The following is a 115343-nucleotide window of genomic DNA, read 5'->3' on the forward strand; positions in this document are numbered from 1 at the left end:
TGAGCGTAGTGCCAGATGTGAAAGAGAGCCAAGGAACGATTTGACTGAATCGCTCCAGCTCTCTTGAGATTTTTTCTTGATACGGACGCCAAGATTTTTTTAATGAACGGATGCCTTCAAAGAAATGAAGGTCACTGTTTTTCTTATCGCGTAAAAACAATTCGATTTTCCAATCATCTCCGTCGAAATCTGGCTCATTTAAGCGCAAGCCGACAGTGAAAGGTGTCTCATCATCAATCCAGCCAATCGTCTCCAAGAAATCTTGCTCATCTAAAAAATGCCCTTGGAAGGATGAAAGCGCAGGCGATTGTGCAGTCATGCGGTTCCATTTGTGCTGCAAGGCATCATCATATTGAATGTAATCCTGTACCGCAAAGGAGAACCAATCAGCCGTATAGCCATCTAATATGCCTTCTTTGTCTTTAAACCGAAGTACACCTTCTGTCCATGCCTTGTAATCGGGAATGAAATCTTCATCCTCGATGAATTCGTAAATGGTAGAGGCTGTTTTCATAAGCGGCTCGGTTTCATCCGTCAATGTCACGTGACTAAAGGTATTAAATGAATTTTTCCCTAGCAGTTCAACGGTCATCCAAGGGCTTAACAGGAAGGCAGGTGTGCCAATAAAGCTCACATCTTCTAAGAACGTTCCGTAAAAAGAAGATTCGTGCCATTGGAAAAGTTGTCTTTTCATTTCATTAAGCGGAACAGGGTGTCCGTCCTCTGCTTGCGCTGAAATGGTGAAAGAGAAATCTTCTGTTTGTTCTGCATGAATGACAATTTGTTTATGGCGTGTCATCAATTAATTTTCCTTTCTTCATTTCCTCTTGGAACGCACGCAGCCGTTTCGTTGAATCTTGCAGCTGCTTCACATATCTTTCCCAAATCGCGGTTTTTTTCGTTTTATGATAAAGCGTACGCAGTTTCTTGAGCATTTTCACAGACTCTCGATAGGCACTTCGATTCTTTTGATCGAGAAGCAGTGCGATTTCACGGTGGTACGATGGAATGAGTGCTTCAGGCTCCTCTTTTGCAATCTGTTTGATTAGTTCCTTTTCCAATTCACTGATGGAGAAACCAACAAGGCTGTGAATCTCAATCCATTCTGCATATCGCTGCTGTGCATATAAAAGCTGACTATATTCAGTAAAAGCATAGGGCATGCAGATTTGGCAATAACGTTCATATAAATGATGATCTTTCGTCTGCTTAAAGTACGCATCTAAATAAAAGAAGAAATCACTGACGGCTCCTCGCAGTTCTCTGTAGGAAAGATCCAGCTGGCAATATTCTTCTAATACATAGGAGATCTCGTTATACCAAAGCTTGAGTCGTTTCCAGTCCTTGCGGTTTGTGAGATCCTTCAGCCAATTGAGCACATTTGGCAGCATATCTGCATTGAGCAGCTGTAATTGCTGAAAGAGCCTTTCGTCTTCTTTGAGCAAATAATCCATGTGCATGAGCCCAATGGTGCGTTCAACCGTTTGTTCTTGCTGCTGAGCGTTCTTTAGTAAATCTGTTTCTTTTTTGACCCATTTCCCTCTATTTAATATGGTTCCCCAAATCTCCATAAAGACCGCTACTCGTTCATGCTGGAAAGGTCCGCTTATTTGAAGAAGTGTCCGAACGGCAGTTGGTGTGTTTTCAAGAAACGGATCGAGGGAAAAGGAAAGGGCGTATGTCTTCAAATGATCCACTGAATCAAAAATGGTGTTCATGAGCTGTTCTACATATGGATTCATGGAATAAAAATCCTTTTCGGCATCGAGTTGGCCGAGGTCAATCAGCTCATGGAGCCGTAACCACACATCGATGGATGTATGAATCGCATACAAACTCTTGAATTCAGGTGAAGTAGGTGCGTGTTTTTTCAGGATCGATAAATAACCGTAATACAAATGCTGTGGTGTTTGCTGATGCTTCGGTGTCCGTTTCAGCCAGAGGTTAAATTCCTCTTGGAAAAAAGACAGCCAGCTTTGGAGTGATTGTTCGTCTGGGCGCTTCACCTGGAAGTGCTGTCGAATCAATTCTTTGCTGCGCTGTAACTCATCCTTTTCTGACCAATTTTCTGTAAAGCTGGTCACACTCTCTACTTGAGCGTATAGCGAAAAGAAGACAGCGAGAATGTGTTTACAAAGTCCATCAGCTGGACAAGTGCATCTACTGATGATTGGTAACAATAGTTGCAGATTAACCTTTGCTGCCACGACATCATGTACATAAGCTGACCATTCGGTATCAGACTCTTGCTTGAGACGATATACGCTGTCCTGTCTATAAGTAATCAATGCTTTTTTGATGAGTTGTTTGTTTTCATCTGTCGCAGGAAGAAGTTCTTTGATCTGTTCGGCTGTTTGTTTGACTTCTTCTTCGTTGAAGTTGTGCTGAAGCATTTGATCCGCTCCTAACCAAGTAAAAGATTCCAATTCTTTTATTATAGCTCAATGGTGATTTATAAAAAAGTTTTTCATGAAAATGGTCATAAATTTCAAAAGCTGTCGAATGATGTATTAGAGTATTGCATAAACCAACCTTACAGCATATAATAATGAAATTAGTGGAATCGAAAGGATACAGACATGGATAATAAGGGTTTAAATCAAGAAGAGTTTTTAAAGATTTTGATGTACGCTCATGATATTGGTGAAAATTCAAAAGATGTCACAACTAAAGAAATGGTTGAAAATCTGATTGCTCATATTCGAAATGGTCTTGTTTCATAAAAATGACCCCCTGCTAGTTGCGGCAGGGGGTTTTTGTATGCTTTTATGAATGGAAAGAAAAACCCCGGCATACGATGACATTACAAGCATAAGGAGTATGGGGAGCTGATGGTGTCATGAATATTGCGATTGCAGGCTGTGGGTATGTGGGGCTTGTCACGGGAGTGTGTTTAGCAGAGGCAGGGCATGACGTGACATGTATTGATATTGACCGCCGAAAGGTCATGCAGCTGAAGCAGGGAAATCCTCCGATGTATGAACCCGGGTTAAAAGAGCTGCTGAAACGGAATCTTGAGCAAGGACGAATTCATTTCCACGTCAATGGAGTAGCAGCCTACCCGCGGGCTGATGTGTTAATGATTGCCGTCGGTACCCCGCAGCAGGCAGATGGTCAAGCCGATTTGCAGTATGTGTTTCAGGCTGCAAAAGAGATGGGCATAAAAGCAAAGTCAGGTGCGGTGCTTGTGGTGAAAAGTACAGTGCCTGTAGGAACAGGGGATCAACTCGATCGTTTGATTCATCAAGAATTAGGGCGGAATGAGCCGTTATTTATCGCATCTAATCCGGAATTTTTACGGGAGGGGTCCGCCATTTCAGATACATTGAGAGCGGATCGGCTTGTGATTGGAGCTGAAACAAAAGCCGTATTAGACCAGCTAGAGGACATGTATGCCGATTTTCACCTTCCAGTTGTGAAAACAGATCGTAAAAGTGCAGAAATGATCAAGTACGCATCAAATGCTTTTCTAGCGACAAAAATTAGCTTTATGAATGAAATTGCTTCGATTTGTGAAAAAACAGGTGCTGATGTTGAATGGGTGGCACAGGGAATGGGGCTTGATCAGCGGATCGGTTCTTCGTTTCTCAGGGCGGGTATTGGCTACGGAGGTTCTTGTTTTCCAAAGGATACAAATGCACTTGTCCAAATCGCAGGGCATGTGTCCCATGATTTTGAGCTGTTAAAGGCTGTGATCAAAGTAAACAATGAGCAGAAAGCCAGTTTTATCCGAAGTATTCAGGAGCGGCTGGGGGCAAATCTGGAAGGGAAGCGAATCGCACTTCTTGGTCTGTCCTTTAAGCCAAATACAGATGATATGAGGGAGGCGCCATCGATCCCGATTGCTCATGAGCTCCATCAATTAGGCGCGGAGCTGGTGGCCTATGATCCTGTTGCTGTACGCAAGGCAGCCCGTGAACTGCCTGATCAAGTCTTTTTTGCTCAAACCATTGAAGAAGCGATAAAGGATGCCTATGCGGTCTGTATATTAACTGAGTGGGCGGATATACAGGCTTTTCCTCTCTCAGGCTATAAGGAATGGATGAGACAGCCGCTCATTTTTGATGGTCGAAACTGCCATACGCTTGAAGCGGCAGAGCGAGCAGGGGTCGAATATCATTCTATTGGACGTAGGCCGGTCTCTCCTATTTATATGTAAAAGAAAACCGATAACAGATGATGTTATCGGTTTTTGAACGTTAATGCGGAAGAATGAATCCGCCATATAAAAATGCAGCCACAATGAGAAAGGCAGGGTGCATCTTGAATTTGGTCATAAAGAAAAATGAGATGGCAGCAATGGCGAGCGATTGAGTCCAGCCAATGGCTTTCACGGCATCTCCGCCGATTTCCCATGTTAATAAAAGCATCATTATGGCGATGACAGGCTGTACGGATAGAGTCATGCCTTTTACGACAGGAGATTGGCGAAAGCGGTCAATGAGCTTTAGTAATAAAATCAATCCGACAGCGGACGGCAGTACAGTTGCAAGCAGTGCTACGATAAAGCCTGGCCAGCCCATCACATCGTAGCCGACATATGCCGCAATTTTCGTAGCGATTGGCCCTGGAAGTGCATTGGCTAAAGCAAGCATATTGGAGAATCCTTCGTTCGTCATCCATTGAAAATGATGAACGATTTCTTCATAATTCAGCGGGATCGATGCAGGGCCTCCGCCATATCCTAACAGATTGGACAAGAAGAATGCCCAGAATAAAAAGAGAATCAGCATCATGAAGACACTCCTTTCTCTTTATTTGTTCGATTCCAGCGTTGATTCAGTTTGAAATGGAAGGCACCATAGCATAAAAAGAGAATCACAATAATTCCTGGATGAATGGATAGCACCTGAAGGCCGATAAATGCAAGAAGGAACAGAGTGACACCAAAGATCATTCCGAAGCCTTTCAGCGTTTTTTGTCCAAATTCATATGCCATGATGCCTAATAGAACGGCAATGACTGGTGTCACAGCGCCAATCATATTTTGAATGATTTGTGAGGAGCTTAAGACGCTGACAAGTGTGACAAGTGCAACCATGGCGAGACATGTCGGTAAAATATGAGCAGCTGTTGCGACAATGGCACCGCGTGTCCCTTTTAATCGATAACCGAGGTATGCTGACATTTTAGTGGCGATCGGACCGGGTAATGCATTGGCGATGGCGAGTGTTTCTCCAAATTCGTCATCATTGATCCATTGATATTTCACCACCGCTTCATGGCGAATGAGCGGTATCACGGAAGGACCTCCGCCAAAGCCGAGAATACCGGTTCGCACCATAGCGATGATGAGTTCGATATATGATTGCAAGTGGTTCAACTCCTGTCTACAATTTCATGCCCATTCGACTTTTGTATCGTTTAATGAGCATCTGGCAGTCGACACTGACGACGCCTTCAAGCGGATATAGCTTCTTTGTAAGGAATGTCTCCATTTCCTGTTCGTTTTGAAAGATGCCATGCATATGCAACTTGCTTGGTCCTGTCATATGGTAAAGGCTTGTGACTGCTGTTTCCTGCTCAAGCTGAAGGGCTACTGCTTCTAAAAATTTCGGCTCAACCTCTACATTGAAGAAGACAGAAACATGAATGCCGATCTTCGCGGGGTTAATCACAGCGGTGAATCGTTCAATGACACCTGCTTCAATGAGCTGCTGAATTCGGGCTTGCACGGCAACACGCGAAAGGCCAACTTGTTTCCCGAGATCTGTATAGGACATACGCCCGTCCTCGTGTAATATGGATAAAATTTGTTTATCTCTTTCATCTAATGTTAAGTTCGGAATGCTATAGTCGTTTGACACCGTATGACCACCTTTCTTCTGTTGATATTCTATCATATTTCATTACGAATAGAATGCATAATTCTTAATTTACTAACGAAATGAAACCATTATATGTGATAAAAAGTCGATTTGTATAAAAAGACACCCCGGCATCACAGGGGTGTCTTCATTTTATTGATCTGGGCTACTTTCCGCACTGGCTATTTGCTGTGCAAGGTCAGCTCGATCAAGGTCAGCTTGGAAGAAATCCTGCGTATTTGGCAGGTGTAAATTCATATGACGTTTTTGAGAGATTCGGATGGTGACTTGATCAACGGTGTAATCAAATACGTGCCCGCCGACACGCCGATCATCATCAATAAAGTGAAGGTGATATCCACTCACCGCAATGCCATGTGCGTACTGCGGTGTACGGAACCCTGCGATGGTTCCATGAATATCCTCAAAATCGAAAATAGGCTGTGACTTTACTGCTTCCACCATTGGAACGTAAGGTTTTTCCTGTCTTTCGACCGTTCGGGTTTGAACCTTTTTGAATGATCCATCAATTCGGATCGCATAAAAAACATTCTTACTTGGTAAAATGCGGTCGATTTCTTCTTCTAGCTCTTTAGAAGTCATTGGTGCATCAATTCGATGAACGATATCCGTTTCAAAGAATGCTAGAGAGCAGAATGGTGAATAATCTTGATCTGTTACCGGTGTCGCTGTTCCATCTGAGCGCAGTCGATAAAATGCGCCGTCAAAGCCGATCAGCTCTCCATCTAATTGATTGAATGTGCCAATGCCGAAATCACCATGTTCAGGAATTTGCGCGAGGGAGAAGTCTCCATCGTATACGGCTTCCAGCAGAGAGGTCATCGTTGATACTTGATAGACCTCTTGCTGTTTGTCATGCTGTCTTGTGTCGCTGTGTTGATTCATTGGGTGCATCATCCCCATATCCGTTCACTCCTTTGATGTAATGTATGGACAACTTATCTGACGTTCAATGTGTGTGTTTCGCGAAAGACTTCTGGCCATTTTTGACTGGCGAGGTCTGGGTTGTCTTGATAGTCAATCGGTATATCAATAATGACAGGTCCTTCTATGTTTATACCCTTTTGAAGGACGGTTGAAAGCTCTTCAGGTGAGTTTACACGTAACCCAGTTGCTCCAAAGCTTTCCGCATATTTCACTAAGTCGATCTGACCGAATTCAACGCAGGACGTGCGGTCATATTTCATTTCTTGCTGGAACGCCACCATATCATATGTGCTGTCATTCCAAACGAGATGAATGAGGTTTGTTTTCATGCGGACGGCTGTTTCTAACTCCATTGCAGAGAAGAGAAAACCACCATCACCTGAGACAGAAATAATTTTCTCATCTGGATTCAAAATAGAGGCAGCAATTGCCCATGGTAATGCCACGCCGAGTGTTTGCATTCCGTTACTTACTAGGAATGTGTTCGGTTCATAGACACGGAAGTGGCGGGACATCCAAATCGCGTGAGATCCGATATCACATGTGACCTTCGTGTCATCAGAAATCAGGCGTCTCAATGTATGAATGACATCGAGCGGGTGAGACAGATGACTTTCTCTTTCTGGTGCTTTTTCAATATCGTTTAATAGTTCCTGTAAATCAGTGACTAGCTCTACTTTCTCTTTGCATAGTGACAGTGGAACACTATCATGTGCTAGGTGTTGGACGGTTTCAGATATATTGCCAACAAGCTCAAGCGTTGGCTCATAAAAATGGTCAATATCCGCCTGCATGTCATCAACATGGATGATCTGGCGCTGCTGTGGCTTGATATTCCAATGCTTCGGATCATATTCGATCGGATCAAAGCCGATGGTCAAAATGACATCTGCTTGTTCAATGAGAAGATCTCCCGGCTGATTACGGAATAAGCCGATTCTGCCCACATATTGAGACTCCAGCTCTCTTGAGAGAACGCCGGCTCCCTGGTACGTTTCGACAAATGGGATACCAAGTGTTTTTAATAATTTTCTTGTGGCGTTTGCCGCAGCTGGACGGCTAGCTTTCATTCCCACAATAGCCACAGGTAAGTGTGCATTTTGAATTTTGGCGATGGCCGAACTGATGAGAGTATCCGGTGCAGGACCTAGTTCTGGAGAAGGGTGAGCAGACACTGGTGTTTGTGTGGTGTGTTCTGTCACGACATCTTGTGGAAAGCTGATAAATGCTGCTCCAGCTTGACCTCTTTGTGCCGCGCGAAAGGCATTTGTTAAAGCTTCTGGTATATTGTTTACGTCTTGTACTTCAACGCTATATTTTGTCACTGGTTTGAATAATGCCGCATTGTCGAGTGATTGATGTGTTCGTTTCAGCCGATCCGCACGAATGACGTTTCCAGCGATTGCAACAACAGGGTCACCTTCAGTATTGGCTGTTAATAGACCTGTCGCTAAATTAGATGCGCCAGGACCTGATGTGACGAGACAAACGCCTGGTTTGCCAGTTAAACGACCAACAGCAGCAGCCATAAATGCCGCATTTTGTTCGTGTCTGCATAGAACAAGCTCTGGACCTCTGTCTTTCAATACATCGAATACCGCGTCAATTTTTGCACCTGGAATCGCAAAAACATGGGTCACACCTTGAGCAATCAGCGTATCGACAACCAACTCTGCTCCTCGTCTTGTTAGGGGTTGTGCTTGAGAATTCATATACCCCGCACTCCTTTCGGCAAGTAAAATTTTTTATGAAAATATATTTTCGTGATATGATTTACTATACATTTCATAAAATAAAATTCCCAATATATGTTTAACGTGTTTTTGATATGTTTTACGAATAAGTGTGCGAGGAGTGAAAGGATGGAACTGAGACATTTGCAGTATTTTGTCACAGTAGCGGAGGAGCTGCATTTCGGCAGAGCGGCCGCACGGTTGAATATGACACAGCCTCCACTTAGTCAGCAAATTAAGCAGTTTGAGGAAGAATTGGGGTTTCCTTTGTTTCACCGGTCTAAACGAGTGGTGGAGTTAACAGCTGCTGGGAAGGTCTTTTTACATGAGGTTCGGGGAGTACTGCATCAGCTTGATAAAGCCGTTGATCATGCCCGTCATACAGCAAGAGGGGAGCTTGGAAAGATTATCATTGGTTTTGTTGGAACAGCGACGTATGATATTTTGCCACCAGTTGTACGTGAATTCAGAGAGCTGTATCCCTCAGTCAGTATTGAACTAAAGCAGCTTTCTGTCTCGCAGCAGCTGCGGGCGCTTTTGAATGGGGAGATTGATATTGGATTTTTACACCCTACATCGCCGCATGAAGAACTGGTCAGTCGTTTAATGAAACAAAGTGAATGTATTTTTGCGATTCCGAAAAATCATCCATTGGCGAAAAAAGAAGCTGTCACCATTGAAGATATTCGTCATGAACCCATTATTTCTTTATCGAAGGAATCGTGGCCGTCCCTTTATCAGCACTTTATCCTGTTATGTGAAAAGTACGGGTTTTCTCCGAATATCGTGCAGGAAGCGGCGGAATATCAAATGGTCATTGGACTTGTCACAGCAGGGATCGGCATTGCAGTTATTCCAACATCGGCCCGGCGTTTATTTAACCTAGATGTTGTGTATCGGTCGATTGAAGATGAACAGCTTTTGGCAGAATGGACCATTTCCTATAGAAGAGAAAATCATAATCCTGCTTTATTTCATCTTGTTCATCATATTCTCCATCGTGCTGAGCCGAGGTAAGGGCATAGAGAAGTGGATATGGTATGATGTCGTTACATAAAAGAGGAGGCGTGCCTGAAGTGATTACATTACAAATGGATCAGCTGTCACGAAAAGAAGCATATAAATTATTATCCGGCTCCATTGTTCCAAGACCGATTGCGTTTATTACAAGCCTGTCTAAAGAAAATGTCGTAAATGCCGCACCATTTAGTTTCTTTAATGTCATCAGTGGACACCCGCCGCTCATCGCTGTTTCCATCGGACGACGTCAAGGAGAGATGAAAGATACGGCGCAGCATATCATAGATAGGAAAGAGTTTGTTGTTCATGTCAGCGATGAAGACATGATACAGGATATTAATGAAACGGCTGCTACTTTGCCGCAGGAAGAGAGTGAGCTCGATCGAACCCGTCTTCATCAAGTAAAGAGCAGTGTTGTTTCAGTTCCAGGCATCAAGGAAGCGCGCATTCGCTTTGAATGTCAGTTAGAACAACATCTGACCTTTCAAAATGATGAAGGTGAAATCACGGTCGATCATATCATTGGCCGGGTTGTGTGTGCGCATTTAGATGAGGCTGTCTATGATGCGGAAAAAGGTTATATTTTGACTAATGAATTAAAGCCAGTCGCACGTTTAGCAGGAAATGATTACGCTCATTTAGGTACGTCATTTGTGCTGAAAAGACCAGAATAATAGGGAAAACCCCCGAGGCTGTCGGGGGTTTTATTTCTTTTGTTCCAGTTTTAACGGAGCTGCGATATTCTTTTGTACTTTCTTCCCTTTTAATACGTCGTTTGCAGCACCAACTGCCAGTTTACCGATGAGCTCTGGCTGCTGTGCGACCGTTGCTGAGAGCTTTCCTGCTTTGATTGAGTTTAGTGCATCTTCGTTTCCATCAAAGCCAACGACGAGAATGTCTTTCCCGGAGCTTTGGATGGCCTCTAGTGCGCCAAGAGCCATTTCATCATTGTGTGCAAAGACTGCTTGAATGTCAGGGTTTCCTTGAAGCAGGTTTTCCATGACGTTCAGTCCTTTTGTTCGGTCGAAGTCAGCGGCTTGTTTCGCTGTCACATCTAAATCTTTGTCTGCAATTTGATGGAACCCTTTTCCGCGCTCACGTGTGGCAGAAGCTCCTGGCACGCCTTCTAATTCAGCAACCTTCGCTCCTTTGCCAAGCTTGTCGATGATAAAGTCAGCGGCCATTTCGCCGCCTTTGACGTTATCTGAGGCAACAAGCGCTTCTACCTTGCCACTTTCTGCTGAGCGGTCTAACGTGATGACAGGTATATCTGAAGCATTCGCTGATTCGACAGCGGTTGATATAGCAGAAGAATCTGCTGGGTTGATAAGTAATGCGTCAACCCCTTGCTGGATTAAATCTTCGACATCACTCGTTTGTTTGGCTGAATCATTTTGTGCATCTGCAATCACAACTTCAATGCCAAGCTTTTTCGCTTCTTTTGTCACGCCGTTTTTCAGAGAAACGAAGAATGGATTGTTTAAGGTCGAGATTGATAGCCCGATTTTGATGTCTTTTTTCTTGCCATCCTTTGATGACTTGGCCCACTCTGGCGGTTCAAGCGAGCAGGCAGAGAGCATGAACAACGAGAGAGTCAGGATGAGAATGAGATATTTTTTCATAGCAGCTGCCTCCTTAAGCAGATTTCTTTCTGTCTAGTAGGACTGCAATCAGGATTACAATTCCTTTCACAACAGATTGATAGAATGATGATACACCAAGTAAGTTCATACCATTGTTCAAGACACCGATGATGAGCACCCCAATGAGTGTGCCGACAATTCGTCCTCTTCCGCCAGATAGGCTTGTCCCGCCAAGTACAACGGCAGCAATTGCATCAAGCTCATAGGACGTACCAGCTGTTGGCTGAGCAGAGTTTAGACGAGAGGTTAAAATCGCACCGGCTAAAGCAGACATGAAACCTGCTAATGAATAAATCATGATTTTGACACGCGGTACTTTTATTCCTGAGATGAGAGAGGCTTTTTCGTTCCCGCCGATGGCATACGTTCTTCTGCCGAAAGGCGTTTTATGAAGCAGCACCCAAAGTACGATAAAGGTGAGAAGCATTGTGATCGCTGGAACAGGAATGCCTAAGAAATATCCGCGGCCGAATAATTGAAAGGCATAGTTAGAGCCAAGCCCTGTAATCGGATTTCCGTCTGTATAAACAAGCGTCAATCCTCTGAAAATGGTCATCGTTGCAAGAGTGGCAATGAAAGGAGCCATTTTTCCTTTTGTGATTAAAAGACCGTTGATCATCCCAAGGATCGCACCGATGATGCATCCCACGATAATGGCTAGAATCGGGTCCATGCCAGAAACGATAAAGCCTGCGGTCAAAGCACTAGACAGGGCTAGAATCGCACCGACAGACAAATCAATGCCTCCAGTTAAAATAACAAACGTCATCCCAAAGGCAATGAGGGCATTAATGGAGATTTGTCTCAGTAAGTTTAAAATGTTTAATGGCTCTAAAAAGGCCGGGTTTAAAATAGAAACAATGGCAACAAGGATGATGAGTCCTAAGAATGGCCCAAGCTTTTGCATGATGTGGTCAAATCGTCCATTTGAAGTAAGTGGTTTCATGTTACTTCCCTCCTGTAGCTAGTGTCATGATTCGTTCTTGTGTCGCTTCTGTTTTATCTAATTCTCCGCTGATCGTTCCTTCATGAATGACAAGCACTCGATCGCTCATCCCGAGAACCTCCGGGAGCTCAGAGGAGACCATCAAAATCGCAACGCCTCGATCGGTCAGCTCGTTCATTAACTGATAGATTTCTCGTTTTGCCCCGACGTCAACACCTCTTGTCGGTTCATCTAAAATCAAGACCTTCGGCTGAATGCCAATCCATTTAGCGATGACGACTTTTTGCTGATTACCACCAGACAGGCTCCGGGCAGAGATTTCAGAGGAAGCCGTTTTAATTGTCAGTCTTTTGATGAGCAGGTCGACAAAATCTTGTTCATTTTTCTTATCAATCAGTCCCTTTGGAGAGAAGCTGTTTAAGTTTGGCAGACCAATGTTTTCTCGGATAGATGCATCAAGCATCAGTCCTTCATCTTTGCGATCCTCTGTGATAAAGCCGATGCCGAGCTTGACCGCATCACTTGGTTTTTTAATGACAGCCTTTTTCCCGTGTACCCAGATTTCACCTTGGTCAAGAGGATCGAGACCAAACAGTGACCGCATCATTTCGGTTCGGCCAGCGCCCATTAAGCCTGCGACACCGACGATTTCTCCAGCCTGGACTGAGAAATTGATATTTTGAAAGCGTCCTTTTCTCGTCGCTTGTTTTACCTCTAGGACAACATCTCCTTTAGAAGGCGTACGTTTAGGGTAACGATCTGTTAATTCTCGGCCGACCATTTTTTTGACGACTTCATGGAAATTCGTTTCTGGTATAGCTTTCGTATCGACCGTTTTTCCGTCACGCATGATTGTAATCCGATCACAGATCGCAAAGATTTCCTCCATACGGTGAGAAATATAGACGATGGAAACGCCTTCTTTTTTGAGTGATTCCATGACCTGGAATAGCTTTTCAATCTCACGGTCTGTTAGAGCTGCCGTAGGCTCATCCATGATGATGACCTTCGCATCGGTCATTAATGCTTTCGCAATCTCGATCATCTGTTTTTGCCCAACGGAACAGCTGCCTGCATCCTGATCAAGCGAGAGGTTCACAGACAATCGGTCCAGTTGCGTTTGAGCGAGGGCTTTCATTTTTTTTGTGTCTAGGAGACCGAGTTTCGTATAGATTTCTTTACCAATGAATAGATTCTCCAATACGGTCATATCAGGCCATATGTTTAGCTCCTGATGAATAAAGGCGATTCCGTGCTGTTCAGCTTCCTTTGGATTTTTGAAAGCGGTTTCTTTTCCGTCGATTTGAATCGTTCCTTGATCTAATGAATAAAGACCTGTCAGCAGGTTCATCAAAGTTGATTTTCCAGCCCCGTTTTCACCCATGAGCGCGTGGACTTCACCTGTGACGAGGTCAAAGGAGACCCCGGAGAGAACGGTGTTTTTTCCAAAGGCCTTATGGATGTTATGCATCTCAATGTTCATTTCTGGCTCCTCCTTTTAAAAGATGACACCGGCTTGAAGAATGCAGTTTGCATATGGGGTGGCTTCACCCGTTCGAATAACTGCTTTTGCCTGTTTGGTCATGTCTTTGAAAGTCTCGTGATCTACATCATGTAACGGCTGTGAGAACGCTTTCTTCAAAAATAAATGGTCTCGCTCATTGGCTTCTTTGATTTCACTGGCTATAGTGATTTTTTCAACGGCCATTTCCTGAAGAAGGAGAGAGGTGACCTCCTGAAAGGACGGCGTGCCGATCGATAACGCAAGATCGATCTTGACTGGGCCTTCTGGAATAGGTAGACCGCAGTCTGCGATGACGATTGTGTCTGTGTGGCCAAGGTCAGCAAGCACCTTGGCGATATGGCTGTTTAAGATGCCGTTTTTTTTCATTTCTTTCTCTCCAATTCTTCTCTTGTTGGCATGCCGCCTTGTGCGCCGAATTTTGTCACAGAGATAGATGCTGCAAGATTGGCAAAGGCAAGCGCGTCGTATAGGGATTTGCCTTCTATTAGTGCCACAGCCAAAGCGCCGTTAAAGGTATCGCCAGCTCCTGTTGTATCGACTGCTTTTACAGGATAGCCTGGGACTAAAACTTCTCTCGATCCGTCAAAATATCGAACCCCACTTTTTCCCTCTGTGATCAGTAATTTATTAGGGTATTGACGCAAGACGTCTTCAATCGTGAGACCATCAAACATAAGAGCGGCTTCGTGCTCATTCGGTGTAATATAGGCAGCTTGCTCTAAAACTTGCTGTGATACTTTGCGGGCTGGTGCGGGATTTAAGATCACTGGGATCTTTTGTTCGCTACAAATGGCGCAAACTGCTTCGACCGTTTCTTCAGGAATTTCCTGCTGAATGAGGACCATACCAATATCATCAATAGTAGAAAGAGCATTTTTTACATAGTGAGGTGTGACTTCGTTATTTGCTCCTTTCACCACAACAATGCTGTTATCGCCTTCTGCTAAAATGATATGAGCTGTCCCGCTTTCCATTTCGGTAACCGGTTTCATATATGTGGTACGGACACTTTGTGCTTGTAAATTGCTTACGATCTCTTGACCATAAGCGTCATCACCGACTCGGCCGACCATGTATACATCTGCACCGAGTCTTGCACTTGCTACTGCTTGATTTGCTCCTTTTCCGCCTGGGACGGTTTTAAAAGATTCGCCTAAGACAGTTTCTCCGGCATTTGGCCGCTTATCTGATGTGACGACTAAATCCATCGAACAGCTTCCTACTACGACAATATGACTCATTGTGAATCCACCTTTCTCGTGGTCTCTCGTTCAATAAAAGAGACGGGCATTTGAATAACTGATTGATCTATTGGTTGCTTTTGAATGGATTTGATTAACAGCTTCGCTGCTTCTTTCCCCATATCATAGGCAGGCTGCCTGATCGTTGATAAGGAGGGGAAGAGCAGTTCGCTTTGCGGAATATCATCAAATCCAATGATTTGGACTTCATCTGGAATGGCTTTTCCGATCCGAAGCGCTTCGTGTATGACCGCTGTTGCGACAATATCATTGCTGGCAATAATGCCGTCTGTCTCAGGGTACAGCTGGAAAAGAGCTTTGGCGCTTTTTCTGGCTTCTTGAAAGGAAAAAGAAGCGTTAGACATCACATGAAAGTCGACACCTTTTTCAGTGAGGACATCAAGTGCACTTTTGAATCGCTGCCGAGCTGTTTGAAGATGGGCAGGTCCTTTTAGCAGTGTAATCTGCCGGCTGCCGCGCTTGATCAATTCCATTGCGGCCATTTTCCCGCCAGTTGCAGCATCTGCAAACACAGAAGGTGCATTTGGCACTGTTCGATCTAAGAACACAACGGGTAAATCATCATTGTACATATCCGATTCAGGTTCGTTGGTGACAGCAATGACACCGACCACTTGATTTTGCTTAAAAGTTTGTAAGTAAGCCAGTTCCTTTTCACGGTCTTCATCACTGTTTCCGAATAATAACCGAAAACCATGGGCATGAATCTCATCCTCAACGCCTCTAGCCAGCTGAGGGAAGAATGGATTTGTGATATCAGGTAAGATTAAACCGATTAATCGGGATTCTCTGTTAAAAAGGGATCTCGCCACTTCATTGGGAAAGTAGTTCAACTCCTGCATCGCTTGTGTCACACGGGTTTTCGTATCTGTATGGACATATCCAGTATCGTTGAGCACGCGTGAAACAGTAGCAACAGACACTTGTGCGGCTTTTGCAACATCTTTAATTGTAGCCAATGGAGTGCCTCCCTTCGTGAATGTGTAACCGTTTACACAAATAGATTATCACGAAAGCTTAGAAATGACAATCTTAAAAAAATAAAAAAAGAAAGAAGACCAGATTGTTGACAAAGGGGTAAAATGATCTTTATTTTAGCCCTTTGTCTTCTTTTCAGCGTGATAGAAAACCTTTGTAGTCTAGGAAGGACGAGTACCGGAGCGGAGCGAATTTGAGATTCGTGAGCACCGGAGAGCAGGACTGACACCGAATGCGAGGGTTCGGTCCAGTTGCGTTTGAGCGAGGGCTTTCATTTTTTTTGTGTCTAGGAGACCGAGTTTCGTATAGATTTCTTTACCAATGAATAGATTCTCCAATACGGTCATATCAGGCCATATGTTTATTTCCTGATGCATAAAGGCGATTAAGTGCTGTCAAGATTAATTTGGCTTTTTGTTAGCAGTACTTACACCGAAAACGAGGGTTTGTCTACACGCTGAGAAGACTTCTCCCTTTTCTTAACTAATAATGCCTGTTTGTGTAATATTCACTTTGATTTTTGGAATGATTTTTACCTTTGGATAATCGGTTACCCAGTTCATTTTCATATACTCATCATAATGTCTTACCCGATATTTTCTGCCGAGGCTTAGGACATCTGAGTTTGCTTCTTGCAGGGAGGCGACAATTTTTTCTGCTTCTTTTGTCAAAATGGCTGAAAGCTTTTTGTTTAGCATTTCGATTTTTTTATCTGTATCTAGATTATCTTTCGGATACTCAAGCACAGAGGTGGTGAATTCATAATCGAGAGAGAATGTTAAGTTTCGATGATCAGGATTTACAATCTTGATGTCCCGCTTTGAATCTGTGACTTGAATGGTGATGTAATTGTTCTCCTTTGATTTCATGTCACTTCTCACTTTTTTCGTGAAGTTGGCATACCTGCCCATTTTCCCGTCCATGACGGTGAGAAGAATGGCATCTTGGCCAAGTAGCTCACCTTTCTTTCTCTCGTTATCAAATAGGGCAACACCTTTCACACTGATTATTTTCTTCGATTGATCGAAATGGATTAATGGCAGGGTGAAATCCTCGCCGGTTTGGAGCATTTTAGACCGGACACTTTGAATGTTTTTAGGTGCTACTTGAGAGGAGAGTGAAGCAGTTGTGATCAGGTTGTTTAAATAATCGCTCACAATGAGCTTTTCCTTCAGTAGCTCGTTGATTAATTCCACACAACTTCCCCCTTGTACCACTGCAAGGTTTGCGAGTAACGGACTTTTGGGATCACGATAAAACATATCTAAGTAGGGAAGAAGGCGATTTTGAGCAAATTCATCACCGATCAGCATGACCCGCATTTTCGATATGTCGATTTTTTGGTCTACAATCCGGCTAAAGTTGGTTCTTGCTTTTCTTAAAGTAGGTGCTTCAGTTGTGAGAACTGTGGTTAAATAGCTGCCTGTATTTCCTTGCTCCACGCTTTGAGACTGCTGCACTTTTCGATAGGTGATCGAATATTTCGCATTGTCATCTTCTCCTTGGTCCACAGCAGAGGTTAAAACAAGAGAGATATTTTTTAATAAGTTTTGATCCCAGCAGCCAGGCATAAATATGAGGGAAACACACATAAGCAGAGTCAGTCTATATTTATGACGCATGTGATTTCACCTTCCCTTTGCGATGTTTGATAAAGATGATAATGGCCATCAAGATCGGGAGTGTGTAAATAAATGAATATTGTGCAATAGTGGTAAAGTCATTAAAGCGCTGAATTCTAAAGTTATCAGTTGCGAGAAAACAGCTAGCGCCATAGATCAAAATGGCAAAATAATAGACATATTTTTTGTGCTTTTTTTTCTTGAGAATACTGGCTACACCATTTGCACAGAAGTAAAGGTAATTGCTGAGTGTGGCAAGAATGATAAACACCCAGAAACTAAGGAAAATTAAGTCTGTCCGCTCAATGACACCAAATGAAATGGTTTTTAATAAATAAAGGACAGGATTTGGAATTACCTTGAGCTCAATTGGGCTAAAAAACATAAAACAAATTAATGTAATAAATAGGTAGTAAAGTGTTGTACATATATTTGAAATGGTCATTACTTTATACCGCTCCTTGATGGTGCCTTTCATAAATGGAGAGATGATGAGAATCATCTCAAATCCATTCATGGATAGAACAACGTCCTTCAATCCAAGCTGAAATTGAGAGATATCTGTTTGAAAAAAAGGCATGAGGTAGTCGATATTGGTTCCTTTCAACGAATAGAACATCAATAGAGACAACATGAGCAAAAAGGGAGTCAAAATAAAGTTAAATCTGACAATGGCATTCACTTGCTCTTTTGCAATGTAAATGATGCATATGATCATTAATAGATTAATGACCCAGTTTGGCGTAAGCGGCAGCACCCAAATGCCAAGAATTCTTGTGAAAATGGATAGAACGACAATGCAAACTGAGGCAAAGTATATCGTATAAAGCGCCACTAAAGTCCGACCAACCCATTTTCCGAATACGTCAATTAATGCTTGGAAAAAGGAGGTATCAGGATACTTGTGGATAATGTAAAGAAAAATGGTGTTGATGATTTGGATAAAAAAACAGGCTAAGATGATCGCCATCCAGCCATCGTGGCCCATGTCTTTCATCAGCAAATGGGGCAGAGCTAAAATACCGACACCAATTTGAGATTGGATGATAAAAAAGACAGCTTGAGGTGGAGATATTTTATTGTTCATTTTTCTTTTTCCACCCTCTCAAATTTTCTATTTGTTTTTTCTTTTGCGGATTTAAATAAACAGGGCGCATTTTGTACATCCACATCGGTAATCGAATCACAGTGTCTTTTAAGTCTTGCCAGTTAAATGGGGCAACTGGTGACAAGTAAGGCACGCCTAGTGATTCCAAGCGGCATAAATTCATGAGGACGAGGGCTAATCCGAATGAAATGCCAATAAAACCAAACATCGATGCCATGAACATGAGCGGGAAACGAATCATTCGAATGGTTGACGTCATTTCAAAGGATGGGAGTACGAAGGAAGCAACGGCTGTCACTGCGACCACAATGACAAGGACATTTGAAATGAGTCCGGCTTTTACAACGGCATCTCCAATGACCAAACCGCCTACGATACCAATCGTTTGACCAATTGGTTTTGGCAGACGCACCCCGGCCTCGCGTATGAGTTCAATGGTGATCTCCATTAGCATCGCTTCTATCAAAGGAGGAAAGGGGATACCGATTATTGAATTTTTCATCGTAATGGCTAATTCATCTGGGACGACCTCATAATGAAAGCCAATGACTGCGATATAAAAAGATGGCAAAATGACTGCGATGATACAGGCAAGATAGCGGAGAACACGGATAAACGTAGCCGGAATCCAGCGACTATTATAATCATCAGGTGATTGAAAGAAGCTAAAGAAGGTGACAGGAAGAATGATGGCCATCGGGCTACCATCCATCAGCACCACAATTCTCCCTTCAAGAATTGCAGATCTCACTTTGTCAGGGCGCTCTGTATCAATGAGCTGTGGGAAAATAGAAAATGAATCATCCTCAATCGCCTCAACAATAGAGCCAGGACTTATCAGTGTGTCTACTTTAATAGAAGAAATCCGTTTGTTTACCTCTTCTACCTTTTCTTGATTAGCGATATCAGAAATATAAACAATCGCAAGCTTTGTTTCCGATTTTGTACCGATCTTATGATACTGGACGGCGAGTTTTCGATCATTTAAGTGGGAACGAAGTAAATAGATATTGGTATCGAGACTTTCAACAAATCCATCATGTGCACCAGCAATAATACTTTCAGAAGAAGGTTCAGAAATAGATCGAAGCGGCGGCTGTCCGACAGTAAATAATTTGATCTGCGAGGAATTTTCATCAAGAAAGGCAATGCTTCCTGCAATAATACTGTCAGTAATCAACGTCAAGTCGCCTGTTTCGAGTGTGCTAAGAGATTTTGTATAATCCTGCTTTCCAGGAGGACCTAACAAGTTGCCGATAATGAAATCGTTCAGTTTGCCTTCATCAATTCTCGTTTTAATAAAGAACAGCACAGATTTCGTTTCATTCACCATTAACTCTCGGTATTCAAAATCGTCGCTTTGCTGAAATGTTTTTTTCAGAATCCGAATTTTCTCCTCAAAGCTGCCTGATAAAAAGTGCAAGCGTGTTTGTTCATTGGTGTTTGGCATCTTTAGCCTCCTCTCACATTATTTTTTAACCATAGTGTAAGCGGAGAAGCTGATTTTATTCGTCATCTTTGGGGAATGCATGACATGAGCCGACAGCTTTCAACTAAAATCATATTAAAAATGTTAAGAAATGATGAACCTTGATAAAAACAAATGAATATTGTTTCATTGTTTAGGTCATAAGGAGTGAATATCGTAAAGAGAAGGTATAACGAAATGATCAAATTTTTACATCTTATCCCAATTTTTCGTGACCTATAAATAAGCATATGACTTGATTTTTTGAGAGGTGACCTTTGTCATAGGTCAACACGTAGCGTTCTGACCGTTGAGGATGACTTTCTAACCTGTTCATTCAAAAATATAAAACATTCTAAAACACGCACTATTCATTTAAAGCGCTGATATGACTGATTTTTTAGAGATAAAAGGGTTTTAAAACATTGATTCTAAATACATCTTTATAATTGTCGAAAAATTTAGGGAGAAAAGGACAAAAGATTTTTCGATGATTGATGGTAACGCTTTCTCTTGAATGAAGCAGAAATTCAGTCTGAATTTTGTCAGTCTTTTGGCCTTTTCATTTGAGGGAGAGATAGGCAATTACACCTTAGGATTAGAGAAATTTGGCATACGCGGAAGTGAAAGATTATGTTACATAATACCGATTGTGATTTTATGCTGAACAGATATACTGTTGATTGAATTTACATATCACACTCATAAAAAAAGGAGATGTAGATAATCGATGTGGTTAATCGTTATAGCCTGCGTCATCATGTTAGGGATTGGCTTTATTGAAAAGAAGCGTCATCAGAAAAATATCGATGCCCTGCCGGTGCGTGTCAATATTAATGGTATTCGCGGAAAGTCCACCGTTACAAGATTGACAACCGGTATCTTAATGGAGGCAGGTTATAAAACTGTCGGCAAAACAACGGGAACGGATGCAAGAATGATTTATTGGGATACGCCAGAAGAGAAACCGATTAAAAGGAAACCGCAAGGACCGAATATCGGAGAGCAGAAGGAAGTTATGAGAGAAACAGTTGAAAGAGGAGCAAATGCCATCGTCAGTGAATGTATGGCGGTAAATCCAGATTACCAAATTATCTTTCAGGAAGAGCTACTTCAAGCGAATATTGGCGTGATCGTAAACGTTCTTGAAGATCATATGGATGTAATGGGGCCAACTCTTGACGAAATAGCAGAAGCCTTTACAGCCACAATTCCTTACAATGGACACTTGGTTATTACGGATAGTGAATATACAGATTTCTTTAAAGAGATTGCGAAAAAACGCAACACGGAAGTGATTGTTGCAGATAATTCCAAGATTACCGATGAGTATTTACGGAAATTTGAGTACATGGTTTTCCCAGATAATGCTTCGCTTGCACTTGGTGTCGCTCAAGCATTAGGGATTGATGAAGATACGGCATTCAAAGGAATGTTAAATGCGCCGCCTGATCCAGGAGCGATGAGAATTCTTCCATTAATGGACGCGAAAACACCTGGACATTTTGTAAATGGATTTGCGGCAAATGACGCATCATCTACATTGAACATTTGGAAGCGTGTAAAAGAAATTGGCTATCCAACAGATGAACCAATTATTATTATGAACTGCCGTGCGGATCGTGTAGATAGAACGATCCAGTTTGCGGAGGATGTACTTCCTTATATTGAAGCTAGTGATCTTGTTTTAATTGGTGAAACGACTGAACCAATTGTGAAGGCATATGAGGAAGGGAAAATTCCGGCTGACCACTTACACAACCTTGAATATCAATCTACAGAACAAATTATGAATATGCTTGAGAAAAAGCTTCATAATCGAGTGGTTTATGGAGTCGGCAATATCCATGGCGCCGCTGAACCTTTAATCGAAAAAATTCAAGAATACAAAATTAAGCAGCTTGTCAGCTAGGAGGAAATATAGAAAATGTTCGGATCAGATCTTTATATCTCGTTAATTTTAGGTGTTCTACTTAGTTTAATCTTTGCAGAAAAAACAGGAATCGTACCAGCTGGACTAGTTGTTCCGGGTTATCTTGCGCTCGTATTTAACCAGCCAGTCTTCATTTTAGTCGTCTTATCTGTCAGCTTGCTTACGTATGTCATCGTTCGCTTTGGTTTATCAAAATTTATGATTTTATACGGACGCAGAAAGTTTGCTGCGATGCTGATTACAGGGATTGCCTTAAAGCTCGTATTTGATTTCTTCTATCCAGTGGTCCCGTTTGAAATAGCAGAATTTCGCGGAATCGGGATCATTGTACCTGGATTAATTGCAAATACGATTCAAAAGCAAGGTCTTACGATTACCCTTGGAAGCACATTACTTCTAAGTGGTGCAACATTTGCCATCATGTATGTTTACTATCTATTTTAAGATAAGGTGTGTCCAATCATGAATAAAAAATTGAGCTTTCAGGAAAAGCTGCTGAAAATCACAAAGAATCAAAAGAAAAAGACGAATAAACATGTATTGATTGCTTTACCGATCGTCATTGCTTGTACATTTCTATTTACATTTATCGGGAAAGCACAAGTGCCAACTGTAGAAAAGAAACCAGAAAACATCCTGACCGCTTCGTTTGTTGGTGACATTATGTTTGGAAGAAATGTAGAGAAAGTGACCGATCGCTACGGGAAACAGCATCTCTTTCGCTATGCCAAACCATATTTTGATGTGTCAGATTATGTAACAGGTAACTTTGAGCATCCGATTGCATCAGAAAAGGAACAGGCGGCGCAAAAGAATATTCATTTGAAAACGGATGAAGAGTCTGTCCAAGCGTTGAAGGATTTGAATTTCTCTGTATTAAACTTTGCGAATAACCATGCGGCAGATTTTGGTGAAAAAGGTCTGAACAACACGATTAATGCCTTTGAAAAAGCTGACATGGATTACACAGGGGCAGGGCGTAACCTCAAAGATGCGAAGCAGAACATTTCGTACAAAGAAGTGAACGGTGTCAAAATCGCTACACTTGGTTTTACAGATGTGTATGGGAAAGATTTTAAAGCAACGAATCGCAAAGCAGGTATTCTGCCAGCCGATCCATCTATTTTTATTCCGATGATTTCACAGGCTGCTGAAAAGGCAGATATCGTCGTTGTTCATGCTCACTGGGGACAGGAGTATAACAATGAAGTAAACGATAGACAAAGAGAATTGGCAAGAGCGATGTCGAAGGCTGGTGCTGATATCATCATCGGTGCACACCCGCACGTCCTTGAGCCAATGGAAGTCTACAATGGAACAGCGATCTTCTATAGCCTGGGGAATTTCATTTTTGACCAAGGCTGGTCTAGAACACGTGATTCTGCCCTTGTTCAGTATCATCTGAATGAAGATGGAAAAGCGACATTTGAAGTTGTCCCAATGTATATTAAAGAAGCAACACCTGCTCCAGTAAAGGCAGGATCATTTGAATCAAAATCCATTATTCGTATGCTGACCAATGGCACGAATACAGATTGGAAAGAAAAAGACGGACACATTTTCTTTGAAGTGGATCACGCTAATAAAGTTCAAACATTGAAAGAAAACGGGGGAAAAGATAAAAAATGAAATTATTAAAAGCAAGCTGGCCGTTTGTTGCGTTAATTTTAGTATTTGTCTTTATGTCTGCTTTTAAATTTAGTGATAGCCTCACAGATCATGAGAAGCAAAAGATCTCAGTTGAAATGCAGAAGATCGAGCAGCAGAAGCAGTCGAAAGAGGAAACAAGTAAATAGAGTCATAGTGAAAAGAAGGGCATGCCTTGTGCGTGCTCTTTTTTTGTCGAAAAAAGGTGTAAAATGAAAGGGGTCATGTCGAAACTATAGAAGAAAGGAGGGGAAAGACCATGAAATGGAAAGGAATGTTGATTGGAGGCTGTGCGCTCGTAGGGCTGATGTTCATGTCCCAATCAGAGGTGTCTGCTCAAACAAAGTCTCCTTTGGAGAAAGCGGAAACGCTGATTGGAACACCTTATCATAAAGGAGGAACCGATCCAAAAACGGGCTTTGATGCATCTGGGTTTATTCAATATGTGTACAAGACATCAGGCACATTTGATTTGCCGCGGAAGGTGATCGACCAATATCAGATTGGAGAAAAGGTATTATGGGAAAAAGCCAAACCCGGAGACCTCGTGTATTTCCGCAGCCCTGAGGAAACAAAAGAGATCCCCACACATGTAGCTTTGTATGCTGGAAACCATCAGGTGATCCACATCACGCTGAGTCAAGGTGTGGTGAAAACAGATGTCAGCAAAAGCAAATATTGGACAGACCGATTTTATGCGGTCAAACGGCTGCCAGTCTCCCAAGAAATCTCTGATGATCGTGTTGTGAAAGATGCGATGGAATATTTAGGTATTCCTTATGTTTTTGGTGCAGCAGATCCAAAGGTTGGTTTTGATTGTTCAGGCTTTTTACAATATTTATTTGAAAAATCACTTGGCATTTATTTGCCTAGAAGTGCTGAACAGCAATGGATGATCGGAGAAAAAGTAGCACTAGACGATATTCGTCCCGGGGACTTTGTCTTTTTTAGCAACACATATAAACCCGGAATTTCTCATGTAGGGATGTACATTGGGGGCGACCGTTTTATTCATGCGAGCCGTACTGAAAGTGTGACGATCTCTTATTTATCCGAATCGTATTGGCGCGAGAAATGGACAGGTGCGAAACGATTAACAGAGCTGAAACTCGCGAAAGAAGATCCAATCGTATCAAAAGCCGCTACATATATTGGGGAAGCCCCTTATGTCAAAGGCGGCACGAACCCAGAGCAAGGGTTTGATACAGCAGGTTTCACGCAGTATGTGTACCAAGAAGTGCTTGGCATTGAGCTTCCTCGATATGCATCAGGACAAGCTAAGGCAGGCACACCTGTAAAACGTTCGGAGCTTCAGCCAGGAGATCTTGTCTTCTTCAAAGGGACTTCATTGATGCCAGCCATTTATGCAGGTTCAAATCAAGTCATTCATGTGACCGTCTCAAATGGTGTTGTCATTACCAATATGAAAACAAGTACGTACTGGAAGGATAAATATGAGATGGCTGTTAGAATAAAATAAAGAAAAAGCCCGATCAACGCTCGTATCGGACTTCTCTCTAGGCGCTGATCAGACAAGCGTCTTTTTTTCATGGAATTGATCTTGTAAAAGAAGATCAATAAAATAGGCGACACCATCTTCATGATTGCCTTTTGTGATATACGTGCTCTTTTCTTTAATGACATCCACTGCGTTCCCCATCGAAATCCGGTGACCTGCTTCCTCAAACATGGAGAGATCATTTGGGCTGTCACCAATTGCATAAATGTTTGAGCGGTCTACACCATAATGGGCTGCGAGCTTTTTCAGGGCATGTCCTTTTCCTGACTCTTTTGGCAGCACCTCGATAATATGTTTTCCAGACGAGGTTAATGAAAGCTCGGGCATTTTCGCAAGAAGATCTCGTGCTTCCTGAAGCTTGTTCATATCAAATGAGAAGCACAGTAATTTATAGGTCGCTTCATTTGACTCAAAGATCTGACGAATATCATCCACTGGTTTGATGCCAAATTGTTTGAATTGCGTCATCGCCCCTTCCCATAAATCAGCTAGATCCTCATTTGGATTTGCGCTATTGATCACATCAAATTCTGCTTTCAGCTTCTCTTTTCCATCAAATGGGGAGAGAAGGGCATCGTCAGTATACACCTCGAAATAAATGTTCCGTTCCACTAATGCCTTTGCAGCAAGCTTTCCAGCTTCTTGGTTAAGTGTAATTCTGTTAAAGAGCTTGTACCCTTCGGTGTGAACTGTTCCTCCGTTTGCTGCAATAATGGGAATGTCCAGATCACCAAGAAGGTCCTTCACGTCAAAAGTCGCCCGCCCTGTACAGATGGTGACAATATATCCAGCTTCCTTCGCACGAATCAACGCCTGCCGGTTTTGAGCGGAAATTTCACTTTTTGTATTTAAGAGTGTACCGTCTAAATCAATCGCAATCATTTTTTTCATCGCTGTCAAATCCTCCTTCATTCATGCAATAGCCTTTTAAAAGTATGTACGATTTCCTTCATTCTCATGAAAGAGTGAGGATATTTGATTCCTCTCTATATCAAGGCTAAACAAAAATGTCCAAATGATCAATGGTGAGAAGAGAAAAAGCGCCCCAAAGGGACGCTTTCAGCGTGAGACAAATCCTCGCATTCGCCCGCAGCTCTGCGCTCCGGTGCTCGTTCTTCCTAGAATTCAAGGGTTTTCTATTACGCTGAAAAGAAGACAAAGGGCTAAAATAAAAATCATTTTAGCCCTTTCTGATTAAGATAATTCAAGCTGCTTCTTCAATTCAGTCTTTACTTCGTTCAGTTGATTTTGATCCAATTGGAAATAATAAACGCCGTTTGGCTGATAGTCCGTTCCTTTTAGCTGAATGGTATCAACAGATTTCAATGAAGTCAGAAGTGGGAAAAGACCGACTAATTCTTTCATAGAAAGGGTGGTTGAGACATTATCGCCGAGTGTATCAATGATATTGTCATATGACGGAATGGACGTTAATGATTTTGATTTATTAAAAATGGCTTTTAATACTTCCATTTGACGTTGCCCGCGCATTAAGTCACTATCTGCTTTTCGCGTTCTCACATATGCGAGAGCTTGATCACCATCTAGCGTATGAGTTCCTGTTTGAAGCACAACCTTGCCTTTTGTATCTTTTTGAATTTGTTTGACAAGATATTCATCCTTAATGTTAATAGGAACACCGTTGAGTTCATTCACAATTTCTTGAAATGCTTTGAAATTACTTTGAATGACAAAGTCAACCGGAATATCTAGTAAATTCTCAACTGTATTCACCGTTAAATCTGCACCGCCAAATGCGTGTGCGTGAGTAATTTTGTCATAACCATGACCTGGAATATTGACGTATGAGTCCCGAGGAATGCTTAATAATTTAACGGTTTTATTTGTACGGTTAATTGTTGCCAAAACCATTGCATCGCTTCGCGCTTGTTTCACTGTTTCGCCCGGTCTGCTGTCAATTCCAAGCAGCAAGACAGAAAAGCTGTCTTTCCCAGGGTCAAAAGCTTCAATCCGTTTGACAGATTGTGCGCCACGTTCTAGAGATACTTGTGCTTTTTTTGCAGCACTTGTCACTTTATAGTAGGCATAGCCTGTGACAGAAGCGGTTGTCAGTAAAAGAATACCGAATATAAAAAGAGTGACTTTCACCCATGGTTTTAAACGCTTTTTCCCTTTGCGTTTGCTTCGTGATTGATCCATATATTTTAAACCCTCGCCTATGATTTTTATAGTAAAGATGTCCTTCTTCTCGTTTACAAACTAAAACAAATATACCTTAAAACGGGATATAGTGCGACATTTTTTTCACCAACGCTTAATTGACGTTTCCTTCTCGTAAAAAGTTTCATTGATACAAAAATGAAATATATTTGTCATAAAACATTGAAATGTTTGAAATGACAGGAAGTGAGGAAAATGATTTTTCATAGAGAAACATCCAGTACACACAGACAAAAGAGGGGTTATGATGATGAAAAATCGGAATGGATGGCTTTATTTCTTCGGCGCACTTGGCGGCGCCTTATATGGCTATGATACAGGTGTCATTTCTGGCGCCATCTTATTTATGAAAGAGGATTTAGGTTTAAACGCGTTTACAGAGGGGCTTGTCGTTAGTTCGATTTTAATCGGGGCGATGCTCGGTTCCTCTCTTTCTGGAAAATTAACAGACCAATTTGGGCGGAAAAAAGCAATCATCGCCGCAGCTATTTTGTTTATTATCGGCGGATTTGGAACAGCATTTGCCCCAAATACGGAAGTAATGGTCTTATTCCGAATCGTACTAGGGCTTGCTGTAGGCTGCTCGACGACGATTGTTCCATTATATTTATCTGAACTTGCTCCAAAGGAATCAAGGGGTGCACTGTCCTCTTTAAACCAGCTCATGATCACATTCGGTATTCTTCTAGCCTATATTGTGAACTACGTTTTAGCGGATGCGGAGGCATGGCGCCTGATGCTTGGAATTGCAGTGGTTCCTTCTGTTCTTCTATTATTTGGTATTTTATTTATGCCAGAAAGTCCTCGCTGGCTGTTTGTCCATGGACAGGCTGACCGAGCGAAGGCGATATTATCAAAACTTAGACAGAGTAAAGAAGAAGTCGAAGAAGAAATGTCAGATATTCAAAAGGCGGAAAGTGAAGAAAAAGGCGGTCTTAAAGAATTATTTGAACCGTGGGTACGCCCAGCTTTGATTGCTGGTGTTGGCCTCGCCTTTTTGCAGCAGTTTATCGGTACAAATACGATTATTTACTATGCACCAAAAACATTCACAAGTGTCGGCTTCGGTAACTCAGCAGCGATCTTAGGAACCGTAGGAATTGGCGCAGTGAATGTCATCATGACGTTTGTGGCGATCAAAATGATCGACCGTGTAGGGCGTAAAGCGTTACTCCTATTTGGTAATGCTGGAATGGTCCTCAGTTTAATTGTTCTGTCAGTGGTGAATCGATTTTTCGAGGGATCAACAGCCGCAGGATGGACAACCATTATTTGCTTAGGACTCTTCATCGTCATCTTTGCCGTCAGCTGGGGTCCAGTCGTATGGGTGATGCTTCCTGAGCTGTTCCCAGTACATGTTCGGGGCATTGGTACAGGGGTATCTACATTCCTTCTTCATACAGGGAATTTGATCATCTCACTAACGTTCCCAACTTTATTAAGTGCGATTGGCATCAGTAATCTCTTCCTCATTTATGCGGTCATCGGCGTAGGCGCCTTCTTATTTGTGAAATACTTAGTGACAGAAACGAAAGGGAAAAGTCTTGAAGAAATTGAAGAGGATTTAAAAAAGAGAAACCGTGCCGTCGTAAATGACGAAGGGGAAACGGTGTAAAAAAAGACCAGCTGCCTCATGTAGCTGGTTTTCCTTTGTTAAACAAACGTTTAATCAAGAAAGGACAAACTTTCATCTTCTGAACGTGCTGCATATGACATACATATGGAACAGGCGGGCGAAAGGTGGAAATGAGATGAAAGGAAAAACGAGCATTGTCATGCTGACGTACAACGAACTGCATTTAACCAAAAAATGTATCGACAGCATCAAACGGCATACCCGAAGTGACCAATATGAACTCATCATCGTCGATAATGCGTCAACAGATGGAACGAAGGAATATGTGAGAGAGCTGGAAGATGTTATTTTCATTGAAAACGAGGAGAATCAAGGCTTTGCAAAGGGCTGTAATCAAGGAGTGAAAAAAGCGACAGGAGATAGCATTCTCTTTTTAAATAATGACACGATGGTGACTGAAAACTGGCTTTCTCCATTAAAAGAGGCGCTATTTGCATCAGATCGTATTGGAATGGTGGGACCTGTCTCCAATTATGTGAGTGGTCCTCAGATGGTCCAGCCATCGTATACAGATGTGAAGGAGCTTCCTGACTTTGCGAAGGAATATACGGCTGCGAGAAAAGGTCAGAGAACGTACGTGCACAGACTTGTGGGTTTTTGTTTGCTGGTGAAAAGAGAGCTGATCGAGGATGTGGGGTTATTTGATGAACGGTTTGTGTACGGATCATTTGAGGATGATGATCTTTGTTTACGTTCATTGCTGAAGGGATATCAGCTGCAAATTGTCCATGATTCATTTGTCCATCATCACGGTCATGCAACCTTCCGTGCGAATCAAGAAACGAATATCTCTACACTGTTTGCAGAGAACAGGCTTCGCTTTTTAGATAAATGGGGCATTGATTTAAACCTGATCACCCCTCATCCATACTTTGCGGCACTGCTGCCTCAAGAGGCCAAATATGTGCTGGATGTTGGGTGCGGCGCAGGAGCAACGGGTCTTGAGCTCATCAATAGGCAGTCTGTTGACATGTACGGGGTAGAGGACGATGCCTTAAAAGCAGCGATCGCCAAGGCGTATTACCAAGAAGTCATCGAGGCCAAAGCGGATGAGTACCCGTGGTCAGAGAAGGAAGCCTTTTTTGATGCGGTCATCTTTTCAGATGTATTAGAGCATGTGTCAGATCCATGGCAAATCGTCGCTCAAGCGCACGCGTCTTTAAAGCCAGGCGGCGTGATCATATGCTGCTTACCTAACATGATGCATGCGGAGGTGCTTCTTCCATTAATGACAGGTGATTTTACGTATCAAGATGTAGGGCTTTTAGACCGAACCCACATGAGGTTCTTCACACCAAAAACGATGCGTGAGCTCTTTCCAGACCATTTGTTTGAACGCGTGATAGAGCAGCATATCAATGTACAGATTGATCAAAACGTCCAATTGTTTTTTGACGAAGTGGCAAGAGTAGGAGAGTCACTTGGCTTTCAAACAAAAGCTTTATCCGATCAAGTGACCCAATACCAGATTCTGATCGTGGCACGTAAAAAAGGCGGTTCCTGAGGGATACCCGCCTTTTTGCTGTTACCATTTAAAGCTCTTCGTTGCTCCTTCTGCACCAAAGTTCAAGATGCTGACTTTTACATCATAATCAATGTCTGCTTCTTGGAATAGTGTGTCCCACTCGTCTCGATGTTGATCCCAAAAGTCAGGATACTTAATGCGCACCTGCCGGTTTAAAAAGATAGGATCTACGCCAACTTCTGTTTGCAAGTAGCTGACGGCTTTTTGAATCCGTTGTTTGATTTTTTTGGCGAAAATATGCTCGAATCGTTCGATGTATTGCTCATCGAATGAGTTTTCAGAGGGGTATTGATCCTCTGATAGTTTACCATTTGTTTTTATGCTGATCTTAAAGGAAATCTTTCCATCTTTTAAATAGGGCTCGACCTTGGATTCTGCTTTCTTGACTTCATACGTAATAGGAAAGCCTTTAAAGGAGGCTGGTACAACTCCGCCTGAAATACGACTCATGATCCAATTTAAAGATTGGACATCATTTGCAGGGATAAATCCTATCAGCTTTCGCGATTTCCCATCAATGATTCCTGCCCCATCATAGATGAGTTCACCGTTAATGGCATCTACACTTTGGACAAGAAAGCTAATGCCCATCTGAAAGTAATCAGACGCTCGACCAATACGTGTTGGCATCATAATTTTCCCGTTAAAGCTTCGGTTTTTGGATGTTTCAAAGATATGCTCAACCGGAATCTTTTGCTGTGATTTTAATTTTTGGTTGATGACTTTTGACGCTTGATCTCGTGACACGAGAAAATAGCTGCTTCTTCGAACCTCATCATCTCGTATAAAGTGATTGAGTGTCCCTTGAATATCGTGATGCTCTGCCTGACTTTTTCCGAACAGGAAGATTTTGAGATGATCACTATAGATCGGTGGATCCTTCAAGGCGACATTACTGACAGCCTCCAGCACATTTTTCCCCTTCGAGACGACATTCACATAATCAGGAGAATCTGCTTCTTGTGTCCCGCCCATTTTCGGTACAAGATTTTGATAGGTGAGCTTGACTCCTTGATCATCTTCTTCGTCAATGCCAACGCCGCGCACAAATGATAATTTTTCAATATCCTTTAAATCCCAGCAGCCCGCTGATAGAAGGAAAAGACAGCAGGAAAGAAAGAATAACAGTAAACGCTTTCGACTCATGCAGAACGACCTCCCCATTTTTTACGAATCATCAGCAGGATAGCAGTAATAAAAGGAATGGCTAAAATAGCGAACAACGCGTAGCCGAGTAAAGTGGAATAGTAAAAGACTTCATTAATACTTCTCGGAAAAAGAGAGAGTGCAGAGGTAATCAAAAACAGCAGCCATAGCAGTCTCGTTAAATTGGTCGTCTTAAAGACCGTGTGGCACCCTCTAATGGCAAATTGGAAAAAGCCAAGCATACAAATGAACTGCTGGCACGTCCAAATCGTCAGTAAGAAAATATCAAAGCGTTCAATGAAGACCCCTTCAAGTTCTAACGCTTGAATGAGTGAGACGGTGGGCCAAGTGAGGGATTTTGTTTCTCCAACGGTCATGGAACCAATCACAATAAAAAGCGTGAGGGAGTACACAAGAGTTGTAATTCCAACACCGATCGCAGCGGCCCATTTCGCTTTCGACCATTTGTCTTTATAGATGAGCGGCACGACAAACAAAATCACTTCAAAGCCTGTAAATTGAATAAATGTTTGAGAGAATAAATTACTGAAATCTTTAAACCCGTGCGCCATGACAGGACGTAAATAATCAAAATCGAATATTTTCAGACAAAACAGCATGAGCCCAATGTAAATGATCAAGGCGATGGGATAAATATAAGTGACCAATTTGACGATTGGGAAAATACCGCTTTTCAAATGATAGATCGCCACGAGTAAAAAAATCATGACAATCACGGACAGGGGGGTCGATTGCAGGAGGAAAAACTGAACCACTTCCCCGAGTACACGCGCTTCAAAGCCGACAATGCCTAGTAAATATGCAATCAGCATTAAATTAAAGATCGTGCCAAAGAATGCACCGGCTCCTTTTGTATTTGACTCAAAAATAGTGTCCGGTGCATTCTTTTCGGCAATCCAGCCTAACAAAAAAGCAACGAAAGCAAAGATGACTCCCTGTATTAATACAATGATCCAGCCATCAGGGGATCCTGAATTGGCAGAACTGCGAGGAATGGTTAAAATTCCAGCGCCTATCATTGTAGAACTGCACAGAATGGTGACTTGTAACAATGATAGCTTCTCAGCTCTGTACATCCTTTACTCTCCTTGTCTTTTGAGATTTTTTGTCTTTGCTGTTTTCGGTCTCGATTTAAATAGCCCTATTGGTAAACGAACGTACGTATCCTTTAAATCTGAAAACGGTGAAGATAAAACAGGTGTGAAATAGTCAAAACCAAAGGTCTTTAATTGCATCAGGTGACAAAGCACAAATAAATAACACATGATTAAGCCGTATAACCCAAACATCGCTGAGCTAAAAATCGCCATAAACCGCAAGATGCGTAATGGGAAACTAAAGTCATATGATGGTGCAGTGAAATCGGCCAATGCGGTCAGCGACACAATAATCACCATTAAGGCACTGACAATATTTGCTTGTACAGCCGCCTGTCCAATAATGACGCCGCCAATAAGTCCAATCGTCTGTCCAATTGCCCTAGGAAGACGAAGTCCGGCTTCCCGAAGTAGTTCAATCGTAAAAGACATGAGAATGGCTTCGACCACAGGAGGGAACGGAACATTTTGCCGGCTGCCTGCGATGGTGATGGCCATTCGTGTCGGTAATAAGCCGGGATGATAAGAGACAAGAGCGATGTAGAGCCCGGGTAAAAAAATCGTTAACAGTACGGCGAAATAACGGAGTAGGCGTAAAAGAGTTGCACTTGTCCATCGTTGATAATAATCTTCTGGTGATTGCATCAAGGCTGTAAGTGTCATAGGCATGATGAGGGCAAAAGGTGTGCCGTCGAGCAATATGGAAACCTTGCCTTCAAGCACCGATGCGATCACCCGATCAGGGCGTTCTGTATTTTGAATCTGTGGAAAAATAGAGAGGTGGCTGTCCTCGATTAGCTGTTCAATATAACCGGTTTCAGGGATATCATCCATTTTAATTTCCTTCATGCGAGATAGAACATCTTCTACTAGTTTTGGATCTGCAATATCACGAACGTATACGAGAGCGGCAGACTTCTTATTACGAGTGCCTACATTCACCTTTTGAATGACAAGATTAGGGTCGTTTGCCCTCTCGCGTAGTAAAGCTGTGTTTTTTTCAAGATTCTCAATAAATCCTATCCGTGGTCCTCTTACAAGTACTTCAGATTGCGGCTCCTCTACTTCTCTAAACTGAAAAAGGTTTGTTTGGAGTGCAAGCGCTTGTGTCGCCCCGTCCACAAATAAAATAGCCCTGCCGTTATATAACTGCTCGATGGCAAGGTTCATATCTTCCAGCACATCATTTTGAATGCCAAAGAACTTCTTAGACAGGGAAGGAAGTGTGGTGTGATCGACTTCGGTGATGTCCAGTTCCTTTTGCATAGGTGAAATGATTTGTTTGGAAAGCATTTCAAATTCTGTGAGTCCCTCAACGTACACGAGACATGCAGAGACAGCGGAAGGACCAAATGAAAAAGAGTGGAACACGATATCATCACTTTTTCCGGCAAAGCTTTTGATGCGCTTGATGACGGACGCTATATCTTGTTCAATACGACTTTTCATACTACCTCACCCTCATGTCATGTTTTTTATAGAGTGACTCTGAAGGAGGAGAATTATGCAAATAGAAAAAAGAGAATCCCTGAAAATGGGGATTCTCTCGATATGTTTATCTCGCAAGCCAGCCGCCATCAACAGCTAAAATGTGGCCGTTCATATAATCGGAAGCTGGTGAGCTAAGGAAAACAGCTGCACCAGCTAGATCCTCAGGCTGTCCCCAGCGCCCAGCGGGGATTCGTTTAAGAATCTCTTCATTTCGATTCGCATCATCACGAATGGCTTGAGTGTTATTGGTCGCAATATAGCCAGGTGCGATCGCATTTACCTGAATTTGATGTTTCGCCCATTCGTTTGCAAAAGCTTTCGTCAGCCCAGCGACAGCATGCTTACTCGCCGTATAAGCGGGAACAAAGACGCCGCCTTGAAACGAGAGGAGGGAGGCGATATTGACGATTTTCCCTTGCCCGTTTTTCAGCATGTGCTGCCCAACCTTTTGAGTGAGAAAAAAGAGACTGTTGATATTCACATCCATGACAGTATGCCAATTTTCCTCTGAATAGTGAGCGGCCTCTTCTCTTTTAATGGTTCCAGCATTATTGATTAAAATATCAATGGTATGTTGCTGTAAAATAGTATCGATATCCCGCTGTGCAGACTGAGGATCGGCAAAGTCGACCTGAACCGCATGAAATGATCTGCCAGTCTGTTCGACAAGCGCTTTTGTTTCATCAAGCGGTGTGTGGTGATACGTGCCGATGATATTTGCGCCTGAACGGGCAAGAGCCACGGCAATGCCTTGACCAATACCAGTTCCAGGGCCTGTCACAAGGGCTGTTTTGCCTTCGAGGGAAAAGAGGGACTCAACATATGATGTCGTCGTCATCTCGTTACCTCAGCTGGTCCATTGGGACAAAGTCCATATCTTTGAACGTATAGTTTTCTCCCGCCATTGCCCAAATAAATGAATAATTCGCTGTACCTGACCCTGAATGAATGGACCAGGCAGGAGAGATAACCGCTTCCTCATTTGCGACAACGAGATGTCTCGTTTCAGATGGCTCCCCCATAAAATGAAAGACACGAGCATCTTCTTCTATATCAAGATATAAGTACACTTCCATACGCCGGTCATGAATATGAGCAGGCATCGTGTTCCATGTGTTATTCGTTTCAAGCTGAGTAATTCCCATCATGAGCTGACAGCTTTGGATGCCATTTGCATGGATGACTTGATACAGGTTTCGTACGTTTGAGGCAGACGCCTCTCCTAAGTGGTTCGGTGTTAATTCAGCGATGGCTGCCTTTTGCGTAGGATATGCTTTATGAGCCGTTGCTGATACAAGATAGAACTTGGCCTGCTCGCCTGATGAACTCGTAAACTGTATATCTTCGTGTCCAAGGCCAATATATAAGAAATCTTTATGCTCCAGCACAAAAGACTCACCATCGACTGTGACCGTTCCTTGTCCGCCAACATTCACGATGCCAATTTCACGTCTTTCAAGGAAATAATCCGTACGTAAAAAGTCGCCGGCATCCAGCTTGAGCGGTTCAACTGTCGGCATTGCCCCGCCGATGACCACACGATCCTCATGCGAATAATAGAGCTTCAATTCACCGCTGACGAATAGCGTAGGAATATGAAAATGACGACGAAGTTCCTCTGTTGTAAAACGTTTGACCTGCTCAGGATGTACAGCATAACGATTTTCCATTTGAGATAAGCCTCCCTTTCCATCTGAAACAAAATATTGGTGTTTTATTTGGTATCGGTTTCAAGGAAAATTCTAGAGGAAAAAGAGAGCGGCGTCAACCGTTAATTTGAAATCGCTTTCTTTTTGTTTGTTACTACGATTTTTTCTCACATGAATCAAAAAAATCTTCTGATATTAATCAAATTATGGTATGCTCTTTTTAAGTTTATTTGAAATCGGTTTCGAAACAAATCAGAAGATTGATTGTGGGAGTTTTTGAATGAAAGAGAACAAGCAAACGAAAGTCACCATTAACGAAGTTGCAGCTTATGCAGGCGTTTCAAAATCAACTGTCTCCAGGTATATCAATGGCAGAACAAATGAAATTTCTTCTGAAAAGGTTAAAAAAATTAAGAAAGCCATAGAAGAGCTTCATTATCGTCCGAGTCAGCTCGCTCAAGGACTAAAAGTAAGAAAAAGCAAGGTCATTGGCTTTATTGTAGCCGACATTACGAACCCATTTTCTGTGGCTACGCTTCGTGGTGTCGAAGAGATTTGTGATGAATATGGATACAGCATCATGGTCTGTAACACAGATAATCGTCCAGAAAAAGAACGAGAAATGCTCCTGAAGCTGAATGCGCATTATATTGAAGGGCTCATCATCAATACAACAGGCCAAAACAATGACATTCTGCAAGACTTTAAGAAAAACGGTGTACCGATTGTTCTTGTTGACCGCAAATTACCTGAACTTAAGGTCGATACAGTGACAACGAATAACCGTGACATCACGATTCGTCTACTACATCAAATGTATGAGAAGGGCTACGACCATATCGCTTTCTTTACTGAGCCGGTCGATGGAATTAGTCCTCGTGAAGAACGAAAAGAAGCATATGAGCAGACAGCAATGAGTAAACATAAGAAGCCCATTATTGCAGAAATTGATTTGAAGCAAAAGGAACAAATGCGAGAAGAGATTGTCCGTTTTTTACAATCAAACCATTTGAAAAAGGCGATTTTAGCAGGCAATGGCTTACTCATGCTGAAGCTCATTAGTGAACTTGTGGAGCTTGGCATCAAGATTCCTGAGGAGATAGGCATTGCCGGGTTCGATGATACAGAATGGTATAAGCTGATTGGGCCAGGAATCACAACTGTTGCGCAGCCATCTCATGAAATGGGGAAAGCAGCCATGCAAAAAATCAAGACACGGATTGAAGGCGATGAGAGTGCGCCCCAAACCATTCAACTCGATGGAGAAATCATTGTTAGGAAGTCTTTATAAGCGAAAGGCAGAGAAGGGTACACATACGTGCATACTCTCTCTTTTTCAACTAATTTGAAACCGGTACCAAGAAAGGGGAGAAATGAGTGAAAGCATTGGATGCGGTCACATTTGGGGAATCAATGGCGATGTTTTACGCAAAAGAAGTCGGAGAACTTCATCAAGTGAATACGTTTCAAAAGGCGCTTGCTGGTGCAGAGAGTAACGTCGCTGTCGGCCTTTCAAGGCTGGGTTTTGAGGTTGGCTGGATGAGCAAAGTCGGGGCAGACTCACTTGGCACATTTATTTTAGAAGAGCTTCAAAAAGAAGGGGTCGATACAAGTGCAGTGCTCCGTTCAAATGATGGGTCTAAAACGGGGATATTACTTAAATCAAAAGTCATTGATGGAGACCCCGACGTGACGTATTACCGGAAAGGCTCTGCTGCGAGCACAATGAACCCAAGCGACTTTCCCTCCGGCTATTTCAAACAAGCAGGACACCTTCATATGACAGGTATTCCACCTGCATTGTCCAATGAAATGAGAGCGTTTTCTTTTCATGCCCTTCAAGCAATGAAAGAAGCAGGCAAAACCATTTCATTTGATCCGAACCTTAGGCTTCAGTTATGGGAAGAGGAAGAGGATATGATTCATACAGTGAACCAGATAGCCTCTCAAGTCGATTGGTTTTTCCCGGGGCTTGCAGAAGGCCAAAGGCTCACGGGGTGCCACGAGCCGGAAGAGATTGCAGAGGTCTATTTACAAAAAGGTGTCAAGCTAGTGGTGATTAAGCTCGGAGCGGAAGGTGCCTTTTTTAAAAGTGCAGCCGGTCAAGGGATTGTGAGCGGATTTCATGTTCATGATGTCGTTGATACGGTCGGCGCTGGTGATGGGTTTGCAGTGGGGGTCATTAGTGGCTTACTTGACGGCTTATCATATGAAAAATCGGTGACAAGAGGCAATGCCATAGGGGCACTTGCGGTGATGTCTCCTGGTGATAAGGATGGACTACCCACTCGGAAGGAACTTCAGGCGTTTATGAAAGAGGCCAAACGATATCACAGGCGGGAGTATATGAAGGGGGATGAAAGATATGGGGAAATCAGCAAATTTGAGCGTTAAAGAGCAGCTCGCAGCCTGTAAACTGATCGCAGTGGTCAGAGCGGATAGTGAAGGAGAAGGCATTGAGATGATTCAGCGATTAAAGAAAAAGGGGGTGCGTGCCATTGAAGTCACGTATACCACGCCCAATGCTGAACGCATCATCGCATTCTTTCGGCGTGAACAAGACCTGATTGTAGGAGCGGGAACGATTACGACGCTTGAACAGGCGCAATCAGCCGTTGAGGCAGGCTCGCAATTTATTGTCAGTCCAGGATATCTCCCTGTGATCGGAGAGCATCTTTCATTTCACGATACCCTCTATGTGCCAGGTGTCCTGACTCCAAGTGAAATCATGCAGGCAAAAGCAAATGGATACCGCTTGCTCAAGCTTTTTCCAAGCGGCTCCTTCGGCTTGTCCTATATGAAAAACTTACAAGGCCCATTTCCAGAGATAGAATTTATTCCAACAGGTGGCATTCATCCAGTCGATGTCCCAAAATGGCTCGCAGCAGGTGCTGTGGCAGTAGGTGTCGGCAGTCAGCTTGAAAGCAGTACAGCAGAAGAGTTACAAGCGGTTCTTTCTTCATAAATACTTGATATGAGACAAACAACTGGCTCATGAATGCCGGTTGTTTGTTCGTTTATCTGACATAACAGCGGGTAAGATTCAATTCTTCACGTACAATGGTCGTGAAGGAGGGATTGGAATGTACATTCAACAAGATGAACTCACAGATGGGCGAATAGAGCAGCTGATCACCGCTCATGTAGAAGAGATGAAGGAGCATTCTCCGCCAGAAAGCATTCATGCCCTTCCGTTAGACGACTTGAAAAAACAAGATGTCACAGTGTGGAGTGCGTGGGATGGAGAGGAACTTCTTGGCTGCGGAGCGATAAAGGAACTATCAAGTGAACATGGCGAAATCAAATCGATGAGAACGGCAGCTCTCCATATGCGAAAAGGGATAGCAAGGCAAATGCTGACCTACCTTCTTCAAGAAGCCAAACAGCGAGGCTATACACGTGTCAGCCTCGAAACAGGTGCGATGGCTTTCTTTGAACCAGCAAGAAGACTATATGAAAGCTTTGGGTTTCAATATTGCCCGCCTTTTGGTTCATATGGAGAAGATCCAAACAGTTTATTTATGACAAAGGAATTATAGAGGTCGAGAGAGTATGCTTATAAGCAGCTCTTTTTTTTGCGGCAACAATGAAAGGAGGGGGATGTGAGTGAAATTGTCTAAGTGGATGGGAATAGGCGCATTTCTCACATTTTGTGTGCTATCCGCCATTTTTTTATGTTTATTAGGTCAAGATTTATTTAAAATTGAAAGCGCTTCCGAAAAAGTGGTGTCAACCTATCAATATCACTTTGTCCTTGTACCGGAGGAACTTGATAACGAATATTGGCAACTGGTGCAAAAGGGAGCTGCTGATGCAGCGGCCGTTCATCGTGTGTATCTCGAATACCTGGGCCCAAAGCAGGCTGATTTGGATGATCATCTTAAAACCATTGATATGGCGATCGCTGGGCATGTAGATGGTATTATGACGCAGGGACTTGACGCGAAGAAATACAAACCGCTCTTTCAAAAAGCAAGAGAAAAAGGCATTGATGTCGTCACAGTCGATACGGATGCAGAGGGGAGCAAGCGTCAAGTGTATGTAGGAACGGATAATTATTATTCAGGCTTTATCGCCGGGCAGGCGCTCATCGCAGATACAAAAGGCGAACAATATGTAGGAATTGTCACGGGTCGGCTTGATGCCATCCACCAGAAGCTACGCGTCAAGGGATTTCGAGATGCCGTTTCTGCTGAAAAACGCATTCATATTGCTGGAATAGAAGAATCAGCCATTACGAAGTCAGGGGCTTCCGGTGCAGCGTATAAACTATTAAACAATCATTCAGAGCTGACCGCATTTTATGGAACAAGCGCATTAGATGGTGTTGGCATCATTCAAGCAACAGAGCAATATCGAGCATCCACTGATTTTTATGTACTCGCATTTGATACATTGCCTGATACGATTCAGGCGCTTGATGATGAAAAAATCGATGCGGTGGTCGTACAGCACCCGTATGAAATGGGCTACCAAGCGGTTGAATCACTTGTTCGTTTGCAGAAAGGTAAAAAGGAAGAACCACTGCAGTACACAGGAACGAGTGTGATTCGACGCGGGGATTTGCCTCTTCATCAAACAGAAAGACCACAGGGGGTTCAGCCATGAGAAGGATTCGAAGTAAATTGTTATTGGCATTTTTAATCCTTGTGCTCCTTGGTAACGTGGCTGCTTTTTTTGTCTATTGGAGCAGCTCGAAATTAACCTCAGAATATAGCAGGAGCTTTCGTTCTTTTCTCCTGCTGAATGATATATCGACAGAGGCAAAAACGATGTATGAAAAGGTCAATGCCTATGCCATTGAGAAAGATCGGCAGTTTGCCAAAGAATATCTTGAATCAAAACAGAAAATGAAATCCTATGATCAGGCGCTGCTAAAAGATGCCGGGCTTCATGCGGCGATACCCTCTATTGAAAAATATCAATATATGATGCGGACGCTCATGAATGAAAGTGATGCGACCATGGCACATGTAAAAGAAGGGAAAATCAAAGAATATGCTGCCAGTGTGAAGGAAGTGAGAACAGTTTCCTCTTATATACAAGAGCAAACGATGACCCTGCTAGACGATGAATTATCTGAATATCAGGTGCTCTATCAATCACTTCAAAAAAGACATCAAACTTATGCGCTTTTTACCCTGTGCCTGGTTACGTTATCGATTGGGGTCGCCTTATGGATGGCATATATCATTGCTGGCGGGATATCAAGACCAATTGTCCACCTGTCTCGGAGTGCCAAAGAAGTATCAGAAGGAAATTTTGATGGAGCGAATTTGCATGTCACATCAAAGGACGAAATATCTGTGTTAAATGAAGCCTTTCAACGAATGCGGCAAGAGATGAAAATGATGATTGAAGAGATGAAACAAAAGGCTGCCTTAGATCAAAAAATCAAAGACATGAAGCTGAAAACGCTGCAAAATCAAATGAATCCACACTTTCTATTTAACACATTAAACATCGTATCACGCATGGCTTACTTAGAATCAGCAGATGCCACATCGAGATTGATTCAATCGGTTTCCACGCTGATGCGTTATTCACTGTCTGCTCTCAGTACGTCCGTTACATTGGAACAAGAAGTGAAAGTGGTCAAAGAATATTTTCATATCCAAGAAACGAGATTTGCCGATCGTATTACATGCAAAACAACCATAGATGAGTCGTGTCTATCTGTTCACATTCCAAGTCTCACATTACAGCCGCTTGTCGAAAATGCCTTTATTCATGGAGTAGAACCAAAGGAGGAAGGCGGGCTTGTTGAGCTCTCCATCTATCAAGACAATGGTTTTGTGATGATTCAGATTCGTGACAATGGGACGGGAATCAATGAAAGAGAAAAAAGCAGGTTGCTATCGGAAAAAGAAGAGAATGATCCGAACACATTGAGTAGAGGCCATTCTACAGGAATTGGTCTTCGAAATGTCGTGTCAAGACTGCGTTTGTTTTACGGGGTGCAAGATGCCCTTCAAATTGATTCAAAGCCAAACGAAGGCACCACTATTCAATTGGCGATTCCGATAAAGGAGGGACCAGCATGCTAAATGTGCTGATTGTAGATGATGAAAAAATAGAACGAATGGCGATGCGGAAGTTCCTGACCGAATGGCTCCCAGAATGTCATATCACAGGGGAAGCTGGAAATGGAAAGAAGGCGGTTGAATTTGCGCGGTCGGAGCCGATTGATCTGGTGCTCATGGATATTCAGATGCCTGGCATGGATGGACTGACAGCCATCAAACAGATCAAAGCAAGCAGCCCGCATACAAAATTTATTATGCTGACAGCCTATGATACGTTCGATTATGCTAAGCAAGCGATGCAGGAAGGGGTTAAACAATATCTCGTCAAACCAGCTGATAAAGACGAAACCATTGCAGCCATTCGAACTGTTGCGGCAGAAATTCAGCAGGAGGCGTCTCAGCGGCAGGCAGCGACGGTCAATCAGCAGTCAAAGTGGCTGGAAGCCCATGTGATCAACGGTCAATCTTATACCTTTACTGAGTTTCAACAATTGTTCCAAGAATGTGAAGCCTGTCTCGTCATCGCTGTTCAGCGGGCAGGCGGGGGTCAGCTGTTGAATGATTTACAGCAGTCCGCTCTTTTTCAAGCAGTGCCTATTCACATGGGCGGTGAGCTGTTAACATGCTTCATTTATAGCCACCAAGGACCAGGTCAGCTAAAGGCAGATGTACTGCAAGCCATTCGAACTGCTATGACAAGTAGACAGTCTTCACCTGTCGTTGGCATAGGGCACCCAGTCTCAAACCCACTTCAGCTTCAGAAAAGTGTAGCAGAAGCAAAGCTTTCCTATTATCAGCGAAAAAAGGATGGCGGCGTTGTTCGTTATGGTTTTTACAATACAGAAGTGCAGTCCAATCTGTTGATCAACCTGCCCGAGCTTGCCGACGACATGATGCTGGCACTGGAAGAAGGAAGAAGAGAGGATGCGCTTGCCTTATTTGATGCTTTTGAATTAGAGGGAGCGGCACTTTCACATGTAAAAGAACTGCTGATTCTATTAAAATCACGACTCCGTGCAGACCTCTCCATTCTGACCATCAGCACAGCAGCAGAATGCCGCCAGTGCTGTGAGCATCTATTTGACGTGTATGAAGCGAGAACCCAAACCGTGAATGACATCGAGCGGGCAAAACGTTACATCAAAACGCATTTCTGCGAGCATATCACGCTTGAGCAAACTGCCGCCTATGTTGACTTAAGCCCAACCTATTTCACAAAACGCTTTAAAGATGAGACGGGTCTGACGTTTAAAGAATATGTGACGACCTGTCGGTTGGATAAAATCAAGAAGCTTCTCAAAGACAGCTCGCTTAGTTTAAAAGAAATTACTTATCAGGCAGGATATACAGACCCCAATTACGTCAGCCGTGTATTTAAGAAAATGGTCGGTTGTTCACCGAAGGAATATCGAAAACCAGCCGTAAAAAAATGAAGAATTTCATAAAAAAGTGAAGAAGTTTGCCTGAAAAAAAGCAAGGATCTACCATTATGCTTATTTTGATAACGCTTACAAAATAGGGATGGGGGATCAATCATGAAGTTCAAATTAGGCTTTACTTTGTTGGCACTCTGCATGCTTCTCGTCACGGCTTGCAGTTCATCGACGAACTCAGATGCAAAAAAAGAGGGCGGAGCGGAGAAGCTTGAAATTTTCTCTTGGTGGACAGGAGCAGGTGAGGAAGACGGACTGAAAGCACTCATTCAATTGTTTGAAGAGAAAAATAAAGACATTCCAATTGAAAATGCAGCCGTCGCAGGTGGTGCTGGTACGAATGCTAAGGCAGTTCTGACTAGCCGGATGCAAGGAAATGATCCGCCAGCTACCTTCCAAGTACATGGCGGGGCAGAGCTGAACGAGAGCTGGGTCGCGGCAGGCAAAATGGAGCCGCTGGATGATCTTTATGAAAAAGAAGGCTGGAAGGACAAATTCCCAGAATCACTGATTGACCTGGTGAGCAAGGATGGGAAGATCTATTCGGTTCCAGTGAATATTCACCGAGGCAATGTGCTTTGGTATAACAAAAAAGTATTTGAAGACCAAGGTTTAGAGCCGCCAACGACATTTGATGAATTTTTCAAAACAGCAGATGCTTTAAAGAAAAAAGGGATTACACCACTTGCGCTTGGGGATAAAGAGCCTTGGGCAGCGACTCACTTGTTTGAGAGTGTTCTACTCGGTGTATTAGGCGCAGATGATTATCAAAAACTTTGGGCGGGCGACTTGAAAATGGATGACTCAAAAGTGAAGGAAGCGGCAGACATCTTTGGACGCATGCTCGAATACGTCAATGATGATCATAGCTCACGTAACTGGCAAGATGCCTCGCAGCTCGTGGCAAAAGGGGAAGCGGCGATGAATGTCATGGGCGACTGGGCGAAGGGATACTTTGTGAATGATCTGGACTTGAAGGTAAATAAAGATTTCGGATACGTGGCGACCCCTGGTACGGAGGGAAGTTTTATGGTGATCACTGATACGTTCGGACTGCCAAAGGGTGTCAAACAGCCAGAAAACGTGAAGAAATTCTTATCTGTCTTAGGATCTGTGGAAGGACAGGATGCGTTTAATCCGTTGAAGGGATCGATTCCTGCACGTGTGGATGCGGATGTATCAAAATATGATGAATACGGAAAATCGGCGATGAAGGCATTTAAAGAGTCCAAACTGGCGCCGTCTCTCGCCCACGGCTCAGCTGCTGAAGAAGGTTTTGTGACGAAAGCAAACCAAGCCGTCAATATTTTTGTGACACAAAAAGACAGTAGCCAGTTTGTTTCATCTTTAAAAGATTCAATGAAATAAAGACGAAGGAGGCGGCGACCAGGCACCGCCTCTTTTTTAAAAAGGAGTGTAGCTTCATGCGCATAGACACATCGCCGATCGCAAAAGCGTCAGCGCCGAAAGTGAAACGTGTTCGGAAAAAATGGAATGGAGATCAGCTGCTTGCGCTGCTATTTTTAGCCCCGTCAGCTGTTTTATTATTCATCTTTGTTTACGGCTTTATTGGCTGGACAGGATATGTTTCATTATCAAACTGGACCTCGCTTGTTCCAGATTTCTCTTTCGCAGGACTTCGCAATTATGTCATGCTGTTTCAAGATTTCCGTTTTCAGTCAGATCTACGAAACACGGTCTTTTTTACTTTATTCTTTATTGGAGCCGTCATTGCCTCTGGGCTCACACTTGCGATTTTACTAGACCAGAAGATCAAGGGTGAATCTCTTTTTAGGAATTTATTCTTCTTTCCGATGGCCCTTTCCTTCGTTGTGACAGGTGTCGTGTGGCAATGGATTTTAAATCCGTCAACTGGGGTGAATTTATTTTTGAAAACGCTAGGCATCCAGCCCAAGTGGTACACGGATACGAATATTTTAGCTGGATTTGTCTGGGGGAAAATTGAATTTGGTGTACCCGCGGCAATGATTGCAGTTGTTATTGCAGCTGTATGGCAAATGACAGGGTTCTCACTTGCGATGTATTTGGCAGGTCTTAGAGGAATTCCAGAGGAAGTGAGAGAGGCTGCTAGAATGGATGGAGCAACTGAGTGGCAAATCTACCGAAAAATCATTTTTCCGCTTTTAAAACCGATTACTGCAAGTGTCATTATTATCATGGCTCATATTTCTTTAAAGATTTTTGATTTGATTTACTCAATGACAGGACCAGGGGCGAACTTTGTTACGGATGTTCCGGGCGTTTACATGTTTGAAATGACCTTTAGAGGAAACCATTATGCAGGCGGAGCCGCCATTGCGATCGTCATGCTGATCTCTGTTGCGGTGTTTATCGTGCCATATCTCTTGTCAAGCCGGAAGGGGGCTTCCTCATGACAGCCAGATGGTTTGTTCGTCCAGTTCTGTATGCTTTATTGATTCTGTGCAGCCTCTTTTTTCTCATGCCTGTCTATGTCATGCTCGTCACAAGCTTGAAGCCTTTAGGTGAAGTCACCCTTGAGCAAATGTGGTCGCTGCCATCAACGCTTAATTTCTCTAGCTATCAAATCGCTTTTGAAAAGCTATCGCCCAATTTGATGAATTCACTTTATCTTGTCATTCCTGCTACCTTATTGTCAGCCGTATTAGGTGCGATGAATGGCTATGTCCTATCCAAATGGCGTTTTAAAGGGTCGGAAGTGGTTTTTACGTTGATGCTGTTTGGTATGTTTATTCCATATCAAAGCATTCTCATTCCACTCATTCAATTTTTACGTGAAGTCGGATTGTATAATTCGATTCCAGGTCTAGTGCTTGTCCATGTCGTATATGGTCTTCCGATTACAACACTCATGTTCCGCAATTTCTATGTGGGCATCCCTGATGAAATGATTGAATCGGCCAAAATGGATGGCGCAGGGTTTATCGGGATTTTCAGACATATGATTCTTCCGCTTTCGATCACAGGGTTTGTCGTGGTCGCCATTTGGCAGTTCACGAATGTGTGGAATGAGTTTTTATTTGCGGTCACGATGACCACTGCGGAGCATCAGCCGGTGATGGTCGCCTTGCAAAATCTATCAGGCAGTCAAATTGTGCAATGGAACGTCCAAATGGCAGGAGCTATATTGGCTGCACTGCCGACACTTTTGGTCTATATTCTGCTCGGAAAATACTTTGTGAAAGGGCTTCTCGCAGGCTCTGTCAAAGGATAAAAAAAATTTCATGTTATCGTTTTCATTGGAGGTGTTGAAAGGATTGACTTCTCTTTAGATAGCGTCATAATAAAAGTTGAGACTTGCTAGTTTTTCAATGCTTGGCAAGGATTATCAAAGGGTAGGAAAGGGAGGAGTCATCCTGAATGAAGCAGTCACCAATTTTTTTACTGCCTGAATTGAAGGAGAGAATATGGGGAGGTACAGCCTTAAGGGATCAATTTGGCTATGATATTCCTTCTGATCAAACGGGAGAATGCTGGGCAATATCTGCTCATCCAAACGGACCAAGTGTCGTGCAAGACGGTCCATATAAAGGGAAAACGTTGATCGAACTATGGGACAATCACAGAGAATTGTTCGGGGGAATAGAAGGCGATCGCTTCCCGCTGTTAACAAAAATTTTAGATGCAAACCAAGACTTGTCCGTTCAAGTTCATCCAGATGATGATTATGCTGAAAGACATGAAAATGGAGAGCTTGGAAAAACAGAGTGCTGGTATATCATTGACTGCAAAGAAGGAGCAGAAATGATCTATGGGCACAATGCAAGAACAAGAACTGAGCTTGTGACCATGATGAACAGCGGAGATTGGGAAGGTCTTTTGCGGCGAGTGAAGATTAAGCCTGGTGATTTTTATTATGTGCCAAGCGGTACCATTCATGCGCTATGCGAAGGAACGCTTGTCCTCGAAACGCAGCAAAGCTCAGATACAACCTATCGGGTATATGATTATGAACGAAAAGACCAAGATGGCAATGAACGTGAACTTCATTTTGCGCAAGCCATTGATGTCACAACGGTTCCTCATGTAGACGGTTATGCAGATGAATCAGTCGAAACACGTCGAGGAGTGACCATTAGAACATTTGTAGAAGCAGAATATTTCTCTGTGTATAAATGGGAAATAGATCAAAAAGTAGAGCTTTCGCAAGATTATCCATTTTTGCTGTGCAGTGTCATTAATGGAGAAGGATCTTTAGAGCATGACGGGAATACATATCCACTGCCAAAAGGAGCCCATTTTATCCTGCCAGCTGAAACAGGGAGCTTCTCGATGGAAGGATCTTGTGAACTGATTGTGTCACATATATAAAGGAAAAGAGGACTTCAAGAGGGTCCTCTATTTTTCTATTGCATAAATGACTTGAAAGAAGACTTGTTTTTGTCGATAAAGAGATTAGTAGACTATTATGCAAAGTTAAGAGAGGGACAGGGAACGTGAAAAAAACCATCAAGATTATGTTACTCGCAGCTGCCTTTGGTATGACATTACACACGGGCAAAGAAGCGCAAGCAGCCTCCTATGTCGATCAATCCATTTATACGATTAGCACCTCAAAAGTATTTACGACAGAATCAGAAGTGAAAAAAGCAGTAGAAACACTGAAAAAAGATAAAAAGTGGACAGCAAGTTATCAAACGTCAGGGAATACGACGACCTATCAGCTCACTGCCTCAGGATATGACTCAAAAGATGCAGCGAATGCAAGTGCTGCGGCGTTAAAAAAAGAGGTGGGCATAAATGGCACTGTGTCTCCAGTTGGTGACCGCCTACCTTTACAAAAGGTCGTATCTGACCCGATCAACGATGAAAGTCAGGCGAAAAAATTCTCGCTAGAGTTAGCAAAAACTTCAGGGCTAAAGAGCTCCTATGAAGTCATCAATCAAAGCAGACCTTCTTATCAGGTCATATCAGGAACCATTGATTCTGAAACGAAAGTCAAAACCATTCAAACAGAACTACAAAAACAGGCTGGAGTCACGAGTACATACCAAACCGAAAACAAAGCTGGCACCGTGTATCAGCTGATCTCAGGCGGTATTGTTGGACAAAGTAAGGCGAATACCATTCTGCAAGGTTTTCAAAAGGAATCTGGTTTAAAAGCAGTGCTCCAAACGGTGGCAGCAGGGAAGCCATATTACTTCGTCACATCAGCTGCACAAACGAACCAGTCTAAAGCCCAAACACTTCTGACCCAGCTGCAAAAAGAAGCAAAAATCAGCGGGAAGATTCAGAAGGCAGGAGCCGCTAAAAATGTCTATAGCATGGAGTCAGGCTATTTCAAAGACAATAAACAAGCAGCCTCAGCTGCGGCTCAAATTAAGAAACAAACCGGTGCTGCAGGTACTGTGCAGCGAGTAGGGAAAACAAAAAATTATATCGTGAAGCTCAATCAATTGAACGATACAGCTTACGCAAAAACGGTTGCTTTTTTCAAGAAAAAGAAATGGCGCTATACATCCAAAAAAATCTCTTCTACACAGCCATATCAAGTAGTGACTGGGAACCTTTTAGGAGATGATCAAGCGAAAAAAGCGACGACCTTCTTCCAAAAGAAAAAGGTATCTGCGACAACGAAAAAAACAGGCAAGGCATCTGATAGCACGTATCGACTCGTCGTCAATCAAGCAACTGACCAAGCAAAAGTAAACAAAGGTGCCGCATACTTAAAGGCGCAAAAAATCACAAGCAGCATCACGACAGGTAAGGGACAAGCCGTCAGCCGAGCGTATAGTCTCAAGACAACACCTGTATATGATCAAAGTAAAGTCAAGCAGGCGCAAGAAATCATCAAGAAAAACGGGGTAGCCAGCAGTACAAAAACGCTGACAGAAGCTGTCAAGCAATACCGTATCACGACAGAGGCGACTGTGAATCAGACAAAACTGAATCAAGCACTTAGCTATTTGACGAAACAAAAAATGAAGGCAGCTGCCCAAAAAACGGGTACAACCGATTATGGTCAATATCAAATGAAAACAGGAGTCATTGCGACTGCTGCTTTGAGAGACCAAGGCATGGCGTTTTTTAAAAAACGGAATGAAACAGCTGTTTATACAACAACAACGAAACCAGCCTACAAAATCATCATTACGCAGCAATTTACAGGATTACCAGATACGAATGCGGCCATTGCTTTTGTGAAAAGCCAATATGGCTGGACAGCCACAGCCACTAAAATCAAAAATGGCCCAATGGTCATGCAAACGAATTATAACCTGACTGTTAATGAGATGGTGAACAAACAAATGAAGGTGTCACCACAGACAGATGGTGCGGCCTATGTCTATGCGACATATGTGGACCCAGCTACGTCAACAGTGAATACGGACGGTTTAAATGTTCGTTCTACACCTGATTCAAGCTCTGCAAGCAACATCGTGGCACAGCTCAACAAAGGAACAAAAGTGAAACAGCTCGGGAAAGAAGGCAATTGGATCAAGATTAGCCTTGGCTGGAGAAATGCGAGTTCAGCAGAGGTGCAAAAATATGTAGACCCAGCCAATATTGCTGAGGGCACTCAATCATATTTTCAATTTCTCAAACTCTCTGAAGCTGCGAATCTAAATCCAACTGAAGTCAATTCGAAAATTTTAGCAGGCAAAGGAATTCTTGCCGGAAAAGGACAAGCCTTTATTACAGCTGCGAAAACGTATCATATCAACGAAATCTATCTGATTTCTCATGCACTGCTTGAAACAGGTAACGGAAGTTCGATTCTAGCGAACGGTACGAAGTTTAATGATAGGATTGTATATAACATGTATGGGATTGGCGCATATGACAGCAATCCGAATTACCTCGGTGCAAAGTATGCGTATGAACAGCAATGGTTCACGCCGGAGGCAGCCATTATTGGCGGGGCAAAATTCATTGGCAACAGCTATATCAATAACGCAACATACAAACAAGACACCATTTATAAAATGCGCTGGTCTAGTGCAGCGACTCATCAATATGCTACGGATATTGGATGGGCATATAAGCAAGTCACTCGTATGTATAGTTTGTATAACTTACTTGATAACTATACGCTGTATTATGATATCCCGGTTTATAACAAATAAAAAAACGTCCGTGCTTCCTAATGAGAAGCCGGACGTTTTGTGCGTAAGAGCTGTTTTTCAATAAATGATAAAAGCTGTTCACTTGATTGTCCCTTTGAGTATTGGTTCCATTCCTCAGCAAAGGCTTTTAATGTATCCTGATTGGCTGCTTCGTTTAGATGCAAAAGCTCCTTCAAGAGCATGTCTTGAGTGACGCAAGCCTTTCCGGGAATGATGTCTTCATAACGATCGACTAAGCCCCGTTTCTTTCGATAAGTCTCTAGATCATAAGTGAAGAATAAAACAGGTTTTTCAAGCAGTGCATATTCAAACACAATCGACGAATAATCCGTAATCAGCACATCGCAAGCACAGAGCAAAGGATAGAGCGGCTGATCGGATACATCAAATATCCATTCACCATCTGTTTCTGCCTTCGCTAAATGTTTAACCGCAGGATGAAGTTTGACGAGCAGGATATAGTCGCCATTCAGCTCTGTCTGCAATTGCTCCTTTGAAAAGGGCAGGACAAGACCGTCCATTGCATAATCTCGATAGGTCGGTGCATAAAGCAGCATTTTTTTTCCTTTAGGGAAATCATCCGGCTTCAAGGAAGGCGAGCGCTGATCATAGTACACATCCGTGAGTGGCACACCTGTTGGTAAAAAACGTTCGTCATTGATCCCAAACGATGACTTGAAAATCTCACGCATGTGATCTGAACCCGTGACGATAAAATCGAAAGACGCATAGACCCGCTTGAAGCGTTCAATATCACGTGCACTCCGTTCCAAATTTGACGCGTCTTCAAGGCCAAACTTTTTCAAAGCGCCATTGGCATGCCATACTTGAATACAGGTTGTAGTGGGCCTGTTTCTTAGCACACTTGTCATGAGAAAGTAATTATCCGTCACAACGACCTTGCTTTTCAGCATTGTATAAATACATTGAATGAGATGGAATGGATTTTTTTCATGAAAATAGCGAAATGACAAATGAGGCTCGTCCTTTTCTATATTGGAAGCATGCTTCGTATAGAGGACTGTCAGCTTCATCGTCATATTCGCTTGTTGTTGATAAGTATCAATGAGAGCAGCCGCATTCTCCTTGAATGAAACAAGCAGCGTCACCTGGTTTTCACGAGGTTTTACGCCGCTCATCAGCCATCCAATAAAAGAAACGAAAGCTGCATAGCATGAAATAATTATTGAGCGTATAGTCATCATTGATCAGTCTCTCATAGCTGCTTCGTCTGATCCTTTACTTGCTCAGGATAGTAACGTTTTTTCCCTTTGTTTTCTTTCAATACAGCAAAGGCGTACTTTGGAATATTCAGCATTCGTTTCCATCTCCACGGATTGACAATCAGTCTGTACAGCCATTCCGTATTGGTCTTGATCATCCAGCGAGGTGCACGCTTCACCGTTCCGCTAAATACATCGAAGCTTCCGCCTAAACCGATGCAAACAGCCTGCGGGAATAAATGGCGGTATTCATAAATAAAGTTCTCCTGGTTTGGATAACCTAAAGCAACGAACACCATATCTGCTTTCGAGCGTGCAATTTGTTTCGCCACGAAACGCTTATCAGCTTGATAGCCGTCACAGCTTCCTGCAATGACCACATTTGGATATTCCGTATCAATTCGCTGTTTGACAGCCTCAAGCACTTCTTTTTTTGCACCATATAAAAAGACACTTTTAGACTGCTTGTTTGCAAGGTCAAGCATAGACATGAAGACATCAAAGCCTGCAATTCTTGATTTCAGCGGACTTTGTGTCATGCGTGACATCAACACGACGCCCACACCATCTGGCAATACATAATCTGCAGAAGAGACTACTTGATGGTACGCATCATCCTTCATGACGGCATAGCCAATCTCTGGATTCACAGTCGCAATCATGGCGCCTCTTTTCTGAGAAATATGATGCTGGTTGATATAGCTGATAAATTCATTTAAGTCGCCGTTTACATAAGAAAGGTTAGAGACCACTTCTGTTTGCATTGTTTAGACCTCCTTTTTCATCTTGTTATCTATGAACGTTCATTGTAAATTCATTCTTCGCCTACTCATCATTTTATCACAGTTGCTCCATGAAATATTAACAATAACTTTACAATCCTTTAAATTTCATGACAATTTGATAATTTCATATAATTGATGATCAGTGAAACATTGATTTTTCGGTCTTTTCCTCCCGTGCCCAGTAAATTGGAAATAGTTTGTCTTTACATCTGCTTAACGTTTGATGGGCGCTGTGATATAATGAGGTTCCGAAGAGCGAAAATATGATCGAAGATAATAGGATTACGGATAAACATTACTGCATGAAAGGCAGTCGAATAAGGAATGAAGAAAGGAGTTTATGTTTGCAATGAAGAAAGTTATTACTTACGGTACATTTGATTTATTACACTGGGGTCACATTAAGCTGCTGGAGCGTGCCAAGCAGCTTGGAGATTACTTAGTAGTGGCCATCTCTACAGATGAGTTTAATTTACAAAAATCAAAAAAGGCTTATCACAGCTACGAGCATAGAAAGCTGATTTTAGAAACGATTCGTTATGTAGATGAAGTCATTCCAGAAAACAGCTGGGATCAAAAAGTCCGAGACGTGCAAGAGCACGACATCGATGTGTTTGTCATGGGAGATGACTGGGAAGGTAAATTCGATTTCTTGAAAGAGCATTGCGAAGTCGTATACTTGAAGAGAACAGAAGGCATCTCTACAACACAAATTAAGGAAGAAATTGCAGGACTTTAATAGATCGAAAAAAAGTACTTCTTATCTTTTGGTGAGAAGTGCTTTTTCATGTAAAATACAATAGAAAGTCATCATTATTTTTAAGGAGAGCTTCCTTTGTTTCAAAATTGGATGAAGAAAAAAGTTGAACACACATTGGATCAACCTGAACAACATGAAACAATGATATCAGCTGAAATGCCTGATATGGACTACTACTTTATTATGGGTGATGTGCCAAAACAGGACGAGAGCTTAACGAATTCGTTAAAAGCAAGAGTAAAGCCATTGGCTGAGAAGCATAAACGTGCTACGATATTAACTTTGAATTACGATGCAAATGTGAAGGAACGGATTCACAGCATGGAGGAGACCTTTCATCCTCAAATTGACATCATGAATGTATTTGAACACTACATTCTACCGGAGAGCGGGAGTAAAAGACGCTATTCGGAGTTTATTGCAGGTGAAATATCGTATTCGATCAATGAAGCAGTCATCCCAGCAGACGAAGTGACCATTCAGGTGACCAGATATGAACTGCCCTCTTTCCCCATTTGTTATATTGATCAATATAATGAAGAGCAGCAATTAGTGAAGAGGGAAGAATACAATTGGGATGGAGCTTTGCGCAGAGTACAAAGCTTTGTTCCTCATACAGGTGCTCTTTACTTGGAGGAATTGATCAAGGATGATGGCAGCATCTTTATGGAGATCATTTACTCTGGTGATGCAAAAAAGAATCCAGTTCGTCATATCAATTGGTATAAAAAAACAGGAATTCAAACATTTACAAAGAAAACAGATATAAAACAACAATGGCTATCCAGCGTTCAATCACAAAATGACCGTCTGAAGCTGATGATCACAGAGGACCGGGATCAGGATCGCCACCTGTTTAAAATAGATCAACCTGAAACAACTTATTATGCTGCATTTGTGCATGATGCCCATTATGAAGAAGATCCACATCAACACTATTCACAGTATGGAGAATTATTTAAACAAATAAGGAAACAGCAAGTGGATGCCGTCTTCTTTGGGGATACTAAGCATAAAGAAGATGTCGAGAAGATATTGGGAGAACAAGCCTATTTTTATCTTGTGCCCTCTGACGAAATGTCTGTTTGGAATAGAGCCCTTCACCATATGCTCGAAAATCGTGAGCGTAAAGATGAACTGAGAAGGGTCATGGACCGTACGAAATGGGTCCTGCGTGATCTAAGCTCTGAACATCATGTTCTTCATCTTCAGCTTGAGATGAAAGACGAAATGAGCCGTGCGGATCATGTGCAAATAGATTTCGCAGGATATGATCGAGCCAATGGAGCTGAAATCATATCTCAAACAATCGATGAAAACCATCAAGTCAGCTTCCCAATTGGTCATTTTCAAACAAAGAAAAACATTGACCTCAACCAAACGAAATATGTTGATTTTTACATTCGCTTTAAAACAGAAGAACTTCAAGAAGTTTTGCAGCGTCTAGAGGTAGAGGGCGAGCTGCTCACCAATAAACCATCGTCGATCGATGGATGGTCGTATCAAACGAAACAAGGAAACTATTCTTGGAAAGTGAAATAACGATACAACACAACGGTAAGATTTCTGAACAGAGGAGATTAACGATTAATGATTGAAGAGGGAATTCATAAGAAGAGTGTCGTTGAAGGGTTAAAAAATCATCATGAGAAACTAGAAATGTTCATTCGCATCGACGATGACATGCCGTTAACAGATAGAGAATTTTATTTGTTTATGAGGGAAAGGGTATCAAAACAAGAACTTTTCCTTCCGCTTGTTCATCAAGAAGAGAATCTTTTTAAATTGGTATTGAGTGAAGCATCGTTACCGCTTGCGCTAGAGCAGGGCCAGACATATAACCTGTATGTCACGGACTATCTGAGCGCAAACAAAGAAGAGGATGAAGACGAGCTTGAGGACTCAGCCTATGACTCTGATTCGGAAGAAGAGGAAGACGAAGTAAAAGAAGCGGATAATTCCGAGGTAGAAGAGAAAACGCCATACTATAAACGTCGTTTAAAAATGGAGATAGAGAAGCCAGAGCTGACTTTCTTAGAAAATAAAGACGCGATGCTATATGTCATTCCGTATCGCACAGACAAAGGGAATGCATCTTTCAAAATCAAGCGTGAGCTAAAGGTTGTGAAATTTCATCACATCGAGCTCAACAAAGAGTGTACGTTATCTTTATCTGGGTATGCAGGTGTTCTAAGTGCGGAGCATCCTTATCAGATCAAGGAAGTAAAGCTTCTGTTGAAGAAAAATGGTGAAGAACCAATTGAGCATCGCTTTCCGGTAAACACGACTCATATAAAAGATGAAGTGGCCAAGTACCGTGATGATCATCAAGCACCACAGCTGTATGAATTTTCAGCAGAAGTTCCTTTGCAGGAATTAATTTATTCCTTAAACAAACGCTTTGTATATCGCTTCTACCTTGAATTTGTTTGTGATGTGAACGGAGTAGAGGAAATATTAACAACTGCTTCTTTAGTACTTGGAGATCGCTCAAACAAACTCAAAGGTCTTGTTCAAATTCATAAAAGAAACGATGTACCTATTCGATATGAAGTGTATCGAAAGAAAAAGAGACAAACGCTTGGTATCCGAATTAATGATTACACAATGAAAACACGTGCGAAGTACTATGTCAAAAGCAAGTGGAAGAAATTTAAAAAGCAAATCGGCAAAATCAAAAAAGTCCGCAATCGTCTTGTGACAAGGACCTTCCAAACGACCTTTAAGCTAGCGAGTAAGCTGTCTGTTAAAAAGAAAACCGTTGTTTTTGAAAGCTTTAATGGAAAACAATTCAGCTGTAATCCGCGTGCTATTTATGAGTATATGAAAGAAAATCACCCTGAATATACGTTGATCTGGAGCGTCAAAAAAGGGCATGAACGACCGTTTAAGGAAAAGGACATCTACTATATCAATCGTCTGTCACTTAAATGGATTGTTGCGATGGCAAGAGCCGAGTATTGGGTCGTGAACAGTCGTTTGCCGCTTTGGGTCCCAAAACCAGACCATACAACATACTTGCAAACATGGCACGGTACGCCGTTAAAACGACTGGCGATGGACATGGACGAAGTGCATATGCCTGGAACAAACACGAAGAAATACAAAAAGAATTTCACGAAAGAAGCATCGAATTGGGATTATCTCATTTCTCCTAATGCCTACTCGACTGAAATCTTCACACGTGCGTTCCAATTTGAAAAGACCATGATTGAGTCAGGATATCCGAGAAACGACTTCCTTCACAATCAAAACAATGAAGAAACGATGAGGGCACTCAAACAAAAAATGAATTTGCCGCTTGATAAAAAATTGATCTTATACGCACCGACATGGAGAGACGATCAATTTTATAAAAAAGGGCAGTACAAATTTGATTTAGACCTTGATCTGCATGAGCTAAGAGCATCTATCGGAGACGAATATATCATCATTCTTCGTATGCACTATTTAGTAGCTGAAAACTTTGATTTAGGGCCATATGAAGGCTTTGCCTATGACTTCTCTCATTATGAAGACATCAGAGACCTTTATATGATTTCTGATCTGCTCATCACAGATTACTCATCCGTGTTCTTTGATTATGCAAACCTCAAACGTCCAATGCTGTTCTATGTGCCAGACATCGAAACATATCGTGATAAGCTGAGAGGCTTCTACTTCGACTTTGAACAAGAAGCACCTGGACCGCTTGTGAAAGAGACAGCAAGTGTCATTGACTGGGTAAGAGAAACAGAACAACCAACCTTTGCATTACCAGCTTCATTTGCACCGTTTTATGAAAAATTCTGCTATTTAGAGAGCGGAGAGTCATCGAAGCGAGTCGTTGAAGTAGTGTTTTCTGAAAAATAGTAAAAAAAAAGTACCGTTCCTATCCTTTTGAACGGTACTTTTTTGGTTTTTTTATTCCATTGTACACATATTTAAAAGTAATGGTAAAAATAAAAAAACATAGAAATTTAACAATAAACATGCTAAATTTAGATAAGATTATCCGGTACTGTAAATATGCTGAAAATAATATAGAGGTGCTTCAATGTACAAACTTTATCATAATTTTATAGAAATTCTCAATTTAGATGAACATAAGTTAGCATTATATATTGACAAGATAGAGAAATTATGCACTTTTGAGTTTGAAAAGTTAAATGTAAACGAATCAAAGTGGATCTGTGAAATTAATGTAAAAGATCAAATGATTTTTGAATCCACAATAGATCATTCTAATGAAATGATCTATCTCTATTCTAAGGATCAGAATTTATATATTGTGAAAGAAAGCTCAGACATGATTCAACCCAATCAGATACATCCTATTGAAATTAACAATCAATTTGAAAACATCTATGTCAAACAATTAGGGATAGACCGTTACGGTTTATATCGAGGCGAAGAAGAACTGTTATTATTTTCAGGGCTGCTGAACGTAGATGAGATCAACCAGAATTATAAAATGAATTTGACCATTAATAGGACGGATAGAAGATTTGTTGACATCTCCTTTATCATATACAGTCCTTTCCACTTTGTGATTACATACGATTGTCAAAATAAAGAACTAAATGTAAGAAAAATTTTGTTTGATGTGATGCAGGAACATAAAGATATTGAAGTAACTGTGAATAACCGTAATCAAATCAAAATTTTAAATAAGGTAACGCAGCAAAAGAAAATCGTCAATTTTAGACTTGTTCCTAGATACCAGCCACTCAAGGTTTTTGGTAAAGATACCTTAGAGCAATTCAAAGAAGACAACATTCTTAATATTTTGGTGATTAATAAACAAAGATATTATATATATGTAAGAACAAATGGCGTTTATTTAGTGAGAGGAAATCCATATCTCGTCACAAAACATACGTCAAGATTACGCATTTTTAGTTTGTTTAATAGTTTTTATATTTATGGAAGACTGACTCATTATGCATATAATTCAGACCAAAAATATGAATATCTTTATATTAGAAACTCTGACCACAAGCTAGCGAGATTTATGAGACCTTTTAGAAAGATTAAATTTCTGAAACGGTATGGTTTCTTTAAAATATCGTTAAATGATCTTGATTTAGATAGCAGAATCCACAATAACTTGTTCGTAGGAAATGATAACCGAATTATCCATAGTTTAAGATTGAAAAAAAGAGATAAAAAGGTGAAAACATATATCACGAAAAAGAATAGGGACAAGCTTCAAGTGCTAAGAACAAATCTGTTTGGGAATGTGACATCAACCATTATTCCTTATTCTCAGGAATATTCTTTATTTAGTAAAGTGAAAATAAAAGTAGCGAGTATCTTATCATCATTCTATAAAGACAAAAAGTATGGTGTGAATTTGTTTTTTGAGAAAAAGAGTGACAAAGCAGATGAATCAGCTATTAGAGTTTATGACTATATACAGGAAAATTGTCAAACGAACTCAAGAAATTACTTTATTCTTAATAAGAAATCAAGCGCATATCCATCACTAAAAGCTAAATATGGAAAAGGAATCATTCCGAAATATAGCCTGCGACACTATTTAAGTATCTTTAACGCCAGCTATTTTATTTCGAGTGAGTTATCTAACCATGTTCTGAATGATAGATTATACATTGATCATCTCAGAGAGAGAATCATGAGTGTCCCACTCGTATTTTTACAACATGGCATTATGTTTGCCAAACCAGTTGATAATCCAATGGCCTTTGGATTTCATAAAGACAAAAACCAATATAATATTTATAAATCAGTCATCAGCTCTGAATTAGAGGCCGGTGAATTTTATAAAATGAACTATGACCGTGACGACTTGATTTTGACAGGTCTGGCAACCTTTGATCATGCAAAATTAGTAGACGGTGCAGACAAGATAGCCTTTATGCCAACTTACCGATATTGGGAAGAGGGGCTTATTTATACGAATAGAATTGAAGAAACATCTTACTATAGAGTTCTGATCAAAATCATTAAATGTTTTGAAGAAGCAGGTCTTCTTGATCGTCTTTTAATTGTACCGCACAATAAATTCTCGCAGTACGTTTATCAGAATCTGCCGCAGTATAAACATATTATTTCTGATAACCCATCAGAAGCGCTAAAAGTGTCAAAAGTGTTTATCACTGATTATTCTTCTGCTATTTATGACGCACAATATAGAGGAGCCTACCCTATTTTTTATTGGGAAGAGAAAGATTACTTAATTAGACAGTACAAGGCTATTCCTCCTGTGAACGAAGAAAATGCACCAGGACCGATAGCATATAACACACAAGACCTCATTCGTATTGTCAAACATGCGATCGATCATCAGTATGTTGTGGAAGATGAATATAAAGAAAAGTATTTGAAGATCAATAGCTTTAACGATAATCAAAATACGAAAAGAATTACGGATTTCTTAAAAGAGCATCAAATTATCTAATGTCTTAGGACACCCTGAATCTACGATCGAAAGGATTCAGGGTTTTTTTGTCTTCTAGTTTGAAGTACACGACTTTTGTTATAAGATGAAATGTGAATCGTTATCTGTTACAATTATGAGCGGTGCTTTTTAAAAAAGTAATCCCAAAAACTTATATCTAAGGAAGATTAGAATGAACGCAATGTTGACGATATTAAAGGAGCAAGTCAGCTCATTTCCGCTGATTATGCGACTTGCTGTTTATGAAACAAAATCAAAATATCAGATGAATTATTTAGGTGTTTTATGGCAGTTTTTAAATCCATTGATTCAAATGCTGGCTTACTGGTTTGTTTTTGGTCTGGGCATTCGCGGGGGACAGCCAATTGTCATTGGAGGCATGGAGGTTCCATTTATCATTTGGATGCTTGCTGGATTAATACCGTGGTTTTTCATTAGTCCGACGATTCTTGATGGATCAAACAGTGTGTTTAAACGCATTAATATGGTATCGAAAATGAATTTTCCGATTAGTGCGCTGCCGTCTGTGGTGATTATGTCCAACTTGTTCAGCTACTTTGTCATGATGGGTGTCTATCTGATTGTGCTGATTTCCTATGGCATATATCCCGACGCGCATTGGCTACAATATATATACTATCTTATTTGTATGATCGCGTTTATGTTTTCGTTTAGTTTGTTTAATTCAACGATTAGCGTACTCGTGAGAGACTATCAATTTCTTTTACAATCAGTGACACGCTTACTTTTCTTTTTGCTGCCGATTTTTTGGAATATCTCAGAAAAGCTGACTGGAGACAAAGCGTGGATTGGAGATATATTAAGACTGAATCCTCTTTTCTACATTATTGATGGTTTCAGAAATAGCTTGTTAAAGGGAGAATGGTTCTTCCATGATGTGAAATATACGCTTTATTTTTGGCTGATTACCCTTCTTCTTTTAACAGTCGGTTCATTGCTTCATATGAAATTTAGGGATAAATTTGTCGATTTTCTTTAATAAAGTAAGGAGATTATACGATGAAACTAAAGGTTTCGTTTCGAAACGTATCCAAGCAATACGTCCTATATAAAAAACAGTCGGATAAGATCAAAGGGCTGTTTTTTCCTAATAAAAATGAAAAAGGTTTCTTTGCTGTTCGTGATGTGTCCTTTGATGTATATGAAGGGGAGACGATTGGTTTTGTAGGGATCAACGGGTCTGGAAAATCAACGATGTCAAACCTTCTAGCGAAGATCATTCCACCGACAAGTGGTGAAATTGATATGGACGGGCAGCCTTCGTTGATTGCCATTGCGGCAGGGCTGAACAATCAGTTAAGCGGTAAAGACAACATTCGTTTAAAGTGCTTAATGATGGGGCTGACGAATAAGGAAATAGACGAGCTTTATGAAAAAATCGTAGAGTTTGCGGATATTGGCGATTTTATCGATCAGCCTGTAAAAAGCTATTCAAGCGGAATGAAATCCCGTCTAGGCTTTGCCATTTCAGCACATATCGATCCAGATATTCTTATTATTGATGAAGCGTTATCTGTCGGAGACCAAACGTTCTACCAAAAATGTGTGGATCGAATCACAGAGTTCAAAGAACAAGGCAAGACGATCTTTTTTGTCAGTCACTCCATTAGTCAAATCCAAAAAATCTGTGACCGGGTGGCTTGGATGCATTATGGTGAGCTTCGTATGTTTGATGATACGAAAAAGGTTGTAAAAGAGTATAAGGACTTTGTTGATTGGTTTAACAAGCTTTCCAAGAAAGAGAAGAAAGAATACCAACTGAAACACAAGGAAGGTCGAAAAGGCGTACAAAAGACAGCAAAGGTGTCTCGTTATAATGAAAACGGGAAACGACGTTCATTTTTTGGACCAGCATTTCAAGTGACCATTATAGCGGTCTTAACCATCTTGCTTGCCCTTTCTATGTTTTCGGATCGCCCGCTTCGTACGCTAGCAACATTTGGTGCAATACCATCAGATAAGACAGAGGTGCCTCAGTCAAAGAATCCTAAGACGAAGGGTGCGCCTGATATGAAAAAGGTGGATCAACAGGCCGTTGTCACGGCAGATCCAGTGACGGTTTACAAAGATCAAGCCATGAAAAAAAAGGCGGATGTCACTTTACCATTTGGACAAGAAGTACAGGCTGTGGCTGAAAATAAACAAACTGTTCAAATCAAAACAGCGTCAGAGACGTATTTTGTGAAACCTGATGCACTGCAAGCTGCAGATGAATTGAAGCCATTATCCATTGGACCAGGACAGTTCAATTCCTATGTATCACCTGCATCAGCAGGTTCGTATGAGTATTTACTTTCTTTCCTTGGAAAAGAAGAATCTGTGCTTCAGCAAAGAATGCAAACGCTGAGCTCGATCAAAAGTGATCAAGGCGACACCATTGAGCGATTGACCACAGAGAAAACCGATTATGTGATTCAAAATGGTCAAGCACACGCGATTGTGTTCCGCGAGATTATGCCAATTTCTCCTTCAACACTTGGGTTGACAGAACAAAATGTCTGGATGAATGAGAAACAGACGAAATTCGCAGTGAAGGGCGAAAATAACCTGTTTGTCATTGATAATGAACAGCATACGCTGACGATTTCAGCGATCAAATAAAAAGCTGCCGATGCCGGCAGCTTTTTTTAATTGGCTTCTTCTTTTTCAAGAAGCTGTTTCATAAATGGAATGAGTTTCTTTTTCAGATCTTCATCCTGAAGGGCAAACTCAAGAGTCGTTTCAATGAAACCTTGCTTCTCTCCGACATCATATCGTTTTCCTTCAAAATCATAGGCAAATACACGCTGGATGTCATTGAGCTTTTGGATGGCATCTGTCAGTTGAATTTCTCCGCCTGCACCAATTTCTTGTTGATCGAGGTACATAAAGATCTCTGGCGTGAATATGTAGCGGCCTAAGATGGCTAAATTCGATGGAGCTGTTCCTTGCGGCGGCTTTTCAACGAAGTTCTTCACCTGATAGCGACGTCCTTCTTGTGTAAGAGGATCAATGATCCCGTAGCGATGCGTATCGCTGTCTGCTACCTGCTGAACGCCGATCACAGATGAAAGGGTTTTTTCATATTCATCCATCAGCTGGCGAAGCCCAGGTGTTTCGGCTTGAACAATGTCATCACCTAGTAAAACAGCAAAAGGTTCATCACCGATGAAGTTACGTGCGCACCAAACGGCGTGTCCAAGTCCCTTCGGTTCCTTTTGACGTATGTAATGAATGTCAGCAATATTAGAGGACTTTCTCACCTTTTCTAAAAGCTCGCTCTTCCCTTTTTCCTCAAGGTTCCGCTCAAGCTCTGGTGCAAAATCGAAATGGTCCTCAATGGCTCTTTTTCCTTTTCCAGTGACGATAATAATGTCTTCAATTCCTGATTCAACAGCTTCTTCAATAATATATTGAATGGTTGGTTTATCAACGATTGGTAGCATTTCTTTAGGCATGGCCTTTGTGGCAGGGAGGAAACGTGTCCCGAGACCTGCAGCTGGTATAATGGCTTTACGTACTTTTTTCAATGAACTTTGCACCTTCCTTACATAGATAACCGATTTAATCATTCAATGTGTGTTCTTGGTCGTCTTATTAAAGTGTAACTTACAAATCATAGGAAAGACAAATGATTTCACTAAAATGAACTTTAGTAATTCATATTTTATATGTTAAATGTAAAGGAAAAAGAAATATAACGTTAATTCAATGTTAAATTTCTTTTTTTATATCATTAAATTTATCCTCCAAATTGTGTATAATTGAAAGTACTATACTAGGAAAGAGGCATAAACAAGTGAAAAAACTAAATGTAATGACTATTTTCGGTACTAGACCTGAAGCAATCAAAATGGCTCCACTTGTCCTTGAACTTAATAAACATCCACAAATAAATTCAATTGTCACTGTAACAGCTCAGCATAGAGAAATGCTTGACCAAGTCCTTGAAGCTTTTTCTATTACGCCAGATCATGATCTAAACATCATGAAACAGCGTCAAACATTATCAGAAATCACATCAAATGCACTGTTGAAGCTAGATCAGTTATTCCAAGAGGAAAAGCCTGATATTGTCCTTGTTCATGGTGACACAACGACAACCTTTGCGGGAAGTCTGGCTGCTTTTTATCACCAAATTTCTGTTGGTCATGTTGAGGCAGGCCTAAGAACACACAATAAGTATTCACCATTCCCAGAGGAATTGAACCGTCAAATGACAGGCACCATTGCCGATATTCATTTTTCACCTACAAATGAGGCGAAGCAGAATCTTTTGGTAGAAAATAAAAAAGAAGAGACCATATGTGTGACAGGGAATACCGCCATTGACGCTCTGCAAACAACGGTCACAGAACAGTATCAACATCCTATTTTAGAGAAAATAGGCACAGATAAAATGATTTTGTTAACAGCTCATCGCAGGGAGAATCTTGGCCAGCCGATGAAAAACATGTTTAGAGCGATTAGACGTGTTGTAGAAGAGTTCGAAGATGTACAAGTCGTATACCCTGTTCATTTAAATCCTGCCGTTCGTGATGCGGCTCAGACGGAATTCAGTGATCTCGATCGTGTGCACTTAATTGAACCGCTTGAAGTGGTTGATTTCCATAACTTTGCGGCAGCTTCACACTTTATTTTAACGGATTCTGGCGGCGTGCAAGAGGAGGCTCCTTCTTTAGGGAAGCCAGTATTGGTGCTACGTGACACAACGGAACGCCCAGAAGGCGTCAAAGCTGGCACGCTCAAGCTTGCTGGGACAGATGAGGATACCATTTACCAGATGACAAAAGAGCTGCTAGAAGACCAGCAAGAGTACGACAAAATGTCGAAGGCTTCTAACCCTTATGGTGATGGACAAGCGTCGAAACGAATCGTTCAAGAGCTCCTTCATCGTTTTGGATTAAGTGAAGAAAAGCCAGCCCCATTTCAATCATAAAAAAAGAAGACTACATTCCTGTAGTCTTCTTTTTTACTGTTCCAAACTTTCCTTCAATTCCTTCTTCACTTTCGCTAAACTACTGTCATCAAGCTGGTAGTAATAAATGTTATTGATTCGTGTGCCTGTGCCTTTCAGCTCGTGCTGTTTCACACGCTTTCTAGCATCACGATAATCATTCATCATCGTCCACATATCGTCAAATGACATGTTTGTTTTCATGTTATTTTCTACAACTTTGAACATATCGCCGAATTTCGTAATGGATGAAATGTTGGCACCTTTTGCAATGATGCCTTCAATCACTTGACGCTGTCTTTGCTGACGTCCGAAGTCACCTTTTGGATCTTGCTTTCTCATTCTTGTATAGGCAAGGGCTTGATCACCATTCAGGTTAATCTCTCCTGTACCAAATGAATGACCGTCATAGCTGAAAGCAAACGTGCTATTCACCGTGATGCCGCCAAGTGTATCGACAATATCTTTAAAGCTCTCCATATTGACTTTGACAAAATAATCAACAGGTACATCAAGCAGTTCTTCTACTGTATCAGCTGCCATTTGTGTGCCGCCGAATGCATAGGAGTGGTTGATTTTATCCATTGTGCCTTTTCCGACAATCTTTGTATACGTATCACGCGGAATACTTACCATCTCGGTTGTTTTGGTTTTCGGATTCACTGTCATGTATATTAATGTATCTGCACGGCCGCGGTCATTCTTTCTTTCATCGACACCCATCACTAAAATGGAGATCGGGTCTTTTTTACTTAAATCGACATCTTTATCACGCTTATCTGACTTCTTTAAGTTCTCCTGAATGCCTGCGACGGTTGATGCTGCTGTGTTCCAAAGATGATATGCGTATCCGCCAGTTGCTAATACGAATAAGCCAATAATCGATAAAACAATCCAAAGAACCTTTTTCTTCTTTCTTTTTCTCTCAGCTCTCATAATGTCCCTCACCTTTTCTATGATTCTTCCATGATTATAGGTTTACGAATCTTGATAAACAAGTTATTTTTTTACTCTGAACCTAGATATAGACGTTGTAACAAAAAAAAGGTTTCAAAAAACCTTAAATTTACCTTAAAATATTAAGTTATAAGACGATACAAAGACATGAGGTGAAAAAAATGAAGAAAATCGTCGTTTTACCGTTCTTAATACTACTACTAGGTTTCGTGCTCACAGCATGTGGAACGGCTGAGCAGTCCTCAGGAGAAAACAAGACAAGCAGTTCAACTCCTCAGGTGCTGGAAGAAAAAGCTGAATTTATTGGAATGGCTGATGCACATACAGTCGAAGTGAAAAAAGTGAATACGACATTAAGCTATGAGTTTACGGATAATTTTAAAGATGTGTTAAATGAATTTAAACCAGGTGACAAAGTAGAAATCTCTTACTTTATCAATGACAGTGGTCAAAAGGAAATTCAGAAGATAGAAAAACAGAAGTAAAAAAGATGGGCGGGATGAACAAAATTGAAGAAAACAGGCATTACACTAATCGTTCTCATGACACTGACTCTACTAGTTGCACCCTTTCAGTCTGCCACGGCTAGCTCGACAATTTCAGTGAAATTGTCTAATTATATCGGAAACAAAAAAAGTATGGATCTATCTACAACTGGAGAATACAAGCTTTCAGGATCTAATGTCGCTGTTACGAAAAGATATGATGGCAAAAATCGATATGAAGTAGCCAATAGCATCGCATCTGCTGGCTGGTCAAATCCTTCAACCGTTGTGATTGTCAGCCGAGACGCATTTGATCATGCCATTTCTGTATCACCGCTTGCATACAAGCTTGGTGCGCCCATTTTGTACACGAATATTGAAAAGCTGACCAAAACAACAGAAAACCAGCTGAAGAAAATGAAGCCGGATAACATCCTGATTGTCGGTAATACGAAAAGTATTTCAACAGCTGCTGAGAAATCCATTAAAAAGTATGGCAAAGTCAGACGTATTAGTGGAAAAGACAAGTTTGAAATATCCCAAAAAATTGCTAAAGAAATGGGTAACTATAAGCAAGCCGTCGTTGTTGGCGGGAACTCGTTTATGAATGGGATTGCGATCGCATCCTATGCATCGAGAAAGGGATACCCAATCCTGTTAACAAAAAAAGATTCCATTCCGTCTTATAAAATGCCAAGTAAAGTCATCATCATCGGCAGTACGAAAAGTACTGGACAAAAAGTAGAGAATCAAATCAAAAAAACCTCACAGGTGACACGAATCAGCGGTGCCAATCGCTACGAATTATCTGTGAATATTATCAAGAAACTAAATATCAATGCAGATAAAGTCTATTTGGCAAAAGCCGCTAGCTATATTTATGCCATGCCGATGTCGCAATTGGCTGCAAAATCCAACAGTACCGTTGTGTATGTGAAACCGGATTCTGTCACAGCGTCATTAAAAGCACTGCTGAAAGAAAAAGGTACATATGCTTACCACCTTGCTGGTAGCACAAGTGCGATTAAAGATAGCTTGAAAAATTCATTAGCCAAACAAGTCTATCTGAAAAAAAATCAAAACTACCAATTGAATATTTCTAACGGAAAAATTTCATTAAAAGGTATAAAGACGTATAACACATTAAGAGTTGTTCCTGAGAAATATTCAACGAAAAATGTCCTTCAAATTGCAGGAAAGCCTTACTTAGGTAATGTAAACTTTGCAATTGAATCAGGTAATATCAGGCCGACTCTCGAAAATATTCCATTTGAAGACTATCTAAAAGGTGTTGTGCCTAATGAAATGCCTGCAAGCTGGCATGTTGAAGCATTAAAAGCACAGGCAGTTGCCGCTAGAACGTATTCAGTGAAAAGTATTGGAAAAGTCGTACCTGATACAACAGCCTTCCAAGTATATGGAGGATATAACTGGTACACGAATTCGACAAAAGCTGTCGATGCCACAAAAGGAAAGGTTCTGAAATATAACAATCAACTCATTTCAGCAACCTATTATTCTAGTAACGGCGGTTATACAGAGGCAAGTGAAGAAGTGTGGGCAAATGCACTGCCGTACTTAGTGGCCAAAAAGGACACAAAAGATCCGGTCAATGCTTGGACACTTAAACTCTCTAAAAAACAATTAGGCACTACATTAACTGCAAGTACAGCAGCATCTCAGTGGTCTAAGGCAAAAGAGACAAATACAGCCGACCTTGCTGGTCTCAAATCATGGCTTTTGAAAAACAAAGAAACAGCTGCATCTGATATGAAAATCGCAACAATCTCAAGCCTTACGTTTTCAGGGAAAACAAAAGGCCAGCGTGCAAAGACGGTATCCATCAAGTTGACATACCATCTGAAAAACAAGACAGGCACGTATACAGTGAACAAAAGCACAACGGCAAGTATGAAGATGACAGAGTTTAGATCAGTCATGGGCGCAACAAAGGTCAAAAGCACGTTTGCGTCAGTGAAAAACAATACAAATGACTTCACGATTTCAGGAAAAGGGTATGGTCACGGCATTGGCATGAGCCAATACGGAGCCAAAGCTAGAGCTGAATCTGGAAACTCATACTCTTCCATACTTTCGTTCTACTATCCAGGTACGAAACTAACAAACTATTAAAAGATAAAAGGAGGACTCAGAAGATGCGCTCAATCATGAAAACAGCCATCCTCAGCCTCATCGCCATTTTCGTTATCGTTCCAACAGCTTCGGCAGATAATTCAGTCTCACGAATTGACGGTGGGAGCCGGTATGCTGTAGCGGCAAACGTAGCGAAAAAAGGATGGGGAACTGCAAGTACAGTCGTTTTAGTAGGAAAAACTGCGTATGCAGATGCAACGGCAGGGATTCCACTCGCACATCAAAAAAATGGACCAGTTCTTTACACAAACAGTACAAGTCTTTCGGGCGATACGAAAAAAGCTTTAACGGCATTAAAGACAAAGACGGTCATTGTCTTAGGCAGCACATCAAGTGTGTCAAACAACGTGGTCAACCAAGTAAAGAAAATGGGCATTTCCACACAACGTATTTCTGGGAAAAACCGATATGAACTATCTGCGAATATCGCGAAAAAAATGAAAACGCCAGCAGGTGTCGTTGTCGTTGAAGGTTCCTTCTATGCGCATGGGATTGCGATTGCACCTGTAGCGGCACAAAAAGGATTCCCAATTCTATACACAGATAAAAAGGGACTTCGTTCTGAAATCGCTTCTGTTGCAAAAGCAAGCAATGTCAAACAAACCATTGTAGTAGGCGGAGAGAATTACGTCACAAAAGCAGCTTACAATCAGTTGAAATCTCCAACGCGCATCAAAGGCTCTACTCGTTATGATGTCGCTGCGAATATTGTGAAGAAATACAATATGAGTATAAATAACACGTATGTATCAAGAGGATTTGGCTATGCCACTTCATCATCTGCGGCAGGAATTGCGGCGAAGCAAAACAAAGCATTGCTTCTAACGAATGAAAAGACGGTACCAAAAGTAACAAGAGCGACGATTAGCAGTAAAAAAATCACCAAATTTACTGTCGTAGGCAGTACAAATACGGTGACACCAACTGTCGTGAATCAATTGAAAAACCCTGTCATCGGGAAAAAAGTATTCATTGACCCAGGTCATGGCGCTCATGATTCAGGAGCTGTAGGCTACGGATTATATGAAAAGAACTTGAATTTAGATGTAGCAAAGCGTTTAAATACGAAATTAAACAACGCTGGTGCACTTGTTACCATGTCAAGAACATCAGACACATTTGATAGTCTTCAAACACGAGTGAGCAAAGGCGCGAATGCAACAGCAGATATCTTCATTAGTGTCCATGCCAACTCAAATGATAACAGCAGTGCAAACGGAACAGAAACGTATTATGACAAAACATATGCGGCTGCAAACAGCCTGAAGCTGGCGCAAAACATCCAGCCTAAAATGGTCAGTGCTCTAGGCACAAGAGACCGTGGTGTGAAAACAGCTGGCTTCTATGTCATTAAGTACTCTAAGATGCCAAGTGTTCTCTTAGAAACTGGTTTCGTTTCCAGTCCAGTTGATTCAAATATTTTGAAATCTGCCACGTATAAAGATCGATTAGCATCGGGTATTTCAAGCGGCGTGTCAGGCTATTTTAGATAAGAACACATACTACATGAGGGGTGCCTAAGAAACTCCTCTAGGCTGCTCGAGAACGTCTCTCGGCAGCCTTTTTTCAAAAGTCCATGAAGTGCTTCCAGGGTGAAGGGTTCAAACCAAGGAGGTTGACTTCATGCGTTTTTCTATCAAATGTCTTGTACTTATTGGTATTTCACTATGTTTGTATGCACCATCTGTATTTGCGCAGCACACAGTATCGAGGATTGAAGGAAATAATCGGTATGAGGTGGCAGTGAATGCCGCGAAAAGGGGCTGGCCTGAAGCATCTATTGTTGTTCTAGTGGGCGGTGATGCTTATGCAGATGCCCTGAGTGCTGTGCCTTATGCCTTTGAGCAAGGTGCACCTGTCCTATTAACGAATACTGGCAGTCTTTCAGGTGCAACAAAGTCAGGTCTACAGCAGTTGAAAACGAAACGGGATGTCTAGAACATCTGATACATTCGATTCCTTGCAAACACGTGTAAGCAAAGGGGCAAAGGCCAGTGCTGATGTGTTCATCAGTATCCACGCCAATGCAAATGATCACAGCGGTGCGAATGGAACAGAGACGTATTATGATGCGACGTATGCTGCAGTCAATAGTTTAAAGCTGGCACAAAAGGTTCAGCCTCGGATGGTTAGTGCCCTTGGTACAAGAGATCGTGGTGTGAAAACAGCGGGGTTCTACGTTATCAAGTATTCCAAAATGCCAAGCATATTGCTAGAAACAGGCTTTGTGACAAGTCCAATTGATGCAAATATCTTAAAATCAACCACTGTAAAGGATCGGCTAGCTTCTGGTATCACTACTGGTGTATCTAATTACTTTGAATCAAAATAAACCGAATGAATGACATGTCAAGTTAAAAATACATTTCATTTCGGGTGATCTTTGTTATAATTGAAACATAGAGGGTGGATTTTTTACGTATTTACCTTCAGACGACAGCAAATCGACAAATCATGAAGAGGTGACAATATTGAAAAAATTAATCACAATGCCGTTTTTAGTATTGCTTCTAGGTGTAGTGCTCACAGCATGCGGCACAACAAATCAATCAAACGACAACAATACCGATAACAGCAACAAAAAAGAAACAACTGAAGCGACTGATCAAAACAAAGAAAATGCATCAGACGAAAAAACGGAAGATAAGTCTGCAAGTGAAAAAGCAGATGATCAAAGCAAAGAAACAGCTGCTAAAACAGAAGACCAAGCAGGTCAATCAGATGAAGATGCAAAAGAAAGCTCAAGTAAAGAAATCACAAAAGAAGAACCTGCAAAGGATCAATCAAAAGCTGAGTCTAAAACAAAGAAAGAATCAACAACGAATAAGAAAAATGAAGTCACCAAAGAAGGCACATATGTCGGTTTGGCTGATGGACATACAATTGCTGTCAACATTGATGGAAAAGAAGTAGCTATTCAATTCGGAAATACATTTTCTAAACAAGTAAACAGCTTAAAAGAAGAATCAAAAGTGAAAGTAACCTATACAAAAGATGCGAACGGAACACTCAGACTTAAAACAATCGAATCCGTAAAGGCAAAATAAAGAAAAGACCCGTAGACCCGCAGATTTGCGGGTCTTTTTTACGTTTAAAAGGGCATAACTTGATATAAGTGCACATTCTTAACACACTTTTACAAGACTTAACAGCCCATTTACATTTGCTTAATGTTGCTCTGCTAAACTGACTTTCATAGAACATCTCTTTACACAACAACTACTTTGAATGGTGAGGTGCAGGTCAGTGAGCGCAGAGAAAGCGATGAATCTTTATAGAGAATATGAAGTGAGACGAAATCACTCTTTTGCCTTAACAGAACATATGGTTCGTTATTTATTTGCAAAACGTTTCATAGATTTAGTGTTCTCGTTCATCGGATTGATTTTGAGTACGCCAATCATTTTGCTGTTTGCCCTTTTGATTAAGTTAGAAACACCGGGGCCAGCCTTTTATATGCAGGAAAGGGTCGGGAAAGACGGTGTTTACTTTCAATTATGGAAGCTCAGATCGATGAGAACCGATGCAGAGAGCGGAGGAGCGAAATGGGCACAAAAAAACGACCCGCGTATCACCAAAGTGGGGGCATTCATCCGTAAAACAAGAATTGATGAACTACCACAATTTATCAACGTGTTAAAAGGAGAAATGAGTATCGTAGGTCCGCGGCCGGAAAGACCGATGTTTACCGCAGAATTTAATCGCACGATTCCAGGCTTTACAAAAAGGCTGACGGTGAAGCCGGGGCTGACAGGTCTTGCTCAAGTAAATGGAGGATATGAAATGAGTCCAAGTGAAAAGTTATCACACGACTTACAGTATATTCAAAACTTGACATTTTCTCTCGACACGCAGATTATGGTAAAAACGTTAAAAGTCATTATGACTGGTGACGGAGCCAGATAAGTAAAGTAGGGAAGAGAAATGGCAAGTATGAAAAATCGCATGCTAGGCGGGGCAAAATGGACAAGCTTGTCCGCATTAATCATTACCATCATCCAAATTGCACAGTTCGCCTTTTTAGGGAACGTGATGTCACTTAAAGAGTTTGGGCTCGTTGGCATGATCACAACTGTCACAATATTTACGCAGATTTTACTTGATCTAGGCATCGGTGCAGCGATCATTCAAAAGGAACAAACGACGGAACGTCAATTATCTACATTATATTGGATCAACTTGCTCACCGGTCTTATCTTGTTTTGTTTACTTATCCTTGCAAGCCCAATGATTGCCGCCTTTTATGCCCGGCCAGAGCTAGAGGGTCTGCTCAAACTATTATCGATCATGTTTCTCATTGCGCCAATTGGCCAGCAATACCAATATATGATGCAAAAAGACTTAGCTTTTAAAACATTAAGTACCATTGAAGCCATTGCGACCATCATATCGCTGCTCGTTTTACTCGCTTTCGCTTTTTTCATCAATCCGATTGTTGCCTATGTCATCTCTCAAGTGCTGCTGCAATCTGGAAAAGGTCTATTGTATGCAGCAGCTTATTGGAAGAAGTGGCGTCCAGCACCAGTCTTTGCATTAGGGGAAGTGAAAGAATTTTTCTCATTCGGCGCCTTCCAGCTGGCATCCAGGCTGGTCAATCGAGCAGGATCGAACATTGACATGATCTTAATCGGCCGGTTTCTTGGAGCAGAGGCGTTAGGTATTTACAGCTTGGCTTATCAAATTGTGACGATCCCCGTGCTGAAAATTAATCCGATTGTGACGAGAGTGGCTTTCCCTGTTTTCGCAAAAAGTCAGCGTGATCACTCCATGCTGCGCGAGGGCTTCCTAAGTATGACGAATATGCTCGCCTTGATTAGTTTTCCGTTATTAATCGGCCTTGCTGCCGTATCAGATAGCTTTATAGAAGTTGTGTTTGGAGAGAAATGGCTAGTGGCAGTTCCAGTTCTCAATATTTTGTGCATAGTTGGACTACTGCGTGTGCTCATGAACCCAAACGGTTCAATACTCCTTGCAAAGGGGAGAGCGGACTTAGCCTTTTATTGGGATACGGGGATGCTCATCGTATATGGATGTGCGTTATATGCAGGAGTCAGCACAGGTAGTCTGTTGACGGTGGCTTGGATTTACTCAGGTGTCAGCCTGCTGAATTTCATTGTTGGCAGATGGCTCATGGTCTATGTCATTCAGCTTGATATGAAGGTGTATTTAAGATCACTCGGAAAGCCTGCGGTTATGACGCTATTGATGGCCGCCTGTGCGGTCGCTTTCCATCAAGGGATGAAGCTGACGTCAGCAGATATTTCGCTTCAATTACTACTGACTGTTTGTTTAAGTGCTGCTTTGTATGGCCTGCTGCTCGTTAAAATGTATCCACAGATTGCAGGTAAATTATTGAGAAGAGGTCGTTCATCATGAAGGTGCTATGGCTGACAAGTGTATATCCTAGTGAAAAACATCCGAGTGAGGGTGTCTTTCACGAAACACAAGTGCAGGAGCTGATCAAACAAGGAATTGAAGTGACTGTCATTTGTCCCAATCCAGTGAATCCGCCCATCTTGCGGATGCTCAAGACATCCTATCGGCAGAAACGAGATATTCCCGAACAGGAAGTGCGGTGTGGAGTGACAGTTTACAGGCCGCCCTATACAGCGTTACCTGGGCAGCTGAAATGGGCACAGCCGAGTAAACGAATAGCGGCTTCTGTTCTGCGCGCAATGAAGCATCATCAGCTGTCACCAGATTTTATCCATGCGCACTTTGCCATGCCGTCTGGCGGAGCGGCGGCTGTGATCCAAAAAGAAGTGCATATCCCTTATCTTTTGACCTTACACGGTAGTGATGTGAACGTGTATCCGAGCTATAGCAAAGGGGCTTTCACAGCCTTTGAAACAGCGGTGAAACAGGCATCTGCTGTGCTGACAGTGAGTGAGGAGCTGGCTAAAAAGACAAATGACATGACAAAGGTGGAAGCGCAATTTCTCCCGCTCGGTATTCCGCTCAAGTCATTTTCTAAAACGGATAGAGAGCAAGAAGACATCAGAAAGCAGTTAGGTTTACCGCTTCACGAAAAGCTTGTTGTCTTCGTAGGTCGCTTAGTGAAAGAGAAAGGCTTACTTGAATTAGCTGATGCTGTCAGTGGGATGGATGGGGTGAAAGGGATCTTTGTCGGAAAGGGTCCCCTGGCAAAGGAGCTGACCGAACGGGCTGGGGAATCAATTTTACTCCCAGGGCAGGTGCCAAATGATCAGGTGAAAGACTACTTAATGGCAGCTGATCTGTTTGCACTTCCTTCCTATAGTGAAGGAATGCCGACCGTCGTTCTTGAGGCGCTCGCTTTAAAAGTACCTGTCATTGCGACACGAGCTGGTGGTCTTCCATCATTATTTTCTACCTATCAACACCTGCTCGTTGAACCACGTTCAACGAGTCAGCTAAAAGAGGCCATTCACGCCTACCTATATGAAAACAAATGGAATGAGAAAGTGAAGAACGATCTTCATGAAATTGTTCATACAGAATATTCATCAACCAATAATGCGAAGTATCTCATTCAGCAATATGAAAAGGTGCTCAATCAATCAATCAATCAACATCCATCGTTTAAACAGGATGAAATGTGCAAAGAATGATAGATAGATAAACATCTTGAAACGGACAATATGCTTTTACTGAGAGGATGAAACATGTTGAAGAAAATTGCTGTGATTGGAACAGGATATGTCGGTTTAGTATCGGGTACTTGTTTTGCTGATATCGGAAATCGCGTCATCTGCTGTGACATCGATGAATCAAAAATCAACAGCTTAAAAAGTGGTGTCGTTCCCATTTATGAACCGGGTTTAAAGGAATTGATTGAAAAAAATACAGAAGAAGGAAGACTGTGTTTTACAACCAATATTCCTGCCGCGATCCGGGAATCAGAGATTATCTATATTGCCGTAGGGACACCGATGACACCTCAGGGGGAAGCAGATTTAACTTTCGTGAAAGCCGTCGCTCAAACGATCGGTGAACACCTGAATGGCTATAAAGTCATCGTCAATAAAAGCACCGTACCAGTTGGAACTGGCCGCCTTGTTCACGCCATTGTCGAAAAGGCGTCACGCAGTAAATATCCTTTTGACGTCGTATCCAATCCAGAGTTCCTTCGAGAAGGCTCTGCGATTCAAGACACGATGAATATGGAGCGAGCGGTGATTGGCTCAACAAGCACCCATGCATCGACCATCATCAAAAAATTGCATGATCCGTTTCAAACAGAGGTTGTAGAGACCAACTTAGAAAGTGCAGAAATGATTAAGTATGCTGCAAATGCCATGCTCGCCACAAAAATCTCATTCATTAATGACATTGCGAATATTTGCGAGCGGGTTGGCGCTGACGTCGAAAAAGTCAGTGAAGGAGTAGGATTAGACAGCCGAATTGGGCATAAATTTTTAAAAGCAGGCATTGGATTTGGGGGATCGTGTTTCCCAAAAGATACGATGGCTTTACTCAAAATTGCCGAAACAGCTGGCTATCGATTTAAGCTGATCGAATCTGTGATTGAAACGAACAACAACCAAAGAGCCCACCTTGTCAGTAAGCTCATGAGTGTATTCGGTGATATTAAAGGAAAAACCATTTCTGTCTTAGGTCTCGCATTTAAACCGAACACAAATGATATGCGTTCTGCACCGGCTTTAGATATTATCCCGATGCTCAGAGAACTTGGTGCTTTTGTGAAAGCCTATGATCCGATTGCTTCTGTGGAAGCAGAAAGAGAGCTTGGCCCACAGGCAGTCTTCAGCAACGATCTCTATGAAACAGTGAAAGATACAGATGCTTGTCTCATCCTAACAGAATGGGATGACGTGCAGAAGATGGATAAGGAACAGATCAAGCAGCTGCTTCGTTCACCAATTTTAATTGATGGAAGGAATTTGTTTGATCCAGCAGAAATGAAAGAGAGAGGATTTATTTACCAGTCTATCGGCCGCCCAGGCGTATGGGAAACAGAATTGGTATCGAAGGCACAATAATAGGGGGAGCTTGGATGAAGAAAGTATTGGTTACTGGGGGAAGCGGATTTATTGGGTCACATACGGTAGAGGCTTTATTAGAAAAAGGCTATGAGCCCATCGTTCTTGATAACTTTTCAACTGGATCTCGGGAAAATATTGCACATCTTTCCGTTCAATGCATTGAGGCAGATGTCACAAAGATAGAAACGGTTGATTTGATCAAACAAATGGCACCGGATTATATCATTCACCTTGCAGCACAAGTGAGTGTAGCCGTTTCGGTTCAAAATTTCGTTTATGACGAAGAGGTCAATATTAAAGGATCGCTTCACGTCATGAAAGCAGCGGCTGAAGCTGGGGTGAAAAAAGTGGTGTTTGCCTCTTCAGCTGCTGTCTATGGAGACCCGGTTTATCTGCCAGTGGACACCGCTCACCGGCTACAGCCTGGTTCACCTTATGGCTTAGCGAAGCTCACAGTAGAGCGATACTTAGAATTGTCAAAATCACTCTATGATGTGGACTATTGTATTCTGCGATACAGCAATGTATATGGTCCGCGCCAAGATGCACTTGGCGAAGGCGGGGTTGTCTCTATTTTCTCTGATAAGCTTGCAAAGAATGAAGCGCCTTTTATCTTTGGAGACGGGGAGCAAACCAGAGATTTTATCTATGTAGGGGATCTAGCAGCAGCGAATGTCGCGGCTTTAACAGCCCAATCAAACGTTTGTTTAAATATCTCGTGTGGTGATTCCATCACTGTGAATGAGCTATTTCAAACGATGAAGCGAGTGACGAGATCACATCTTGAACCGATTTATAAGCCGCAGCGTGCAGGAGATATCGTGCATAGTACATTGGCGAATGAGGAAACGAAACAAGTCTTAGCATGGGAGCCTGTCGTGACTTTACAGGAAGGTTTGGCTCGTACCATTTCCTACTATCAACAGGAAGTAAAGGCTTAATCCCTCAAATCGGATGGATGGCTTAGGAGGAAAATGGGTATGAGTGTGAAACAAACAGCATGGCAAATCATGATCGGATGTATTTTGTTTGCAGCAGGGATAGGGCTTGTACAAATGGCATCCGCGCAGCCCGTTGGGTTAAAGAAGATGGTGGCAATCCCGGTTCTGCTTGTGGTACTCACTGCAGCTCTCGTGTTGATGAAGCTATACATGAATGGTGAGCAAGTATTCATGGCAGCCATCTACCTTTTCATTGCATTGACCTTTCTCAATAACGCTTTCTTTTCTATTAGTGTCGGGTTCTTTAGTCTTTTCCTCTACCGTATCATGCTCATTGCCGTCTTTGCTTTATTGATATGGCGGATGAGAGATAAGGGGACGTACATATTGCAGTGGCAGCAGATTCGTGTAAAAGGCATTCTCGGCTTTTTTGCTGCATGGTTTCTTTATGGGCTCATCTCACTGCTTTGGGCTCATTCGGTTACAGACGGTCTGAAATATATGTCTCTGCTTGCGATGGGAATCGGGTTTGTCTTTCTTGTGGTCATGTACATTCAGCGAATGGATCAGATAGTGACCTTTTATAGTATTTGGCTTGTCATGACCGGATTTGTGATGGGGATCGGGTTCTATAATCACTTTACTTTGAACCATTTACCAAACACATCATTGTATCTTGGGCCAGCGTATAAACAGCACTATCCTACCTCTGTCTTTTTTAATCAAAATGACTTTGCGACGTTTTTATCTATTAGCTTTTTCTTATATGTGGCGTGCATGCGTCAAATGAAAAATGGTTATATCAAAGCGTTTGGATTACTAGGCGCAATCTCAGCTCTGTATCTCATTTTGTTAACAGAATCCCGCGCCAGCTTGCTTGGCATATTTGCGGGAGTGGCTATTTATGTGTGGCTGCTGATGCCGCGTTTTCTAAAAAAGTGGTCACTTATCGCTGCAGGTGGACTTGGTGTCATCTGTATCGTCATCTTTTCAGCCAAGATCTTTTCGGTCTTTTATGACTTGTTTCTCGCTTCTCAGGTCACGCATTCTTTTAGTGAACCACTCCCGTCCAACATCGCTAGGGCGAATTTGATCAAAAATGCATGGCATTTCTTTACGAATTCATACGGCTTCGGGGTCGGAGCAGGTAATGTGTCTTACTACTTAGCCCACTTTTCAATCTTTGATACAGACCAAGTCGTTGAAGTGCACAATTGGCTGCTAGAGGTGATGACGAATTTTGGCTTTGCGGTCATGCTAGGTTACATCTCAGTGTACGCTTATCTCATGTTCACACTGTACAAACAATACCAATGGGCTGACACAAGATCAGCAAAAATGATCATTGAAGGTCTGTTTGCTGCAATGCTGAGCTTTCTCGTCTCAAGTATCAGTCCTAGTTCCGTCTCGAATTTATATTTCCACTGGGTATTTTTGGGGCTGGTGATCGCAGCGGTTAATATCTTGAAAAACAAGCAACGTTTCAAGCCTTGGTAAATCGTGTGTGGTGCTGAGCTTGTATGGCTACACTAGTGAAAAAGCAAATACGTCAATGTTGGGAGAATGAACATGTCTGGTTTCATGTTAAGAATAGGGAAGAGAATCAAAAAGTATATCGTGTGGCTCGTGCTGCTGCCTGTCGTATTAGGCGCTTTTGGTTTCTTTTTTGCCAAAGCATCAATAGAACAGTCCAGTTACACAGCCGCTGTTACCCTCACGCTTGGTAAATATGATGACGGGGTGTATAACAATATGGCAGAAGTGACATCTCTATTAAAAAGCGATGCATTTCTAAATGAAGCACTCAGTGATGTAAAGGAAGAAGAAAGGCAGGATGTGAAAAACCGCCTGATCCTTACCAACCAATCTGATACACAATTACAGCTGTCATTCACAGATGCCAATAAGGCTCGAGCTTTGGCTGTAGTGAAGCAGGTGTCAGATACATTTCTAAAGCAAGACAAAGCACTATTTACAAAAAGGCAGCAGGTCATTGAAAGCAGGTTATCCGCTCTTGAAGACGAATCTGTCAGCAATGATTCCAAAGTGGATAAAGAACGATTCTTATATGAATTGGAGTCTACAAAGCTCGGAATGAAGCAGGCAAAGATTGTAGACCCGGCCCAAGTACTTGATGAAGGCAATAAAGGCATGTCGGCGAAAAAACGGGCACTGCTCGGACTTGTCATTGGCTTTAGCATCTCGCTCATGTTTGTGGTGTTACCTGAAGTGTTCAAAGAATCTTAATGATGAACTGGAGATGAGTCTTAGGTGAACAATCAACCGTTAGTATCAATCATTACACCGGCGTATAATGCGGAACGTTATTTAACGGATACAGTTCATTCCGTCCTTGCCCAAACCTATTCCAATTGGGAGCTGATCATTGCAGATGATTGTTCAACAGACGGGACAAGGAAGCGATTAGGGGAATTAAGTCAGGCGGACGACAGAATCAACGTCATTTATTTAGAGAAAAACGGGGGAGCCGCCATTGCGAGAAACACGGCCATCAAACAGGCAAAGGGGCGTTTTATCGCTTTTTTAGACAGCGATGATAAGTGGAAAGAGACAAAGCTCGAAAAGCAGGTAGACTTTATGCTGGCGAATGATTATGCCTTTACATTCACGGCGTATGACATCATTGCAGAAAATGGAGAACCGTTACAAAAAACAGTCACTGCACCAGCTAGATTGAACTACAATGAAGCCTTGAAAAATACCATTATCGGCTGTTTGACGGTCATGATCGATCTTCAGCAGGTGGGACATGTAGAAATGCCGAACATCCGTACAAGACAGGATTTAGCCACGTGGCTGTCTATTTTAAAAAGAGGATTTACAGCCTATGGCATGAGTGAGCCGCTCAGTGAATATCGCATCGTTGGAAACTCTATCTCGAGTAACAAGTGGAAAGCGGCGAAAAAAACGTGGTTTGTCTACAGAGAAATTGAGCAGCTTCATTTTGTCAAAGCGTCTTGGTGTTTTATGCACTATGCGACAAATGCTGTAAAGAAGCGCTTATAAACAGAAGGGAAAAAAGGTGATAAAGGTGAAAGCAGACTCGATCATACATGTTATCGTAGCGACGGGAGAATGGGGACAGGATGGCCTGAGGTACAGACGACATCGCTTGGCGGAATTTCTAGCATCTGATCCAGAAACGAAAGAAGTCATCTGGGTATGCCCGTCTGCAACACGTCATACAGCTCCCTTTCAGCCCATAACGGATCGAATGAAGCAATTGATCATTCCTGATGTACTCAAGAGCAAATTATTTCGCTTTGGAAGATATCAAGATATGTTCTATATTCATAAATTGTCCCCTCTTCTTGAGCATTTGCGGCAGGAGGAAAAGAAGGGGATAGCCGTTTGCTTATGGTATACGTTTCCTGGCTTTCCGCTCTTATCTTCTTTATTTGAATGGAAACATATTGTGTATGATTGCAGTGACCTGTGGGGAGAGCCGATAAGCGGAAAAAACAACATACTCTCATATATGAGGCAGCGTGTCATTGTAAAAGCAGAAAACCGAATCATTAAATACGCACACAGCATTACATGCTCTTCTCAATACTTACATGATCAAATCAAAAAACGTCTCATGGGCGAACCGAAAGATGTGTTCACAGTGGAAAATGGCGTTGAGTACGATGTGTTTGCAAAAAGCAATCTTTCCTGTAAGGAGGATGTGCTGGAAGGAAGAGAAGGAACCGTTCTTGGCTTTATTGGAGGAATCAAGCCGAAGCTCGATTTTGACATGATTGCGCAAGCTGCTCACATGCAGCCAGATTGGACATTTTTATTTGTCGGTCCTGATGGAACAAATGGAGATCCATCTTTTCAGCATGCACTTAAACTGCCAAATGTCATTTGGACAGGGGCTGTTGCACCAGAAGAAGTGCCTGCTTATATGAAACTAATTGATGTAGGGATGATGCCATACAAACAGTCTCCTTATAATCAAGCCGTTTTCCCGCTCAAACTATATGAATTTTTAGCTGCAGGAATACCTGTTGTTGGTTTAAATCTTCCGTCAACGGAAAGGCTAAAAGAGAATGATGTGTATGAATATTTAGAGGGCGAAGATGCTGCGCTCTTCGTAGAAGCCTGCCTGAAAGTGATCAGCAAAAAAGATGACATGACCTATAGACATCTAAGACAAAGCCGGGCGAAGAAAAAAGATTGGCACGCGCTGTTCACAAACATGGTGGAATTAACGAATATTAAAGAAAACGCATAATTCATTCGGGATTGTGCGTTTTTATTTGTTTCTTCTTCACAGGGGGAGCTTGTGATCATTCTATATTCAATTGTATAATGGAAAGAGCGGCCAATATACAAAATACAGATTTCAATTTAGAAGGAGACTGACCTATGGATTACGAACGCGCCTTATTAGCGTTTTTTGTCTCTCTGGCTACAGTTTTAATTGTGACACCAATCGTCAAAAAGTTTGCAATTAGGATTGGTGCAGTGGACCAGCCGAATAAACGAAAAGTTCATGATAAAGTAATGCCTCGAATGGGTGGTTTGGCGATTTTTATTGGGGTAGCGGCTGGAGCATTAGCAGGTGGGCTGTTTCTACATAATAAAATTACAGCAATTTCAGTTGGTGCCGTACTCATCGTCATTTTAGGTATATTTGATGATAAATATAATTTAAGTGCAAAATTTAAATTTCTCGTGCAAGTTCTCGTTGCTTGTTTGATTGTGAGCACGGGCCTTAAAATGGACTTTTTCTCTGTTCCTTTTTTAATAGATCGTATTGAATTAGGCTGGATGGCATATCCCCTAACCGTGTTATGGATTGTCGGAATCACAAATGCCATCAATTTAATTGACGGCCTTGATGGACTCGCTGCTGGTATTTCGGTCATCGGTTTATCAACAATTGCAGTGATGGCATTTTCTGCTGATAAGATTCTCATTCTTTCTTTATCACTTGTCGTCATTGGCAGTACAATCGGCTTTCTATTTTACAACTTCCATCCGGCAAAGATTTTTATGGGTGATACCGGCTCGTTGTTTTTAGGTTATATGATTTCGGTGCTGTCACTTTTAGGGTTATACAAAAGTGTCACTTTGTTTAGTGTCGTTGTCCCGGTGATCATCTTAGGTGTCCCTATTTTTGATACGACCTTTGCGATCATTAGACGAATATTAAATAAACAGCCAATTTCAGCGCCTGACAAATCGCATATTCATCATAGACTGATGGCTTATGGTTTATCGCATCGAATGGCTGTCATCGTCATTTACATGATTGGTTTAGTCTTTAGCTTAAGTGCAATATTGCTGACAAGTGCAACCATTTGGTTATCACTGATCATTATTTTTTTATTGGTCATGTTTATGCAAGTCATTGCGGAAGTCACTGGTTTAGTGAACGAAGAGTTCAAACCATTTACGAAATTCTATAAACGCATGGTCAAAAGAAATTAAAAAACAGCCCGTTCCTAGGAATCGGGCTGTTTTTTTATTGTCCTGATGAATTTGTTTGAGGGGTATCTGACGTCCCTGTCCCTGTTTCACCAGAGGATGGATTGGTTTGTGAATCTGTTTCGGTTGAAGGCTCAGAAGGAAGCTTTAAATGCGTCCTTAATTCATTCTGTACATTAGCTAAATTGGTTTGATCTGGCTCAAAGTAATACGTGCGATTTGGTCCTAGATAAAGGTCTGATCCTTTAATAGACAGCGTTTCTGTGTCGTCGCCCTTAAAGCCGCTGTAGATTTGCTGAAGAGCAAGTCCTTCTGTGATACGGAAATTGGTCGTAATGTGATCACTTACTTCTTTTGCGATATTATCCACGTTTGCAATATTATTTGGCTTCGCCATTTGATCAATCATGGCTCGTAAAATTTGTTTCTGACGATCGTTACGCCCGAAATCACCACGTGGATCTTGTTTTCTCATCCGAGCATAAGCAAGTGCTTCTTCCCCGTTTAAATGCATATTCCCTTTTTTGAAGTAAATCTTTTTGGATTTTTTGACGTCACTTTTTTCATTGAAGTCAAAAGGAACATCTATATCAATTCCACCCACTTCATCAATGACATCTTTGAAGCCGTCAAAATCCACTGTTGCATATTTGTCGATCGGAATATTCAAGAATTGTTCGACAGTTTCAATCGTTTCGTCTTTTCCACCTTTAGCAAATGCCGCATTAATCTTCTCTTTACTTTCGGTCGTGTCACTTGCAAGCTGTACCCGTGTGTCACGAGGAATACTTATCATTTTCATCGTTTTATCTTGAGGATTAATGGTTGCAACAATGAGTGAATCTGAACGGCCATGATCACCATTCGTAGCATAATCCTCAATTCCGACAAATAGAACGGAGAAAGGTTTCTTCTTAATATCAATGACAGCATCACGGAGCCTAGATTTCTCTCCGCGATCTAGTTCGTCATATGTTTTGTCAGCTGCCTGAAGTGTATTCACAATTTTATACACTGCAAATCCGCCCATGCAGATGAAGAGAAGCAAAAATAAGACCAGAATACGTTTGATAATCTTTTTCTTCTTACTCTTTTTCTTTCGTACACGCACTTTTACTCGTTGTGCCATTCATCTGTCTCCTTTATCGGACCAATGTCCTTTTCTAAATAAATAAGTTCGCCTTCTTTTGTAACACTCTTTCCATTTGTAAGCTCCGTCATCCATTCAATGAACTGCTTTGTTTGTGTTTCTTCTACATACGTCTCAAAAATAACATCTTCGGCATAATGGATTTCTTTTAGCTGAAAAGATGAGGCTCTAAGCTCATTCTCTACCTTTCCAAGCCATGTATAATCTATTGTTGTGTGCATCGTACGCATTAAACAGCGTTCTACTATACCAACATGATTAATTGCTTCTGATACAGATTTTCCGTAGGCACGAATCAATCCACCGGCACCTAATTTGATACCGCCGAAATAACGAGTGACCACAACGACTGTATCTTTAAGCTTCCGTTTTTTTAGCACTTCAAGCATTGGCACTCCTGCCGTTCCGCTTGGTTCACCATCATCATTTGCTTTTTGAATCATGTCATGTTCACCAATGAGATATGCTGAACAATTATGTGTGGCATTCCAATGTTGTTTTTTAATGGATTGTATAAATGCTTGTGCTTCTTCTTCAGAGACAGCACGCTGTATATGACAAATAAAACGCGATTTTTCAATGACGATCTCATGCTCGCCACGACTTTTTATTGTAAGATAGCGATTCAGCAAAAGACATACCCTCCTGACAAGCAAATTGTAAGGCTAGAGAAAATTTGTATTGGTTTTAGAATTTTACAGCGTATTTTGTTATGATGATAGGAGCGGAAAAAGGGTCGTCATAAAAACTTCAAGATTTATACGCATTCTTTCATTATAATTCGACATAAAATGCAGATCAATGACATTTATAATAAAAAAAGATGACATCACTGTTACGGGAGGGAAAAGCCATGACAACACCCAAAATGGATCCGAAATTATTGGATTCAATCATCATGAAAATGCTAAGTACAGTTGATGGCAGCAAGGACGAAGTATTTAGGATAGGCGAACAGTCCCGTCAACAATATGAGAGCCTAGTTGAAGAGCTTAAGCAAATCAAGCAGCAAGTAAACGAGGTAATTGATTTCGGGGATAAACTAGAAGTCCATACGAGACATGCTAGAAATCGCTTATCTGAGGTCAGCAGAAACTTCAATAAATTCAGCGAAGAAGAAATACGAGAGGCCTACGAAAAAGCACATAATCTGCAAGTAGAACTCACCATGATCCAGCAGCGTGAGAAGCAGTTGAGAGAGAGAAGAGACGATCTGGAAAGACGATTATTAAGCTTACAGGACGTCATTGAACGCTCTGAAACGCTTGTGAGTCAAATTACGGTTGTTCTGAACTATCTCAACCAGGATTTACGCCAAGTGGGCGTTTTACTCGAAGATGCTCAGGCAAAACAAGATTTTGGACTAAGAATTATTGAAGCTCAAGAAGAAGAACGCAAAAGGGTATCCCGGGAAATTCACGATGGTCCTGCTCAGATGCTGGCAAACGTGATGATGCGTTCTGAATTAATTGAACGGATTTTTAGAGACCGAGGTACAGAAGAAGGCTTTAAAGAAATTAGAAGTCTCAGACAGAATGTGCGAAATGCACTATACGAAGTGAGAAGAATCATTTATGATTTAAGACCGATGGCATTAGATGATTTGGGTCTCATTCCGACGCTAAGAAAATACTTAAACACAATTGAAGAGTATGATGGGAAAACCAAGATTACGTTCCAATGCCTAGGTGATACAGAAAACGAAAGAATTGCTTCACAATTTGAAGTGGCACTATTTAGACTAGCCCAAGAAGCTGTCACAAATTCCTTAAAACATTCTGAAGCTGAAGAAATCTCTGTAAAGGTAGAAGTAACGAAAGACTTTGTGACATTAATTATCAAAGACGATGGAAAAGGCTTTGATATGAAAGATGTTAAAACAAACAAAAACAAATCCTTCGGTTTACTTGGCATGAAAGAGCGCGTAGACTTACTAGAAGGTAAAATGACCATAGACTCAAAAATAGGTCTAGGGACATTCATCATGATTCGAGTGCCGTTAACATTGCAAAATAAAATTGTAAAATAGAGTCAAAAGACATATTGACCATAAAGTTCAGGTGTAGAACAATAAACATGGGGAGGCGTAGCTTGTGACTAAAGTAAATATTGTAATTATTGATGACCACCAATTATTCCGTGAAGGTGTCAAACGGATTTTAGATTTTGAACCTACTTTTGAAGTAGTTGCAGAAGGAGACGACGGTGACGAAGCTGCACGTATCGTAGAGCACTATCATCCGGATGTTGTCATTATGGACATTAATATGCCGAATGTAAATGGTGTAGAGGCTACAAAGCAGCTAGTAGAGCTTTATCCCGAATCAAAAGTCATTATTCTATCTATTCATGACGATGAAAACTATGTGACACATGCATTGAAAACAGGAGCGAGAGGTTACCTGTTAAAAGAAATGGATGCAGACACTCTCATTGAAGCAGTGAAAGTAGTAGCGGACGGAGGATCTTATTTACATCCGAAAGTCACTCATAACTTAGTAAATGAATTCCGACGTCTAGCAACTAGTGGCGTTTCAGCACATCCACAGCATGAGGTATATCCTGAAATTCGCAGACCACTTCATATCTTAACAAGACGTGAATGTGAAGTTCTTCAAATGTTAGCTGACGGAAAGAGCAACAGAGGAATTGGTGAATCGCTCTTTATTAGTGAGAAAACAGTCAAAAACCACGTAAGTAACATTTTGCAAAAAATGAATGTAAACGACCGTACACAAGCTGTTGTTGTAGCAATTAAAAACGGCTGGGTAGAAATGAGATAATGTTCCGGACAAGTACTCCTTTTTCGCCTGTTTTGGTTCTCTCACATTTTCAGTTTGAGAGAAATGATAGGCAGGATAAGGAGGCTTTTTCGGATATAACGGGCTTGCCTATTGATTAGGCAGGCTTTTTTGATTACTATTATAAATCTAATGAAAAACAAAGATCATTCTTTTAGAATAAAAAAGAGTAACGAATAAGGAAGGTATTTAAGAATGAAAATAGCCGTTGTAACAGACAGTACTGCTTATATACCACAAGAGCTACGTGATAAACATCAAATTCATATGATCCCCCTTAACGTCATCTTTGGCAGCGAATCGTACCGTGAAGAATTAGAGATGGATTGGAAGACGTATTATGAAGAAGTCAAAAAATATAAAGATCTTCCAACAACCTCTCAGCCTGCTTTTGGTGAACTAGTAGAATTATATGAAAAGCTAAGTGAAACATACGATGCTGTGATTAGTATTCACCTTTCAAGTGGAATTAGTGGAACATATAATAGTGCAGCCTCAGCGAACGATCTAGTTGACGGAATTGACATTTACCCGTTTGATTCAGAAACTAGCTGTATGGTGCAGGGGTTTTATGCATTAGAAGCTGCTGAAAAAATCCAAGGTGGTGCTTCTCCAGAAGAGATTTTAGCACATCTAAATTATCTAAAAGAAAGCGAACGAGCCTATTTTATGGTGGACGACTTAACTCATTTGCAAAGAGGGGGCAGATTAAACGGTGCCCAGGCTTTTATTGGAAGCCTCTTAAAGGTAAAGCCTATCCTTCATTTTGACAACAAGCTAATTGTCCCTTTTGAAAAGATTCGTACACGTAAAAAAGCCATTTCACGCATTTTTGAATTATTCGATGAAGATGCATCACGTGGTGTACCGATGAGAGCTGCAATCATTCATGGAAATAGAGAAGAAGAAGCAGAAGAATTGATTGCACATTTATCAGAAAAGTACCCTCATGTCGAATTTTATAAAAGCTACTTTGGTGCTGTGATTGGTACTCATCTAGGCGAAGGATCATTAGGTCTTGGCTGGATGATTAGATAGATCTCAAAAACCCCCTTTTCTCATGGAAAAGGGGGTTTATTTTTCAATTTTGACAGTTGGACGAAAGGTCTTGTCTTTGTACATAATAGGCAAACATCAGTTGAAAGGTGTTTGGAGAAATTGAACATGGAGAAAGCGATGGAACTAAGGCGACAAATGCAATCACGTCACCTACTTACCATTGAAACCCGATGCACGAAGCCTGATTTGGATTGGCTGGAGGAGAAAGGATTCGTAAATAGAACTTCTGCCATTGAGAGGAGAGCGAGCGGTTTTACATGCTGCCGATGTGGTGTATCAAACAAACGATACTTTGCTCTCTCACCGTGTGAAATATGCCAAAAAGAATGTGTGTACTGTAGATCATGCATCATGATGGGAAAAGTAACTGAATGTGGCTCTCTGTACGAATGGACGGGTCCACAAATGAAAGAAACATTTCAATCTGAATTAACATGGCAGGGAGAGCTGTCTAAAGGGCAAAAGAAAGCGTCAGAAAAAATGATAGAAGCGATAAAAAATAAATCTGATCTACTAGTTTGGGCTGTTTGCGGGGCAGGGAAAACGGAGGTGCTTTTTCACGGAATTGAATACGCGTTAAATAAAGGAATGAGTGTCTGTATTGCGACGCCTAGAACAGATGTTGTGCTTGAACTCGAGCCGCGAATTAGAAAAGTATTTCAAGGGCTGAATATAGCTGTGCTTTATGGTGGGAGCCCTCAAAGATTCCAAATAGCGCCGCTTATGATCGCCACAACCCATCAGCTCATGAGATACAAAAATGCTTTTGATGTTCTCATTGTAGATGAGGTCGATGCCTTTCCTTATTCAATCGATGAACGTCTTCAATTTGCTGTTTTAAAGGCCATGAGAAAAAAAGGGGTTAGGATTTACTTAAGTGCCACACCTTCTAAAAAAATGAAAAGAGATGTTTCTCGTGGGCAACTAGAAGCGATAAAAATCCCTCTGCGTTTCCACGGGCAACCTTTACCCGTTCCGTCATTTCAATGGATTGGACATTGGAAAAAGAAATTAAACAAGAATGAGCTGCCATCTACTGTAATGAACTGGCTAGAGAAACATATTAAAAGAAAGAGAAGGGTTTTGCTTTTTGTTCCTTCTATCTCCACGATGAAGAAGGTAACGAAGATTCTTCGAGAGCATCATGTAAATGTAGAGGGTGTATCTGCTGATGATCAAGAAAGGAAACAAAAGGTCCAACACTTCAGAGATTACGCATACGATGTACTGGTTACTACTACTATTCTCGAAAGAGGCGTAACCATTCAAAATGTTCAGGTGGGTGTACTAGGTGCTGAATCTACTATTTTTACAGAAAGTGCACTTGTTCAAATTTCTGGAAGGGTGGGCAGGCATCCTCAATATTCTAATGGAGATGTTTTCTTTTTTCATTTTGGTTTAACGAGAAGGATGAAACAAGCGAAGAAGCATATCGTAAACATGAATGATACAGCTGCACAGGAGTTTTCTGAAAAATAGTGTGGGTTTAACTAAATCATGGTACATTATATTCACAATACACAAATGGCAGGAGAGACAAAATATGCTACTCAATGCAAAAGAAATACTACTCAAGGAAATCCTCTACCAATATCTCAATCAATTAAACATGATTTGTCATTGTGAAAAGTGTATAGAAGATGTATTAGCGATTTCACTAAATCAAGTGAAGCCGCAATATATAACAGATATTGATAAAATATCCTACAGTAAATCCGAGATGGTGGATAAACAGAAGAATACTGCTATGCTGGTCATTCTGACAGAAGCTGCTTCAAAGGTCACAACATTTCCGAGATGCGAAAATTGTCAACCGCTTAATAAGGAGAACAGTTGATTTGCCCAATTTGTGAGGGGCATTTTGTGGCTGCTTTTACATGGAAATCATTACTTCTATCAAATGATGATATCTTCTGTATAGCATGTAAGGATCACCTAGTGAAGATTCATCACACTATTTGTCCAAAATGTGGAAGAGAACAGTCAAATAACCAATTGTGTCGGGACTGTTCACGATGGAATGAACGGCCCGATTTTTCTGACGTTCTCGTGAAAAATAGGTCTGTCTATGCTTACAACGACTTTATGAAAGGCGTCCTTGCTCGATTTAAATTTCGAGGTGATACTGCTTTAGCTGAGCTGTTTAAAAGAGATATACGAGCAGTGTTTAAGCGTTCTTTTTCTATTAAAGAACCTGTGCTGATTCCAATCCCTTTAAGTAAAGAAAGGTTAAAGGAAAGAGGGTTTAATCAATCCGCCTTACTAGCTTCTTTGATTGGTATGCCTGTACTGCACCCACTCGTTAAAATTCATCAAAGTAAGCAGTCCAAGAAAAGTAAAAATGAACGTCTAGATCAAAAGGGATTGTTCCAATTAAAGCAGTCAGATGCAATCCTTCAAAAGGATATTGTATTAATTGATGATATCTATACCACTGGGGCGACCATCTATGATGCGGCAAAAATTTTAAAAGACGCAGGTGCCAAAAGTGTTTCCTCTTTTACGTTGATACGTAGTTAAAAATCATGATAATTAACCGATAATAAGAAAAGAAAATAACGTAAGGGGTTTTGGTTATGAATCAATTGGCAAACTGTCCACAATGTAATCAGTTATTTTTAAAAACCACCATCCAAACGGTTTGTAACAAATGCTTTGAAGAAGAAGAACGTTCTTTTGATATCGTTTATAAATTTTTGCGGAAGCAAAGTAACAGACAATCAACCATTGCTGAAATAGTAGATGCAACAGATGTTGATGAAGAATTAATTTTGAAATTTATCCGTTTGAAAAGGCTTCAAATTAGTCAATTTCCGAATATCAACTATCCTTGTGAAAGATGCGGCCAACCGATCAGGAAAAACAAGCTGTGCAGCCAATGTGAACAGGATATTCATTCGCAAATCAGCCAAATGAACCAGGAAGAGGAGCGTAAAAAGGAGATTGAATCTAGGAAAAAAGACACCTATTATGCCATTCATCCTAAAAACGACTGATTCCCTAAACTAAGTTGCAGTTTGGTCGATAAAATGGATAGAATCAAGACAGACTGTAACGGAAAGCGAGAGGAATCCCGTGAAAATTAATCGATATGGAACACAACCAGTAAATCCTTACAAGAAAACATATGAGAAACAAACGTTGCAATCGAATCAAGCAAAATCAACTGATAAAGTCGAAATTTCTAAAAAGGCAATCGAAATGCAAAAGGTGCCGAATTTAATGAAAGAACGTCAAGATAAAATAGACCAACTTAAAAAAAGCATTGAAGCCGGAACATATCAGGTAGATACAAAAGGTATTGCAGATAAAATGCTGAATTTTTATAAACAACAATAACAAAAGGAGTAGCGTGAATGTCAGTTAAAATAATTATTGAAGAGCTGCATCGTCTCTATGGATTACATGAACAGCTTCTAAAGCTGTCTAAGGATAAAACAGAAATGCTGAAAAGCAATGAGATCGATGCTCTTTCAGAGGTTCTGAATTTAGAGCAAAAATATATTCAGGCCATTTCTCAATTAGAAGAAAAGCGTATTGAAGCTACAGTTCAATTTTTACAAAGTGATCAACCGCCGACAATCACCGCATGTATCGAAAAGGCTGAAGGTACGGATCAAGAAGAGCTCATTTCGTTATATGAGAAACTAAATAACATCATGGTGGAATTGAAAGATGTAAATGAACTAAACAAACAGCTCATTCAGCAGTCACTTCAATTTATTTCACTGACATTCGATCTCGTTAACCCTAATAAAGAACATATGAATTACGGACAAAATGGTCTTGAGAGTTCAAAGCCTAAACAGCATAGGGCTTTGTTTGATTCGAAGGCGTAAACAAGGAGGATACCAATGGGTTCTACATTCATGGGACTAGAAACGGCAAAAAGAGGAATCACAGCCCAACGTGCAGGGCTTTATGTCACATCAAACAACGTGTCCAATGCAAATACAGAGGGCTACTCAAGACAAAGAGTTACCTTTAAAGCAGATAATCCTTACCCAGTAATTTCTGTTTATGATGGCAAGACGTACGGCCAAATGGGGACAGGAGTACAAGTTGGGACCGTTGAAAGAATTCGAGACAGCTTTTTAGATCTACAATACAGAGATCATAACAACAATTTGTCTTACTATTCAGCGAAGTCTGATGCCCTTTCACAAATGGAGGGGGTTATGAATGATTTGACAGATGAAGGCTTAAACAGAGCCTTTGATAATCTTTGGAAATCATTACAGGTCCTATCAGAATCGAAAAATGCTGATACTGCATCTGCACGTACAGTAGTTAAAACAAGTGCACAGGCTTTAGTAGACCAATTCCGTCTGCTCAATTCTTCTTTAACAACGATACAAAAGAATTTAAAAACAGAACTTGATTCAACAGCAAAAAATGTGAACACTCTTTTATCTCAAATAGATGAAGTGAACAAACAGATTGCAACGGTTGAGCCAAATGGATATCTTCCAAATGATCTTTATGATACGCGTGATGCGCTGGTCGATCAGTTATCCTCACTTGTTGATATTAAGGTGAGCTACAACCCATCTGGCGGAAATGCACTCAAAATTGCTGAAGGAACCGTCAACATCGACATTATCGGTGCAAATGGACAATCTGCTGGGACGATTTTGAATGGCATTACCAACGAAAAGTCTGAACTGCAAATCTCCTATGATAATACGACTGGACTTGTCAACTCACTTCAATTCGGAACAACAACCATTGCAGCAGATCAATTACAGGTGAATGGTAAAGTAAAAGCACTTGTTGAGGCGTATGGCTACATGTCAAATGGTGCTGAAAAAGGAATGTACCCAGACATGCTTGCAGAGCTAGATGAAGTAGCACAAGTATTCATGGATACATTTAACGACGTGCATAAGCAAGGGTACACGTTAAATGGGGCAAGCGGACAAGACTTTTTTGACATCGAGAATAACAATGATTTGAATAAAGGCTTGGCAGCTCGTATCAAAGTGAGTGATGTGATTTTAGCATCAACAGATAATATTGCCGCATCTCTCAATAGTACGAAGGGTGACGGTTCGAATGCTACGAAATTAGCCAATATTCAAGACTTGAAGCTGGCAATTGGTGGAAATACGACGACGATTCAGGATTACTACCAAAATGTCATTGCTGAAATGGGGATACAAGGGAAAAAGAACATGACGCTGGAAAGCAGTTCAGCGGCTCTTGTCAACTCAGCCAATGAACGCAGAATGTCGACTAGCGCTGTCTCCATCGATGAAGAAATGACGAATATGATCCAATTTCAGCATGCGTATAATGCAGCGGCAAGAGTTGTGACATTACAAGATGAAATATTAGATAAAGTAATCAACGGCATGGGTGTCGTAGGAAGGTAGGGATAACTGATGCGAGTTACGCAAGGTATGATTTCTCAAAACTCACTTCGCAATATTAGTAAAAGTTATGAAAAACTTTCTAAAATAAATGAGCAGGCACAAACAGGAAAACGTTTCACGAAAACGTCTGATGATCCTGTTGCAGCAGTCAAAAGCCTTCAATATAGTACAGCAATGTTTCGAAATGAACAATATCAGAAAAACTTAAATGAAGCACAAAACTGGATTGATACATCTGAAACAAGTGTCACTGAAATCATTGATATTATGTCAAATATTCGAGACAAAGTGCTTGATGCGGCGAATGGAACAAAGCAGCCCGAAGATTTAGAGGCTATCGGAGTGGAAATTGGTCAGATGAAGAAACAAATCATTGATGCAATGAATACTCAGATGTTAGGTAAGTTCGTATTTAATGGAACAAATACAAATGTAAAACCAGTTGTAGAGAACGCAGACGGTACGTTTACATTTAACTTTGAAAACTATACAGATGCAAATTCCGTTAAATCGAACATTTCTGATGGTATCACTTTAAATGTGAACTCAAATCCAATTTCAGCGTTTGGTGGACAGTCTGCCAGCGGTCAAAATGTCATTGAAATGCTGACGGATTTAGAAAACTCATTGAAAAATGGAACGTTCGCGAATTCTGATGATGCATTAGGAAGTATCGATCAGTTTAAAGAAGTGATGAGTGCAGAGCGCTCAGATCTTGGTGCCCGATCGAATCGGATTGACTTAGTAGGCAGTCGCTTGACTTCACAATTCGAAGTACTGAAAAATGCCAAATCAGATAATGAAGATGTAGAAAGTGAGAAAGCAATTATTGATCTTCTTCAACAAGAGGTTGTGAATAGAGCTGCTTTAGCAACGACAGCAAAAGTTATTCAGCCATCCCTTGTCGATTTCTTAAGATAATAAAAAGCATCCGTTGGGTGCTTTTTTGCATCGTGGAGGTGAACTTATGCAAATCCCTAGATTGTTAATGCAACAAACCTATGCAAAGCTGCAAATGTCGACGACTCCATCTAGACAAGAAGTAGAGCAGCCAAGAGCTGATCTTGAGATTCAGCAGCCAAGAGCTGTCATGAACATCACAAGAACACCTTCGAAATTAACCATTGATCAAACAGAGGCATTTGCCGATATGGATATCAAGTCGATTTTTAGGCGTTCTGAGGAATGGGCAGCTGAGGGGAAACGTGCTATTGGCGAAGGAATGGGCCGAAGAGCGGAAGAAGGAAGCGAACTGATTAAGATTGAGGATGGTGGTAATGCCATTGCCGAGTTTGCCAAAATCAATGGCAGTCCTCCAGCGAAGCAATTCACCATCGGTGTGATTCCTTCATTCTTTAGTGTCAAAATTCACTATCAGCCATCCGAGGTTAAAATTGATATTGAGCCTCAAAAAGCTGTCATTGAGGCAACACCTCATAAACCGATCGTTAACTACCAGCAAGGTAAAGTAAATATTGATATGTTACAATACCCAGAATTAAAAATAGAAGTTGACGAAACGGGTCAAAATGGTGATAAGGTATAGTTAAGAAAAACGAAAAAGGTCGTGAATTATGATCATTCAAACAAAATACCATGGCGAAGTGACAATTAAAGAGGAGCAAATCATCAACTTCTCTAATGGGATACCAGGATTTCTGGATCAAAAACAGTTTGTCATTTTGCCTTTATCAGAAGAGTCTCCATTTTTAGTTCTTCAATCATTGAAAAACGCAGAATTAGGCTTTATCGTCAGCAGCCCATTTTTATTCTTCAATCAATACGAATTTGATTTGGACGAGACGGTTGTAGACATTCTGGCAGTAGAAGATGCCAATGATGTGGAAGTAATGGTTATATTAACAATGGAATCCTCTATTGAAAAAACGACAGCCAATTTAAGAGCGCCTATCATTGTGAACCGGAAAAACATGAAAGCCAAGCAGGTGATTTTGCATGATTCAGCCTATCATACAAAACATTTGTTAGAGGTGGCATCCTCATGTTAGTGCTGTCTCGTAAATTAAACCAGTCGATTCAAATAGGTGATGATATTGAAGTCAAGATTATATCAATCGAAGGCGATCAAGTGAAAGTCGGGATTGAGGCTCCTAAGCACATCGATATTCATAGGAAGGAAGTTTACCTGTCTATTCAAGAAGAGAACAATCGTGCTGCGAGCTTGTCCTTAGATCTTCTTTCTCAATTATCCTCACAAAAAAAGTGAGGATTTTTGTATCTGGTTCAGCTATCCTTCTCCACGTTTCTGTGTGGATGTTCACCATCTATATGAAACTTTAACAAATCGGTCCATCTATATTTAATTTGAAAATTCAAAGCCGATATAAAAGGTAGATTAAAGCACAGGAGCTGAATAACTATGTCTGTTGGTAAGTTGACATCACTTGAGCCAATTATCGATGCGTTTCAAACCCGTGTTTCTAATAATCAGAATGGCAATGTAAACTCTGAATCACAAGCAAATGGCAAGGTTGTTTCAAAAGAAGAAATTGAAAAAACGCTTCAAGGAGCAAATAAGCTCATTGAACCTACTCAATTTCATCTTCAATTCGAATTACATGAAAAACTCAATGAATATTATGTCAAAGTCGTAGATAACCAAACAGAAGAAGTCATTAGAGAAATTCCTTCCAAGGAATGGCTCGATTTTTATGCGGCAATGACAGAGATTGTCGGTTTATTTGTAGATAAAAGAATGTAATTGAAGGGAGAACATAAACAATGGTTAATCGAATTACTGGATTTTCAAATGTGTTTGATATTGATGAAATCGTCTCAAAGCTGATGAAAACTGAACAAGTACCACTTGATAAAATGACACGTCAGAAACAAACGCTAGAATGGCAAAGAGACAGCTATCGCGAGGTTAATTCGAAAGTCAAAGAATTAGATGATTTGATTAACAGTTTAAACTTAACGCGTCCAAGTACATATGGCGCAAAAAAAGTGACCAGCTCAAATGAATCTGCTGTTACTGCAACTGGATCAACTGATGGATCAACAAATGCTACTTCTGGCTCAATCCATGTAACCCAACTTGCAACAGCTTCCGTCTTCAAATCGTCTGGAACTTCTGGATATACACCAGCTAATGGCACGTTTACATTTGAGGTGACGACACCAGATTCTACAAAACCAAAAACAGTGACCATTAATACCACTGATACAGATACCCTTGATTCAATCGTGAAACAATTGAACAACTCTCAACTAGGTGTCACGGCTTATAAAGGCCAAATTTTTGATGGGACCAACTACGTGGATACGATTGCTCTCACTTCCCGTACGACCGGTGAAGGTGTCAGTATTAAAGCAGCTGATGGTAATTCTGCTTCATTTTTAACGCAATTAGGCTTCCAAGTAGATGGAGATAACAAATTAGTTGCGACAACGCAAGGGCAGAAAGCACAATACGAAATTAACGGCCTTAAGATGGAAAATAACAATAATACGTTCACACAGGCTGGTATTACGTACGAGCTTAAAGGTACAACCGATAAGCCTGTCAGCTTAAACGTTTCAACAGATGTGGATACAATCTTTGATAAGATTAAACAATTTGTTGATAAATACAATGAGCTCGTTGAGCAGATTAATGGTAAAGTCAATGAAAAAAGAAACAGAGACTATCAACCATTAACAGCAGAAGAGAAAAAAGGGATGTCTGACAAAGAAGTGGAGCTATGGGAAACGACCGCGAAGTCTGGCTTGCTGAGAAGTGATTCCATTTTACGATCTGGTGCCTCTAAAATAAGAAGTGATTTTTATGCTGATATTACGACAAGTGATGCGAATAAAATTCACATCACACAAATCGGAATTACCACTTCAGATAAATATAAAGATGGCGGAAAGCTTGTAATTGATGAAAAGAAACTAAAAGAAGCCATTGAAGCAGATCCACAGAAGGTCAGTCAAATGTTCATCTCGGGTAGTTTAAATGTGGATTCAAAAGATAAAGACAAAGCGCAGCAGCAATATAAAGAACAAGGAATCATTCATCGTGTCAAAAATTCCTTATCAGCCTTCTCGAAGAGCATTCAAACAAAGGCTGGTAGCACAACGATGGAATTAAAGGAATATGGACTTGGTAAGGACCTTGATTCTTTGGGCAAACGAATGAGTACGTTCCAAGACCGTTTGAAGCTGGTTGAAGCCCGTTACTATACAAAGTTTAACGCCATGGATAGTGCAATTCAAAAGCTAAACAACCAATCTGGCTACCTTTCTCAACTGCTTGGACAATAATTGGAGGTTTATAACATATGGCAATACAGAACCCTTATGCCGCCTATCAGAAAAATTCTATTGAGACTGCAACACCTGCCGAGTTGACGCTTATGCTTTATGAAGGATGTTTAAAGTTCATCAGACTAGCGAAGTATGCCATTCAAAAAGAGGATGCGGAAACGAGAAACTTGAATCTGAAAAAGGCTCAAAACATCATCCAAGAATTAAATGTCACCTTAAATCGTTCTTATGATGTATCAAAGAGTATGGCAAGTATGTATGATTACATCTATCGCAGACTCATAGAGGCCAACCTTCAAAATGACGAAGAGATGTTGAATGAAGTGGAGCAATACGTGACCGATTTCCGAGATGCTTGGAAGGAAGTCATTCAAACGGATCGAAAAGGCCGCCACCACTCTATTGGGGGATCTCTATGAGTATTGTTGACCAGCTGCATGACCAAACTTTAAAAATGGCAGCCGAAATATCGGCAAATCCACAAAGTGAAACGCTGGTTGAAGACTTTGACGCCTTTTTAATTGAGAGAGACGAATTAATGAGAGAGATACAGCATGAGCTGTCCGATCAAGAAAAAGAGAAGATCAAGGAAATCATTCAAACGGATCAGCAGATGGCGAAGCAATTAACGATTATCCAAAAAGGGATAAGAGCAGATATTCAAGCCATTCAAAGAAAGAAAACGAAACAGCTGAATTATCAAAATCCATACCAGCCCTTAACGAGTGACGGCGTATACTACGATAAACGGAAATAAATAGGTGAGACCTGTGGCGTATCGTTCAGATGACTATATTTTATTAACCACATATTATGAACTTCTTTATACGATAGAAGAGAGTCTAAAATATTTAGATGAAATTGAGAAGGACTTTGCTAAAACGGAGGGGGATCGGATCTTTAATGATCTGATCCATGCCTTTTTTCATTTAGAGACAACACATCCCCTTCTGCTTTCAATTATTGAAAATGAGCACTTTGCTAAGACGATTCGTTCGTTTGATCAAATATTTTTAAGTTTCGATATACTAGCTTTCTATACATTCCCTTCAAATCACTTCCAATCATTCCTGACATCATATTTTATACCTGAATATAGAAAGTGGATGGATGAAATACATGCCTGTATGAGGCCGTATGTCATTCATTAATTTTTGTTCAATTCAGACCATTCGGAGGAAATTATGAGACTAAAAAATCAATTTTTATTTGGGCTTATTGTCATATGTGTATTGTTTGTCAGTATTTTAGGGTTCTCAAGCTTTATCTATTACAAAACAGATCAATCCTATAAGGCGCTTCTCAACAAAGAAGTGAAGCTTTATCAGACCTCACTGGAATTAGAAGCACTTCTGCAAAAGCAGGAAGCGCAAATTAAGACATATGTGGTCGTGCAAGACGCTGAGAATTTACAAAAGATTGAGCAAACATATGAAGATATTAATAAGAAAACAAATGAAGCTTCAAAACTTAGTGCTGTTAAACAAGTTAAAAATCTGTTAGAGCAAATTTCTGAACAAAATTACCTTTATTACACCTCAACCAATCGATTATTTAATTCACTGAATATGCAAAATCAAAAGGAATTCAACACCCGCCTCAGTCAAGAATTACAGCCTATCGAACAAGAAATACATACCTTTACAAAAGAATTCGCACAAACACAATTGAAACAACGAGATCAAAAAATCAACCAGCTCAATCAAGACAGCAACCAATTATTGCTTACACTCATTCTTGTCAGTGCAGCGATTGTGCTCGCCTTTTTGTTGATTGGGATCAGATTCGTTCATCGAATGACAAAACCGATTGTCTCTGTTACAAATGCCGCCAAAAGAATGGCTGATGGTGATCTCACAATTGAAGAGATTGAAGTAACCTCTAAAAATGAGATTGGCCAACTCGGTACAGCCTTTAACCAAATGACGACTCATTTGCGTCAGCTCATTTTACAGGTGCAAAACGGATCAAAGCAATTAGCTGATTCTGCTGCTCAATTTGAAGAAACCATCAGCCAAACAATATCGGCGAGTGAGCAGACATCTAGCTCGATTGAACAGGTTAGTGAAGCTTCACGTGAACAATCAGATGCGGTCGGAAAAGTCGCTTCCGCCATTCAAGAGGTATCGACTGGCATGCAAAATGCGGCTGAACACACGTCCGATGTTTCGGGTCACTCAATTTCAGTGACTGAAAAGGCTGAAGAGGGTGCAGCCCTCATTCAACAGTTTGTGAAACAAATGAGCTCTATTAAGGAGTCTGTGAATGACCACCATTCCACAATGGCTAATGTACAAGCGCAGTTTACGGGCATTCAAGATCTGTTAGGTCATATCCACGCCATTGCCGACCAGACAAATTTGCTTGCGTTAAACGCAGCAATTGAAGCGGCAAGAGCAGGAGAACATGGAAGAGGCTTTGCGGTTGTAGCAGATGAAGTGAGGAAGCTTGCAGAAGAATCTAGTCAGCTGACAGATCAAATTAGTCAATTACTCGCGAACGTGAACAAAGATACTGAAAAGTCATCACAGTCGATGACGAAGGTTGAACGAAATGTAGAAGAAGGTGTGAAAGTATCGCACTTGTCTGAACAGAGCTTTCATGAAATCCTGGAATCCATTCGTGATATCTCGATGAAAGCAGAGGAGCTGTCAGCCACTGCAGAGCAAATTTCAGCTAGTACAGAGGAAATTTCTCAAACGGTTGGTGTCATTGAAGAAGGAGCCAAACGGAACTCCGAAGAGACGGAATACATGTCGGCAGCTGTTGAAGAATCACTAGCGGCGAACGAAGAAATGAAAGCAGCTGCGGAGGATTTAAAGTCCTTGTCTCAATCGCTGAAAACATCTATTTCATCTTTCAACATTTAAAAGCGCGCTGGTCTTTTTCGAGAATCAACCGAATATATATTCATCACCTATCAAGTAATAGTTGAAGTACCGCATAATTCGACAAATTTCAATAAAAATTCACATTTTTTTTACGTTTGAGCAGGAGAAAAGGAGGGAAAAGTAGAAATAGGTTTACATATCCTTAATTTTAAAGGAGGCGTTCTTTACATGAATTACAATGTCAGAGGAGAAAACATCGAAGTAACACCTGCACTAAGAGATCATGTCGAGAAAAAAATTGGAAAGCTGGAGCGTTATTTTGAGTCAGATGTTGATGCTTCAGTCAACGTGAACTTGAAGTTTTACAACGATCAAGAATCTAAAGTTGAGGTTACCATTCCAATGACTGATCTAGCACTTCGAGCTGAGGTGCATAATGAGGATATGTACAATGCAGTAGACCTAGCAGCCAGTAAACTAGAACGTCAAATTAGAAAACACAAAACAAAAGTAAACCGTAAATTCCGCGAGCAAGGTGTGAAAAAGCACTTATTTGCTGGAGGAAACGGCACTGCCGATGTAGCGGTTCAAGATGACGAGGAAATTGATGAAACAGAAATCGTCAGACAAAAACGTTTCAACTTAAAACCGATGGATAGCGAAGAGGCCATTCTCCAAATGAACATGTTAGGTCATAGCTTCTTTGTTTTCACAAATGCTGAGACAAATTTGACCAATGTGGTTTATCGCCGAAATGACGGTAAATACGGACTCATTGAGCCAAACGCTTAACCATCAGCTTCTGTTGATCTAAAAACAACCTAAAAAAAGTAAACCCGTTCCCTTGATGAGGGGCGGGTTTTTTGTGCTAAATCATTGCAAATTCTTTGGAAATGAATGAAGGTATGGTATGATAAATGCAGGTAAATATGGACCTGTCAAACTTTTGGACATGCCGAAAAATTGCATGAAATAGAGGAGCGTTATTATATGCTTGGAATCTTAAATAAAGTGTTTGATCCTACGAAACGTACGATCAGCCGATATGAAAAAAAGGCAAATGAAATTGAAGCTCTCGCTCAAGATTTTGAGAAATTATCTGACGAGGCTTTACGAAATAAAACGATCGAATTTAAAGAAAAACTCGAAAAAGGACAATCCGTGGATGACCTGTTGGTGGAAGCATTTGCAACAGTACGCGAGGCATCTCGCCGCGTGACAGGAATGTTCCCATTTAAGGTGCAGCTCATGGGGGGGATCGCGCTTCATGAAGGCAACATCTCTGAGATGAAAACAGGTGAAGGTAAAACGTTGACATCAACGATGCCTGTTTATTTAAATGCTCTTTCTGGTAAAGGTGTCCACATTGTGACAGTCAACGAATATTTGGCAAGCCGTGATGCGGAGGAAATGGGCAAGATTTTTGAATTTCTTGGATTAACGGTGGGCTTAAACTTAAATAGTTTAGACAAAGATGAAAAAAGAGAAGCGTATGCCGCTGATATCACGTATTCAACAAACAATGAACTTGGCTTTGACTATTTACGAGATAACATGGTGCTTTACAAAGAGCAAATGGTGCAAAGACCACTTCATTATGCCGTCATCGATGAGGTTGACTCCATCTTAATTGATGAAGCGAGAACACCTCTTATTATTTCTGGACAAGCAGCGAAATCGACGAAACTTTACGTACAAGCAAATGCTTTTGTACGTACATTAAAAATAGAAGACGATTTCACGTATGATATTAAGACAAAAAGTGTTCAGCTGACAGAAAGCGGAATGACGAAGGCGGAAAAAGCATTCGGCATCGAGAACCTGTTTGATGTCAAACATGTCGCGCTGAACCACCACATCGCTCAGGCCTTGAAGGCACATGTTGCGATGCAAAAAGACGTTGATTATGTCGTGGAAGATGGTCAAGTCGTCATTGTTGACTCCTTTACAGGACGTTTAATGAAAGGACGCCGCTATAGTGAAGGTCTGCATCAAGCCATCGAGGCAAAAGAAGGTCTTGAAGTGCAGAATGAAAGCATGACACTTGCAACGATTACGTTCCAGAACTACTTCCGTATGTATGAAAAGTTATCTGGTATGACAGGTACAGCGAAAACGGAAGAAGAGGAATTCCGTAACATTTACAACATGCAGGTTGTGACAATCCCGACCAATCAACCAGTGGTTCGTGATGACAGACCTGATTTAATTTACCGCACAATGGAGGGTAAATTTAAAGCAGTGGCTGAGGATGTTGCCCAGCGTTATATGATAGGGCAGCCAGTTCTTGTCGGAACAGTTGCTGTTGAGACATCTGAGCTCATTTCTAAGCTGCTCAAAAATAAAGGCATTCCTCATCAAGTGTTAAACGCGAAAAACCATGAGCGTGAAGCACAAATTATTGAGGAAGCTGGTCAAAAAGGTGCCGTCACGATTGCGACAAACATGGCGGGCCGTGGTACAGACATCAAGCTTGGCGAAGGTGTGAAAGAACTGGGCGGTCTGGCTGTTGTTGGGACAGAGCGTCATGAATCACGCCGTATTGATAACCAGCTTCGTGGACGTTCTGGTCGTCAAGGAGACCCAGGGATTACACAATTTTATTTATCCATGGAAGATGAATTGATGCGCCGATTCGGTGCAGAGCGGACGATGGCGATGCTTGATCGCTTTGGAATGGATGACACTACACCAATTCAAAGTAAAATGGTATCTAAAGCCGTTGAATCTTCTCAAAAACGTGTTGAGGGGAACAACTTTGATTCCCGTAAGCAGCTTCTACAATATGATGATGTGCTGCGTCAACAGCGTGAAGTGATTTACAAACAGCGCTTTGAAGTGATCGATTCGGATAACTTGAAATCGATTGTGATCAATATGATTCAATCTTCTATTGAGCGGGCTGTTGGATCTTATACGCCGAAAGAAGAGCTTCCAGAAGAGTGGAAGCTAGATGGTCTTGTTGAATTAATCAACACGAACTATTTAGATGAAGGGTCCATTACGGTCAAAGATATCTTCGGTAAAGAAGCAGATGAAATCACGTCCTTCATCATGGATCGTATTAAAGAGAAATACGATGCAAAAGAAGAAACATTTGGCGATGAACAAATGCGTGAATTTGAAAAAGTCATCGTCCTTCGTGCGGTAGATTCGAAGTGGATGGATCACATTGATGCAATGGATCAGCTGCGTCAAGGAATTCATTTACGTGCGTATGCACAAACAAATCCGCTTCGTGAATACCAAATGGAAGGATTTGCGATGTTTGAGAATATGGTGGCTTCAATTGAAGATGATGTAGCCAAATATGTCCTAAAATCAGAAATCCAAAACAACCTAGAACGTGAAGAAGTTGTTCAAGGTCAAACTACTGCTCATCAGCCTCAAGAGGGCGATGAGGAGAAGACAGTGAAGAAAAAGCCGGTACGTAAAGTCGTCGACATTGGACGAAACTCTCCATGTCACTGCGGAAGCGGCAAGAAATATAAAAATTGTCATGGGAAGACAGAATAAGTAATGGAAAGAGGTGAAAACCTCTTTCTATTCATGTCAGCCCCCATACATCTATGAGGTGAAGGATATGGAATTAGTAGAAATTAGACAAGAGCTTGAAAATATGGCTAGCAGGCTAGCTGATTTTAGGGGGTCTCTTTGACTTAGAAACAAAAGAAGCCAAAATCGCAGAACTTGAAGCGACGATGTCAGAGGCTGATTTTTGGAATGATCAGCAAAAGGCGCAAGGTGTCATTAATGAAGCCAATGCACTGAAGGATTATGTGATTACATATCATGAGCTCAGTGAGTCACATGAAGAGCTGCAAATGACGCATGACTTATTAAAGGAAGATTATGACGGTGAGCTTCATGCAGATCTTGAAAAAGAGCTGAAGAACTTAACAAAACAGTTTAACGAGTTTGAGCTGCAGCTTCTCTTAAGCGAACCATATGACAAAAACAATGCCATTCTTGAGCTTCACCCCGGTGCAGGCGGTACTGAATCACAGGATTGGGGTTCTATGCTCCTGAGAATGTACACTCGCTGGGCGGAGCGCAGAGGCTTTAAAGTTGAAACGCTTGATTATCTTCCTGGCGATGAAGCAGGAATTAAGTCTGTGACATTATTGATTAAAGGGCATAACGCCTACGGTTACTTAAAAGCAGAAAAAGGTGTCCATCGTTTGGTGCGTATTTCTCCTTTTGATTCATCTGGCCGTAGACATACATCCTTCGTTTCCTGTGATGTTATGCCAGAATTCAATGAAGAAATAGATATTGATATTCGTACAGAGGACATTAAGGTTGATACGTATCGTGCAAGCGGTGCAGGTGGTCAGCACGTCAATACGACGGACTCTGCGGTTCGTATCACACACATTCCAACAAATGTCGTGGTGACATGCCAAACAGAAAGATCACAAATCAAAAACAGAGAACGTGCAATGAAAATGCTGAAATCGAAACTCTATCAAAAGCGAATCGAAGAACAGCAGGCAGAATTGGATGAAATCAGAGGAGAACAGAAAGAAATTGGCTGGGGCAGCCAAATTCGCTCTTATGTTTTCCACCCATACTCTCTTGTGAAAGACCATCGAACCAATACGGAGATGGGAAATGTTCAAGCGGTCATGGATGGAGATTTAGATTCATTTATCGATGCTTATTTACGTTCGAAATTATCATAAAAACTCGGCTTCTTGCTGGGTTTTTTTAATTGTGAGAAAATAAATGAATATAAAGGAATACATACGCCATACTGACTCTATATCCTTTGTATGATGAAATTAGCAAATAAAGGGGGAAATACTTTGGGACTAAAACCATTACAAGAGACGTGGGATTTAGATGCCTTTTTTAAAGGAGGCAGTTCTTCACCAGAATTTATGACATACTTGCAGCACATTCAACAGCTACTAGATGAATTACGCCAAAAGGTGGATGCCTTTTCAAAAGAAGATACACACATTGAAAGCAGGTTAACGTCTGTCCTTGACACGTATGAAACCACATATAAAAAACTGTCTCAAGCAGGTTCATTTGTATCTTGTCTACAATCTCAAAATACGAAGGATATGAAGGCAGGTAGTCTTCGAGGTAAGATTGCCAAGCTTGAAGCCGAACTAGGAACCATTCTTGCGTTGTTTGATCAAGCGCTTGCTGCAATTCCTTCGAACAAGTGGGAAGATCTGATGAATTCAGCAGCCTTCTCAGATGTTCGCTACATATTAAATGAACGCAGAGAGCGTGTGAGGGATCAACTTCCTGTTGAACAAGAAACGTTGATTCAAAAATTAGCCGTAGATGGATACCACGCGTGGGATGAGCTCTATTCTAGCTTAGTGAACAAGATTACCATTCCATTTGAGCAAAATGGTGAAACACAGATGATTTCTGTCGGCCAAGCGGAAAATGCGATGGATGATTCAGATCGTGAAGTCAGAAAGGCCGTTTATCATAACCTAGAGAATGCATGGACCCAGGATGAACATTTATTTGCAAGCACGCTCAATCATCTGGCTGGCTTTCGTTTGCAAGTGTATGAAGCAAGAGGCTGGGATCATATTTTAAAAGAGCCGCTTGATATTTGCCGGATGAAACAAGAAACCCTTGATGCGATGTGGTCTGTGATTGATGAACATAAGCAGCCGTTCATTGATTACTTACAACGTAAAGCTGACATGCTTGGTGTTCATAAGCTGAGTTGGTTTGATGTTGGGGCTCCTATTGGAAGTGAGACAAAGGTCTATCCTTATCAAGAGGCAGCTGCTTTTATTGTGAAACATTTCGCTGGATTCGGAGAAGAGCTTGCAGCCTTTACTGAAAAAGCATTTAATGAAAGCTGGGTAGAAGCAGAGGATCGTCCAAACAAACGAGTGGGCGGCTTTTGTACGAATTTCCCTGATAGTGGAGAATCGCGCATTTTTATGACCTTCTCAGGAAGTCCATCCAATGTTGCGACACTAGCGCATGAGCTTGGTCATTCGTTCCATCAGGAAGTGATGCAGGATGTTCGTATTTTGAATCGTAAATATGCCATGAATGTAGCTGAAACGGCGTCGACATTCGCAGAAATGATTGTGGCTGATGCTTCATTAAAAGAAGCGACAAATGAAGAGGAGCGTCTCAGCTTGTTAGAGGATAAGCTGCAGAGAAGTGTGGCATTCTTTATGAACATTCAATCACGTTTCTTATTTGAACAGCGCTTCTATGAAGAGCGTAAACATGGAGAAGTGCCGGCTGACCGCTTGAATGAGCTGATGGTAGAAGCGCAGAAGGAAGCCTTTGGTGACTCTTTAGATGAATACCATCCGCATTTCTGGGCGTCTAAACTGCATTTCCATATCACGGGTGTGCCATTTTATAATTTCCCATACACATTTGGTTACATGTTCTCGCTAGGTATTTATGCGAAAGCATTGCAGGCTGGGGCATCGTTTGAAGAGAAATACATTGCGTTATTAAAGGATACAGCTTCAATGACAGTAGAAGATTTAGCATATAAGCATTTGGGCGTCGATCTTACCCAAAAAGCATTTTGGGAAGAAGCCATTTCTTTGGCAGTAGCAGATGCAGAAGAGTTTTTAGAAGCGACGAAAAAATGAAAAGCTCCCCATTACGGGAGCTTTTTTGCTGGCTTTAACCATTCAATCATCCTCTGAATGATATCTTTTTGCTGCGTTAGGGCTGAAATATCAGCAGGCCGATCACCTTTTTGTTTGCCGTACATGCCAAATTGCGCATGATTCCCGCCTTGGATCTCATGGTATACCGTTTGAGAAGGCAGCTGTTTTTTCGACTGCTTGATTTTCTCTTGTGTCGCTAGCCCATCCTTTTCACCCGAGATAGATAGTACCTTGAAGGGTGCTTGTTTCAGATCATCTGATGCTGGATAGGAAGCAAGGAAAAAGAGTCCGTCTAGCTTGCTTTGGTTTTCTTCTGCATACATAGCGGCAGCTGTCCCGCCAAGTGAATGACCGCCAATATACCAGTGTTTGATGGCTTGATGATCCTTGATGATGTCCTGTGCTTTCTTTGTATTGAAGATCGCAAAGGAAAATGGCATCTCGGGGATAAAGACAGAATAGCCTTTTTTCATTAGCGCATCTCCTATATAGGCGTAAGCAAGTGGTTCCACCTTTGCACCGGGATAGAGAATGACGCCAGTATCGCTTTTTGTAGTTTCAAATGCATAAACACCATTTTTATGTTCCACTTGCTCGATGTTCACCTGCTTTTTTAATGCTTCGGAGGGTCCATATGTAAAGCGGCTCCATGTATAGAAAGCACCAAAAGATAAGATGATCAGTGCAAGTAATGTAATGCCCGTTATTTTCAATAGTTTCTTCATCGCATGTCCCTTCTTTCTCATGTACATATTAAATATACCATCATTTACTCTCATGCCAACTGGCGAATACGCTGATCCGGCTGTGTGATAAAGTATTAATCCATTAGCACTGCATTTGGCTGTTATTTACATTCCGTATAGGAGAGCTTAAAATAGGTGTGCATTCAGAAGTAACGGAGGAAGAAAGACATGAAGCAGGGACATTCTCAATTTTTGATCGAAGCGAAAAATTATCTGTTCATTTTAATAGGATCAGCCATCGTGGCGATTGGATTTAATACGTTATTATTACCGAATCAGATTGCCGCTGGGGGCGTGAGCGGAATTAGTACCATTATGCAGTCTTTCGGTTTCGAAGCGGCGTATGTGCAGTGGGGACTTAATATTCCGCTGTTTATCGCTGGTTTTTATTTATTAGGCGGTACATTTGGAGTGAAAACACTCGTTGGGTCTATTTTTTTACCTTTGATGGTGTTCTTAACAAGACATATTGCTCCTGTGACACATGAAGCACTATTAGCAGCCATTTTTGGTGGAGTGGTGATTGGAATCGGGATAGGGCTCGTGTTCCTTGGGAATGGATCAACGGGTGGAACGGCACTCGCTGCCAAAATCATTAATAAGTACACAGGACTGACGCTGGGTACATGTTTAGCGATGATGGATGGCCTGATTGTCCTCGCTGCCATGACTGTTTTTGGGATCGAAGAGGGACTGTACGCGGTCATTGGTGTATTTATTTCGAGTAAAACAATTGATGTGGTACAGGCCGGCTTCAGTCATTCGAAAATGGCGATGATCATTACAGGGCATGAGGATGAGGTCAGACAGGCGGTTTTTGATCAAATTGACCGTGGTGTGACGAAAATCTCGGCAGTCGGAGGATATACTGATAATGACCGTCCGATTCTCATGTGTGTCGTGGGACAAACACAATTCACAAAGTTGAAACAAGTCGTGAAAGCAATCGATGCATCAGCATTTGTCATCGTGATGGACGCAAAAGAGGTGCTGGGTGAGGGTTTTAAAAGGGCGTAAACAAGGATATAATAGCGATGACCAAATGATTGCAAGGGAGGGAAATAGATGAAAAAGAGCGGATTAACACTTCTATTTGTGACAATGCTTTTTGTGCTTGCGGCTTGTGGAGGAAATTCAAGCAGCAGTGACAAAGAAGGCAGTAAGAGTGCTTCTACTGTGAGCAGTGGTGAGGAAATTTATCAGCAAAACTGTATTGGCTGTCATGGAAAAGATTTATCTGGCGGAGGCGGACCAAGCCTGAAAGAAGTAGGGAAGAAATATAACGAAAGCCAAATCGCAGACATTGCACAGAACGGTAAAGGGTCTATGCCAAGCGGGATGGTAGATGAAAAACAAGCAAAAGAAGTCGCAAAATGGCTTGCAGAGAAAAAATAAAACCTTTGTCTAATCGACAAGGTTTTTTTATTTTCTATATGTAGAAAAAGACTTTTGAATAGTATGAGAGCGCATTATATTAAATTTTATTTAAAAAATAAGGGTAAAAAGACATGTTTTTCGGTTTTGGTTGTTCTATTTACCTTTTATTTATAAGTTTTGAAATATAAATGTAATACCATTGCGTCGATTCATGACGTATAATTGGAGTTGTTGAAATTTTGATGATCAATTTTTTCATCTTTTTGGATGAAAAGGACATAAATTGCTTGTACGTATCGAAGGGTATGTGCGTGACCATACATAACGTTTTTTGACGATAAGTGTCAAAACATCATGATAAGCTGTTATTCAGCGAATAAGAAAAGATTAGGTGATTACATGATTGAAATGAAGGAAGTCTACAAGATCTATCCTAATGGCGTAAAGGCGATCAATGGAATCAATGTCTCTATCCATCCAGGAGAGTTTGTGTATGTTGTTGGTCCCAGTGGTGCTGGTAAATCCACTTTTATCAAAATGATGTATCGTGAAGAGAAGCCAACCAAAGGGAAAATTTTCATTAATAACAAAGATCTAGGCTCAATTAAGGAAAAAGAAATCCCTTATGTGAGAAGAGAAATCGGCGTGGTATTCCAAGATTTCAAACTGCTGCCGACCCTTACAGTGTTTGAGAACGTGGCATTTGCCCTTGAAGTTATTGGTGAACAGCCAAGTATCATTAAGAAAAAAGTGCTTGATGTACTCGATTTGGTACAGTTGAAACACAAAGCGCGTCAATTTCCTGACCAGCTTTCTGGCGGTGAACAGCAGCGTGTATCTATCGCTAGATCGATCGTCAATAGTCCTGAGGTGGTCATTGCAGATGAGCCTACAGGAAACCTAGATCCAGATACATCAATGGAAATCATGAAGACACTGGAAGAGATTAATAACCGCGGAACAACAGTTGTCATGGCGACACACAACAAAGAGATTGTAAACAGCATGAAGAAACGCGTCATCGCAATCGAAGATGGTATGATTGTGCGTGACGAAGCAAGAGGGGAGTACGGAATTTATGATTAAAACTCTCTCGCGGCATTTACGTGAGAGCTTCCGTTCACTTGGAAGAAACACGTGGATGACATTTGCATCAATTAGTGCGGTCACTGTCACACTGATTTTAGTTGGGGTTTTTCTTGTCATTATGCTCAACTTGAATAACATGGCATCGAACGCTGAAAAAGAAGTAGAAGTAAAAGTACTAATCGATTTAACAGCGAATCAAAAGCAGCAGGATGAATTAAAAGCAGAAATTGAAAAGATTCCTGAAATCAGTGATGTGAAATACTCATCTAAGGATGACGAACTAAAAGCATTGATTAAAAGCTTTGGTGAAAATGGACAATCTATGGGACTTGTTGATCAAGAGAACCCATTAAACGATGCATTTATTGTGAAAACAACGGATCCTCACGATACACCAAAAGTAGCGAAAAAATTAGAAAACCTAAAGGGTACGTATAAAGTAACCTATGGAAAAGAAGAAGTCAGCCGACTCTTTAATGTGGTCGGAGTGGCACGTAATGTCGGCATTGCGCTCATTATTGGGCTTTTATTTACAGCGATGTTCTTGATCTCCAATACGATCAAAATTACGATTTTTGCTAGACGGAAAGAAATTGAGATTATGAAGCTAGTAGGTGCAACGAACTGGTTTATCCGCTGGCCGTTCTTCATTGAAGGATTACTGCTGGGTGTATTTGGTTCTATTATACCAATCGCTCTATTGCTTAGCACGTATCAATATGTTGTGGGCTGGGTGGCGCCGAGAGTACAAGGCTCATTTATTGCAATGCTTCCATATAACCCGTTTGTCTATCAAGTATCACTGGTCCTTCTATTGATCGGTGCAATCATTGGTGTATGGGGAAGCTTAACGTCCATCCGTAAATTCTTAAAAGTATAAATATATTTTATTTGATGGCAGCACTCGAGGATTCTATAGAAGGTGTGACCGGTTGATCCGATTCATCCGGTCGACTCTTCGTGTCGATAGTTGTCATGGGAGGGGAATGTCGTTTTGAAAAGAAAGCTGATGATGGCTGGAATGGCAGCGTTTATTGGAACAACGTGGCTATACATTCCAGGAAACGAGAATCGTGCATTCGCATACGAAGACCTAGATCAAAAACGTCAACAAATCGAAGAGAAAACATCGAAAACTGAATCAACTTTGAAGAAAAAGAAATCTGAGTTGGCAAAGCTTGAAAAGAAAGAAACAAAGCTAAAACAAGAGATTGAAAAGATTGACCAAAAGGTAAGTGCTGCAACTGAAAAGGTTGCTGAAAAAGAAAAAGAAGTCAAACAAACGAAACAAGAGATCAAGAAACTGAAAAAAGACATTCAAGTCATCAACGAGCGAATTGAAAAAAGAAAAGCGATTTTCAAAGACCGAATTCGTTCTATGCAAAAAAGCGGCGGTACAATCAACTATTTAGATGTGCTGCTAGGTGCTCGCAGCTTTAGTGATTTTGTCAGTCGTGTTGGAGCTGTCACAACCATTGTCGAAGCAGATAAAGACATGATTACAGAACATGAAAATGATTTAGAGCTGGTGGAGCAAAAAGAAGCAGAGCTAAATAATCAGCTAAGTGGACTTGAAACATCTCTGAAAGAGCTAGAAACACTGAAAAAGGATTTATCTAAGAAGCATAAAGAAAAAGAAAACATCTTAGGTGATGTCACAGATAAAAAGAATCATGCACATGATGAACTAGGCAAGCTTGAGAATGAACAAGAAATCCTAGCGAATCAAAAAGCTGCTGTGAAGTCTGAGGAAGCACGCCGTCAAAAGGAAGAAGCAAAGAAAGCTGAACAAGCAGCTGCTGAAAAAAATGCACCTGCATCTCCTAGCAGCGGTTCAGATCAAGTATCTGATACACCAGCAAGCAGCTCAGGCTTTATTAAACCAGCTGCAGGTCGATTCTCATCAGGCTTTGGCGGACGTTCTGGCGGACAGCATTACGGATTAGATATTGCAGCAAAAGGCACAGTATCTGTCGTGGCAGCAGCATCTGGAACTGTTACGAACTCGAGCTACTCAACGAGCTATGGGAATGTCGTGTTCATTACGCACAACATCAATGGACAGACCTATCAAACGGTATATGCCCACCTTTCTACAAGAAGTGTGTCGACAGGGCAGAGAGTTGAGCAAGGACAGTTCCTTGGATATATGGGGAACACAGGTCAATCGCATGGCCAGCACCTTCACTTTGAAATTCATAAAGGATTATGGAATGGTGCAAAATCAAATGCAGTCAATCCAGCGCAATATATCCGCTAACAAAAAGCCGATAACAGATGTTATCGGCTTTTTTGAGCTGTATTGACTTAAAATAATAAAAGTAATCCAGCAATAATCGGTGTTAAAAGCACAGCGGATTTCAATAAGAGCTTCGGTGCAAGGCGTGTAAATTTCGCACCAATAAATGCGCCTAATACCGTTCCAATTAAGATTTGAATCAGCAAAATAAAATCAACATAGCCTTCTGAAATATAACCAATTCCACCGCCAATGGAGATCGGGATAATGACAAGCATGGTCGTGCCAACAGCCTGTCTAATAGACAGCTTCAGCAAAATCAAAAGTCCCACTTGAATAAATGGTGCAGACCCAATACCGAACATGCCTGACAGCATACCTGATACAAGTCCTAAAATAATGCCCCTTGTCAGCAGCTGACGTGAAGAAAGCGGCTGCTGCTCTGCTTCTTCATTGAGGACAAATAGTTTGATCATCATAAAAACAGCAGATAAAAAGAGCATACCGGCTGTTAAATAGTGCAAGCTTTCCTCTGGAATAAAAGGAGCAACCTTTGCTCCCGCAAAAGAGGCAATACAAGCTAAAGCACCGACAATCAAACCAGATTTGAGCTGAATATTTCCTTCCCGGTAGTGACTGTATGCACCTGATAATGTCGTAAATGCCATAGCGGCTAAAGACGTACCTAGTGCTGTATGAATTGGTACATCAAATATTAACGTAAGCAACGCGATGACAAAACCAGCCCCGCCAGCTCCTACAAATCCTAATAAAATCCCTAAAAAAAGCATAGTTAATATAATATACATTGCAAAGACTCCTTCTCGATCATAACAGAATAAAAATTACACCTAATGAAATGATTAGTCAAGCCTTCAAGGGAGAATGTCCTTACATGAAATCCCTTCTTCTGGCATATAATAACTCAGGTCATCAGGAAGAGTTGAAGAAGGAGGCCAAATATGAAAAAACAAATCGCATCTATTATGGCAAGTATCGTTCTATTAATGAGTGCAGGGGTGATAACGCATAAAGAGAGGACTCATGCGGAGTCACCGAAAGCAGCTGCTGCAATGGCTGGACAAGCTCAATCAAGTGATCGGGCGAAAGAAAATGGAATGGAGAAAATCGAAAAAGCCTATGACCTCATTTCGAATGAATATGTAGAGGAAGTGGATCGCCAAAAGCTGCTTGAAGGCGCCATTCAAGGAATGCTTTCAACTTTAAATGATCCGTATTCAGTTTACATGGACAAGCAAACTGCAAAACAATTTTCTGATTCGCTTGATTCCTCCTTTGAGGGAATTGGGGCAGAAGTGGGGGTGGATGAAGGAAAGATCATTATCGTCTCTGCCTTTAAAAAATCCCCTGCGGCCAAAGCAGGTCTTAAGCCGAAAGATGAAATCATCAGCATTGATGGTGAGCTGATGAAAGAAAAAAGCTTAAACGATGCTGTACTGAAAATACGAGGAAAAAAAGGAACGTCTGTCGCCTTGAAAATCAGACGAAATGGAATTGAAAAAGATTTAACGTTCCATATCAAACGAGAAGAAATCCCGCTAGAAACAGTGACTTCCTCTATGAAAGAGGTGAATGGTCATAAAACAGGCTATATTGCCATCTCTAGCTTCTCTGAAGATACTGCGAAGGATTTCACGTCAAGCCTGAATAAGCTCGAGAAAAAGGGCATAGAGGGTCTTGTATTGGATGTGAGAGGAAACCCTGGCGGCTATCTACAAAGTGTAGAAGATATTTTGAAGCATTTTATAACGAAGGATCAGCCATATATTCAAATCGCAGAACGGAACGGCGACCGAAAACGCTATTTTTCAAAGCGGAAAGAACAGAAACCTTACCCGGTCAACGTCTTAATTGATAAAGGCAGTGCATCTGCTTCTGAGATACTTGCTGGTGCAATGAAAGAAGCCGGAAAGTATGAAGTGGTAGGGGATGTCTCCTTTGGGAAAGGAACTGTGCAGCAGGCGGTTCCAATGGGAGATGGAAGTAATATTAAATTAACGCTGTATAAATGGCTGACACCAAAAGGGAATTGGATTCACAAAAAAGGTGTCGTGCCCACTATTGCGATTCATCAGCCAGATTACTTTACTGCCGGCCCGCTTCAGCTAAAAGAACCGCTTCAGCTTGATATGAACAACGAAGAAGTCAGACAAGCGCAGACGCTGTTAAAAGGGTTGTCATTTGACCCTGGCAGAGTAGATGGATACTTTGATGAAGAAACGAAAAAAGCCGTACTCGCCTTCCAAAGCACATATAATCTGGAAAAGTCAGGTGTCATTGATTTGAAGACAGCAAAAATGATGAACAAAATGGTAGATGAAGTAAAATCCTACGAAAAAAATGATCTCCAGCTGCAGACTGCACTAAAAGCACTATATCTTAAAAAATAAAGAGGCGAAGAAAAGCCTCTTTTTTTTGGTTCATTAGTGTCACGAACATGTAAAAATTTATTCTTAAAAATATATTATATCGAGAAATATATTCATTTATTTTACAAAAAACATAACATTCCATCGATTTTACCCGATAACATATTTATATAAGAGACTTTCTGTTGATTTAAACATGTCATGAAAATGAAACTTTTGAAAGTTGTATGTTACATAAATAATTCTTACAATAAAAAGAAGCACTCATTTTAAATATTTTATTTTTTGCGGATATTCAGCTTGAGCATTGAGCTGTACCGAGGTTTGCGCTTTTCTTAAAAGAACTAGTAAATGGGGGTACACAATTGAAAAGGGCAAGTATTGTGAGAGAGAAAAAATATTACGAGTTGGTAGAGGAGCTTAAGGGTCGTTCGAAAGATGTGACGTTTTCCGCTACAAAGGCATTAAGTCTGCTCATGCTGTTAAGCAGATACTTGGTCAATTACACAACGGTAGAATCAGTCGACGAAATCGATGAAGACTGTGCTGAGATATACTTCAATTATTTAATGGATAATCATAAGAGACTTGGTATAAACTTAACCGACATCAAGAGGTCGATGCAGCTTCTCGGCGGCATACTAGATGTAGATGTGAATCACTATTTAAAAGATTTTTCACTGTCGAATGTCACACTTTGGATGAATCAGGAGAAATAAACCTGATGTCAAGCATCGATTTATTTGATAGAATAAGAGAAAATGCTTGACTTGGGCGGTGAACGATAATGAGCTCGGAGTGGATGGGAGCCGGATTAAAAGCGGTCGGTCTGTTTTTAATCCATCCTCTTTTTTATTTCATGATATTA

Annotated in this window: 108 protein-coding genes and 2 pseudogenes (2 of these 110 only partly in view); 78 read left to right on the plus strand and 32 right to left on the minus strand. The window is 41.2% G+C overall.

Features of this window, described 5'->3' with window-relative positions:
• Together BA70_RS03865 and BA70_RS03870 are read right to left on the minus strand one after the other, a co-directional pair.
• Positions 1-799, minus strand: the 5' portion of a protein-coding gene (locus BA70_RS03865) for a DEAD/DEAH box helicase (RefSeq protein WP_034318412.1). It extends 1979 nt beyond the left edge of the window; the window shows 799 of its 2778 coding nt (coding positions 1-799); the start codon lies at positions 797-799; the stop codon falls past the left edge of the window.
• Positions 786-2393 carry an SWIM zinc finger family protein gene (locus tag BA70_RS03870; RefSeq protein ID WP_034318415.1) on the minus strand — a complete coding sequence of 536 codons (1608 nt, stop codon included), beginning with the start codon at positions 2391-2393 and terminating at the stop codon, positions 786-788. Before BA70_RS03870 ends, BA70_RS03865 begins: the two co-directional genes overlap by 14 nt.
• 186 nt (positions 2394-2579) lie before the next feature.
• On the opposite strand from BA70_RS03870, the gene BA70_RS20255 reads away from it, so the two are divergent.
• Both BA70_RS20255 and BA70_RS03875 read left to right on the plus strand, forming a co-directional pair.
• Entirely contained in the window at positions 2580-2723 is a 144-nt protein-coding gene (locus BA70_RS20255) for a YwzD family small protein (protein ID WP_167331423.1), read from the plus strand.
• A 116-nt stretch (positions 2724-2839) separates the two neighbouring features.
• Positions 2840-4159, plus strand: a complete 1320-nt coding sequence (locus BA70_RS03875; RefSeq protein WP_034318418.1) for a UDP-glucose dehydrogenase family protein — start codon at positions 2840-2842, stop codon at positions 4157-4159.
• Between the two features lie 40 nt (positions 4160-4199).
• Here BA70_RS03875 and BA70_RS03880 read toward each other — a convergent pair whose 3' ends face one another.
• The 5 genes from BA70_RS03880 to alsS all read right to left on the minus strand — a co-directional run bounded on the left by BA70_RS03880 (position 4200) and on the right by alsS (position 8467).
• Complete coding sequence (locus tag BA70_RS03880) at positions 4200-4733, minus strand: chromate efflux transporter ChrA (protein WP_034318729.1); 534 nt, start codon at positions 4731-4733, stop codon at positions 4200-4202.
• Positions 4733-5314, minus strand: a complete 582-nt coding sequence (locus BA70_RS03885) for a chromate efflux transporter ChrB (protein ID WP_034318421.1) — start codon at positions 5312-5314, stop codon at positions 4733-4735. The genes BA70_RS03880 and BA70_RS03885 overlap by 1 nt, the downstream gene beginning before the upstream one ends.
• A gap of 16 nt (positions 5315-5330) precedes the next feature.
• Complete coding sequence (locus BA70_RS03890) at positions 5331-5807, minus strand: chromate efflux transcriptional regulator ChrS (RefSeq protein WP_034318424.1); 477 nt, start codon at positions 5805-5807, stop codon at positions 5331-5333.
• A gap of 153 nt (positions 5808-5960) precedes the next feature.
• Complete coding sequence (gene budA / locus BA70_RS03895; RefSeq protein ID WP_034318426.1) at positions 5961-6731, minus strand: acetolactate decarboxylase; 771 nt, start codon at positions 6729-6731, stop codon at positions 5961-5963.
• 35 nt (positions 6732-6766) lie between these two features.
• Positions 6767-8467, minus strand: a complete 1701-nt coding sequence (alsS, locus tag BA70_RS03900) for an acetolactate synthase AlsS (RefSeq protein WP_034318428.1) — start codon at positions 8465-8467, stop codon at positions 6767-6769.
• Between the two features lie 150 nt (positions 8468-8617).
• Here alsS and alsR point away from each other — a divergent pair, with 150 nt between their 5' ends.
• Positions 8618-9505: an acetoin biosynthesis transcriptional regulator AlsR gene (gene alsR, locus BA70_RS03905; protein WP_034318431.1), complete on the plus strand. Its 888-nt coding sequence runs from the start codon at positions 8618-8620 to the stop codon at positions 9503-9505.
• A 59-nt stretch (positions 9506-9564) separates the two neighbouring features.
• Entirely contained in the window at positions 9565-10182 is a 618-nt protein-coding gene (locus BA70_RS03910; RefSeq protein ID WP_034318731.1) for a flavin reductase family protein, read from the plus strand.
• A gap of 30 nt (positions 10183-10212) precedes the next feature.
• Here the strand turns inward: BA70_RS03910 and rbsB are convergent, their stop codons facing one another.
• The 10 genes and pseudogenes from rbsB to BA70_RS03955 form a co-directional block, all read right to left on the minus strand.
• Positions 10213-11130: a ribose ABC transporter substrate-binding protein RbsB gene (gene rbsB, locus BA70_RS03915; protein ID WP_034318433.1), complete on the minus strand. Its 918-nt coding sequence runs from the start codon at positions 11128-11130 to the stop codon at positions 10213-10215.
• 13 nt (positions 11131-11143) lie between these two features.
• Positions 11144-12097 carry a ribose ABC transporter permease RbsC gene (rbsC, locus tag BA70_RS03920; RefSeq protein ID WP_034318436.1) on the minus strand — a complete coding sequence of 318 codons (954 nt, stop codon included), beginning with the start codon at positions 12095-12097 and terminating at the stop codon, positions 11144-11146.
• Position 12098: 1 nt separating this feature from the next.
• Positions 12099-13580: a sugar ABC transporter ATP-binding protein gene (locus BA70_RS03925; protein WP_034318439.1), complete on the minus strand. Its 1482-nt coding sequence runs from the start codon at positions 13578-13580 to the stop codon at positions 12099-12101.
• A 15-nt stretch (positions 13581-13595) separates the two neighbouring features.
• Positions 13596-13988 (minus strand): D-ribose pyranase, encoded by a 393-nt coding sequence (gene rbsD / locus BA70_RS03930; RefSeq protein ID WP_034318441.1) that lies wholly within the window; start codon positions 13986-13988, stop codon positions 13596-13598.
• Positions 13985-14863, minus strand: coding sequence for a ribokinase (gene rbsK / locus BA70_RS03935; protein ID WP_034318444.1), 879 nt, complete (start codon positions 14861-14863; stop codon positions 13985-13987). Before rbsK ends, rbsD begins: the two co-directional genes overlap by 4 nt.
• Positions 14860-15843, minus strand: a complete 984-nt coding sequence (locus BA70_RS03940) for a LacI family DNA-binding transcriptional regulator (RefSeq protein ID WP_034318446.1) — start codon at positions 15841-15843, stop codon at positions 14860-14862. Before BA70_RS03940 ends, rbsK begins: the two co-directional genes overlap by 4 nt.
• A 261-nt stretch (positions 15844-16104) precedes the next feature.
• Positions 16105-16257: pseudogene (locus BA70_RS20490) on the minus strand (D-xylose ABC transporter ATP-binding protein); the annotation flags it as partial.
• A gap of 84 nt (positions 16258-16341) precedes the next feature.
• The gene (locus BA70_RS03945; RefSeq protein WP_034318449.1) at positions 16342-17484 is read right to left on the minus strand and encodes a Ger(x)C family spore germination protein; all 1143 of its coding nucleotides are present in this window, start codon (positions 17482-17484) and stop codon (positions 16342-16344) included.
• The gene (locus tag BA70_RS03950) at positions 17474-18571 is read right to left on the minus strand and encodes a GerAB/ArcD/ProY family transporter (RefSeq protein WP_034318452.1); all 1098 of its coding nucleotides are present in this window, start codon (positions 18569-18571) and stop codon (positions 17474-17476) included. Before BA70_RS03950 ends, BA70_RS03945 begins: the two co-directional genes overlap by 11 nt.
• Positions 18561-20042 (minus strand): spore germination protein, encoded by a 1482-nt coding sequence (locus BA70_RS03955; RefSeq protein ID WP_034318455.1) that lies wholly within the window; start codon positions 20040-20042, stop codon positions 18561-18563. Before BA70_RS03955 ends, BA70_RS03950 begins: the two co-directional genes overlap by 11 nt.
• A 748-nt stretch (positions 20043-20790) precedes the next feature.
• On the opposite strand from BA70_RS03955, the gene pgsB reads away from it, so the two are divergent.
• The 5 genes from pgsB to BA70_RS03975 all read left to right on the plus strand — a co-directional run bounded on the left by pgsB (position 20791) and on the right by BA70_RS03975 (position 25120).
• Positions 20791-21972, plus strand: coding sequence for a poly-gamma-glutamate synthase PgsB (gene pgsB / locus BA70_RS03960; protein ID WP_034318457.1), 1182 nt, complete (start codon positions 20791-20793; stop codon positions 21970-21972).
• Between the two features lie 15 nt (positions 21973-21987).
• On the plus strand, positions 21988-22437 hold the full coding sequence (pgsC, locus tag BA70_RS03965; RefSeq protein ID WP_012011488.1) for a poly-gamma-glutamate biosynthesis protein PgsC: 450 nt from the start codon (positions 21988-21990) through the stop codon (positions 22435-22437).
• Positions 22438-22455: 18 nt separating this feature from the next.
• Positions 22456-23622, plus strand: a complete 1167-nt coding sequence (locus BA70_RS03970; protein WP_034318460.1) for a CapA family protein — start codon at positions 22456-22458, stop codon at positions 23620-23622.
• Positions 23619-23789: an extrachromosomal elements maintenance protein EdmS gene (edmS, locus tag BA70_RS20260; RefSeq protein ID WP_167331424.1), complete on the plus strand. Its 171-nt coding sequence runs from the start codon at positions 23619-23621 to the stop codon at positions 23787-23789. Before BA70_RS03970 ends, edmS begins: the two co-directional genes overlap by 4 nt.
• Positions 23790-23899: 110 nt before the next feature.
• Positions 23900-25120, plus strand: a complete 1221-nt coding sequence (locus BA70_RS03975; RefSeq protein WP_034318463.1) for a C40 family peptidase — start codon at positions 23900-23902, stop codon at positions 25118-25120.
• Between the two features lie 48 nt (positions 25121-25168).
• On the opposite strand, the gene BA70_RS03980 is transcribed toward BA70_RS03975, so the two are convergent.
• Positions 25169-26050, minus strand: coding sequence for a Cof-type HAD-IIB family hydrolase (locus BA70_RS03980; RefSeq protein ID WP_193352338.1), 882 nt, complete (start codon positions 26048-26050; stop codon positions 25169-25171).
• 303 nt (positions 26051-26353) lie between these two features.
• Positions 26354-27319, minus strand: a complete 966-nt coding sequence (locus BA70_RS03985; RefSeq protein ID WP_034318469.1) for an LCP family protein — start codon at positions 27317-27319, stop codon at positions 26354-26356.
• Between the two features lie 268 nt (positions 27320-27587).
• On the opposite strand from BA70_RS03985, the gene BA70_RS03990 reads away from it, so the two are divergent.
• Both BA70_RS03990 and BA70_RS03995 read left to right on the plus strand, forming a co-directional pair.
• The gene (locus BA70_RS03990) at positions 27588-28955 is read left to right on the plus strand and encodes a sugar porter family MFS transporter (protein ID WP_034318471.1); all 1368 of its coding nucleotides are present in this window, start codon (positions 27588-27590) and stop codon (positions 28953-28955) included.
• Positions 28956-29091: 136 nt separating this feature from the next.
• On the plus strand, positions 29092-30480 hold the full coding sequence (locus BA70_RS03995; RefSeq protein WP_034318473.1) for a bifunctional glycosyltransferase family 2 protein/class I SAM-dependent methyltransferase: 1389 nt from the start codon (positions 29092-29094) through the stop codon (positions 30478-30480).
• 21 nt (positions 30481-30501) lie between these two features.
• Here BA70_RS03995 and BA70_RS04000 read toward each other — a convergent pair whose 3' ends face one another.
• The 5 genes from BA70_RS04000 to kduI form a co-directional block, all read right to left on the minus strand.
• A complete protein-coding gene (locus BA70_RS04000; RefSeq protein ID WP_034318476.1) occupies positions 30502-31647 on the minus strand; it encodes a Ger(x)C family spore germination protein in 1146 nt (381 codons plus the stop codon).
• Positions 31644-32744, minus strand: coding sequence for a GerAB/ArcD/ProY family transporter (locus BA70_RS04005; protein WP_034318479.1), 1101 nt, complete (start codon positions 32742-32744; stop codon positions 31644-31646). The genes BA70_RS04000 and BA70_RS04005 overlap by 4 nt, the downstream gene beginning before the upstream one ends.
• A gap of 3 nt (positions 32745-32747) precedes the next feature.
• Positions 32748-34214 (minus strand): spore germination protein, encoded by a 1467-nt coding sequence (locus BA70_RS04010; protein WP_034318482.1) that lies wholly within the window; start codon positions 34212-34214, stop codon positions 32748-32750.
• A 106-nt stretch (positions 34215-34320) separates the two neighbouring features.
• Entirely contained in the window at positions 34321-35094 is a 774-nt protein-coding gene (gene kduD / locus BA70_RS04015) for a 2-dehydro-3-deoxy-D-gluconate 5-dehydrogenase KduD (RefSeq protein WP_034318485.1), read from the minus strand.
• Positions 35095-35098: 4 nt separating this feature from the next.
• Complete coding sequence (kduI, locus tag BA70_RS04020) at positions 35099-35926, minus strand: 5-dehydro-4-deoxy-D-glucuronate isomerase (RefSeq protein ID WP_034318488.1); 828 nt, start codon at positions 35924-35926, stop codon at positions 35099-35101.
• 259 nt (positions 35927-36185) lie between these two features.
• Here kduI and BA70_RS04025 point away from each other — a divergent pair, with 259 nt between their 5' ends.
• From BA70_RS04025 to BA70_RS04080, 12 genes are all read left to right on the plus strand, one after another.
• Positions 36186-37196 (plus strand): LacI family DNA-binding transcriptional regulator, encoded by a 1011-nt coding sequence (locus BA70_RS04025; RefSeq protein ID WP_034318491.1) that lies wholly within the window; start codon positions 36186-36188, stop codon positions 37194-37196.
• Between the two features lie 86 nt (positions 37197-37282).
• Entirely contained in the window at positions 37283-38299 is a 1017-nt protein-coding gene (locus tag BA70_RS04030) for a sugar kinase (RefSeq protein WP_034318495.1), read from the plus strand.
• Positions 38271-38870, plus strand: a complete 600-nt coding sequence (locus tag BA70_RS04035) for a bifunctional 4-hydroxy-2-oxoglutarate aldolase/2-dehydro-3-deoxy-phosphogluconate aldolase (protein WP_034318498.1) — start codon at positions 38271-38273, stop codon at positions 38868-38870. Before BA70_RS04030 ends, BA70_RS04035 begins: the two co-directional genes overlap by 29 nt.
• A gap of 118 nt (positions 38871-38988) precedes the next feature.
• Positions 38989-39444, plus strand: coding sequence for a GNAT family N-acetyltransferase (locus BA70_RS04040; protein ID WP_034318500.1), 456 nt, complete (start codon positions 38989-38991; stop codon positions 39442-39444).
• Positions 39445-39511: 67 nt separating this feature from the next.
• Positions 39512-40513: a sugar-binding protein gene (locus tag BA70_RS04045; RefSeq protein WP_034318502.1), complete on the plus strand. Its 1002-nt coding sequence runs from the start codon at positions 39512-39514 to the stop codon at positions 40511-40513.
• Positions 40510-41952 (plus strand): sensor histidine kinase, encoded by a 1443-nt coding sequence (locus tag BA70_RS04050; RefSeq protein WP_034318505.1) that lies wholly within the window; start codon positions 40510-40512, stop codon positions 41950-41952. The genes BA70_RS04045 and BA70_RS04050 overlap by 4 nt, the downstream gene beginning before the upstream one ends.
• Entirely contained in the window at positions 41946-43364 is a 1419-nt protein-coding gene (locus BA70_RS04055) for a response regulator (protein ID WP_034318508.1), read from the plus strand. The genes BA70_RS04050 and BA70_RS04055 overlap by 7 nt, the downstream gene beginning before the upstream one ends.
• Before the next feature lie 102 nt (positions 43365-43466).
• Positions 43467-44732, plus strand: a complete 1266-nt coding sequence (locus BA70_RS04060; RefSeq protein ID WP_034318511.1) for an ABC transporter substrate-binding protein — start codon at positions 43467-43469, stop codon at positions 44730-44732.
• Between the two features lie 56 nt (positions 44733-44788).
• Positions 44789-45760, plus strand: a complete 972-nt coding sequence (locus tag BA70_RS04065) for a carbohydrate ABC transporter permease (protein ID WP_034318513.1) — start codon at positions 44789-44791, stop codon at positions 45758-45760.
• Complete coding sequence (locus tag BA70_RS04070; protein ID WP_034318516.1) at positions 45757-46578, plus strand: carbohydrate ABC transporter permease; 822 nt, start codon at positions 45757-45759, stop codon at positions 46576-46578. The genes BA70_RS04065 and BA70_RS04070 overlap by 4 nt, the downstream gene beginning before the upstream one ends.
• Positions 46579-46724: 146 nt before the next feature.
• Positions 46725-47675 (plus strand): mannose-6-phosphate isomerase, class I, encoded by a 951-nt coding sequence (gene manA, locus BA70_RS04075; RefSeq protein ID WP_034318518.1) that lies wholly within the window; start codon positions 46725-46727, stop codon positions 47673-47675.
• A gap of 125 nt (positions 47676-47800) precedes the next feature.
• Complete coding sequence (locus BA70_RS04080) at positions 47801-50431, plus strand: N-acetylglucosaminidase (protein ID WP_034318520.1); 2631 nt, start codon at positions 47801-47803, stop codon at positions 50429-50431.
• Positions 50432-50448: 17 nt separating this feature from the next.
• On the opposite strand, the gene BA70_RS04085 is transcribed toward BA70_RS04080, so the two are convergent.
• The gene (locus tag BA70_RS04085) at positions 50449-51636 is read right to left on the minus strand and encodes a CDP-glycerol glycerophosphotransferase family protein (protein WP_078061641.1); all 1188 of its coding nucleotides are present in this window, start codon (positions 51634-51636) and stop codon (positions 50449-50451) included.
• A gap of 11 nt (positions 51637-51647) precedes the next feature.
• Entirely contained in the window at positions 51648-52418 is a 771-nt protein-coding gene (locus tag BA70_RS04090; protein ID WP_034318523.1) for a WecB/TagA/CpsF family glycosyltransferase, read from the minus strand.
• Positions 52419-52788: 370 nt separating this feature from the next.
• Between BA70_RS04090 and tagD the strand changes: the two genes are divergently transcribed.
• The 6 genes from tagD to tagH all read left to right on the plus strand — a co-directional run bounded on the left by tagD (position 52789) and on the right by tagH (position 62224).
• Positions 52789-53178, plus strand: a complete 390-nt coding sequence (gene tagD, locus BA70_RS04095) for a glycerol-3-phosphate cytidylyltransferase (RefSeq protein WP_008343212.1) — start codon at positions 52789-52791, stop codon at positions 53176-53178.
• Between the two features lie 96 nt (positions 53179-53274).
• Complete coding sequence (locus tag BA70_RS04100; protein ID WP_034318526.1) at positions 53275-54741, plus strand: alpha-glucosyltransferase N-terminal domain-containing protein; 1467 nt, start codon at positions 53275-53277, stop codon at positions 54739-54741.
• 48 nt (positions 54742-54789) lie between these two features.
• Positions 54790-57051, plus strand: a complete 2262-nt coding sequence (locus BA70_RS04105) for a CDP-glycerol glycerophosphotransferase family protein (RefSeq protein ID WP_034318530.1) — start codon at positions 54790-54792, stop codon at positions 57049-57051.
• Positions 57052-57235: 184 nt separating this feature from the next.
• On the plus strand, positions 57236-59602 hold the full coding sequence (locus tag BA70_RS04110; RefSeq protein WP_034318532.1) for a CDP-glycerol glycerophosphotransferase family protein: 2367 nt from the start codon (positions 57236-57238) through the stop codon (positions 59600-59602).
• 172 nt (positions 59603-59774) lie between these two features.
• Positions 59775-60602, plus strand: a complete 828-nt coding sequence (locus BA70_RS04115) for an ABC transporter permease (protein WP_034318534.1) — start codon at positions 59775-59777, stop codon at positions 60600-60602.
• Positions 60603-60622: 20 nt separating this feature from the next.
• Positions 60623-62224, plus strand: a complete 1602-nt coding sequence (gene tagH, locus BA70_RS04120; RefSeq protein WP_034318536.1) for a teichoic acids export ABC transporter ATP-binding subunit TagH — start codon at positions 60623-60625, stop codon at positions 62222-62224.
• Between the two features lie 26 nt (positions 62225-62250).
• On the opposite strand, the gene galU is transcribed toward tagH, so the two are convergent.
• Positions 62251-63132 carry a UTP--glucose-1-phosphate uridylyltransferase GalU gene (gene galU / locus BA70_RS04125; RefSeq protein WP_034318540.1) on the minus strand — a complete coding sequence of 294 codons (882 nt, stop codon included), beginning with the start codon at positions 63130-63132 and terminating at the stop codon, positions 62251-62253.
• Positions 63133-63401: 269 nt separating this feature from the next.
• Here galU and wecB point away from each other — a divergent pair, with 269 nt between their 5' ends.
• The gene (wecB, locus tag BA70_RS04130) at positions 63402-64541 is read left to right on the plus strand and encodes a non-hydrolyzing UDP-N-acetylglucosamine 2-epimerase (RefSeq protein ID WP_034318544.1); all 1140 of its coding nucleotides are present in this window, start codon (positions 63402-63404) and stop codon (positions 64539-64541) included.
• A gap of 33 nt (positions 64542-64574) precedes the next feature.
• Here wecB and tagU read toward each other — a convergent pair whose 3' ends face one another.
• Positions 64575-65495, minus strand: a complete 921-nt coding sequence (gene tagU, locus BA70_RS04135) for a polyisoprenyl-teichoic acid--peptidoglycan teichoic acid transferase TagU (protein WP_034318546.1) — start codon at positions 65493-65495, stop codon at positions 64575-64577.
• A 182-nt stretch (positions 65496-65677) separates the two neighbouring features.
• Here tagU and BA70_RS04140 point away from each other — a divergent pair, with 182 nt between their 5' ends.
• The 16 genes and pseudogenes from BA70_RS04140 (at position 65678) to BA70_RS04210 (ending at position 82526) form a co-directional block, all read left to right on the plus strand.
• Complete coding sequence (locus BA70_RS04140; protein WP_034318551.1) at positions 65678-66001, plus strand: hypothetical protein; 324 nt, start codon at positions 65678-65680, stop codon at positions 65999-66001.
• A gap of 24 nt (positions 66002-66025) precedes the next feature.
• Complete coding sequence (locus BA70_RS04145) at positions 66026-68134, plus strand: SpoIID/LytB domain-containing protein (RefSeq protein WP_034318553.1); 2109 nt, start codon at positions 66026-66028, stop codon at positions 68132-68134.
• Positions 68135-68157: 23 nt separating this feature from the next.
• Complete coding sequence (locus BA70_RS04150; RefSeq protein WP_034318555.1) at positions 68158-69648, plus strand: N-acetylmuramoyl-L-alanine amidase; 1491 nt, start codon at positions 68158-68160, stop codon at positions 69646-69648.
• Between the two features lie 130 nt (positions 69649-69778).
• Complete coding sequence (locus tag BA70_RS20495) at positions 69779-70093, plus strand: cell wall-binding repeat-containing protein (RefSeq protein ID WP_051691109.1); 315 nt, start codon at positions 69779-69781, stop codon at positions 70091-70093.
• Positions 70086-70487 (plus strand): annotated as a pseudogene (locus tag BA70_RS20500) (N-acetylmuramoyl-L-alanine amidase family protein); the annotation flags it as partial. The gene BA70_RS20495 and the pseudogene BA70_RS20500, both read left to right, overlap by 8 nt.
• Before the next feature lie 139 nt (positions 70488-70626).
• Positions 70627-71202: a hypothetical protein gene (locus BA70_RS04160; protein WP_034318558.1), complete on the plus strand. Its 576-nt coding sequence runs from the start codon at positions 70627-70629 to the stop codon at positions 71200-71202.
• A 199-nt stretch (positions 71203-71401) separates the two neighbouring features.
• Positions 71402-72061, plus strand: a complete 660-nt coding sequence (locus BA70_RS04165) for a sugar transferase (protein WP_034318560.1) — start codon at positions 71402-71404, stop codon at positions 72059-72061.
• Between the two features lie 18 nt (positions 72062-72079).
• Entirely contained in the window at positions 72080-73531 is a 1452-nt protein-coding gene (gene tuaB, locus BA70_RS04170; RefSeq protein ID WP_034318563.1) for a teichuronic acid biosynthesis protein TuaB, read from the plus strand.
• Positions 73528-74745 (plus strand): teichuronic acid biosynthesis protein TuaC, encoded by a 1218-nt coding sequence (gene tuaC / locus BA70_RS04175; RefSeq protein WP_051691111.1) that lies wholly within the window; start codon positions 73528-73530, stop codon positions 74743-74745. The genes tuaB and tuaC overlap by 4 nt, the downstream gene beginning before the upstream one ends.
• A gap of 54 nt (positions 74746-74799) precedes the next feature.
• Entirely contained in the window at positions 74800-76137 is a 1338-nt protein-coding gene (tuaD, locus tag BA70_RS04180) for a UDP-glucose 6-dehydrogenase TuaD (RefSeq protein WP_034318565.1), read from the plus strand.
• Between the two features lie 14 nt (positions 76138-76151).
• The gene (locus BA70_RS04185) at positions 76152-77081 is read left to right on the plus strand and encodes an NAD-dependent epimerase/dehydratase family protein (protein WP_034318568.1); all 930 of its coding nucleotides are present in this window, start codon (positions 76152-76154) and stop codon (positions 77079-77081) included.
• A 39-nt stretch (positions 77082-77120) separates the two neighbouring features.
• Entirely contained in the window at positions 77121-78578 is a 1458-nt protein-coding gene (tuaE, locus tag BA70_RS04190; protein WP_034318570.1) for a teichuronic acid biosynthesis protein TuaE, read from the plus strand.
• A gap of 72 nt (positions 78579-78650) precedes the next feature.
• Positions 78651-79328 (plus strand): teichuronic acid biosynthesis protein TuaF, encoded by a 678-nt coding sequence (gene tuaF, locus BA70_RS04195; RefSeq protein WP_034318573.1) that lies wholly within the window; start codon positions 78651-78653, stop codon positions 79326-79328.
• Positions 79329-79352: 24 nt separating this feature from the next.
• Complete coding sequence (tuaG, locus tag BA70_RS04200) at positions 79353-80108, plus strand: teichuronic acid biosynthesis protein TuaG (RefSeq protein ID WP_034318576.1); 756 nt, start codon at positions 79353-79355, stop codon at positions 80106-80108.
• Between the two features lie 19 nt (positions 80109-80127).
• Entirely contained in the window at positions 80128-81324 is a 1197-nt protein-coding gene (tuaH, locus tag BA70_RS04205) for a teichuronic acid biosynthesis protein TuaH (protein WP_034318736.1), read from the plus strand.
• 134 nt (positions 81325-81458) lie between these two features.
• The gene (locus BA70_RS04210) at positions 81459-82526 is read left to right on the plus strand and encodes a glycosyltransferase family 4 protein (protein ID WP_034318577.1); all 1068 of its coding nucleotides are present in this window, start codon (positions 81459-81461) and stop codon (positions 82524-82526) included.
• A gap of 34 nt (positions 82527-82560) precedes the next feature.
• Here the strand turns inward: BA70_RS04210 and BA70_RS04215 are convergent, their stop codons facing one another.
• Positions 82561-83652 carry an LCP family protein gene (locus tag BA70_RS04215; protein ID WP_034318579.1) on the minus strand — a complete coding sequence of 364 codons (1092 nt, stop codon included), beginning with the start codon at positions 83650-83652 and terminating at the stop codon, positions 82561-82563.
• Entirely contained in the window at positions 83637-84305 is a 669-nt protein-coding gene (locus tag BA70_RS04220; RefSeq protein WP_034318582.1) for a YigZ family protein, read from the minus strand. The genes BA70_RS04215 and BA70_RS04220 overlap by 16 nt, the downstream gene beginning before the upstream one ends.
• A gap of 221 nt (positions 84306-84526) precedes the next feature.
• On the opposite strand from BA70_RS04220, the gene degS reads away from it, so the two are divergent.
• The 24 genes from degS to BA70_RS04340 all read left to right on the plus strand — a co-directional run bounded on the left by degS (position 84527) and on the right by BA70_RS04340 (position 106613).
• Positions 84527-85702 carry a two-component sensor histidine kinase DegS gene (gene degS / locus BA70_RS04225; RefSeq protein WP_024719243.1) on the plus strand — a complete coding sequence of 392 codons (1176 nt, stop codon included), beginning with the start codon at positions 84527-84529 and terminating at the stop codon, positions 85700-85702.
• A gap of 64 nt (positions 85703-85766) precedes the next feature.
• Positions 85767-86456, plus strand: a complete 690-nt coding sequence (gene degU, locus BA70_RS04230) for a two-component system response regulator DegU (protein WP_008348273.1) — start codon at positions 85767-85769, stop codon at positions 86454-86456.
• Between the two features lie 213 nt (positions 86457-86669).
• Positions 86670-87512, plus strand: a complete 843-nt coding sequence (locus tag BA70_RS04235; RefSeq protein ID WP_034318584.1) for a DegV family protein — start codon at positions 86670-86672, stop codon at positions 87510-87512.
• A 426-nt stretch (positions 87513-87938) separates the two neighbouring features.
• The gene (locus BA70_RS04240; protein WP_338058929.1) at positions 87939-89012 is read left to right on the plus strand and encodes an ATP-dependent helicase ComFA; all 1074 of its coding nucleotides are present in this window, start codon (positions 87939-87941) and stop codon (positions 89010-89012) included.
• A gap of 64 nt (positions 89013-89076) precedes the next feature.
• Positions 89077-89370 (plus strand): late competence protein ComFB, encoded by a 294-nt coding sequence (comFB, locus tag BA70_RS04245; protein WP_034318587.1) that lies wholly within the window; start codon positions 89077-89079, stop codon positions 89368-89370.
• Positions 89371-89696: 326 nt separating this feature from the next.
• On the plus strand, positions 89697-90053 hold the full coding sequence (locus BA70_RS20790; protein ID WP_275574576.1) for a ComF family protein: 357 nt from the start codon (positions 89697-89699) through the stop codon (positions 90051-90053).
• A 56-nt stretch (positions 90054-90109) separates the two neighbouring features.
• Positions 90110-90529 (plus strand): TIGR03826 family flagellar region protein, encoded by a 420-nt coding sequence (locus tag BA70_RS04255; protein ID WP_034318589.1) that lies wholly within the window; start codon positions 90110-90112, stop codon positions 90527-90529.
• Positions 90530-90608: 79 nt separating this feature from the next.
• Entirely contained in the window at positions 90609-90872 is a 264-nt protein-coding gene (gene flgM, locus BA70_RS04260) for a flagellar biosynthesis anti-sigma factor FlgM (RefSeq protein WP_034318592.1), read from the plus strand.
• Between the two features lie 17 nt (positions 90873-90889).
• Positions 90890-91372, plus strand: a complete 483-nt coding sequence (locus BA70_RS04265; RefSeq protein ID WP_034318596.1) for a flagellar protein FlgN — start codon at positions 90890-90892, stop codon at positions 91370-91372.
• Between the two features lie 15 nt (positions 91373-91387).
• Positions 91388-92908, plus strand: a complete 1521-nt coding sequence (gene flgK / locus BA70_RS04270) for a flagellar hook-associated protein FlgK (protein WP_034318599.1) — start codon at positions 91388-91390, stop codon at positions 92906-92908.
• A gap of 9 nt (positions 92909-92917) precedes the next feature.
• Entirely contained in the window at positions 92918-93829 is a 912-nt protein-coding gene (flgL, locus tag BA70_RS04275) for a flagellar hook-associated protein FlgL (RefSeq protein WP_034318602.1), read from the plus strand.
• A gap of 46 nt (positions 93830-93875) precedes the next feature.
• On the plus strand, positions 93876-94454 hold the full coding sequence (locus BA70_RS04280; protein ID WP_034318605.1) for a DUF6470 family protein: 579 nt from the start codon (positions 93876-93878) through the stop codon (positions 94452-94454).
• Between the two features lie 28 nt (positions 94455-94482).
• The gene (gene fliW, locus BA70_RS04285) at positions 94483-94917 is read left to right on the plus strand and encodes a flagellar assembly protein FliW (RefSeq protein ID WP_034318608.1); all 435 of its coding nucleotides are present in this window, start codon (positions 94483-94485) and stop codon (positions 94915-94917) included.
• The gene (gene csrA / locus BA70_RS04290; RefSeq protein ID WP_008360181.1) at positions 94911-95135 is read left to right on the plus strand and encodes a carbon storage regulator CsrA; all 225 of its coding nucleotides are present in this window, start codon (positions 94911-94913) and stop codon (positions 95133-95135) included. Before fliW ends, csrA begins: the two co-directional genes overlap by 7 nt.
• A 153-nt stretch (positions 95136-95288) precedes the next feature.
• Entirely contained in the window at positions 95289-95630 is a 342-nt protein-coding gene (flaG, locus tag BA70_RS04295; RefSeq protein WP_034318611.1) for a flagellar protein FlaG, read from the plus strand.
• Between the two features lie 20 nt (positions 95631-95650).
• Positions 95651-97177: a flagellar hook-associated protein 2 gene (locus BA70_RS04300; protein ID WP_034318614.1), complete on the plus strand. Its 1527-nt coding sequence runs from the start codon at positions 95651-95653 to the stop codon at positions 97175-97177.
• A gap of 17 nt (positions 97178-97194) precedes the next feature.
• The gene (gene fliS / locus BA70_RS04305) at positions 97195-97599 is read left to right on the plus strand and encodes a flagellar export chaperone FliS (protein WP_034318617.1); all 405 of its coding nucleotides are present in this window, start codon (positions 97195-97197) and stop codon (positions 97597-97599) included.
• Positions 97596-97937 carry a flagellar protein FliT gene (fliT, locus tag BA70_RS04310; RefSeq protein ID WP_034318620.1) on the plus strand — a complete coding sequence of 114 codons (342 nt, stop codon included), beginning with the start codon at positions 97596-97598 and terminating at the stop codon, positions 97935-97937. The genes fliS and fliT overlap by 4 nt, the downstream gene beginning before the upstream one ends.
• Positions 97938-97950: 13 nt before the next feature.
• On the plus strand, positions 97951-98331 hold the full coding sequence (locus BA70_RS04315) for a DUF8042 domain-containing protein (protein WP_034318623.1): 381 nt from the start codon (positions 97951-97953) through the stop codon (positions 98329-98331).
• A gap of 33 nt (positions 98332-98364) precedes the next feature.
• Positions 98365-100050 (plus strand): methyl-accepting chemotaxis protein, encoded by a 1686-nt coding sequence (locus tag BA70_RS04320; protein WP_034318627.1) that lies wholly within the window; start codon positions 98365-98367, stop codon positions 100048-100050.
• A gap of 189 nt (positions 100051-100239) precedes the next feature.
• Positions 100240-100803, plus strand: coding sequence for a ribosome hibernation-promoting factor, HPF/YfiA family (gene hpf / locus BA70_RS04325; protein ID WP_034318629.1), 564 nt, complete (start codon positions 100240-100242; stop codon positions 100801-100803).
• A 198-nt stretch (positions 100804-101001) separates the two neighbouring features.
• Positions 101002-103527, plus strand: coding sequence for a preprotein translocase subunit SecA (gene secA / locus BA70_RS04330; protein ID WP_034318632.1), 2526 nt, complete (start codon positions 101002-101004; stop codon positions 103525-103527).
• Between the two features lie 67 nt (positions 103528-103594).
• A protein-coding gene (gene prfB / locus BA70_RS04335) for a peptide chain release factor 2 (RefSeq protein WP_105927045.1) occupies positions 103595-104696 on the plus strand; the annotation gives its coding sequence in 2 pieces (ribosomal slippage) (positions 103595-103666 and positions 103668-104696; 1101 coding nt in all).
• 123 nt (positions 104697-104819) lie between these two features.
• Complete coding sequence (locus BA70_RS04340; RefSeq protein ID WP_034318639.1) at positions 104820-106613, plus strand: M3 family oligoendopeptidase; 1794 nt, start codon at positions 104820-104822, stop codon at positions 106611-106613.
• An 11-nt stretch (positions 106614-106624) separates the two neighbouring features.
• On the opposite strand, the gene BA70_RS04345 is transcribed toward BA70_RS04340, so the two are convergent.
• The gene (locus BA70_RS04345; protein ID WP_034318642.1) at positions 106625-107359 is read right to left on the minus strand and encodes an alpha/beta fold hydrolase; all 735 of its coding nucleotides are present in this window, start codon (positions 107357-107359) and stop codon (positions 106625-106627) included.
• Positions 107360-107548: 189 nt separating this feature from the next.
• Between BA70_RS04345 and BA70_RS04350 the strand changes: the two genes are divergently transcribed.
• From BA70_RS04350 to BA70_RS04370, 5 genes are all read left to right on the plus strand, one after another.
• Positions 107549-108397, plus strand: coding sequence for a YitT family protein (locus tag BA70_RS04350; RefSeq protein ID WP_034318645.1), 849 nt, complete (start codon positions 107549-107551; stop codon positions 108395-108397).
• A gap of 48 nt (positions 108398-108445) precedes the next feature.
• Positions 108446-108775 (plus strand): cytochrome c551, encoded by a 330-nt coding sequence (cccB, locus tag BA70_RS04355; protein ID WP_034318648.1) that lies wholly within the window; start codon positions 108446-108448, stop codon positions 108773-108775.
• Between the two features lie 381 nt (positions 108776-109156).
• The gene (gene ftsE / locus BA70_RS04360; RefSeq protein ID WP_034318649.1) at positions 109157-109843 is read left to right on the plus strand and encodes a cell division ATP-binding protein FtsE; all 687 of its coding nucleotides are present in this window, start codon (positions 109157-109159) and stop codon (positions 109841-109843) included.
• Complete coding sequence (gene ftsX, locus BA70_RS04365; protein ID WP_034318652.1) at positions 109836-110726, plus strand: permease-like cell division protein FtsX; 891 nt, start codon at positions 109836-109838, stop codon at positions 110724-110726. The genes ftsE and ftsX overlap by 8 nt, the downstream gene beginning before the upstream one ends.
• Positions 110727-110840: 114 nt before the next feature.
• On the plus strand, positions 110841-112106 hold the full coding sequence (locus BA70_RS04370) for a murein hydrolase activator EnvC family protein (RefSeq protein ID WP_034318654.1): 1266 nt from the start codon (positions 110841-110843) through the stop codon (positions 112104-112106).
• A 47-nt stretch (positions 112107-112153) separates the two neighbouring features.
• Here BA70_RS04370 and BA70_RS04375 read toward each other — a convergent pair whose 3' ends face one another.
• Entirely contained in the window at positions 112154-112894 is a 741-nt protein-coding gene (locus BA70_RS04375; protein WP_034318656.1) for a sulfite exporter TauE/SafE family protein, read from the minus strand.
• A gap of 153 nt (positions 112895-113047) precedes the next feature.
• On the opposite strand from BA70_RS04375, the gene ctpB reads away from it, so the two are divergent.
• From ctpB to BA70_RS04390, 3 genes are all read left to right on the plus strand, one after another.
• A complete protein-coding gene (gene ctpB, locus BA70_RS04380) occupies positions 113048-114496 on the plus strand; it encodes a carboxy-terminal processing protease CtpB (protein WP_034318659.1) in 1449 nt (482 codons plus the stop codon).
• Between the two features lie 344 nt (positions 114497-114840).
• The gene (locus BA70_RS04385; RefSeq protein ID WP_034318662.1) at positions 114841-115194 is read left to right on the plus strand and encodes a swarming motility protein SwrAA; all 354 of its coding nucleotides are present in this window, start codon (positions 114841-114843) and stop codon (positions 115192-115194) included.
• A gap of 68 nt (positions 115195-115262) precedes the next feature.
• On the plus strand, positions 115263-115343 hold the 5' portion of the coding sequence (locus BA70_RS04390) for a PDZ domain-containing protein (protein WP_034318665.1). Its footprint extends 1107 nt past the window's final position; only the first 81 of its 1188 coding nucleotides appear in the window; the start codon lies at positions 115263-115265; its stop codon lies beyond the right edge, outside the window.

This window comes from Bacillus zhangzhouensis (assembly GCF_000715205.1).
Classification (GTDB): domain Bacteria; phylum Bacillota; class Bacilli; order Bacillales; family Bacillaceae; genus Bacillus; species Bacillus zhangzhouensis.

Coding starts and splice junctions, on each gene's coding strand:
- BA70_RS03945 (WP_034318449.1), bottom strand. CDS start 17,484: ATGCGTCATAAATATAGACTGACTCTGCTTATGTGTGTTTCCCTCATA.
- ctpB (WP_034318659.1), top strand. CDS start 113,048: ATGAAAAAACAAATCGCATCTATTATGGCAAGTATCGTTCTATTAATG.
- BA70_RS04085 (WP_078061641.1), bottom strand. CDS start 51,636: ATGATGACTATACGCTCAATAATTATTTCATGCTATGCAGCTTTCGTT.
- BA70_RS04105 (WP_034318530.1), top strand. CDS start 54,790: ATGATTGAAGAGGGAATTCATAAGAAGAGTGTCGTTGAAGGGTTAAAA.
- BA70_RS04240 (WP_338058929.1), top strand. CDS start 87,939: ATGAAAGAAACATTTCAATCTGAATTAACATGGCAGGGAGAGCTGTCT.
- kduI (WP_034318488.1), bottom strand. CDS start 35,926: ATGGAAAATCGTTATGCTGTACATCCTGAGCAGGTCAAACGTTTTACA.
- BA70_RS03880 (WP_034318729.1), bottom strand. CDS start 4,733: ATGCTGATTCTCTTTTTATTCTGGGCATTCTTCTTGTCCAATCTGTTA.
- BA70_RS03955 (WP_034318455.1), bottom strand. CDS start 20,042: ATGCCAAACACCAATGAACAAACACGCTTGCACTTTTTATCAGGCAGC.
- BA70_RS03980 (WP_193352338.1), bottom strand. CDS start 26,050: ATGAAAAAAATGATTGCGATTGATTTAGACGGTACACTCTTAAATACA.
- rbsC (WP_034318436.1), bottom strand. CDS start 12,097: ATGAAACCACTTACTTCAAATGGACGATTTGACCACATCATGCAAAAG.
- BA70_RS03870 (WP_034318415.1), bottom strand. CDS start 2,393: ATGCTTCAGCACAACTTCAACGAAGAAGAAGTCAAACAAACAGCCGAA.
- kduD (WP_034318485.1), bottom strand. CDS start 35,094: ATGACGACGACATCATATGTTGAGTCCCTCTTTTCCCTCGAAGGCAAA.
- tuaC (WP_051691111.1), top strand. CDS start 73,528: ATGAAGGTGCTATGGCTGACAAGTGTATATCCTAGTGAAAAACATCCG.
- flgL (WP_034318602.1), top strand. CDS start 92,918: ATGCGAGTTACGCAAGGTATGATTTCTCAAAACTCACTTCGCAATATT.
- BA70_RS04255 (WP_034318589.1), top strand. CDS start 90,110: ATGAATCAATTGGCAAACTGTCCACAATGTAATCAGTTATTTTTAAAA.
- BA70_RS04060 (WP_034318511.1), top strand. CDS start 43,467: ATGAAGTTCAAATTAGGCTTTACTTTGTTGGCACTCTGCATGCTTCTC.
- pgsB (WP_034318457.1), top strand. CDS start 20,791: ATGTGGTTAATCGTTATAGCCTGCGTCATCATGTTAGGGATTGGCTTT.
- secA (WP_034318632.1), top strand. CDS start 101,002: ATGCTTGGAATCTTAAATAAAGTGTTTGATCCTACGAAACGTACGATC.
- budA (WP_034318426.1), bottom strand. CDS start 6,731: ATGGGGATGATGCACCCAATGAATCAACACAGCGACACAAGACAGCAT.
- ftsE (WP_034318649.1), top strand. CDS start 109,157: ATGATTGAAATGAAGGAAGTCTACAAGATCTATCCTAATGGCGTAAAG.
- BA70_RS04110 (WP_034318532.1), top strand. CDS start 57,236: ATGTACAAACTTTATCATAATTTTATAGAAATTCTCAATTTAGATGAA.
- fliT (WP_034318620.1), top strand. CDS start 97,596: ATGAGTATTGTTGACCAGCTGCATGACCAAACTTTAAAAATGGCAGCC.
- fliS (WP_034318617.1), top strand. CDS start 97,195: ATGGCAATACAGAACCCTTATGCCGCCTATCAGAAAAATTCTATTGAG.
- BA70_RS04375 (WP_034318656.1), bottom strand. CDS start 112,894: ATGTATATTATATTAACTATGCTTTTTTTAGGGATTTTATTAGGATTT.
- BA70_RS03950 (WP_034318452.1), bottom strand. CDS start 18,571: ATGAACAATAAAATATCTCCACCTCAAGCTGTCTTTTTTATCATCCAA.
- BA70_RS03995 (WP_034318473.1), top strand. CDS start 29,092: ATGAAAGGAAAAACGAGCATTGTCATGCTGACGTACAACGAACTGCAT.
- csrA (WP_008360181.1), top strand. CDS start 94,911: ATGTTAGTGCTGTCTCGTAAATTAAACCAGTCGATTCAAATAGGTGAT.
- BA70_RS04050 (WP_034318505.1), top strand. CDS start 40,510: ATGAGAAGGATTCGAAGTAAATTGTTATTGGCATTTTTAATCCTTGTG.
- BA70_RS04210 (WP_034318577.1), top strand. CDS start 81,459: ATGGATTACGAACGCGCCTTATTAGCGTTTTTTGTCTCTCTGGCTACA.
- rbsK (WP_034318444.1), bottom strand. CDS start 14,863: ATGAGTCATATTGTCGTAGTAGGAAGCTGTTCGATGGATTTAGTCGTC.
- rbsD (WP_034318441.1), bottom strand. CDS start 13,988: ATGAAAAAAAACGGCATCTTAAACAGCCATATCGCCAAGGTGCTTGCT.
- BA70_RS04040 (WP_034318500.1), top strand. CDS start 38,989: ATGTACATTCAACAAGATGAACTCACAGATGGGCGAATAGAGCAGCTG.
- BA70_RS04320 (WP_034318627.1), top strand. CDS start 98,365: ATGAGACTAAAAAATCAATTTTTATTTGGGCTTATTGTCATATGTGTA.
- BA70_RS04215 (WP_034318579.1), bottom strand. CDS start 83,652: ATGGCACAACGAGTAAAAGTGCGTGTACGAAAGAAAAAGAGTAAGAAG.
- BA70_RS04065 (WP_034318513.1), top strand. CDS start 44,789: ATGCGCATAGACACATCGCCGATCGCAAAAGCGTCAGCGCCGAAAGTG.
- BA70_RS04115 (WP_034318534.1), top strand. CDS start 59,775: ATGAACGCAATGTTGACGATATTAAAGGAGCAAGTCAGCTCATTTCCG.
- BA70_RS03970 (WP_034318460.1), top strand. CDS start 22,456: ATGAATAAAAAATTGAGCTTTCAGGAAAAGCTGCTGAAAATCACAAAG.
- hpf (WP_034318629.1), top strand. CDS start 100,240: ATGAATTACAATGTCAGAGGAGAAAACATCGAAGTAACACCTGCACTA.
- fliW (WP_034318608.1), top strand. CDS start 94,483: ATGATCATTCAAACAAAATACCATGGCGAAGTGACAATTAAAGAGGAG.
- degS (WP_024719243.1), top strand. CDS start 84,527: ATGACAACACCCAAAATGGATCCGAAATTATTGGATTCAATCATCATG.
- edmS (WP_167331424.1), top strand. CDS start 23,619: ATGAAATTATTAAAAGCAAGCTGGCCGTTTGTTGCGTTAATTTTAGTA.
- BA70_RS04090 (WP_034318523.1), bottom strand. CDS start 52,418: ATGCAAACAGAAGTGGTCTCTAACCTTTCTTATGTAAACGGCGACTTA.
- rbsB (WP_034318433.1), bottom strand. CDS start 11,130: ATGAAAAAATATCTCATTCTCATCCTGACTCTCTCGTTGTTCATGCTC.
- BA70_RS04265 (WP_034318596.1), top strand. CDS start 90,890: ATGTCAGTTAAAATAATTATTGAAGAGCTGCATCGTCTCTATGGATTA.
- BA70_RS04025 (WP_034318491.1), top strand. CDS start 36,186: ATGAAAGAGAACAAGCAAACGAAAGTCACCATTAACGAAGTTGCAGCT.
- flaG (WP_034318611.1), top strand. CDS start 95,289: ATGTCTGTTGGTAAGTTGACATCACTTGAGCCAATTATCGATGCGTTT.
- BA70_RS04235 (WP_034318584.1), top strand. CDS start 86,670: ATGAAAATAGCCGTTGTAACAGACAGTACTGCTTATATACCACAAGAG.
- alsS (WP_034318428.1), bottom strand. CDS start 8,467: ATGAATTCTCAAGCACAACCCCTAACAAGACGAGGAGCAGAGTTGGTT.
- BA70_RS20255 (WP_167331423.1), top strand. CDS start 2,580: ATGGATAATAAGGGTTTAAATCAAGAAGAGTTTTTAAAGATTTTGATG.
- tagH (WP_034318536.1), top strand. CDS start 60,623: ATGAAACTAAAGGTTTCGTTTCGAAACGTATCCAAGCAATACGTCCTA.
- tuaF (WP_034318573.1), top strand. CDS start 78,651: ATGTCTGGTTTCATGTTAAGAATAGGGAAGAGAATCAAAAAGTATATC.
- BA70_RS04000 (WP_034318476.1), bottom strand. CDS start 31,647: ATGAGTCGAAAGCGTTTACTGTTATTCTTTCTTTCCTGCTGTCTTTTC.
- cccB (WP_034318648.1), top strand. CDS start 108,446: ATGAAAAAGAGCGGATTAACACTTCTATTTGTGACAATGCTTTTTGTG.
- manA (WP_034318518.1), top strand. CDS start 46,725: ATGAAGCAGTCACCAATTTTTTTACTGCCTGAATTGAAGGAGAGAATA.
- tagD (WP_008343212.1), top strand. CDS start 52,789: ATGAAGAAAGTTATTACTTACGGTACATTTGATTTATTACACTGGGGT.
- BA70_RS03985 (WP_034318469.1), bottom strand. CDS start 27,319: ATGGATCAATCACGAAGCAAACGCAAAGGGAAAAAGCGTTTAAAACCA.
- BA70_RS04055 (WP_034318508.1), top strand. CDS start 41,946: ATGCTAAATGTGCTGATTGTAGATGATGAAAAAATAGAACGAATGGCG.
- comFB (WP_034318587.1), top strand. CDS start 89,077: ATGCTACTCAATGCAAAAGAAATACTACTCAAGGAAATCCTCTACCAA.
- tuaD (WP_034318565.1), top strand. CDS start 74,800: ATGTTGAAGAAAATTGCTGTGATTGGAACAGGATATGTCGGTTTAGTA.
- tuaB (WP_034318563.1), top strand. CDS start 72,080: ATGGCAAGTATGAAAAATCGCATGCTAGGCGGGGCAAAATGGACAAGC.
- BA70_RS03925 (WP_034318439.1), bottom strand. CDS start 13,580: ATGAACATTGAGATGCATAACATCCATAAGGCCTTTGGAAAAAACACC.
- flgK (WP_034318599.1), top strand. CDS start 91,388: ATGGGTTCTACATTCATGGGACTAGAAACGGCAAAAAGAGGAATCACA.
- BA70_RS20495 (WP_051691109.1), top strand. CDS start 69,779: ATGCGTTTTTCTATCAAATGTCTTGTACTTATTGGTATTTCACTATGT.
- BA70_RS03990 (WP_034318471.1), top strand. CDS start 27,588: ATGATGAAAAATCGGAATGGATGGCTTTATTTCTTCGGCGCACTTGGC.
- BA70_RS04345 (WP_034318642.1), bottom strand. CDS start 107,359: ATGAAGAAACTATTGAAAATAACGGGCATTACATTACTTGCACTGATC.
- BA70_RS04005 (WP_034318479.1), bottom strand. CDS start 32,744: ATGTACAGAGCTGAGAAGCTATCATTGTTACAAGTCACCATTCTGTGC.
- BA70_RS04070 (WP_034318516.1), top strand. CDS start 45,757: ATGACAGCCAGATGGTTTGTTCGTCCAGTTCTGTATGCTTTATTGATT.
- BA70_RS04150 (WP_034318555.1), top strand. CDS start 68,158: ATGCGCTCAATCATGAAAACAGCCATCCTCAGCCTCATCGCCATTTTC.
- BA70_RS03975 (WP_034318463.1), top strand. CDS start 23,900: ATGAAATGGAAAGGAATGTTGATTGGAGGCTGTGCGCTCGTAGGGCTG.
- BA70_RS04185 (WP_034318568.1), top strand. CDS start 76,152: ATGAAGAAAGTATTGGTTACTGGGGGAAGCGGATTTATTGGGTCACAT.
- BA70_RS04035 (WP_034318498.1), top strand. CDS start 38,271: ATGGGGAAATCAGCAAATTTGAGCGTTAAAGAGCAGCTCGCAGCCTGT.
- pgsC (WP_012011488.1), top strand. CDS start 21,988: ATGTTCGGATCAGATCTTTATATCTCGTTAATTTTAGGTGTTCTACTT.
- alsR (WP_034318431.1), top strand. CDS start 8,618: ATGGAACTGAGACATTTGCAGTATTTTGTCACAGTAGCGGAGGAGCTG.
- tagU (WP_034318546.1), bottom strand. CDS start 65,495: ATGAGAGCTGAGAGAAAAAGAAAGAAGAAAAAGGTTCTTTGGATTGTT.
- ftsX (WP_034318652.1), top strand. CDS start 109,836: ATGATTAAAACTCTCTCGCGGCATTTACGTGAGAGCTTCCGTTCACTT.
- BA70_RS04140 (WP_034318551.1), top strand. CDS start 65,678: ATGAAGAAAATCGTCGTTTTACCGTTCTTAATACTACTACTAGGTTTC.
- BA70_RS04280 (WP_034318605.1), top strand. CDS start 93,876: ATGCAAATCCCTAGATTGTTAATGCAACAAACCTATGCAAAGCTGCAA.
- tuaE (WP_034318570.1), top strand. CDS start 77,121: ATGAGTGTGAAACAAACAGCATGGCAAATCATGATCGGATGTATTTTG.
- BA70_RS04350 (WP_034318645.1), top strand. CDS start 107,549: ATGAAGCAGGGACATTCTCAATTTTTGATCGAAGCGAAAAATTATCTG.
- BA70_RS04300 (WP_034318614.1), top strand. CDS start 95,651: ATGGTTAATCGAATTACTGGATTTTCAAATGTGTTTGATATTGATGAA.
- BA70_RS03875 (WP_034318418.1), top strand. CDS start 2,840: ATGAATATTGCGATTGCAGGCTGTGGGTATGTGGGGCTTGTCACGGGA.
- BA70_RS04010 (WP_034318482.1), bottom strand. CDS start 34,214: ATGAAAAGTCGTATTGAACAAGATATAGCGTCCGTCATCAAGCGCATC.